This is a genomic window from Mycobacterium asiaticum (assembly GCF_001673315.1).
Taxonomy (GTDB): Bacteria; Actinomycetota; Actinomycetes; order Mycobacteriales; family Mycobacteriaceae; genus Mycobacterium; species Mycobacterium asiaticum_B.
The window spans coordinates 1-90,577 of the sequence record NZ_LZLQ01000078.1 but is presented as its reverse complement, the minus strand read 5'-3'; the positions used below and the strand labels follow the sequence as shown (position 1 = coordinate 90,577).

The window sequence follows — 90,577 nt, the reverse complement described above, 5'->3', positions numbered from 1 at the left end:
GCGGACCTGCACGGTGTCCCAGCCGGCCTCGATCAGGGCCAGGAACGCGTCGGCGGTGCCCGGCAGCGGCGGCCGGGACTCGGAAACACCCGCGCCGCCGCTGCCGCTGCCGGTGTTGTGGTCGCGTTTCCACGCCGCGATCAGCGCGTCGCGGTGCGAAGCCAGGGCGGCATCGAATTTCGCGGCATCGTGGTGGTCGAGCTTGATGCGGTAGCAGCTGCCGGCCTCATCGGAGGTCTTGCTGATCACCGGCCGCGCCGGCGGCGCCACCGGCTCAGGTTCGGGTCGCGGTTCAAGGTTGACCGCGGTACGCAACTGATTGACCGTGGCCACCGCGGCCAACTGCGCGTAATGCTCATCCGAACCCGCACCGGCCCGAGAAGCGATGACCCCGACCTGATCCAGTGAGAACCGGCCCTCGCGCATCCCCTGCACACAACGCGGGAACTCCTCCACCCGGCGCGCGATGGTGGTGATCGTTTTCGCATTAGCCGAAGACGAAGCGGTTTTCCAGGCCACCAACGACTCCACCGAACGCGCCCCGGTCATCCCACACAACTCATCGCGCTCCAGCTCAGCCACAATCTCCACGATCTGCCCATCAATCGCGTTGCGCTGACCGGCCAACTCCGCCAACTCCTCAAACAACACCGCCAAGCGCTCTTTAGGACTCACCACAGCCGACGCACCCGAAGACATAACCCCATCATCACAGGGGGGTACGACAAATCCGCTCCGCTGTGAAATCAGTACGCGGACAATCCCTTACCTCGCGCCGATGGCTCCATGCCTGAGGCCACCGATAAGGCATAGATCAGGCGTTGGCCAAAGACTCCGTCTTCTCGGCGCGCTGAGCAGGCTTCGGCCACGGCGCCGGAACGGGCCGCTGCCGGACCCGTTGCGGCCACCAGAACCACTTGCCCAGCAGTGCCGCGATCGACGGCGTCATCAGCGACCGGACGATCAGCGTGTCGAACAGCAAGCCGAGCCCGATCGTGGTACCGACCTGCCCGATCACCGTCAGTTCACTGACGGCCATCGTCATCATCGTGAAGGCGAACACGAGTCCCGCCGACGTGACCACGGAACCGGTGCCGCCCATCGCCCGGATGATGCCGGTGTTCAAGCCGGCATGGATCTCTTCCTTGAACCGGGACACCAGTAGCAGGTTGTAGTCGGCGCCCACGGCCAGCAGGATGATCACCGACATCGCCAGCACCATCCAGTGCAGCTCGATCCCGATGAGGTGCTGCCAGATCAGTACTGAGAGGCCGAAAGATGCACCCAGCGAGAGCAATACGGTGCCCACGATGACTGCTGAAGCCACCACACTGCGGGTCAGGATCAGCATGATGATGAAAATCAGGCACATGGAGGCGATTCCGGCGATCAACAGGTCGTAGTTGCTGCCTTCCTGCATGTCCTTGAAGGTGGCCGCCGTTCCGCCGAGGAGGATCTTCGAACCCTCCATCGGCGTGCCCTTGAGGGCTTCGTAGCTGGCCTTCTTGATCGCATCGATATGCGAAATACCTTCTGCCGACATCGGATCACCGTCATGGCTGATGATGAAACGCACGGCGTGGCCGTCGGGGGAGATGAAGTTCTTCATACCCTTCTTGAATTCAGGGTTGTCGAACGTCTCCGGCGGCAGATAGAACGAGTCGTCGTTCTTGGACGCGTCGAAGGCCTTGCCCATGGCGGCGGAGTCGCGCTGTGCCCGCTGTTGCTGTTCCAGCAGACCCTTCTGGGTCGAATACATGGTCAGCATCATCGTTTTCATGTTCTTCATGTTCGCGATCATCTCGGGCATCAACGCCACCATCCGCGGCATCAGGGTGTCCAGGTGATCCATGACGGGCAGCAGGCTCTGGATGTCGTCGGTCATCGTGTCGATGCCGTCCAGGGCGTCGAACACCGAGCGCAACGAGAAGCACACCGGAATGTCGTAGCAGTGCTTCTCCCAGTAGAAGTACGACCGGATGGGCCGGAAGAAGTCCTCGAAATCGGCCATGTGATCCCGTAACTCGGCGACATCGATGGTCATCGAGTGCATTTTGCCGACCATCACGTGCATGTCGTTGGCCATCTGCACGGTGATGTCCTGCATCTGCTCCATGCTGTTGATGGTCGTCTGCATCTCGTCGGACTGCTTGAGCATGTCGGCGATCTGGTCTTCTTGGTACTTCTGCGTCATCTGCTGGCTGACGCCTTGCATGCTGATCTGGAAAGGGATCGACGTGTGCTCGATCGGCGTGCCCTCGGGCCGGGTGATGGCCTGCACGCGACTGATTCCGGGTACCCGGAAGATCGCTTTCGCGATTTTGTCGATGACCAGGAAGTCCGCGGAATTCCGTAGATCGTGGTCACTTTCGATCATCAGCAGCTCGGGGTTCATCCGGGCCTTGGAGAAGTGTCGATCGGCGGCCGCATAGCCGGCGTTCGCCGGTAGATCGGCGGGCAGGTAGTTGCGGTCGTTGTAGTTCGTTCGGTATCCGGGCAGGGTGAGTAGACCGACGAGCGCAATCCCGATGGTCACGACCAGGATTGGGCCCGGCCACCGCACGACGAGGGCGCCGATCTTGCGCCAGCCGCGGATGCGTTGCGCGCGTTTGGGCTCGAGAATCTGGCGGAAGCGTGATGCCACCGAGATGACCGCGGGCCCAAGCGTCAATGCTGCGAGCACCACCACCACCATGCCGATGGCCAGCGGGACGCCCAGCGTCTGGAAATAGGGCAGGTTGGTGAAGTGCAGGCAGAATGTCGCGCCGGCGATGGTCATGCCGGAGCCGAGCACGACGTGGGCCGTGCCGCCGAACATGGTGTAGTAGGCGTCTTCTCGGGATTCACCGACGGCCCGGGCTTCCTGATATCGGCCGATCAGGAAGATCGCGTAGTCAGTCGCGGCCGCAATCGCCAGGGTCACTAGCAGATTGCAGGCGAACGTGGAGAGCCCAATGATCTTGTGGTAGCCCAGGAACGCGACCGCACCGCGGGCCGCGGCCAACTCGAACACGACCATCGCCAACGTAAGCAACACCGTGACGACGGATCGGTAGACCATCAGCAGCATCGCGATGATGACCAAGAAGGTCACGGCCGTGATCACCTGCAGGCTGCGGTCGCCGGCCAGATGCTGGTCGGCTTCCAGCGCAGAAGGGCCGGTGACGTAAGCCTTGACCCCCTTGGGTGGGGAGGTTCCTTCCACGATGTTCTGGACGGCTTCGACCGAGTCGTTGGCCTTCGTCTCGCCCATGTTTCCGACGAGGTAGACCTGGACGTAAGCGGCTTTGCCGTCGTTGCTCTGGGCGCCGGCCCCGGTGAGGGGATCGCTCCAGAAGTCTTGGACGTGCTCAACGTGTGCGCGGTCGGCTTCGAGCTTCTTGACGATCTGGTCGTAGTAGGCATGCGCCTCGGCGCCCAGCGCGTTCTGGCCCTCCAGCACGATCATCACCGAGCTGTTGGACTTGTACTCCTTGAACACCTCGCCAACGCGCTTGGTCGCGATCACCGATTGCGCGTCGTCGGGGCTCATCGACACCGACCGCATCTTGCCGACCTCGTCAAGCTGGGGGACGACCACGTTCAGCAGCGCGATCAGTGCGATCCAGCCCAGGATGATCAGCAGGGCGAACTTACGGACGAAACGTGGGATCGCCCCGCGCGCAGCGTGTTTGGTGACCGGGATCGAATCGGTCGGCGCGTCGTGGGTAGCTGTGCTCATGCGGATTTCACCAAGCAGGAAGTCAGGGCGTGCACGCCGGTGGCTGTTTTCTCGTCCTTGATTTCGTCGTCGACGGTGATGCGGCAGCCGAGGTAATTGCCGTCGCTCTGTGCGGAGATGTTCGGGAACACTGAGGGCGCCGTGGTGCTAAGCACCAACGTCCAGGGCAACGGCGCGTCGTCCAAGCGCTGCGGTGAAGCACTGAGATCCAGATAGTTGACATTGGCACTGGCGGCCGAACCGAAGATCTCGTACTTGACGACCTTGGGTTTGAACGGCTTCGAGTCGTCCACCTTCGCGCTGGTCAGCGTGTCCTCCTGATTGAGGGCGTAAAACGACTTGACGCGGGCCACGGCAAAGCCGCCGATAACCACGACGGCCACGATCAACAGCGGCAACCAGGCGTTGCGCACGATCTTCGTCATCGCTCATTCACTGACAACTGCCCGATCCCTTTCCCGCTTGGTGGTGCTGACAAGTCGCCTTGCGTCACAACGTGTTCGAACGTGCAGTGGAAAAATGCCCCGGGGGACCGAGGCATGGTCGGGCGCAGCGGCCGAACCATGGATACATGATCTGCATATTTTGCAGACTATGCAAGTTTGTGTGTCGCTGGTCACGCCCTCAGGTGGAAAAGATGCTGTTGACCAGCGCGGCAGCTCGTTCGACGTAGGGCATCGGCGTGTCCCCGGCGTCTTGCGAATCGCTGCTTGACCAGCGTTCTATACCCGAACGCACGGCCGTCAACGCCAAAGCGGCGATCAATGCCGGAATTTCGTCATCGGCGCGCATGCCTTGGCGTTGGGCGACGATGTCGGTGAGGTGCGTCTGAAACCGTTCCAGATCTGCCAGGAACGCCGCGAGCACCGCCGGTGTCGTTTTAGCCAGATCCAGCATGCATACCGCCTGCTCGCGCTCGGGCGGCATGTCCCGCAGATGGTGTGCGGCAAGGGTAATGAGTTCTTCCAGCACCACCGAATAGGGGGCCGGCCCGGCGGCGACGAACTCGGCGGCCAGCTCCGGCGGCAGGTCAGAGGGGCCGTAGGCGATCGCGGCTTCCTTGTTCGGGAAGTAGTTGAAGAACGTGCGGGTCGAGATTCCCGCCTGGACGCAGATCTCCTCGATCGTGACCTTGTCCCAGCCCCGCGCCTGTGCCAAACGCACGGCAGCGCCGCGGATGTCCGCACTGGTCTGGCGGCGGCGCCGCTCGCGCAGGCCTAACTGGGTCGACATAGCAATCAATATTTGCACGAAATGCACACTTTGCACTCATCGAGTGGCACAGATTACTGGCGCCGGGTTTGCCGGCGGCTCTACTGGGGCGATACTCAGAGAGACATTCCGCATCGAAGGGGAGATGGCAGTGCCTCGAATCGCGCGATCAGCGGTCTTTGCTGATGTCCCGACGCAAGACCTCGCTCAAGGAGACCGGATCAACCTTGGCGTGGCAGCGATCATGAGTCGCATTCCTGGCGTGGCCGAAGCCGTCGGCAACCTGACGGCCGCGCTGCGCGGCAACGGGACCTTGCCACCCCGGCTTCTCGAACTCGTGCGGTTGCGTATCGCCTTCTTCAACCAGTGCCGCAGCTGCATTGCGGTGCGTTATGAGAGCGCCGTCGCCGACGGTCTCGACGAGGCGGCGGTCTGCTCACTGGAGCGACCCGCCGAAGCCGCGAACCTGTCCGCCGCCGAACGGGCCGCCCTGCGTTTTGCGGAGCTGTTCGCCACCGACCACCTGGCCATCGACGACGCGGTCTACGACGAGTTGCGCGAGCACTTCACCGAGGATCAACTGGTGGAACTCGGCCTGCATTGTGCGATTGGACTGGGAATCGGACGTCTCTCGGCGACGTGGGACGTCAGTGACGATCTCCCGGAGGCAGCTAGGTCGGGAGGCGTTGTGGCGCCGTGGAATTCGGCGTCGGTGGTGGCTTCGGGCTGAGCGTTACCGTTTGCCCCAGTCCCACGGCGGCGTCGTCAGCAGACCCTGACCGGTGATCCGCGTTTCGCCGAAATCTTTGTACAGTTCGATCTCGACCGCGTCGTCGTCGTTGAGCAGTTCGCGCAGCGATGCGGAATGGGTGACCACCACCACCTGGGTGTGTTCGGCCGCGATACGGATCAGCGACGCCAGCGGACCGACCAGGCTGGGGTGCAGTGAGGTTTCGGGTTCGTTGAGCACCATGAGCGACGGTCGCTGCGGGCTGAGCAACGCGGCGGCCCAGAGCAGGAAACGCAGTGTCCCGTCCGACAATTCGGCTGACCGCAGTGGCCGCAACATGCCCCGCTGCTGCAGCTGAAGATCGAACAGGCCGTTGCTGACATCGACCGCGATGGTGGCGCCGTCGAATGCGTCGGCGACGATACGGCTCAGGTCGTCGAAGCCCGCCTCGACGATCGTCTGGATCGCAGCGGCTAGGTCCCTGCCGTCATCGGACAGCACCGGCGTGCGGGTCCCCACTTGCGGTTGGCGGGCGGGCGCGGCGGCGTCGACGCGAAAGCCGTCGTAGAACCGCCAGCCGCGCAGCCGCTCCCGCACGGCGGCAAGCTCCGGAAGTGCTTGCGGGTGAGCATATTCAGCGAGCACGCTGCGGTACGCCGGCAGCGTCCGGCACAGCTCCTCGAACCCCGAATCCCCGCTGACTTCCGCGAATTCGCGGGTGCGTCGCACCAGCGTGGTGGCGGGTCGCAGTACCGGTCCGACGAACAAGGCTTCGCGTTTGATTTCCGGGTCACGCGCGAACGCCGACCGATAGCCGGCCATCTGCGGTATGCCTAGGTCGACCAGGTAACCGAAATCATCTGCGGCAAAACCAAGTTCGAGGGATACCGGCCGGGTGCGTGCAGTGCCCTGGGCCTTGCCTTCCCGACGGGCCCCGCCGAGTTGCTCCGGCCCGGCCCACAGCACCGATTCCAGCCCGCCCTCCCGGGCCAGGGAACCGATGACCTCGCCGCGACCGCAATCGGCCAGTAGCCGCAGCGCGCGGTACACCGAGGATTTGCCGGTGCCGTTCGCACCGGTGACGACGGACAGCCGGCCCAGCGGCAGGATGAGTTCGCGCAGTGAGCGATAGCCGCGCACCGCGACCGTCTGCAGCATGCGGTTCTCCTATGTCAGGCCGCCGACACTTGGCAAGGCTCGCTACGCGCGGACTGGGGACTTGCACGTCGCTGTTCGTATTGCCATTGGATCATGCACTGTGAGGCGTTCCGCACCTGCATTCATCCAGGGCCAGCCACGGAAGCGATGACGACCCGAAATGGCTTGAGCCGGTTGGGTTAAAGACCCGCGAAGTCGCCGACGGCAGTCATCTTGTTGCCGTCCCGGGCTGTGGCGAAGCCGCCAGCGGTGAATGCGCAGTTCAGGATGATCGCTTGGTGTGGCGGACTTGCCATCCAACCGTCGAGCGCGGCGGTCGGAGTCGCGGCAGAACCGGTGCCCCAATAGACGATCTCTCCCGTGCGGCCAGCCCGGTAGCCGGCCTCCGCGATCCGTGCCTGCGGGAGCGAGCCATCCGAACCGAGATGGCCGTCCACCGCGTTCTTCAACATGTCGTTGGCGTGCCGCTGCGCTGCTTCTGTCAAACGCGGGTCATCGGCGATCGCCCCACATGTCTGGCGCAGCTGGTTGATGCCGTTGTAGAGCGCGGAATCATCGGCGTGGGCGGTAACGCCAGCAAGCGAGCCGAAAGCCGTTGTGAAAGCAGCGCAAAATGAGAAGACGGCCAAAACCTTGAACTTCATCGTCATGTTGCCTCGGGCCAAACACTCGCTTCGCTGCAATACAAATGTTATCCACGTTCGGCCTGAAGAGTCGAGAGCGTGATTTTCTTCGCTATGGCGAACGTGGACTTAGCGTTACCCGTTGGGAGTGCCAGTAAACGCGGCGTCGGTTCAGGGTGCGGAGAGAGTGCCGAACCCGCTGATGGCTACCAGCTGGCGGTCGGTGCTGACTGGTGTGCGGAAGTGTCAGTCCCGCAACGCATTAAGGGTTATTAACAATGGTGCTACCACCGGGCGTGGTGTAGTCAATATAGATTGGACGGTTGGCGAAGGGCAGATAGCCCGTGTTCATCAGCCCTGACGAAATAACCGTCGGTTGATAAGGGCCGTTCGTGTTGAAGGAGTACAACGGCTTCTGCATGTTGGAGTCCGCGTAGACCGTGATCTGCGTGCCTGCGGGCAACGCGCCAGCGCCGCCGATTACCGACGCGGGCATGGTGCCATACACGCCGCCGGAGTCGACAATGGAAGGCACGGCTACGACAGGGGTGTTACCGACTTGCACGTAGAGGGTGGTGATGGGTGAGCCGTTCAGTGAGGCATAGGGGATCGGGTTCTGATAGTCGTTGGGACCAAAGCGAAGTATCGCGTTGTCCATATCGACGAGGACGCCTTGGTTGAGGTTGCCGGGCAATGCCATGTTGGGAATGCTCGGCCCCGGGCCCACCGCATTGGGTCCAACGCCCAAGACACCGTCCACCCCCGCGGTCGCGAAGTAGGCGTCGAATGGAGTGGTGAACGGGTTCTTCAAGAACTCGGTGAAGTACGCCGAGATCGCGAATGGCGACGTCGGTAGCGAGAAGAGCACGACGTTCACGCCGGTTGGCGCGGTAACCAGGCCGTTTCCGAAGTCCACCGTCGTGGGGAAGGTGGCGTATAGGTACGTCAGGCCGCCGCTGTAGGCACTGACGTTCAATCCGGTCGGCAGGCCCATGCGCAGCAGCCCCAGCGGCCCGCCGACGTCTTTCATTTGAACGACGAGTCCTGCGGAACCAGTGTCGACCAGTATTGGCCCGGTGCTGTGGCCGTTCACCGCAAGATTCACGACTGGCTCGGTGACGTTGATCGTCGGCATCGGGACGGTACGACCGTCCAAACCTGCACCGCTGAAACCGGGGTTGCCCCACAGCAGGCCGGCAGCCCCGCCGGGACCGCCGAGCCCCCGGTTAATTCCGGCGATACCGCCACCAGTACCACCGGGGCCGCCGTTGCCGATCAAACCGGCCGCACCGCCGGCGCCACCTGTTGCGCCCGGGGTGGTTGGTGAGTAACCAGCGCCACCGTTACCCCACAAGATCCCGCCGGCGCCACCGTTCGGATTCGCGGCAGTACCAGGTGCTCCGTCGCCGATCAGCGGCCGGCCTAACAGAATTTGGGTGGGCGCGTTGATGACATCGAAAACGGGGTCCAGCACCGACGCGGCCGCCGCCTCGGCAGACGCGTACGAGCCCGTCGCAGCATTCAGCGACTGCACGAACTGCTGGTGAAACGCAGCCACCCGGGCGTTCACCAACTGGAACTCGTCGCCAAACTCCCCGAACAACGTCGCCACCGCGGCGGACACCTCGTCGGCCGCGGCAGCCGCCAGCCCGGTGGTCGGAGCGGCCGCGGCCGCACTCGCGGCATGCAGCGAAGATCCGATGCCTTCCAGGTCCGCTGCGGCCAACGACAGCCAGTCAGGAGCCACGGCTAGAAACGACACGTCGCCCCCCTAACGTCGACCAGCGCGCTGCGCTCTAAAGCCTATCCAGATTCCCACCCCGGGATCTCGGCTTTCGGCACTCGGAATGTTACCTGTGGGTGACACGTACGGCGCCTTACCCACGTAATCGTCTCGAGCCGAACCGCACTGCGAGAGTCCGGGCCGAAAATCGCCGCCAGGTTCCGCTCGCGAGCACATCCCGAACTAGAGCGCCGCCAAGATTGCGTCCACCCGGTCACGCGCGTCGCCGAACAGCATGGCGGTGTTGTCCCGGAAGAACAGCGGATTCTGCACACCGGCATAACCCGAGGCCATGGACCGCTTGAACACGATCACGTTGTCGGCCTCCCACACGGTCAGCACCGGCATGCCCGCAATGGGGCTGCTCGGGTCCTCTGCCGCGGCCGGGTTGACCGTGTCGTTGGCGCCGATCACCAGAACCACCGCGGTGTCACCAAAGTCGTCGTTGATCTCGTCCATTTCCAGCACGATGTCGTAGGGGACCTTGGCCTCGGCCAGCAGCACGTTCATGTGGCCGGGCAGACGACCGGCGACAGGGTGGATGCCGAAGCGGACGTTGACCCCGCGGGCCCGTAGCCGGCGGGTCAGCTCGGCGACGCCGTTCTGGGCCTGGGCGACAGCCATTCCGTAGCCGGGCGTGATGATGACCGTGTCGGCCGAGTCGAGTAGCTCGGCGACGCTTTCGGCGGTGATTTCGCGGTGTTCGCCGTAGTCCTTGTCGCTGGCCGGACCGGCCTCGATGCCGAAGCCGCCGGCGATCACCGAGATGAAGGACCGGTTCATCGCTTTGCACATGATGTAGGACAGATACGCACCGGAGGAACCCACGAGCGCGCCGGTGATGATCAGCAGGTCGTTGCTGAGCAGGAAGCCGGACGCGGCCGCGGCCCAACCGGAGTAGCTGTTCAGCATCGACACCACCACCGGCATGTCGCCGCCGCCGATCGAGGCGACCAGGTGCCAGCCGAGCAACAGCGCCAGCACGGTCACCGCGGCCAGGAGCCAGATCGTCGGGTCGATCACGAACCACACCGTCAGCGCGGCGAAGACCACCAGCGCACCCAGGTTCAGGAAGTTCTTGCCCGGCAGCATCATGGGGGCGGACTTGATCCGCGCCGAGAGCTTCAGGTTCGCCACGATCGACCCGGTGAACGTCACCGCACCGATGAACACGCCGACCACGACCTCGGCCGAGTGGATCCCGGCCAGGCCTTCGGCGCGCAGCGCAATGGCGTCCGCGCCGTGCGGATGGCCCTCGATGTGCAGGTAGCCGTTCCAGCCGACCAGTACCGCGGCCAGACCGACGAACGAGTGCAGCAGGGCGATCAGTTCGGGCATGCCGGTCATCTCGACCACCCGGGCCCGCCACAACCCGATCGAGGCGCCGACCAGCATCGCTCCCACCAGGAGCGCCAGCCCCAGGGGCTTGATGGTGTGGTCCAGCGCCAGCGCGATGGTCGCGACCAGCGCCACTGCCATGCCGACGGTGCCGAAGGTGTTGCCGGCCCTGGACGTCTCGTGCCGGGACAGCCCGGCCAGCGCCAGGATGAACAGCAGCGCCGCGACGACGTAGGCCGCGGTTGCGGTGGTTTCTACCGTGAACAAAGGAAATCCTCCGGTTGGTTGCGCGGGCTCAGCTGCGCGAGAACATGGCCAGCATTCGCCGCGTCACCGCGAAGCCGCCGAAGATGTTGATGCTGGCCAGCAGAATCGCCACGGCTGACACCACGGTGATCGCGAGGTCGTCGCGGCCGATCTGCAGCAGAGCGCCCAGCACGATGATTCCCGAGATCGCGTTCGTCACCGACATCAGCGGGGTGTGCAGCGCGTGGTGCACGTGCCCGATGACGTAATAACCAATCACGATTGCCAGCGCGAAAACCGTGAGATGCACCTGTAGGGCAGCGGGGGAGAGCGCGATGAGCGCGAACAGCACGGCGGCGGCCACGAACGCGGTGCCCAGCCGTCGTCCAGTGGACATCGGCTTCTTGGCCTGGGGCTGCTTGGCGGGCGCGGCGGGCGTCGCGGCGACCGCTGGCGCCGCGCTGACCTGCACGGGCGGCGGGGGCCAGGTCTTCTCGCCGTTGCGTACCACGGTCATGGAGCGCTGCACGACGTCGTCGAAGTCCAGGACGAGCTGGCCGTCCTTCTCCGGGGTCATCAGCTTGAGCAGGTTGACCAGGTTCGTTCCATACAGCTGCGAGGACTGCGCGGGCAGCCGTCCGGCCAGGTCGGTGTAACCGATGATGGTCACGTCGTTGTCGGTGACGACCTTCTGGTCCTTGACGGTGCCTTCGACGTTGCCGCCGTTGGCCGCGGCCATGTCGACGATCACGCTGCCCGGCTTCATCGAGGCGACCATGTCGCCGGTGATGATCCGCGGGGCGGGCTTTCCGGGGATCAGTGCCGTCGTGATGATGATGTCGACGTCTTTGCACTGCTCCTCATACAACCGCGCCTCGCGCGCCTTGTAGTCGTCGCTCATCTCCTTGGCGTACCCGGTGGCCGAAACTTCGGCTTCCTCGGATTCAATCGAAAGGTATTCGCCGCCAAGGGATTTGACCTGATCGGCGACTTCCGGTCGCGGGTCGGTGGCGCGCACGATGGCACCGAGGCTGCCCGCCGACCCGATCGCAGAGAGTCCCGCCACCCCCGCTCCGACCACCAGCACCTTGGCGGGCGGGACCTTGCCGGCGGCGGTGACCTGCCCGGTAAAGAACCAGCCGAACGCGTGGGCGGCCTCCACCACCGCGCGGTAGCCGGCGATATTGGCCATCGACGAGAGCACGTCGAGCGACTGTGCCCGGGAGATGCGGGGCACCGCATCCATGGCCAGCACGGTGATCGGGCGTTTCGTGAGCTTCTCCACCAGTTCCGGCTGCAGGGCGGGGGAGATGAGGCTGACCAGGGTGGCGCCTTCGCGCACGGCGTTGATCTCGTCGTCGTTCGGTTGGTTCACCTTCAAGACGACGTCGGCCGCCCACGTCTGCTCGAACGAACCGATCTCGGCGCCGGCCTCGACATATGCACCGTCGGGAAAGCTCGCGGCGGCACCGGCCTCAGATTCGACAACCACCGCGTAGCCGAGCTTGATGAGCTGGCCGACCGTTTGCGGCGTGGCGGCGACGCGCGTCTCACCAGGGAGGGACTCGCGTGGTATTCCGATGATCACTTGCTTGCGTCCGTTCGATGGATGAGCTTTCACAAATCGCCGCAAAGCCTACGGCAGGTCGCCATGCCCACGAAAACAGCTCCGCGAGCCGGTTAACCTCGGAAGGCCGGACGCCGACGCGGGGAGGGGTTTTGTCAGCGATACCTGTGATCGCACTCACCGGGCATCTGGGTGCGGGCAAGACGACGCTGCTCAACCACCTGTTGCGCACTCCTGGTACCCGCATCGGGGTCGTCGTCAACGACTTCGGTGAACTCAACATCGACGCCGGTCTGGTCGCCGGTCAGATCGACGAACCGGCGTCGATTGCCGGCGGATGCATCTGCTGCCTGCCCGACGACGGCGGCCTTCCGGACGCGCTCATTAAGCTCGCCGACCCAGCCCGGCGCCTGGACGCCATCGTCGTTGAGGCCAGCGGCCTGGCAGATCCCGTGGCGATCGCGCGGATCATCGGATTCAGCGAGGTGACCGGGGTGCGGCCCGGTGGGCTCGTCGACGTCATCGACGCCGCGAACCATTTCGACACCGTCGACCGCACCGAACTGCCTCCGGCGCGGTACGGCGCGGCCTCGTTGATCGTGGTCAACAAACTCGACCAAGTTCGGTCGGATCAGCGGCAGGCAGTGCTACAGCGCGTCAAAGAACGTGTATCGCAACGCAATCCGCGCGTGGAGGTGGTGGGCACCACGGATGGCCGGATCGATCCGGCGCTGCTTTTCGACTCGTCGGACACGGCCGAGGACGCTGGGCAGCTGTCGTTTCGAGAGTTGCTGCTGGAGGCCGACCACGCCCACGACCACGTCGAGGCCGACGCCGTCACGGTCACCAGCAGCGGGTGTGTCGACGTCGAAGCGTTGATCGACCTTGTCGAGCAACCGCCGCCCGGCGTGTTCCGGCTGAAAGGCGTTGTGGCGGTGCAGCAACGGGCACGCGTACGAAACTATGTCGTCAATGTCGTAGGTGGCGCGATCCACATCGGGGACGCACCGGCGTCGGCCGTGCCCAATTGTCTGGTTGCTATCGGGATGGAGCTGGACGTTCCCGCTGTGCGGGCGAGGCTGGGTGCGGCCCTGCAGCCCGCAGCTTCGGCGTCGCAGGACGGTTTGCGGCGGCTGCAGCGTTACCGGCGATGGAGCGCGTGATCGGGGATCAGCGGCCCTGTGCTGTCTTCTCAACACCGAAGTTGCTCGCCGCTGATCACCTCACGCGGAGAACAGAGGCAACCATGCCATCTCCGTCGCTACGCGAACCGTACTCTCTTTGCGGTCGTTATACTGCCCTGTCGGACGTCGGGCGCCGTCAGATTGATCAGCAAGGGCCTGGAGTAGGTATTGAGCGACGATATTTATGCCACTTTGGCGCAGCTGGCGCGCAGCTTGCACAGTCAGCAGGACGTTGATTTTGATTCAGATCAACTATTACGTGGGGTGACTGAAACTGCCACCCAGATCTTGCCGGGGGTGGCGCACGCCGGCGTGACGCTTGTAGTCAATCGGCGCCGCCGGACAATCGAATCGGTCGCCGCCACGGGCACGGTCCCCAGAACGCTCGACAGGTTGCAGGACGAGCACCAGCAAGGCCCCTGCTTGGAAGCGCTGTGGAACCAGTACACGGTCCGCGTCGAGGACTATCACCAAGAGACTCGTTGGCCCGACTTCGTCGCCGATCTGATCCAGCAGACAGCAGTGCGCTCCAGTTTGTCGATCCAGCTCTACACCAATGAAAACGAGCTCGGGACGGTCAACCTGTACTCCGAAGACGTCGGGGCTTTCACGCCGGAAGTCGAGGACCTTGCGCTGGCGCTGGCAGCGCAGGCAGCGGTCGGTCTGGCAGGCGCCAGAAGCAACGACGAACTCCGCAGTGCGTTGGCCTCCCGCGACATCATCGGTCAGGCCAAAGGCATCATCATGGAGAGCCAAAAGGTGACGTCCAGCGAGGCTTTCACCCTGCTGACCAAGCTGTCCCAGGAGTCCAACACACCTATATATGAGGTGGCCCGCAAACTCGTATTCGTCGACCGATCGCTGGGCTAGCGCGGCGATCGCCGGCACCGATCGCTGGGCCAGCGCGGCGATCGCCGGCACCGTCCGGCAAAATACGCGCGATGTCTTCCTCGCTGGCTGACGTGCTTGCCACCATGGAGCTTGCGCGGGTTGGCCCGTGGCTTTTCGTCGGCCAACAACTTTCAGCGCCGGGCAACCACATCCTGGGTGGTCACATTTCCGCTCAGGCTCTGTTGGCGGCGAGCCATACGGCACCCGGGCGAGCACCGCACAGCGTGCACACCTATTTCCTGCGGCCAGGCGACTCCGGACGGCCGGTCGACTTCGAAGTGACCGATCTGCAAGAAGGGCGCAGGTTCTCAGCGCGCCGGGTTACCGCCCGGCAAGACGGCAAGATCCTGATGGAAGCGATGTCGTCGTTCAAGGTGGCTGATCCCGCGTCGGCTCAGGGTGTCTACCAGCCAGCGATTCCGCAAGCGCCGCAACCGGAGTCGCTGCCGTGGGTGGCATCGCATTTAGCCGAGTCCGGCGAGAGCACCCAGGGGCGGTGGGCAAGCCTGCGTTGGTTCGAGCGCCGCGTCATCGACACCGACGACGCGCCGCCGGCCCGCTCCCTGATGTGGTGGCGGCCCGATGGAGAGGTACCCGACGACCCGGCGCTGGCAGCGAGTCTGGTCGCCTATTTGTCGGCGGTGACGTTGACCGAACCGGCGTTCGTGGCACGCGGCGGTGTCGGTGAGTCCGCGCAGCGTGACCATTCGGTGTGGTTCCATGCTCCGGCGATATTGTCGGATTGGCTACTGCTGGAACGGTCTTCACCGAGCAGCGCGGACTCGATCGCTCTTGCCAGTGGGACCATGTTCAACCGTAACGGCGATTTGGTGGCCACCGTGCGGCAGGAGATGTACTTTCCGCCGCGGTGATTTACCGGCAGCGACTGTCTGCTCTGCAGCGTCTGCTATCGGTTGATGTGCAGTGGTCCGATGCCGATGAGGTTGTCGCCGACCAGGCCGATGCCGAGGTTGTGGTTGCCGGTGTTGAAGAAGCCTTGGTTCCAGTTGCCTTGGTTGCCGACGCCGAGTGCGGTGAGCAGGGATATGGGCAGGCCGGAGTTGTAGGTGCCGGTGTTGGCGATGCCGATGTTGAAGACGCCGTTGTTGGCGATGCCGACGTTTTGGTTGCCGGTGTTGAATGCGCCGACGAGTTCGGTGCCGTTGTTGGCGATGCCGAAGCCGCCGAAGGTGGTGATGGGGTCGGTGGGGGTGAAGAAGGGGCTGACGTTGTTGAGGCCGAAGTTGAGGGTGCCGGTGTTGAAGAACCCGATGTTGCCTTCGCCGATGTTGCCGTAGCCGAAGCTGGGCAACACGCTGGCGGCGGGCAGTATCGACGGCAGGCTGGGCAGGCTCGGGAAGCTGGGCAGGCTGGGCAGGTTGGCGGCGTTGATGTGCAGTGGTCCGATGCCGATGAGGTTGTCGCCGACCAGGCCGATGCCGAGGTTGTGGTTGCCGGTGTTGAAGAAGCCTTGGTTCCAGTTGCCTTGGTTGCCGACGCCGAGTGCGGTGAGCAGGGATATGGGCAGGCCGGAGTTGTAGGTGCCGGTGTTGGCGATGCCGATGTTGAAGACGCCGTTGTTGGCGATGCCGACGTTTTGGTTGCCGGTGTTGAATGCGCCGACGAGTTCGGTGCCGTTGTTGGCGATGCCGAAGCCGCCGAAGGTGGTGATGGGGTCGGTGGGGGTGAAGAAGGGGCTGACGTTGTTGAGGCCGAAGTTGAGGGTGCCGGTGTTGAAGAACCCGATGTTGCCTTCGCCGATGTTGCCGTAGCCGAAGCTGGGCAACGCGCTGGCGGCGGGCGAAATTAGTTGCGCTACCGCAGCCGCCGCATTGGCGTGATAGCCGAGCATGGCCGTCACGTCCGCAGCCCACATTTCTTCGTAGAGGCTCTCGACCGCGGCGATCGCCGGGGCATTCTGTCCGAAGAGATTCGACAGCACTAGCGACACCAGGTTCGATCGGTTGGCTGAGATGAGCGCGGGGTGAACCGTGGCTGCCAGTGCCGATTCAAAGGCGCCGGCGACTGCCTGCGCTTGCGTCGACGTTCCGACCGCTTGTACCGCCGCCGTCGCCAAATAATTCGCATATGGTGCCGCGGCAGCTGCCATTGCCTGGGCCGCCGGACCCTGCCATGCCTGGGCGGTGAGCCCCGATGTCAACGTCGAGAAAGACTCCGCCGCCGAATCCAATTCGGTGGCTAGCGAGCGCCAGGCCGCCGCTGCCTCCAACATGGGTCCCGAACCGGCGCCGGAGAACATCCTGGCAGAAGTGATTTCCGGGGGAAGCATGAAAAAGCTCATCGCTGGGTCAACCTTTCTGTATCACGTTGCTCCGGCAATGTCTTTGCTCAATGCACGAAGCCATCCGATACGGGCCGATAATGCCATGCGATATCGGATTGAGTGGGTGAATACATTTGATTTGCGAACGTATGGGAATTGACGTTTTGGTCAATGCGGCTACAAATGGGCGTTGACCTGCGGAGAGAGCCCTGGATTCAGGTTCCTGTGAATTTTTCTCAGGTTTCAGTTGCGACGGTGCGCTGCGGCTGGCCCGCACCAGCGCTCGCCTGGATGGGCACTGATCTTGGTCTAAAGCACCTGTATTGCGCGCGGTAGGCCATCTGTATTGGAGCATCTGTTGTTTGCTGAGAAAATCTCAGGTGGCGGCCCGCTGCAGTCTCGCAGGGGAATCCCGACTGTGCATTTCCCGACGGCTTCTCGGCGTGTCGCGTCGCAGGATTCACACTCGGCGGATCACGACGAGGCGTCGGCGGCGGGATTCACGCTCGGCGGGTCCACGAGGTGGCGGCAGGATTCACGCTCGGCGAGCCGCGAGGAGGCGGTCGGCGGCAGGAATTCACGCTCGGCGGATCACGAGGATGCCGTCGGCGGCTTCCTGTGGGGTCGCTTTAGCTGGGCGAACTTCGGTGAGTGGGCGAGGGTGACGAGCGCCTCGAACAGGTCGTCCGCCTCGTCGCCGGTAGGGATTCCGCACAGCACCGGACCGAAAAAGCAGTTGTCGTCGATGCACAGGATTGGGCAACCGCCGGTTTCGCCGAGTGCATCTTGGCTTTCCTGGTGCGCAAGGCTGAGCACGTCATCACGCTCGTCATCGAACATCGCCTCGGCAAGACTGCTGTCGACTCCGCACTCGGACAAAATCTCGCCGACTAGCTCTGGTGTCATGTCCTCGCCCGCATCGTGAAGATGCCGGCCGAGCGCGGTGTACAGCGGCTCGGTCAACTTGGGACCGCTGACTTCGACGGCGGCGAGCACGACGCGCCCTAGTTGACGTGACAACGCAAGGTGTTCGCGCTCTTTCTCCGAGTCGGGCTCCTGGCCTTCGTTGAGTACAGCCAGGCTCATCAGGTGCCAGGTGATGTCCAGGTCGCGGTGATCGGCCTGTTCGAGCAGCCAGCGCGATGCGGCCCAGGCGAAGGGGCACACCGGATCGAAGTAGAAGTCGATGGCCGTCATCGTGCACCTCCGGACAGAGCTTTGATCGCGGCACTGAGTTTCTCCGTGGCGTCCCGGGCGACTGGTTCGAGTTCGGATTCGCCAGAGACCTGGACCATGAGGTCCGGGTTCATCGCCTCGACGAGCGTGGAGCCGGGCGCGTCGGGGTCGGTCCGTACGACGACATTGCACGGCAGTAGAAGGCCGATCTGGCGGTTCACTCCAAGGGCGCGGTGGGCCAGGTTGGGGTTGCAGGCGCCCAGGATCAGGTAGGGCTCGATCTGCTCGTCGAGCTTGGCCTTGAGCGTGGCTTGGACATCGATTTCGGTCAACACTCCGAAACCCTGTTCGGCTAGCGCGGACCGGGTGCGCTCGACCGCCTCATCGAACGGAACATCGAGGGCCGCTGCCAGTGCGAGTGTCATCATTGCTTCCTTCCGCCGAACCCGTCGTCCGTACGTGACTTGGGTACCCTCCGAAGATTGTGGTAATCCGCGCGATTGCCGTCTGCGTGTGCAACTCGAATAGCCCAGTGGCGCAACGCAATTCGTCACAGTGACAAATCACCGCCCCGTGGCAGGGCGGTCTTCCGGTCGGGTAGCGGACGACGATTCCGTCACAGTGACATTTTGTTGCCCGCGAGCCTTCCGCGGCTCGTGAGGCTTGGGTCGAGCAAGAGCGGCCGAACTGCTGCCGCACCCCGCAATCGACAGATGGCCGGCGGTCCCGGCCAGCCCGGGCATCGACCGGACGACAACCGCGTCGTGGCCCGCGTCGAGGCGTGATTTGGGGGAAACGCATGGTCAACTTGGGCGTGCGTACGCACGGCGCACATAACCGCAGGTCTGCTATTTACCGATAAGCGACATTATGTCAAGTTAAGTATGCCGTATTACCCCGTGGTACATCGGTTTTCGATACCGGCCGAACTGAGAGGGCCCGTTGTTGGATGACACGGTGATTGGGATTTGGCGAGGTCTATGGTCTCTTCAGGTCGTTGACTGCGAGTCCGACGCTCATAGATCGAGGACGATGCGCAGTGCCGCATCAACGCGGCGCATCTCATCGAAGCTTAGGAACCCGACGCTCGTGCCGAGTCGGCTCGGGTCGACTGCGGCGGCCTGTTCGGCAAGCACGCGGGTGTTCACGCCGCCGATTTCAACTTCGGGACGAAAGCTCGCGGCACGAGCCGACGCAGATGTTGGTGCAACCAGCCACGTCGACAGGGGCAGTTGATCTGACTGGACTACTACGGCGTAGCGGGAACCGGACTGTTCGTGACCGCGACTCCCCCGCGGGGCACGCAACTGAAAGACCTCACCACGCACGCAACGTCTCCATGTCGCGTAGTACCTGCATGGCCTCAGCGCGGTCGGACTCGTCTTCGGCAAGCCTTTCCGCCTCGGCACGGATCGCCGCGCCGGCCTTCCGTCGTGCGGCATCGATAAGAGCAGATCGAACGGCTACGGACACGGCGGTTCCGTCTTTTGTCAGGACCTCCAGCGCCTTCGATGTGTCTTCGTCGGGCCTGAAGGTGATCGTGTCAGCCACCGCAACAGTGTACGACGTTTTGTAAGACGACCGCTGGATCCGCATGAGCGTTCTTCATCCGGCAGCACCTATCCAGCGAATACCGGTGTGGCCGGTAGCAAACAGAATGTGCGCGTCTCGATCGTCTCGGCCATTGCTCTCAGTGGCGCCCGGTCCTGGTCATGCACGGCGACGACGATCAAATCGTTCCGTTTGCCAGTTCGGTTCCCCGAGCCGTCGACCTACTCCGGAATGGCGCGTTGAAGACTTATGCCGGCTACCCGCACGGCATGCTCACCACGCACGCGGATGTCCTCAACGAGGATCTGCTCGAGTTCATCGCGTCCTGATCTGCGGTCTCTGCCGATAAGAAAGGGACGCACCGGAAAAGCGTTTCGGCCCGCAGGCGAAACCAGGCTCAGGCGCTGCTAACCCATCGTCAAGATCGCGCACGCCGCAAGGCCGATCAGGGCCACGAGGGATATCAAAATTGCGGTAATCGCCGCGCGCACGATCTCTTCTTCGGTGGGTCGCCACCATGGCTTGAATTCAACGACAACGTCGTCCCTCCGGCCGCCGATTGCGTTGATGCTGGCAACCGCCGAGGTGAAATCGTCATACTCGTCAGCCGCGTATTTCTCGATTGGGTGGTACGCGCCGATAGCGGTAGTCATGTCACAGTCCCCCAAGGCTTGCGGACGCCTACAGGCGTAATGCGGGTCGAGCGCTCAGGTTGGGCATTCTCGTACGTCCGAAGATACGAGCGCGAAATCGCGATTGCGGTAACGATCCCTAACGGTCACAGCACAAAGTAGTGGTCTGGCCAACCGCGCCTCGGCTTGCCAGGAGGTCCATGAGCGGCGAGCGGCGTGGAACGTCAGCCACGGCGATAGGCCCATCGCCTCAAGCCGGCGAACGACTTTTTGGGGCCGCGGTCGTCAGTGGCGTTTGGCGCCCCTCGTCTAAATGCCCGCCTGCGCGTAGACGTTTTTGTGGATCGTTTCGCAGATGTCCTCGAGAGGCAGGTCGTTCGCGTCATGTCCGAAGGGGCTCTCGATCTCGACGCCGATTTCCTCGATGCCGAAGAAGGTGTAGGCGATGATGAGGACGTCGAGAATGGTCGTCCAGCCGAAGGTCTCGACCATGGCGAATGGCAGCGTGAAGCAATAGAGGACCAGCGACCGGCGCAGGTGAACGGCGTAGGCAAAGGGCATGGGCGTCTTGCTAATTCGTTCGCAGCTGCCGAGGTAGTCGACCAGGAGTTGAATGTTCTGGTCCATCGACGTGAGCATGATGTCTGAGATCAGGTCGCGCTCCCGCGCCTCCCGGAGGCAATCGGACATGTTGGCGGCGACAGCGAGAGCTGGATGCTGGGCGTCCATCGCCTCCTGTGCCTCGGCGGGCGGAAGCTCGGTGATGTGCGGCCAGCGGCCTTCGGTGCCGCGCAAGCTGTGCATGGTTGTCCAAGGAAAGGCGGCCGTCCACCGGGTGAGTCGGGCGACCAGCGCAGGATCCGCCTTCATGTAGACGCTGGCGCTCCGGACGAGGTTTCGTGTTTCGTTCACGATCCCTCCCCACAGTTTGCGTCCCTCCCAGAAACGGTCATAGCTGGAGCTGGTGCGGAACACCAGAAGGAGACCGAGGGCGAGGCCCATCAGTGTGTGCAGCTGGATCGGCATGCCGACCGGAGCGACATAGTTGTGAAAGGCGACAACCGCCGCCGACCACGCGACGCATAGGGAGACTCGACCGATGATCTCCCGGACCAGCGACCCGCGGATGTCAAAAAAGTGGTCGAGCCATTTGTGCGAATCGTATTGAATCATCATTCATTTCGCGTAGATGGGATGGACGGGCACCGCCGCCGGATACTCCCAAATTTCGATGTCTGACGCAACACCTCTGTTTCCAGGTGTTTCCAGGTGTTTCCAGGCGAAACTGCCGCACATGTGGCGGGAGGCGAGGTTAGCAGCGGTAGGCGTGACGAGAGAATTCGACCGACCTGGATATGCCCTATCGAATGGGGTGTGGCACAACGGGTTAACGCGCAAGGCCGAGGAATGCCATCATCGCTCGCTCGACCTCCACGACTTGCTCCGCTGTCAGCCGACCGACTCTGGACTGGACGTTCGACCTCTTGACTGTCGTGAGCTTGTCGATCATGACGTCACTGTCGTGATCAAGTCCGGATAACCGGCCGTCTCCGCCGCCTATGCGGATGCGCATCAATGGCGCATCCAGCAGCGTTCTGGACATGGGAGCAACCGTTACGGAATTCGTCGCAGCAAAGAGGTCGTCCTGAATAATCACCGCGGGACGGGGTTTGGTCGCGTAAACACCGCCGGCTACGGTCCAGATCTCCCCTCTGTTCACTCCTCGTCCCACGGCGTCGAGAGGGCCTCAATGAAGTCCTGGTCATCGGTGCTTTCGTCCGCTAATGCGATCAACGCGGCTTGACGATGAGCCTCGGCGGCGAAACCCTCAGTGCGAACGTCAGGCACCCAGACCTGCAGCGGCCGCAGGCCCCGCTCCCGCATCCGCCGTCGGTACTCTCCGACCCTCTGTCGCACTGTCATGCGAACATGTTACATGTAACGCCGATCGACAGACCGAATAATCCCCCATCGCTGCACTTTCACGCATCGATCAGCGCGGCCGAAGCCTTGGCGCGCGTCTAACGCAGGTAAACCAGGGCATTGTTGCCGCCCTGGCACACCGAGCCAGCGGCCGTACAGGTCATGGAGTAGGTCTGGCCGGTAACCGGACTCTGCACGTCGAACGGCTGTGAGCCTTTTCCGTAGGCGTGGTACGCCTCCGCAGTGCTGAGGGCAAATTCGCAGGAGGTCTCCGAGTTGCCGGCGTAGACCGACGCTCCCCGACTTGACTTGCCGCAGTAGGTGTCCGCGACTGCGGCCGGAGGGGCAGTCACCGTATTCGTCAGTGTGACGGCGAGCAATGCAGCCGATACGACGAGAATTCGCTTGACCATCAGATGAACCTCCTGCTCTACCGATAGACAAGTTGATCCGACGTGGCGCTGAAAGCGCAATACTCAACCGGTCGAGCCAGAAAAGACGACACGGCCACTGGCATGGCGCAAACTTGTGCAATGGACTCTGCGGCCCGCCGCCCACTGAACGGACTGTCGGACGTTCGCGCGTTCTTTCACAACAACACCGTTCCCCTGTACTTCATCTCCCCGACCCCGTTCAACCTGCTGGGTATTGACCGGTGGATACGGAACTTCTTCTACCTGACCTACTTCGACTCGTTCGAGGGCACGCATTCGCGCGTGTTCGTCCCCCGGCGACGCGACCGCCTCGACTTCGACTCCATGGGCGACGTGTGCAACCACCTCCTGTCCGATTCCGAGACCCTCGAATTCATCGCGGGCCGCGGGCCAGGCGGCAAAGTTTGCTTCGTGATGTTGGACAGCGAAACCCAGTCGCTGGCGCGGCAGGCTGGTCTGGAGGTGATGCACCCACCGGCGGAACTGCGTGAACGCCTGGGCTCGAAAATCGTCATGACGCGACTGGCCAACGAGGCCGGCGTACCGAGCGTGCCGCACGCGATCGGACGGGCCGGTTCCTACGACGAACTCCTCGCACTCGCCGAGAATGCCGGTCTCGGCGATGACCTCGTCATCTCCGTCGCCTACGGCAACGCCGGCAGCGGCACCTTCTTTGTGCACGGTGAGCGCGACTGGGACGAGCACGCTGCAGACCTCAGCGGACAGCAGGAAGTCAAAGTGATGAAGCGGATCCGCAACGTCGAGGTGTGCATCGAAGGCGTCGTCACCCGGCACGGCACCGTGATCGGACCTGCGATGACGAGTCTCGTTGGTTATTCGGAACTGACTCCGCACCGGGGTAGCTGGTGCGGCAATGACATCTGGCGTGAGGTGCTGCCGCCGGACCAGACGCGCGCCGCTCGGGGAATGGTGCGCAAGCTGGGTGACGTGCTGAGCCGCGAGGGTTACCGCGGCTACTTCGAGGTGGACCTCCTGCACGACCTGGACTCCGGCGAGCTCTACCTCGGCGAGGTCAACCCGCGGCTCAGCGGCGCCAGTCCGATGACGAACCTGACCACCGAGGCCTATGCCGACATGCCGCTGTTTCTCTTCCACCTCCTCGAGTACATGGACGTGGAGTACGAACTCGACATCGAAGAGATCAACACACGCTGGGAGCGCGGTTACGGCGAAGACGAAGTGTGGGGGCAGGCGATCATCACCGAGACGTCGCCGGAGGTGGAGCTGTTCACCGCGACGCCACGCACCGGTGTGTGGCGGATCGATGACGAAGGCCGCGTCTCGTTTGCCCGTTCCGCGAACGACTGGGCAACGCTGCTCGACGGGTCTGAGGCCTTCTACATGCGGGTCGCCGCGCCCGGTGACTTGCGCTCGGAAGGCGCCCAACTCGGGGTGCTGGTCACCCGCGGCCACCTGCAGACCGACGATTATCAGCTCACCGATCGGTGCCGGCGATGGGTGAAGGGCATGAAGGCGAAGTTCGCCTCTACTCCCCTGGTGCCCGCCTCGCCGATCGTCTCGCGCCTTGTCGCGCGAGCGTGAGATGACTCGCGTCCCGGCTGGCGTCTCGCTGGTCAACTGGTTTTCGGCACCGTACGCGGAGTGGTCTTTTCAGCACGTCGAAGACATGGTGCCGACCGCGACCATTTCTCGTGGGCCCGGGCCGGCCGCGGATTTGCCCGCAGCCACGGCTCCCCTGGCCGAGATCGCGGTGACCAACACCGGCGGGGTGACAACCACTGTTGGCACGGTGATGGCTACCACCGCGACGGACGGCTGGGCCGTCTGCCACCGCGGATCGCTGGTGGCCGAGGAGTACTGCACTGAGCTGGGACCCCAGACCCGCCACTTGCTGTTCTCGGTGAGCAAATCGCTGGTGGCCGCTGTCGTCGGCGCCTTGCACGCGGCGAAGCTGATCGATCCCGACGCGCCCGTCACGAATTACGTTCCCGCCCTGCGAAACTGCGGATACGACGGTGCGACGGTGCGCCACCTCCTCGATATGAGGTCAGGTATCGCGTTCTCCGAGAATTACCGGGACCCGGCCGCCGAGGTTCACCTCCTCGACCAGGCGATCGGGTGGGCGCCGAAGAGCAGTCCGGACTCCCCTTCCTCACTGAAGGAGTTCCTGCTGACCCTGCGGCAGGAGTCGGCGCATGGCGGACCGTTTCAATACCGGTCATGTGAAACCGACGTACTCGGCTGGATATGCGAGGTGGCCGGCGCTCAACGCATGCCCGAGCTGATGTCGGAGCTGCTGTGGAGTCGCATCGGCGCCCAGGCTGACGCCACCATCGGCGTCGATACGGAGGGCACCGGACTGTTCGACGGCGGGGTCAACGCGTGCCTTGCCGACATGATCCGGTTCGGGTCGCTGTTCCTGCGCGATGGCGTATCGCTGACAGACTTTCAGGTGGTGCCGCCGGCTTGGATCGCCGACACGTTGGAAGGTGGCCCGGATTCGCGTGAGGCATTCGCGGCCAGTCCGGACGACAACGAGATGCCGGGCGGGATGTACCGCAACCAGATGTGGTTCCCCTACCAGGGCAACAACGTCATGTTGTGCATGGGGATGTGCGGTCAGATGATCTACGTGAACCGAGCCGCGGACATGGTTGCCGCCAAACTGTCGGCCCAACCGGACTCGCACGAACCGCACACACTCGATACGCTGCGCGCCTTCGACGCCATCGCTCGCGAACTGGCGGGTTAGGCTGCGCCGAACACCACGGCGACGTTATTTCCGCCCAGCCCGAATGACTCGGTGACCGCATATCGGTAGTCGCCGCGCCGGGCCTCACCGGCGACGACGTCCAGATCGATCTCGGGGTCGAGCTCCTTCAGATTCAAGGTGGGCGGCACGATTCCGTCGCGCAGCGCCTGCACGGTCAGTACCGCCTCGACCGCGCCGGCCGCGCCCAATGAGTGGCCCAGCGCCGCCTTCGGGGCGTACACCGCGGGCGTATGCGAACCGAGCGCTCTCCGAATGGCCCGGGCTTCGGCCAGGTCTCCGCTCTTCGTTCCCGTCGCGTGGGCATTGATGTGGTCGATATCCACCGGCGTCAGCCCGGCCAGATCGACGGCGCGGGAGATGGCGTCACCGGCGCGCTGACCGGTCGGGTCGGGTTCGACGACGTCGTATCCATCCGAGGTTGCGGACGCGCCCATCAGGCGGGCCAGAATGGTCGCGCCACGTGCTTTGGCGTGCTCCTCGGTCTCGACCAGGAGCAACGCGCCGGCTTCCCCGAACACCATGCCGTCGCGGTGCGCATCGAACGGCCGGCAGGCGCCGGCGGGGTCGTCGTTGTTGGTGGAGAGCATGCCCAGCTGCCAGAACGTGGCGGTCGGGACGGCCTCGATGACGGTCTCCACGCCGCCGCAAATCGCAATGTCGGCCTCGCCGAGGACGAGCTGCCGCCACGCCTGCGCAATGGCCACGGCGCCCGACGCATCGGCCACCACTGGCGACACGACACCCGCCTTCGCCTCCCGGTCCAGTCCGACGGCAGCGGCAGGAGCGTTGGGCATGTATTTCTGCACCGACAGCGGCGTGACCGCGCGCATGCCCTTTACCTTCCACACCTCATACCAGGCCGGAATGTCCTCGGTGCTGCCCAGACCCAGGCCGATCGCCACCATCAACCGATTGGTGTCGACCTCGGGCGAGCCCGCCTGCTCCCACAGTCGCCGGCCCAGCACCGTCGCCATCTTCTGCATGAACGCGAATCGACGCGACTCGACGCGGTTGAGGTGTTCGTCGAAGTCCTCATGCAGCGGTCCGCCGATGCGCACCGGTGAGTCGAATTCGGTAACGAACGTCTTGTCGAGTTGGCGAATTCCGCTGCGCCCTTGCAACAGTTGCTGCCAGGTATCCTCAGCGTCCGGCGCAATCGCGGTTGTGGATGCGACCGCGGTGACTACGACGTCGGGGAAACCTTCGCCGGTTCTTAACGCTGCCATGCCCGTCGATTCCCTTTCTGATCTGACCTTGCGGGTCACCAGCCATCACATCCGACGCTACCGTGCTGCACAATTTCTCTACCACGTATGAAACGGACGGAGTTGTTTGTGCCGAGCGTGCCACAACCTTTCGTTGTCTATGAGTCAGGTGTGCTGCTGCACGGAACCAAGGCCGACTTGGCGGTAGGTGACCGGCTGGTGCCGGGGCGCCGTTCGAACTACGGCGGCGGCCGCACCGCCAACCACGTCTACGTGACGGCCACGTTGGATGCCGCGGTCTGGGGCGCCGAGTTAGCTCAGGGCGACGGGCGCTGCCGCATCTACATCGTGGAGCCGGAAGGTCCGTTGGAGGACGACCCGAACGTCACCGACAAGAAGCTCCCCGGAAACCCCACCTGCTCCTACCGCACCCGCGATCCGGTGCGGATCGTCGGTGAGCTGACCGACTGGTCGGGGCATTCGCCCGAACAGCTGCAAGCGATGCGTGACGGGTTGGCTGACCTCGAGCGTCGGGGTCTGGCTGTCATCTACGACTGATCCGGACGGACCGGATCTCGTCGGGCGAGCGGCGCACCGGATCTCGTCGGGCGAACGGCGCACTGAGCTCCCGTCGGGCGAGCGGCGCACCGAGGCGGGTGGCGCCAGGCCAATCCCGCTTCTGTAGCGTCACGCCCGTGAAGCCCTCCTGGATGCAATCCTTCGCCGCGATCACGGCCTGCGTCGCGGCCACCGTTCTGATACCGGCCGGCACGGCGAACGCGGCCGGCACCTGCCCCACCGCGGCCCCGCAGAACAGCGCCACCCCCGACTGGACGCTGAACGGCACCACCGGCAGCGTCGCGGTCACCGGACCCACCGACGCGACGGCACCGCGAGTGGCCGTGACGGGTCCGTTCAGCGTGAACCAGACCCAGGTGCAGACGCTGCACGCCGGAGACGGACCGGTGGTACCGGCCATGGCGAGGGTGTCGGTCTGCTACATGGGCGTCAACGGACGTGACGGGACGGTATTCGACAACAGCTTCGAACGGGGCGCGCCGGTCTCCTTCTCCCTGACCGGTGTCATAACGGGCTTCCAGAAGGCGATCGCGGGACAGAAGGTCGGGTCGACTGTCGCCGTCGCGATGACGCCGGCCGACGGTTACCCGGAGGGTCAGCCCAGCGCCGGAATCCGGCCGGGCGACTCGCTCGTCTTCGCGATCAAGATCCTCAGCGCCTCGAGCTGAGGCCCCTCGCCCACGTCATTCGCGGTTATTCGCGGTCATCGGCGGTCATCGGCGGTCATTGGCGGTTATTCGCGGTCATTCGCGCACGAAATCGACGATTACCGCGGCCATGTCGTCGATCGCGTGGCGGGCGATGACTTCGAAACCGTGCGTGCTCAGCGTCGGTAGGCACAGGAGTCCCGCTCGCGGCGTGAGACCGGCGGTCTTGGAGTGCGAGGCGTCGGATTCGAACGCGCCCAGTACGGCCGCCTGCGGGTCGAGCCCTCGCTCGCGCGCGACCTTCATCAGCCGATCGGCAACGGCTTTGTCGTAGACACACTGCGCGTCGCTGTAGCCGACGATCGGACCGCCGCTGACCGTCGTGGCGTACTCCTCCTCCGTGGGGCCGACTTCCAAAGCGAGCGTGAGGGTGCCGGGGAGGGTGGCGCTGGCGTAGGAACCGCCGATCCCACCCACCTCTTCGTTGGTGGTGAAAACCAGATACAGATCCTCGGCCGGTCGTTGGTCGCTCTCGCGGAGCAGTCGCGCGACGTTGAGCAGAGCAGTGACCGCCGCGCGGTCGTCAAGGAAGTAAGAGCCGACGTAGTCGCCGAACTCGACCAGCGTCCTCTTGCTGCGGTGCACGCAGACCCGGGTGCCGGGATGGACTCCGGCGGCAACGAGTTCGTCGTGGGTGTGGCCGGTGAAGACATAGACGTGCTGCCAATCCAGCGCCCGATCGCCCTGATCGGGTTTGGTCTCCCAGATGCGCTGGCTCTCTTTGGTGGTGTGCTCCGATCCGAGGGTCAGCACCGCGGTGAGGACGTCATGGTCGCCGAGCACCACCACCGGGCCCAACCCGAAATTGCCGGGATACATCACGCCCAGTTGGGTCAAATGCAGCGTGCCGTCGGATTCCACCCGCTTGACGAGCATGGACAACTCGTCCATATGCGCCATGACCCGTGTCCCCGAGCCCTCGCGGGCAGAGTTGCTACCACGGATATGGCCGACCAGGTTCCCGGCGTCATCTGTCCACATGTCGTCGACGAAGGGGCGCAGTTCGCGCGCGCAGACGGCGCGCACCTCGTCTTCCTGACCGCACGGCCCGTAGGTCCACAGCAGTTCCTGCAGCAGCTTGTCGGTCGCGTCGTCGTCGCGTTGTCCCATTTGGTCACCTCAGAACGCGTAGCGGACCCGGCAGGTGGGCAGCTTCACCGCGAGCAGGTCCGTGAGATCCTGCACCCACCGGCCCTTCCACGGACTCTTGTACCGTACGTTCCACTGGCCACTCTGGCTGCGCTTGAGTTGCTGCAGATCGGGTCGCCACAGCAATTCTTCCGCCTTGGGGTGCCATCCGAGATTGACCTCGTGCAAACCCTCGTTGTGGGTCAGGAAGATGATCTCGGCCGCGAGTTGTTGCTTGGTGCGTTCGTTGGTGCCGTCGGCGATCTGATCGAGCAACTCAGCCCAGTCTTCTTGCCAGCCTTCGTAAACGACGACCGGGCTGAGATTCAGATGCACCTCGAAGCCGGCCTCGACGAAATCATCCAATGCCGCGATCCGGTCGGCCACCTTGGAGGTGCGGATGTCGACCAGGCGGGACGTCTCTTTGGGCATCAGGCTGAACCGCACCCGGGTGCCGCCGCGCGGGTCGTAGCCGAGCAGATCCCGGTTGACGAATTTGGTGGCAAAACTGGCTTTGGCGTTGGGGATTCGCGCGAAGAGGTCGACGAGATCGCGAACGTTGTCCGACACCATGGCGTCGACCGAGCAGTCGCTGTTCTCGCCGATGTCGTAGACCCAGTCGACTGGATCGCACTGGTTGGGCTCCGGCTTGACACCCTGGCGGGCCGCGTGTCGCTCGAGGTAGCCGGTGATCGTGTCGATGTTGGCGAACACCGTGATCGGGTTGGCGTATCCCTTGCGGCGCGGGACGTAGCAGTATGAGCACGCCATCGCGCAGCCATTGGCCGTCGACGGTGCGATCCAGTCGCTGGACCGCTCGTTACGGCGCGCGGACAGACTCTTCTTCTCCCCCAGCACCAGCGTTTCCCGCTTGATCCGCACCCAGTCCTCGACGTTGCCCTCGTTGCCGTACAGGCACGATATGGCTTGATGCGAGGCGACTTGAACGCGCTCGGCGTCGGGGAATCGGCCCAGGACTTCACGCGCCCGCTCGAAACGTTCGATGCCGGGTTCGTGGTAGATGCGTTTGACCTCGAGCAGGCGGTCGGCCAGATCAACCGGTCGCGCGCCGCGCATTTCGTGATCCGGAAGCGTCGCAGTCATTGCCACGTCCAACGGATGCGCGCCCGTTGGGGTTCCCGGCGATCGGCTACCTTCGAGGGCATGACTGGAGTTTCCGGAAACGATCGTATTGATGACGTCGCTCCCGGCGACGTCATCGCCATGGACCGCGGAAACGGTGCCGGGGCCTACAAAGTGGTGTTCAAGGACTCCACCGACAACGGGTTCGTCATCACGTTCGAGGGCGACGAGGGCGAGACGTTCCAAGTCGAACTCGCTGCCGGCACGACGGTAACGAGGTCGTTGGCTGCCAAGTGGGAATCCGCGCAAAGCCCGACAGCGAACTCCCGGCGACACTAGAAGCGCCATTTTCGGCCGTCTTGAAATGAGTTCGAGGAAATAGCGCCGTTTCGCGTTAGGCTCTGCGACGTCGGTCACATTGTCCGATCGCGAGCCCAACGGGAGCCCAAATGAAACACGACGACGTGGACTCTGAACAAGAAAAAGCCCGTCGAGACGCCCGTCGGCTACGCGAGTTCTCCGCTTTCGAGAAGTTCTCCGACAGCGACCTCGAACGCCTGGTGCGCTCGGCGCATCACACTTCGCAGTCGGTGCCCTGGCCGTTGATCCGGGAGCAAACCCCGTCGGACGCGTGTTTCATCCTGCTCAGCGGGGAGGCCGGGGTGTACGTCGGTGACGACCGCGTCGCCGTGGTGGGCGCGGGCGAAGTCATCGGCGAATCCGCGCTGCGCCGCGGGAAACTGCGGTCTGCCACCGTGACCACGATCGGACCGGCCGAAATGCTGCGCATCGAGCGCGACGACTTGGCCCGGCTGCTGGACGAGATTCCGGCGCTACGGGAAACCATGGACGCGACGGCGGCTCGGCACGTGTCGGAAGCCCCTGCGCCCAAACCCAAGCCGACGCGCTCCAGGGTGAATGCCTCGATCCCGACGGAGATCGTCGAGCAGTTCGAGCGGGCTGCCGAGAGTGCCGGCATGGATGCTGCCGCCGCGCTCGAGGATGCCCTGTCCAAGTGGATCGAGCAGCACAGCACCGCCCAATCGACCAGTTAACCGCCGCTAGGAGCCCATCTCGGCGATGGCGTCGGCGAGTGCCAGGATTCGCTGGGCGTCCCGCACGTGCAGACTTTCGACCATCCGGCCGTCGACCGTGATAACGCTGTTGCCGGCAGCCTGCGCTTCCTCGTATGCCGACACCACCTTGCGGGCGTGCGTCAACTCGTCCTCCGACGGACCGAACACGTCGTTGGCCGGACCGACTTGGGACGGATGGATGAGGGTCTTGCCGTCGAACCCCATCTCCCGGCCTTGGCGTGCCTCGGCCCGGAAGCCATCTTCATCGGTGATGTCGTTGAAGACGCCGTCCAGGATGACCTTGCCGGCCGCTCGGGCGCCCAGTACCGCCAGGGCCAACGCGGGCACCACGGGGGCGCGGCCAGGCAGGTGCACGGCATGCAGTTCGTTGATCAGGTCGTTGGTGCCGATGACCAGCACCGCCAATCGTTCGCTCGCGGAAACGATTTCCTCAATCCGGAGAAAAGCCCGCGGCGTTTCGATCATCGCCCACAGTTGCATCGACTCCGGCGCGTCGAGTTTGTCCAGGGCTGCGGTGAGCGTTTCGACCTGTTCACCGGTCTCGACCTTCGGCACCAGCACCCCGTGGGCGGCCGAACCCGCCGCGGCGGCGAGATCGCCGTCGTGCCAGTCGGTGCCCAAGCCGTTGATCCGCACCACGACCTCCCGCGGTCCGTAACTCCCTGACGAAACCGCCTCGCACACCTGCGCTCGGGACGTTGCTTTCGCGTCCGGTCCCACGGCGTCCTCGAGGTCGAAGAGCAGCACGTCCGCCGGCAGCGTCTTGGCCTTCTCCAGTGCCCTGGGCTTGTTGCCGGGCAGATAGAGCGCGGATCGGCGAGGACGCAATGTGGGTGCCATGCAGTCGGTCACTTTCTGTCGTGGGGTGCCGGTGGTTGGGTTACCGCCGGAAGTGGGCACCCCACAACTATGAGCAATGTTCCGGCTATCACCCTCAACGACGGGAACACCATCCCGCAGCTGGGGTTCGGTGTCTTCCAGATTGAACCCGATGAAACCCCCGCCGCGGTACGTTCCGCGCTCGAAGTGGGTTATCGCCACATCGACACCGCGCAAATGTATGGCAACGAAAAGCAAGTGGGCCAAGGCATCCGGGACGCCGGCGTCGACCGCGCCGACGTCTTCATCACCAGCAAACTCAACAACGGCTTCCACCGGCCCGACGATGCGCGCCGGGCGTTCGACGACACGCTGTCTGCGCTGGGCTCGGACTACGTCGACCTGTTTCTCATCCACTGGCCGCTGCCGATGCTCTATGACGGCGACTTCGTCTCGACGTGGAACACGCTCGAGGAATTCGCTCGGGACGGGCGGGCCCGCAGCATCGGGGTGTCCAACTTCCAACCCGACCATCTGGATCGGCTCGCCGAAGGTTCGCAGACGGTGCCCGCGGTGAACCAGATCGAAGTGCACCCTTACCTGACCAACGAGCGGGTGCGGGCCTACGGCATCGAGCACGGCATCGCGACCGAGGCGTGGTCGCCGATCGCTCAGGGCAAGGTCCTCGATGACGAAGTGATCGCCGGCATCGCCGAGCCGCTGGGCAGAACTCCCGCACAAGTGGTGCTGCGCTGGCACATTCAGCGCGGCGACATCGTCTTTCCGAAGTCGGTGTCCCCCGACAGGATGAAATCGAACTACGACATCTTCGACTTCAGCTTGACCGGCGACGACATGGCGGCCATCACCGGCCTGGACCGCGGCGAGGACGGACGCACCGGCGCCCACCCCGACACCTTCGATTACGTGCCGGACTGAACCGGCACCCGGTCAGTGATGCGGGCCCTCCGACGGCGGCCACGTCGTACCGGGTGACGCATCGCCGGGCTCTGCATGTTCGCCGCGGGCCAACGGGACCCACTGTTCGGTGGGCGCCGGTTGTTTCGACGACGGGAAGTCGCGCAGTTTGCCCGACGGCTTGGCGTCCCATTTGGCGAAGGTGAGCGGCGTCTGCAGCCAGCAGTGCAGCAGGTTGTACGTCGCCTCCAGCGACGACATATGAGTGCGCTCCCAGCCGTGGCTGCCGTCGAGCCCGAAGCCGACGAGCGCCGCGCGGGTGCCTGCGCCCGCCTCGATGGCCGCCGCCGCATCGGACCGGTAGTAGCGGAATACGTCCCGCGCATACGGGATTTTGTGCTCCTCGGCGAGACGGCAGAGCTTCCTGGTGAGGTGGTAGTCGAACGGGCCGTGCATATCGGCCATCGGGATCGTCACGCCGTCCTCGAGGGAGTGCTGGCCGGGCGCGCACACGGCGTTGTCCACCGAGATCAGCTCGGCGACACCGGCGGGCAGACCGTCACTGGCGCCGTGACCGACCTCTTCGGTGATGGTCACCATGATCGTGGTGCGGTGTGGCAACACCACCTTGTTCTCCGAGAAGTTCTTGGCCAACGTCAGGGCAACCGCCACGCCGGCCTTGCCGTCCAGGTGGCGGGAGACGATGAAACCGTCGGCGGCGAGTTCGGGGCTTGCGATCAGCGCAACGAAATCGCCGACGTTCAGGCCCAGCTCGGCGAGGTCCTCGCGCGAAGACACCCTGCGGTCGACGCGGACTTCGACGTGCTCCCAGTCGGTGGGTTGCGTGTCGATCTCGTCACCGAAAGCGTGGCCGCTGGCCTTGAGCGGCATCACGGTTCCGGTGATGAATTCCTCGGGGTCGTCGAGGAAGATCCGGACTCGCGCGCCCGCCGCGAACCGTGCCGAGAAAGTGCCTACCGGAACCAGTTCGAGACGGCCGTTGTCCTTGAGCCGGCGGACCATGCAGCCGATCGTGTCGGCATGGACGACCAGCGCCCGGTCGGTCGTCTTCGACTCCCCCGCCAGCTCAGCCATCAGCGCCCCGCGCCGGGTCAGTGAGAACGGGACGCCGAAATCATCGAACGTGTCGCCGATCAACTGCATCACCGCGTCGGTACGCCCAGAAGGACTGGGCGTCTGCAACAGCGACAGCAGCGTGTCGATCATCCACGCACGATCAGCCTCGGCCATGGCCGCGGTTTCGGGCACCGCATCTCCCTCCGGATAGTTCGGAACGCTGTTCAACCTAGCGGGTGATGAGCACCGACTCGACCGGGTGGCGCTCGTCGCTAACCTTTTCGTTCGCGCCATTCCCGCTCGAACGGCAGCCGCCAAGCGTTGGGCGCGATGAGTTGGTGGATGGCGTTCGGGCCCCAAGTCCCGGTCTGGTACATCTTGGCCGGCGGCGGATCGTTGAGGAGTTGTTCCGAACGCTCCCAAAGGGATTCGATGCCTTCGGCGGTGTTGAACAGGGTGTGATCCCCGCGCATCGCGTCAAGAATGAGCCGTTCGTACGCCTCGAGCACGTCCTCGGCCGAGTCGATCTCCTGGGTGGAGAACTGCATGGACAACTTGTCCAGCTTCATACCGGGACCCGGCCGCTTGCCGTAGAAGGACAGCGACACTTTCGAGTTGTCGGCGAGGTCGAACGTCAAATGGTCGGGTCCTTGCGTCCCCACTCCGGAGCCGGGCGGGAACATGGTGCGGGGAGCTTCTTTGAACGCGATCGAAATGATGCGGATGCCTTCCGCCATCTTTTTTCCGGTCCGCAGATAGATCGGTACACCGGCCCAACGCCAGTTGTCGATCCCGACCTTGAGTGCGATGAAGGTTTCGGTGTCGGAATCCCTGGCCACGCCGTCTTCCTCGCGGTACCCGGCATATTGACCGCGCACCACATGGGAGGTCTCGACCGGCAGCATAGACCGGAACACCTTGTTCTTCTCCTCGCTGATGGCGCGGGGTTCCAGCGCTGTCGGCGGTTCCATCACCACGAACGCCATCACCTGGAAGAGGTGGGTGACCACCATGTCCTTATAGGCACCGGTTTCCTCGTAGAAGTTCGCGCGCTCGTCCAGTCCGAGGGCCTCGGGAATGTCGATCTGGATGTGGTCGATGAAATTGCGGTTCCAGATCGGCTCGAAGAGCCCGTTGGCGAAACGGAACGCCAAAATGTTCTGCGCTGCCTCCTTCCCCAAGAAATGGTCGATGCGGAAGATCTGGGATTCCGCGAAGGTCTCGTGCAGGAAATTGTTGAGCGACACCGCGCTGTCCAGATCGGTGCCGAACGGCTTCTCCATCACCACCCGGGAGCGGTCGACGAGTTCGGCGTCGCGCAACATGGTGATCACCGCGCGCGCGGCTTTGGGCGGGACGGACAGGTAGTGCAGTCGCCGCACCCCCTCGCCCAGATTCTGCTCCGCCTTGGCGACGGCTTGGGCCAACGCTTCAGGACCGGCACCCTGAGAGACGTAGGTGATGGTCTTGGCGAAATTGGCCCACTCTTCGTCGTTGAGTTTGTGGGTACCGAAAGCGTCGATCGCCTTCTTCGCCAGCTCGCGGAATTCGTCGTCGCTGAGATCCTCCAGCGATGTCGCGACAATTTCGATGTTCGGTGCCAGCTCGGATTGGTCCAGATACGCCAGGCCGGGAAGGAGCTTGCGTTTGGCAAGATCGCCCGTCGCGCCGAACAGCACGATGACGTGCGGGTCGAGATGTTCGGCGTCGTGGCGGCGCGGACGTGGGTCGGGCGCCGGATAGGAGATTGTCTGCGGTTTTTTGGAGGGCACTCTGTGATACTTCCATCGCCCCGCTCGATGCGCACGAGGCGACTGGTGTGAATGCGGTGCTGGGCGGGAAACGGACTGGTATGGCCCACAGCAAATCTGACGATGACCTCACCGAGGACAAGAAGCGGGCACCGGATCCGGACGATCCGAGCAAGCCGGAGTCTCCGCACGACCTGACCAAGGCGTCCTGGCTGTTCGTGCTGCGCAAGACCGGGCGCGAATTCCTCAGTGACCAATGCACCGACCTGGCGGCCGCGTTGACGTACTACGCAGTGCTGTCGTTGTTTCCGGCGCTGCTGGTGATGGTTTCGTTGCTCGGGGTCTTCGGCCAGGGCGGGCGTACCACCGCGGCGTTACTCGATGCTGCCGGCGACCTGGTGCCGGCTTCAGCCGTCGACATGCTCAGGCAGCCTGTGTCGCAGGTCGTCGAGAATCCGTCGGCAGGGTTCGCGCTCGTGTTCAGCATCCTCGCGGCGTTGTGGTCGGCCTCGGGCTATGTGGGCGCATTCGGTCGGGCGATGAACCGCATCTATGAGGTCGTCGAAGGGCGGCCGGTCTGGAAGCTGCGCCCGCTGCAGTTGGCGTTGACGCTGGCCGGGCTGGTGCTGGTGGCCGCGGTGGCCCTGATGCTGGTCGTGAGCGGGCCGGTCACCGACGCCGTCGGCGGCGCGATCGGGCTGGGCGAAGCCGCGCAGACCATGTGGACCATCGCCAAGTGGCCGGTGATCCTGGTTTTCGTTTCGCTGGCGGTGGCGATTCTCTACTACATCACTCCCAACGTGCAGCAGCCGAAGTTCCGCTGGCTGAGCATCGGCGCGGGTGTGGCGATCCTGGCGTGGGCGCTGGCGTCGGTCGGCTTCGGTTTCTACGTCAGTAATTTCAGCAGTTACAACAAGACGTACGGCGCGCTGGGTGGCGTCATCGTGTTCCTGCTGTGGCTGTATCTGACCAATGTGGCGCTTCTGTTCGGTGCCGAACTCGACGCCGAATTGGAGCGCGGACGCCAGTTGCAGGCCGGGATCGCCGCCGAGCGAGAACTTCAGTTGCCGCCCAAGGACACCCGCGTGGTGGAAAAGAAGGAAGCGGCCGATGCCAAGGACATCAAGCACGGCCGGTGGCTACGTCGCACCCGGGGCCGGCGGGACTAAGCCCGCTCCCGCACGGCATCGATGGCGCGGTAGATCCGTTGTTCGCTGACCGGGCGCGGGGTGCCAAGCTGCTGGGCCCACAAACTCACCCGCAGTTCTTCGATCTGGCGGCCGATGTCGAGGACGTCTTCGGCGGCTGTTCGACTCGACGGCAGTGTGTGCACGAGGTCGGCATAGGCGTCTTGGACGGCGTGTACCCGGTGCATGCGTTCCCGGTCGGCCTGAATTGCCTGCGGCAGCCTCTCGAGGCGACGTTGGATGGCAGTCAGGTAGCGGGTCAGGTCGTCGAGGTGCGCGCGTCCGGTGCCGGTGACGAACCCCCGCGGCAGCAACCGGTCGAGCTGCGCCCGGATGTCGGCGACCGCCTCCGCCTGTGCCGACGGCGGATGTGCGGGCAGCAGTAGTTGCACCTCGCGCGCGGCGACCAACACCTTTTCGCTGCGGCTTATCAGGTCCGTGGTCGTCGACACCAGGGCCTTGCCGACACGATCCCGCAGCGCGGTGAACTCGGCCAGGGTCCAGACCGGTTCGGCGGCCAGTGCGTCCGTGGCGGCGTCGGCGCAATCCTCCACCAGCGCGGTCAGCGAGCCGTCCGGGTTTGCCCCCAGTGTCAGACGGGTGCGCGGATCTAGTTGCCGCTCAACCACTTTGACCGGGGATGCCAGACTCAGCCGAAGCAACCTCCGTAGGCCCGGGCGCATCGCACTGCGCTGCTCGGCCGGGGTCGCGAACACTCGCAGGTCCACAGCGCTACCAGTGTCCACCAGGGCCGGGTAGCCGCGCACCGCGCGTCCGGCCACCATGCGTTCGATAACTCGCGGCAACTCCGCGAGATCGGCTGGCCAATCATGCAATCCGGTGCGTTCCAGCTCGCCGGCCACGGTGCTGGCGACGGCACTACGGGTTGCCCCCGCGAGCCGGTGCTGCAGCGTGCGCAGGTCCTTGCCGCGGGCCACCTCGGTGCCGTCCGCGGACTCCACGGCGAACGTCACGCGCAGATGGGGCGGCAACTTGTCCAGGTCGAAAGCGTCGACCGGCACCACAACCCCGGTGCGGCGGCGCAATTCGCGCTGCAGAGCCTCCAGCAGCGGTGCACCGCCAGGGTCGAGCCGGGCCAACACTGCCCGGGCAGTGTCGGGTGCCGGAACGAAGTTGCGCCGCAGGTCTTTCGGCAGTGAGCGAATCAGAGCGGTGATGAGTTCCTCGCGCAGCGCCGGTACCTGCCAAGCGAATTCGTCACCACCCAGCCGGGCCAGCACGTCGATGGGAATGTGCACCGTGACACCGTCGTCGTCAGCGCCGGGGTCGAACCGGTACGACAACGGCAGCGCGGCGTCGCCGGTGCGCCAGGCATCCGGGCGATCGCTGTCATTGCGGTCCTCGGTGCGCAGCAGATCGTCGCGGGTGAACGTCAGCAGATCGGGGGTCCGGTGCCGCTGCTTCTTCCACCAGCCGTCGAAGTGTCGCGCCGAAACGACCTCGGCCGGGACGCGAGCGTCGTACCACTCAAGGATCTCGTCGTCCCCGACGAGCAGATCGCGGCGACGGGCTCGCTCTTCGAGCTCCTCGAGTTCGGTGCGCAGTCGCGTGTTGTCCCGGAAGAAGTGGTGGCGGGTGTGCCAGTCGCCCTCTACCAGCGCGTGACGGATGAACAACTCTCGCGCGACCGTCGGTTCCACCCGCCCATATCCGACGCGGCGATTCGTCACCAGCACCAGGCCATACAGCGTCACCCGCTCGAAAGCCATCACCTCACCGCGTTTGGCGTCCCAGTGCGGCTCGCTGTAGGTGCGCTGCACCAGGTCACCGGCTACCCGCTCGACGATCTCGGGCTGAATCCGGGCGGCGATCCGTCCGTACAAGCGACTGGTTTCCACCAGGTCAGCGACGACCACCCAGCGCGGCGGACGTTTGGTCAGTGCCGAACCGGGTGCCAGGACGAAGCGTGCATTGCGCGCGCCCACGTACTCTCGGCCGTCCTCGCGGCGCATGCCCACATGGGATAGCAACCCGGCCAGCAAAGCCGCGTGGATCTGGGCCGGGTCAGCCGGCTGGTCGGATTCCACCATCCCCAAATCGCGACAGATACTCCGCAGTTGCCCGACCAGATCCTGCCATTCCCGGATGCGCAGGTAATGCAGGAAGTCGTTGCGGCACATCCTCCGAAAAGCGTTACCGGACAATTCTTTACGCTGTTCGCGCAGGTATTGCCAAAGGTTGAGGTAGGCGATGAAGTCGGAGTGCTCGTCGGCGAATCGAGCGTGCTTCTGACGGGCGGCGTCCTCCCGGTCCGCGGGCCGCTCGCGCGGGTCGGGAATGGTCAATGCCGCTGCCAGCACCAGCATCTCGCGCACACAACCCTCGGTATCGGCCTGCAGGAGCATTCGGCCCAACCGCGGGTCGACGGGCAGTCGCGCCAGCCGGCGGCCGAGGTCGGTGATCGAACCGTGCTGATCGAACGCGCCGAGTTCCTGCAACAGCCCGACGCCGTCGCGCACGCTGCGGCGATCGGGCGGATCGAGGAATGGGAAGTTCTCGATGTCACCCAGTTGCAGCGCGGCCATCTGCAGGATCACCGCGGCCAGGTTCGTCCGGAGTATCTCTGGATCGGTATAGGGCGGCCGGTCGGTGAAATCCTGTTCGGAGTACAGGCGGATGCACACGCCGGGCGCTACCCGGCCGCAGCGGCCGGCGCGTTGGGCGGCGGAGGCCTGCGAGATCGGTTCGATCGGCAGCCGCTGCACCTTCAAACGCCGGCTGTAACGCGAGATTCGGGCATTTCCGGGGTCGACCACGTAGCGGATGCCGGGCACGGTCAGCGATGTCTCGGCGACGTTGGTGGCCAGCACGACGCGTCGCCCGGTATGCGGCGCGAACACCTTCTGCTGCTCAGCGGTCGGCAACCGGGCGTAGAGCGGCAGCACTTCGGTAGGCATGGGCCCGCTTTGCAGGGTGGCCAATGCCTCTGCGGTGTCGCGGATTTCACGCTCGCCGGACAAGAACACCAGGACATCGCCCGGTGGCTCCGACCGCAGTTCCTCGACGGCGTCGACGATCGCCTCGACCTCGTCGCGCGTTTCGGTCCGGACGATCTCCTGGTCGGGGTCGTCGGGATCATCTTCTGGACCAGGCCGAACAATCACTTCCAGCGGCCGGTACCGGATTTCCACCGGATAGGTGCGTCCGGACACTTCCACGATGGGTGCCCCGCCGAAATGCGCCGCGAAACGCTGCGGTTCGATTGTTGCCGAGGTGACGATCACCTTCAGATCGGGGCGGCGTGGCAGCAGCTCGCGAAGATATCCGAGCAGGAAGTCGATGTTGAGGCTGCGCTCGTGTGCTTCGTCCAGAATGAGCGTGTCGTAGCGCAGTAACCGGCGGTCGCGCTGGATCTCGGCGAGCAGAATGCCGTCGGTCATCAGCTTGACCAGCGTCCGGTCGCTCACCTGGTCGGTGAAGCGCACGGTGTAACCGACTGCCTCACCCAGCGGGGAGTGCAGTTCGTCGGCGATACGCTGCGCGACGGTGCGCGCTGCCAGTCGCCGAGGCTGGGTGTGACCGATCGTGCCACGCACGCCGCGGCCGAGTTCGAGACAGATCTTGGGCAGCTGAGTGGTCTTGCCCGAACCGGTTTCGCCGGCCACGACGACCACCTGGTGGTGCAGTATGGCCTCCGCGATTTCCTGACGGCGCTCGCTGACCGGCAGGTCCGGGTAGCTGATGGCGGGTATGGCGGCTCGGCGGGCTGCGACCAAGGCCTGCGCTGCGGAAATCTGATCGGCGAGCTGCTGCAGCTTTCCCGGGTTTCCGCCGCGTACCTGCTGGAGGCGCCTGCGCAGCCGAGCGGCGTCGCGGACGGTCAGGTCGCCGAGGCGGCTGCGCAACTCCGCGAGGGTCAGTTCGGCCACTCGGGACAGTTTAGGTTGGACTGATGGCACCAAAATTTGCGACAGCCGACGTGGTGGGCAGACCAGAATTGCTGAATTTCGTGCGGCCGCGACATCGCATGGTGCTGACCACTTTTCGCGCCGACGGGTCGCTGCAGAGTTCGCCGGTCACCGGCGGTGTCGACGATCAGGGCCGGCTGGTCATCGCGAGCTACCCGCAGCGGGCCAAGAGCGTCAATATCCGGCGCACGCCCAGGGCGAGCATTGTGGTGCTGTCCGACGACTTCAACGGCGCCTACGTGCAGGTTGACGGCGACGCCGAGGTGATCGACGTCCCTGACGCAGTCGAACCGCTGGTCGACTATTACCGCGCGATCGCCGGTGAACACCCGGACTGGCAGGACTATCGCAAGGCGATGCTTGACCAGGGCAAATGCCTCATCCGCGTGACGCCGCGCCGATGGGGCCCGGTGGCAACGGGCGGATTCCCGCCACCCGCGACCTGAGCCGTCACCCCGCCGGCGGGATCAGCGGCGGCCGGCACGTGTTGGTCCCCGGATCCCACCAGTCGCCGTTTTCACAGGCGAGCGGCTGCGGTCCCACCCCCAGCGGCCGGCACACGTTCGCGGTGGGGTCCCACCATTCTCCGGCGGCGCAATCGAGTGGTTGCGGTCCGACGCCCAGCGGCCGGCACACTTTGCCGGTCGGATCCCACCACTCGCCGTCGGCACAGTCCGCTTTGCTCACTCCCGGCGACACCGCCGTAACGACGGCCATCGGCGCCAACGTCATGGCGGCGACGGCCATCAGACGGCATACGAGTGACCACATGGCACACCTCGATTCGTGCTCATTGGGTGTCTCATTGGGTGTTAATTGACAGCTATATCCTGCCCTTTCGGGGACGATCCCAAACTCGACAGTCGCAGAAACCCGACCGGCTCGGTAAAGCCCTTGAGCGCAACCGTTTCTCGGCGGGCAGGGATCCCGGCCAACAGCTGTTGCACAGCGGGGTCGGCGGCGACTGCTTCGGACAAGACGATGTCCTCCCCGGCGCTCTGGCCCTGAAGGCGCGCAGCCATATTCACCGTGGAGCCGAAGTAGTCCAACCGGTCGTTCAGCGTCACCACCACGGCGGGGCCGGCATGAACCCCCACTTTCAGCACCAGGTCCTCGCCGCCATGTCCGGACGACGCGATCCCGGCCTGCATCGCCAGCGCCGCGCGCACCGCTTGCGCGGGATCATTGAACGAGGCCATGACAGCGTCCCCGATCGTCTTGACCACTGCGCCATCGTGTGCGCGCACGATCGCCGCCAGCAATGTGAAGTGCTCGCGTACCAGGTTGTAGGCAGCGGCGTCGCCGACCCGTTCGTACAGCGCCGTCGAACCGCGGAGATCGGTGAACAACAACGCGACTTGAGCGACCCCGGCGTCGTCGCCCGGCCGCAGCGTCGCCTCAGCGAACAGGTCGCGAAATGCCTGCAGGGAAATGACTTCTGGGGCGGTCAGGGTGTCACGCGTCCAGGTGCGGTCTTCCACCAGCGCGGCCAGTTCGAAGCCGGCTTCGTTGACGAAGGTCACCGTTCCCGACTCTGCGGCCCCTGGCGCGAGTTCTACACCCGAGCCCGTGATGCACAGGCCCGGAAACGAGCCGGATTCGTACTCGACGTCGACGACCGCACCGGGATGCAGGGTGCGCAGCCGATACGAACCGGCGGTGAGGTTGGCGCTCACGGTGCGCCGCTCCCCCGGACCGAGAAGGACCTGTAACACCACATGTGGAGTCGAGAACGGGCCGGACAAACAGAAATTCCCGACGGGCAGGGGGCGCACTGTCGGTGCTGGCGCAAACGTCAGTTCGACATTGCGCGCGAAATCGCGTTCGTAATCGATGTTGCACGATGAACAGTGCGCGCCGCGGGGCAGGTCGGCGAGCGTGGCGACACTGGTTTGGGCGCCGCGGCAGTTGGGGCACAGGACATCCCACCTCATGTCGAACAGTCCCACCTTGACCCCGGTGAACCAGGCTTCGGCGGCGGCGCGCGGAGGCACGCCGAACTCCCTTGCGAGCCTCTTGGGTCGTAAGCGGGCAAGGTCAGCGGCCATGCCATGCAGGACGAGGTCCGAAAGCCGGCCACCCAACCCGTTTCCATAAGGGCTGCGGTCGATCTCACGCCTCATCGCCATCAACCGTTCGCGTGATCCGAACGGCAGTTTCGGCTCCGGCACGACGAAGGGCGTAATTCGCTCCGAGGCGTCGTCGCCGCGGGCAAAAGCTACCGCTTCCTGGATGCGCCTGGCGACGTTCTCGCCCGCCTGGCTCGCCAGGCGCGCGCCAAACATGCGGCCCGCCAAGCTCAATGGCTCCCATTCGAGCGTGTAGGTGACGCGTGAGCCACCCTTACCGTCGGATGCGAGGTCGAAGACCGGGCCAAAACGGCGGAATGGACCCCTACTGAACACTCGCGAATGGCGGAAATGCCGGCCCGAGATCCATTCGTAGGGCTTCTCCTCCCACTCCAGCGCGAAGCCGCCCGCTTTGCCACGGCCACGGCGCAGCACGGTGCCGTTGGGTTGTGGCGTCTCCTGCAAGGTGTACGGAGCTAGGCCGAGGGCCTCGTTGAGCCGGTTTGTGTCAGCCAGCAACGGCCAGAGTTCCTCGGGCGGAAGGTCGAATGTCCAGGTCCAGGTACGACGCATCGCCTGCGACTCTAGCGCTGAATAGCTGGGCAGCAACACACCAAACACCCAAAGGATACATAAAAGTATATAATACTTGACTGCATAAGATGCATTAATGTAGCTTTTATTGCGAAGCGACTCCCGGCCCCGCCGGCGATATCACCCCTGCCCCAGGTGAGAGACCTCATGAAACTGCAAAGTGCGCCTACGACCGAATGGTTTTCCGTGGTAGATAGCAGACTTTCACCGCAAACGCGTGAGCTGATCCGCCAGGGAGCCTGGATCGCTCTCAATCCGAGCCCGGACTGGTTGGCCGGCCTGGATTACGCCACGGTGGCCGCAAATCCCGCTATCGCGGCAGATCCGACCCTGGCCGGCGCGGTTAGCGCGTCGAACCGAGCGAGCCTGGTGCACTTCGCCACCAGCCACCTGCGTGACCCGGGCGCACCGGTCACGGCGTATCTGGGGCCAGAGCCGCTGCGCATGGCTCGGCTTCTGGTGCGCCGCGGCCTCGGGACCGCGGTACAAGACGTCTACCGCATCGGCCAGAACGTTGCCCTGCAACGGTGGATGGACATCGTCTTCGAACTCTCGTCGCACCCGCACGAATTGCACACGCTCTTGGCGGAGGCCGCAAAGTCGGCAAGCGATTTCGTCGATGCCACACTCGCCCACATCAACACACAGATGAAGTTGGAGCACAACGAACTTGCGCAGGGAGTTCTCGTGGAGCGTCGCAAGATCGTGGACTCCATCCTCGCCGGCGAGTCGATCAACCACCAGCGTGCCGAAGTAAGACTCGGCTACTCCCTCGCCGGATCCCATACCGCAGCGGTCATTTGGTGTGATGAGTCCGACGACGAGTATCACGTGCTGGACCGCACCACCGCCGCGCTGGGCCATGCCGTTGGTTGTGTGCAGCCTCTTACCGTGCTGACCGGCGAAGCGACCAGGTGGGTATGGTTCAAAGACGCCGTCGAGATCAACACTGACCAGGTCCGCCGAGCGCTGCAGGAAACGCCTAGGCTGCGCATCGCGATTGGCGCCAAAGCCCAAGGCCTGGAAGGTTTTCGGCGCAGTCATCAACAAGCCCGTACCGCCCAGCAGATGATGGTGCGGTTGCGTTCGCGCCAGCAGGTCGCGTACTTCGACGATATTCAAATGGTCGCAATGCTCACCCAAAACCCGGAGTACGCAGACGATTTCATCACCAGCACGCTCGGATCCTTTGCGTCCGCCGGCTCGGTATTGCGTGAGACCCTGCTGACCTATATCAACGAGCAGTGCAACGCCGCCCGGGCTGCACAACAGCTTTACGTTCACCGCAACACCCTGCTGAACCGCCTTGACACGGCGCAACGGCTTCTTCCCCGGCCGTTGGATCGCACCACCGTTCGCGTCGCCGTTGCACTGGAAACTTTGAAATGGTCTGGCAATCAAGAGCAGGGCCTCAGCAACGACACCCTGCCCTGATTCGGGCGGTTGGCCGCTTGTGGTGATGTCGCCCACGTGTGTCAGGATTCTGGACATGACCGCACGCAGCCTCGCACGTTTCGTTGGTGTCTTATTCGCTGGTGTCCTAGGTGTCTTAGGTGTCTTAGGTGTCTTAGTCGTGACGACGTGGACGCTGACGAGCGTGCCGATGGCAGCTCCGACCGCCTCAGCGGATCCGTGCACCGACGTCTCGATCGTTTTCGCCCGCGGAACCCACCAAGAGCCGGGTCTGGGCAACGTCGGTCAGGCCTTCGTCGACGACCTCACCTCGCAGCTCGCCGGCCGTTCCGTCGAGGTCTACGCGGTCAACTATCCGGCCAACGACGACTACCGCCACAGTGCGCCGAGCGGCGCCGACGACGCCAGCGCGCACATTCAGGGCACGGTGGCCAGTTGTCCCAGTACCAAGATCGTGTTGGGTGGCTATTCCCAGGGCGCGACCGTCATCAATCTGGCCAGCACGCAGATGGCGGCCCCGGTTGCCGACCACGTCGCCGCGGTGGCCTACTTCGGCGAACCGTCCAGCGGATTCTCCAGCGCATTGTGGGGCGGTCCACTGCCGACCATCAACCCGCTCTACAGCGGCAAGCTCATCAGTCAGTGCGCTCCCGACGACCCGATCTGCACCGGCGGCGGCAACATCATGGCGCACGTGGCCTACATCGAGAACGGGATGACCAACCAGGCCGCCACGTTCGCGGCCAACCGGATCAAGTAGTCGCCCCGCGCCAACGATCGCCAACGATCGCCAACGATCGCCGACGATTCAGGGAGCGAGCAGGCGTCGTTTCTGCTCGGTGAATTCGTCCTGGGTGAGGATGCCCGCGTCGCGCAGCGAGGCTAGTTCACGCAGTTCGGCGGCGATGCTGGTGATCGGGCCTCCGGCCGGGACCGGCGGCGTCGTCGTGGGCTCCTCGGTGCCAATTGAGTCAATGGCCTCGTGAGTCTCTGCTACGGCCTTGGTCGCCGCGACGCGCGCCCGGGCTCGCCCGCCGCCGGCGCTGCCGCCCCCGGTGCCCGCCATCGCGCGTCCGGCCATACCCGCCAGGGCCATCTGACTGAACAGTGCTCCCGCACCACTCGCGGACGCCTCCGCCGCGGCGGCCACGCTGGTGGTGGGCAGTGCCAGTGCGGCCAGCCGGGTCGCCGGCGCCGCCGTGGTCCACCCGGCTGGTACCGACAGCGCGCCCACCGACGTGGCCTCGCCGAGGCCCGCCGCAGCCGTCGAACCGACATTGGCGATTGCCGGGAAAGGTGTCGGGGGCACCGGCGCCGAGCCCGGCCAGCTTTCGGTTCCCGCCCAGCCGCTCACGATGTCGTCGGTGTGCAGACCGACGAAGTAGCCGTTGATGTCATAGGGCAGCGCCGCGCCGGCGAGCACCGCATCAGTCGACAGGCCCGCGGTTCCAATGCCTGGATCGAGGAAGACTCCACTCAGGTCGCCCAGGATGTTCAGTGCCTCGATGGGGCTAAGCGCGTCTGTGGCGGCGGCCGGCGCCGCGAGGCTGGTCAATGAGTTCGGCACCGCCGAGAAAGCTTGCGCGGCGTTGGACACGGTGCTTTGCGCATTGCCCGCGGCGGCGTTGGCGGCCTGGCTGACGACGCTGGCCTGCTCGGCCAAGCCCGTCGCGTCAGTGCTGGCCGCCGGTTCGGTGAACGGTGAGAGCGTGGTCGCCTGCGCCGACGCACCGGCATAGCCCTGCATGGCGGCCGTATCCCGCGCCCACATGTCGGCATATTCGGTTTCCGTCAGCGCTATCAACGGGGTGTTCTGTCCGAAGAAATTGGTGGCGACCAGCGTCATCAGCAGCAGGCGGTTGGCCGCGACCACCGGCGGCGGCACCGTCTCGGCGAACGCCGATTCGTAGGCTACCGCGGCAGCGGTGGCGTGACCGGCGGTCTCTTCTGCCTGCCGAGCCGTCGCCTGCAGCCATGCCACGTAGGGCGCGGCCGCGGCGACCATCAAAGTCGACGATGGACCGATCCACGGACCGGCCGTCAGCGTGGCGATCACCGACTGATACGCACTCGCCGCCGAGAACAACTCCGTCGCCAGGGCGTCCCAGGCCGCGGCGGCGGCCAGCATCGGACCGGAGCCAGGGCCCGCATAGATCAGCGCAGAGTTGATCTCGGGTGGCAAAGACGAAAAGTCCATCACAGTTCTCCGATCGGGAGGGGCGGCTGCCAGCTCGGCCGCACGCAGACGGTCGGTGCGCCGCCCCCACTGCCGGCGCGATGTTAGGCGAGAACAACCTCCCGCTTATGGCAGGTCGTTCCCACAGCCTTTACTAATAAAGCACACATTTGCTTTGCCGGCTTGCGTCCGGCCGTGCCGCAGATTATCTCTCGAACTCGAGATGATGCCGAATTTCCTCGGCGATGGCCTCGAGATTGCGGTTCACCAGCCCGCGCCCGATCCATTCGCTGAGCCGGGCGATGCCCAAGCCTCTGGTCGAGAAGGTCAGGCTCAGCGTGAGCCGGCTGTCGTCACCGTCCGGCTCGACGAGCGCTGCGAAAGAATGCCGGATGCCCTGGACGGACCGCCATTTCAGCAGGCTCCCTTTCGGTGGCGCGATCAGTACTCGGCCGCCGAGATGGATCGTGCCCCCGTCCAGGTAGATGTCCCACAGCTCGCCATCTTCACGCGCCTTGACGAATCGGCACCGGCTGAGGGTCGAGATCTCGGGAATCAGCCGGTGCGGGTCCGTGATGAAGTTGCTGCCCTCCTTAAAAGGGCAGCGGACATGGCGGGCAACCGTGACGGTCTGGGTCATCTCACCGCACCAGCGGGACGACGGTCTTGCTGGCCAGTTTCGACAGTCCCACCTGCATCACGCTGGTGACGTAGTCATAGGCGTGATCCCAATCCGGTTCGTCGCCGTACCGCTCCCGCAGATCCACTGGCTCGAGCGCTTGCATGCGAATCTTGGCCGGAAACGGAAAGTGTGGCAGCGGGACCGGTGACAGGCCCCACGGAATGCTCAGTGTCAATGGCATGCTCTTCACCCGGGCCAGTTTGTCCAACCGCAGCAACCGTGCGGTGCGCCGGCCGTCGTTGAGGACGAACAAGGTGTCGTGGCCGCCGGTGGCCACCACCGGAACGATCTTGACATTGCATTTGTGGGCCAACCGCAGGAAACCTTTGCGGCCCGAAAAGACGATCTTGTTGCGGTCGCGCCAGGGTCGCAACGCTTCGACGTCGCCGCCGGGATATACCAGTGCCGAGCCGCCGCTGGTGAAGACGCGCTCGGCGAAAGAGTTGGCGGCCGGAACCACGCCGAGCTTGCGGGTCAATCCACTGATGCCTGGTGCGGCAGTGACTGTGTCGTGGGCGAGCGCGTACAGCGGGCGCCCCTCGACGGTGAAGTAGGTGTTGTATGCGAGCAGGAAGACGAATGTGTCGGGCGTGGCGCCGCCACCGCTGTGGTTCCCGACGAACAGCACTGGTTCGTCTGGGACGTTCTCGAATCCGTGCACCTCGGCCCGGAACCACACCGTGGCCGCCAACCACAGCGGGGGCAGGACGGCGCGAATGAACTCGGGATCGCGGTGGCGAAGTTCCTTCGGAAGGCGTTGCCGGTTCACCTGATTGACACTAACCCGCAGAACGAACTTTTAATCACGATCGTCTCGGTGTCGCCCGAATGGTTGGGAGCGGCCCGCAGCACCGATCGTGGTGGCTGTTACCGGAGGCAACTCGAGCGGCGGCTATTGTTGCGACGGTGCTTCACAGGGCTGCGTTTGCATCGATTAGATGACCGAACTATCATCTGGACACATGTCCAGTTTGCTGTCGCGGCCTTCGTGGAGCCGTTGACTGCAATGCACTAGGCGCGTTCCGCGGTGGCTCGCTGGCAGCGAAGGGTTGGGTATGCGTATTGCTCTGCTGTCTTACCGGAGTAAAGACCACTGCGGCGGGCAAGGTGTTTACGTGCGGCATCTCAGCCGCGGCCTGGTGGACCTCGGTCATGACGTCGAGGTGTTCTCCGGCCAGCCTTATCCCGAACTCCTCGATCCGCGGGTGCGGTTGACCAAGGTCCCCAGTCTGGATCTCTACCGCGAACCGGACCCGTTCCGGGTGCCCCGACCCAGCGAGATCCGCGATTCGATTGATCTGCTGGAACTTGCGACGATGTGGACCGCGGGCTTTCCCGAGCCGCGCACTTTCACGCTGCGTGTGGCGCGGTTACTGGCGGAACGGGCGGATGAATTCGACGTCGTCCACGACAACCAGAGCCTCGGCACCGGCCTGCTCACCCTCGCCGAGACGGGAATGCCGGTGGTCGCGACCGTCCACCACCCCATCACGCGTGACCGGCTGCTTGATCTCGCAGCGGCGCGCTGGTGGCGAAAGCCGTTGGTGCACCGCTGGTACGGGTTCTCCACCATGCAGAAGCAAGTGGCTCGCCGGATCCCGGACCTGCTGACGGTCTCGTCGTCGTCGGCCGCCGACATCGTCAGCGACTTCGGCGTCGCCCCCGGCCAACTGCACGTGGTCCCGCTGGGGGTGAACACCGAGCTGTTCAAGCCGGGATCGGCTGCGCGCCAACCGGGCCGGGTGATGGCTATCGCCAGTGCGGACACACCACTCAAGGGTGTCAGCACGTTGCTGCACGCTGTTGCCAAGCTGCGTACCAGCCGGGATCTCGAGTTGCGGCTCGTTGCCAAGGTGGAAACCAACGGGCCTACGCACAAGCTGATCGCCGAGTTGGGCATCTCCGACATCGTTCACATCGCCAGTGGGCTGACCGACGCAGAACTTGCCGCATTGTTCGCCTCTGCGGAGGTTGCGTGCATCCCTTCTCTGTACGAAGGGTTTTCGTTGCCGGCGGTGGAAGCCATGGCCAGCGGCACCCCGATTGTTGCCAGCCGGGTGGGCGCGCTACCGGAAGTCCTGGGCACCGACGGTTCCTGCGCGGAGTTGGTAGCCCCTGCCGACGTCGACGCGTTGACCGAGGCGCTCGGCAAGCTGCTCGATTCGCCCGAAAAGCGTCGGAGCCTCGGTGCCGCCGGGCGGGCCCGAGCGGTCAACGTGTTCAGCTGGGAAGCTGTGGCCGCGCAAACCTTGCGGGTCTACCAGCTGGCCATCGACCGCGGTGCCGGTAGGAAGGTGACGCGCGATGTTGACAGTTGATTTCGATCGCCTCGGCATCGGCCCGGGCACCACCGTGATCGACGTGGGATGTGGCGCCGGCCGGCATGCCTTCGAGGCGTATCGGCGGGGTGCTGATGTGGTCGCCTTCGACCAGAATGCCGCTGAATTGCGGGCTGTCGACACCCTGTTGCAGGCCATGGCCGAGACCGGTGAGGCGCCGGCGAGCGCATCAGCGAAGGTCGTTCGCGGCGATGCGCTCAACCTGCCCTACTCCGACGAAACGTTCGACTGTGTTATCGCCTCGGAAATCTTGGAGCACATCCCCGAAGACGATGGCGCCATCGCCGAACTCATCCGCGTGCTGAGACCTGGGGGCACCCTGGCCGTCAGCGTGCCCCGCTGGCTGCCCGAGCGGGTCTGCTGGTTGTTGTCCGAGGAGTACCACAGCAATGTGGGCGGGCACGTCCGCATTTACCGGGCTTCCGAATTGCGCGACAAAATCGCCGGCCGTGGAATGGAATTGACTCGCACCCATCACGCCCATGCCCTGCACTCGCCGTTCTGGTGGCTCAAATGCGCAGTGGGGCCATCGAAGAACGACCATCCCGCGGTAACGGCCTATCACAAGCTGTTGGTCTGGGACCTGATGCAGCGACCCAGGGTCACCCAACTCGCTGAGCGCGTACTGAACCCGTTGGTAGGCAAGAGCATCGCGATGTATTTCACCAAGCCGCAGGCAGCGAAAGACGAAGTGCCGCAGAGGTATTCAGTTGCTTCGGGATAGTGCGCCGGCCGTTGCGGGAGTCCTGACCCCCGAGCAGTGCCGACAGACCGCGTTGTCGATTGCCGCCGCGCAGGAGCCATCGGGTGCCCTTCCCTGGTTCGCCGGAGGTCACACCGACCCCTGGGATCACGTGGAAAGCGCGATGGCCCTGACCGCGGCCGGACTGCAAGAGCCGGCGCGGGCCGCGTACGAATGGTCTCGTCGTACGCAGCGGCCCGACGGCTCCTGGCCCATTCAGCTGCGTGCGGGTGTCATCGAAGATGCCAACAGCGACAGCAACTTCTGCGCCTACATCGCCACAGGTGTGTGGCACCACGTACTGGTCACCGGTGACGAGGCCTTCGCGGCCACGATGTGGCCGGTGGTGCAGCGGGCAATCGACTTCGTCATCGATTTGCAGACCGGATACGGTGAGATCGGCTGGGCGCGAAGCGAAACCGGTCCGCTGACCGAAGCGCTCCTGACGGGGTGCGCCAGCATATTCCACAGCATCCGCTGCGCGCTGGCGCTCGCCGCGCTGATCGGTGAACCGCAGCCGGAGTGGGAGTTGGCACTGGGTCGGCTGGGCCACGCGATCGTCGCGCACCCCGAAGCTTTCAGCGAGAAGGACCGCTACTCAATGGACTGGTACTACCCCATTTTGGGTAGTGCACTGCGGGGTCCGGTGGCCGAGGCCCGGATTGCCCAGCGCTGGGACAGTTTCGTGGTCGACGGACTCGGTATCCGCTGTGTGGTTGACCGGCCGTGGGTCACCGGCGCCGAGACATGCGAATTGGTCATGGCCCTCGATGCCATGGGCCAGCGGTCAGCGGCGCACCGGCAATTCAGCGCGATGCAACACCTGCGCGAAAAGGACGGTTCCTACTGGACGGGTTTGGTGTTCGCCGACGGCAAGCGGTGGCCCGAGGAGCGCACCACGTGGACGGGCGCGGCCGTGATTTTGGCGGCTGATGCGCTGTCCGACACGACGCCGGGCAGCGGCATCTTCCGCGGTGCCGGGCTCCCGGTCGGTCTGCAGACCGACTTCGACTGCGAATGCGTGTCTACCCGACCGGGGCGGTGACCTAGACCGGTTGGACCGGCTCTCCGGCCTCGCCCGCTACCCGTTCCAGGACCCGCAGCGAACCCGTCGCCGCGATCTCCCGGAACTGGCCTGAATCCAGTGCACGGCAATAGATTTGAAACGGCGCGCGACCGCCGTCAGCGGGATTGGGGAACACGTCGTGAATGACCAGTCCCCCACCCCGGCTCACCCACTTCGCCCAGCCGTCGAAGTCGCGGGCAGCGGCCGCCTCGGTGTGGCCGCCGTCGATGAACAGGAACTGCAACGGTGAGCGCCAACCCCGGGCGACGACCGGCGACCTGCCGACGATCGCGACCACGTGGTCGTCGATTCCGGCGGCGTCCAACGCCCGGCGAAAAGTCGGCAACGTATCGAACAAACCGGTGACCTCGTCCACCAATGAAGCGTCGTGGTACTCCCAGCCCGCCTGGTGCTCCTCGGACCCATGGTGGTGGTCGACCGTGTACAGCACGCTCGCGGTCTCCTGTGCCGCCGCGCCCAGCACCAAGGTGGACTTCCCGCAATAGGTGCCGATTTCGACCCCGACGCCGCCGTTCAGGAAGCGTTGGGCGGCCTCGTAGAGCGCCTGGCCCTCGTCACCGGGCATGAAGCCCTGAACCTGTTCGGCAAGCGCGAACAGGCGCTCAGTCGAGGTGTGGTTATCGCCCATCAGCCGAACTTATCGGTCCCGCCGACAGCGCCGACACTGCGGTCGCCGTCCTTGCTGGATCCCGCCGCGGTCCGCCCTTCCTGGACAGCCGTCCGGCGCCGCGCTCAGCCGTGCGGTGCCTCGGAGATCTTGCTGTCCGGCTTACCCACCGTCTGGCAGTACGTCTGGGCCGACAGCCGAGTCGCGCTGATCTCCATCGAACTCGGTTCAGCACCGTTCTTGTCTTTGAGCATCTTGCTGATTTCTTCGCTCTGCTTCTTCTCGTCCTGAGAGGTGAAGTCTTTGCACTTGGTGTCACCACCGGTATTAACGACTTCTGAAGCCGAACACCCGCTGAACATCAGCGCGGCGACGGCAATCATGGCAGGTGCAAAGCGCTTCATCATGGCCCTTTCCCAAGTCGGATTCGTAGCTATCTATACACCGCCGCGCGGTTTCTGAAACGCGGCCCTTCCCGATCGAAGGTGCCCAGCGTTACTTCTGCAGCGTGAACTGGTTGACGTCGATATAGCCGACCCGGAACGCCTCGGCGCAGCCGGCCAGGTATCTCGTGTACCGCTCGTAGACTGCCTGGCTTTGAATGGCAATCGCTTCGTCTCGGTGCATCGCCAAGGCCTGCGCCCAGATATCGAGGGTCTTGGCGTAATGCGGTTGCAGTGATTGCCGGCGCGTCAACGCGAAACCGGCATTCGCCGAGTGCTCCGCCACCATGTCCACCGATGGCAGGCGTCCGCCGGGGAAGATCTCGGTGACGATGAACTTGACGAAGCGGATGTGTTCCATCGAGATGGGCAGTCCGGATTCGGTGAGCTGCTTCATGGTGAGCCCGGTGATGGTGTGCAGCAGCATCACCCCGTCCGCCGGCAGCAGTTTGTCGGCCAGGCCGAAGAAGTCGTCGTAGCGGTCGTGGCCGAAATGTTCGAATGCGCCGATGGACACGATGCGATCGACAGGCTCGTCGAATTCCTCCCAGCCCTGCAACAGCACCCGCCGGTTCCGCGGGGTGGCCAGGCGGTCGAAGGTCCGCTGCACGTGAGCGGCCTGGTTCTTGGACAGGGTGAGACCCACGACGTTAACGTCGTACTTCTCGATCGCGCGACACATGGTTGCACCCCAACCGCAGCCGATGTCCAACAGCGTCATTCCCGGTTCCAGACCCAGCTTGCTCAGCGACAGATCGATCTTGGCCAGCTGAGCCTCTTCCAGTGACATATCGTCGCGCTCGAAGTAGGCGCAGCTGTATGTCTGGCTGGGGTCGAGGAACAGGCGGAAAAAGTCGTCTGACAAGTCGTAATGTGCCTGCACGTCGGCAAAATGCGGCGTCAATCGCTGTGACATGTGCGCGGGTACGCCTTCCTGGCCCGAGGCTGCTCGACATCGCCGCGTGCCCGGACGCCGGCTCGCAGCAGGATTCCCACCGCAAGCCAGACCAAACGCCCTCCGTTCGAGACAAAGTCTTGACTGACTCCAAACTGGGGCGAAATATAGGTCCTTGTGTCCTCAGCCCAGGATGACGCCACGCAGTTGCGTATGGCGGATTTGCGGGTGACGCGACCCCGGGTCGCAGTGATGGAGGCTGTGCGTGCTCATCCGCACGCCGACACCGAGACCATCTTCTCGAAGGTGCGGCAAGCTCTGCCGGACGTGTCCCGCCAAGCTGTGTACGACGTACTGAATGTGCTGACGTCGGTTGGTCTGGTCCGGCGCATACAGCCCTCGGGCTTGGTAGCCCGGTACGAATCCCGGGTCGGCGACAACCACCACCACGTCGTCTGCCGCTCGTGCGGGGTGATCGCCGACATCGATTGCGCGGTGGGCGATACCCCATGCCTGACACCGTCAGACGACAACAACGTCTTGGATGGTTTCGTTCTCGATGAGGCCGAAGTCATCTATTGGGGCCTGTGCCCCGACTGTTCTGATCCTGATCACAGCCGTGATCGCAGCCCGATTCACTAACACCCGGAAGGAATGCAGTGTCATCCGATACGTCCGATAGCCGCCCACCCCACCCCGACAATTCGGCCAGCACCAGCGAGAGCGAAAACCCGGCGATTCCCTCGCCCAAGCCGGCGTCGGACACGCCCCGCACCATCCAGGACTGGTGGCCCAACCAGGTCGACGTCGCCAAGTTGCACCCGCACTACCCCCAAGCCAACCCGCTGGGCGAAAACTTCGACTACGCCGCCGAATTCGCCAAGCTGGACACCGACGCACTCAAGGCCGACCTGGTGTCGTTGATGACCACATCGCAGGACTGGTGGCCGGCCGACTACGGCCACTACGGCGGTCTGTTCATCAGGATGAGCTGGCACGCGGCCGGTACCTACCGCATCTTTGACGGTCGCGGCGGCGCCGGCCAGGGCCTGCAGCGCTTCGCGCCGCTCAACAGCTGGCCGGACAACGCCAGCCTGGACAAAGCACGCAGGCTGCTGTGGCCGGTGAAGAAGAAGTACGGAAACAAGATCTCCTGGGCCGACCTGCTGGTCTTGGCTGGGAACGTGGCGCTGGAGTCGATGGGATTCAAGACATTTGGGTTCGCATTCGGCCGCCAGGACGTCTGGGAGCCGGAAGAAATTCTCTTCGGCGAAGAGGACACCTGGCTGGGCACCGACAGGCGCTACTCGGGCGAGCGCAAGCTCGCGCAACCCTACGGTGCGACCACCATGGGCCTGATCTATGTGAATCCGGAAGGCCCAGAGGGCAAGCCGGACCCGATTGCCGCGGCGCACGACATCCGCGAGACGTTCGGCCGGATGGCCATGAACGACGAGGAGACCGCCGCGTTGATCGTGGGCGGACACAGCTTCGGAAAGACGCACGGCGCCGGCGACGCGGAACTGGTGGGACCCGAGCCTGAGGGTGCCCCGATCGAGCAGCAGGGCCTGGGCTGGAAGAGCGCCTACGGCAGCGGTGCGGGCAAAGACGCCATCACCAGCGGCTTGGAGGTGGTGTGGACCCCGACGCCGACGAAGTGGGACAACAGCTTCCTGGAGACGCTGTACGGCTACGAGTGGGAGCTGACCAAGAGCCCGGCGGGGGCTTGGCAGTTCACCGCCAAGGACGGTGCCGGCGCCGGCACGATCCCCGATCCGTTCGGCGGCCCGGGACGGAATCCGACCATGCTGGTCACCGACGTCTCGCTGCGCGAAGACCCGATCTACCGCGAGATCACGAGCCGTTGGTTGAAGAACCCCGAAGAGCTGGCCGAAGCCTTCGCCAAGGCGTGGTACAAGCTGCTGCACCGTGACATGGGCCCCATCTCCCGCTACCTAGGCCCGTGGCTTCCGGCCGAACCACAGTTGTGGCAGGACCCGGTGCCCGCCGTCGACCACGAACTGGTCGACGAGCAGGACATCGCGGCGCTCAAAGCCAAGGTGCTCGACTCCGGTCTGTCGGTGCCGCAGCTGGTCAAAACCGCGTGGGCGTCGGCGGCCAGCTACCGCAACACCGACAAGCGGGGCGGTGCGAACGGGGCACGCGTCCGGCTTGAGCCGCAACGCAGTTGGGAGGTCAACGAGCCCTCCGAGCTGGACAAGGTGCTGCCGGTGCTGGAGCAGATTCAGCAGGACTTCAACGGCGCGGCGTCCGGCGGAAAGAAGATCTCGTTGGCCGACGTGATCGTGCTGGCCGGGTCCGCGGCAGTCGAGAAGGCGGCCAAAGACGCAGGCTATGAGATCTCGGTGCACTTCGCGCCGGGCCGCACCGACGCCACCCAGGAAACCACCGACGTGGAATCGTTTGCGGTGCTCGAGCCGCAGGCTGACGGCTTCCGCAGCTACATGCGTCCCGGCGAGAAGGCTCCGCTCGAGCAACTGCTGCTGGAGCGGGCTTACTTACTGGGTGTGACCGCGCCGGAATTGACGGTGCTGATCGGCGGTCTGCGTGTGCTGGGTGCCAACCATGGCGGATCCAAGCACGGCGTGTTCACCGAACAGCCAGGCGCGTTGACCACCGACTTCTTCGTCAACCTGCTCGACATGGGTACCGAATGGAAGGCGTCGGAGACAGCGGAGAACGTCTACGAGGGCGTGGATCGTGCCACGGGTGCGCCGAAGTGGACCGCGACCGCCAATGACCTTGTGTTCGGCTCGAATTCGGTGTTGCGCGGGCTCGTCGAGGTGTACGCGCAGGACGACAACAAGGGCAAGTTCGTCGAGGACTTCGTCGCGGCGTGGGTCAAGGTGATGAACAACGACCGGTTCGATCTCAAGTAGTCGGCTCAGCTGACGAACACCCCGCGAGCCGCGTGCTCGCGGGGTGTTGTCGTTCGACCGGGGTGTTGTCGTTCGACCGGCCTGTTCGTCGTTCGACCGTGCCTACCGTTGCAGGTCCCACTGCCCGAAGTCAGCGGCCAGGACGTCGTCGACGTCGATGTGTATCCCGCCCAGGACCGGGCCGTCGAGCACCCCCTGATACAGCACCGCCGCCGGTTCGCGCTGCCCGTTCGACCATGCTCTCGTCTGCCATGCCCACCGATGGCCCGGGGTGGTGGAGTTGCCGATGACGCCGTCGCCGATCGCCCATCCGCATGCCCTGGCATGTCCGTAGATACCGGTGCGGCCGACACCGAGCACCGAGTTGATACCCCGGAACCATTGCACCGCAACGTCATTCCAGACGTTGCGGTCGATGTCGTCGTCGACGCTGAAGAAGATCGGCGCCGATGGCGTGCCGCCGGCGGCGTTGTGCAGGTTCAGCGCCGTCTTCGCGTCTGCCACTCCCCCGTCGTACCCGCGGGTGTAGTCGGACGGGTCGGGCCAACCCGGCTTGCCGTACTGAAAGTTGCTGACGATGTGCAAACCCGCTGCGCGCAGCGAGTCCGCGTACTGGCGGGTGATGGGTTTCGCCTCGAAGTTGGACCCGGGCCGCGCTTCGGACACATAGTTCACCACTCCGTCGTAGCCCGCCGCTTTGATCTCCTCGGGCGCGATCCGGCGCTCGGCGAAATCGATCAGCCGGGTGGCCGCTGCCGATGCGGGCGGCGGGCTGACCGCTGCGGCCAGTGGTAGTGCGCCGAGCAATACCGGCGCCAGTGCGTAGCGGAAAACCTCGCGGCGGGAAACAGAACCGGGGGCGTGATGCGCTGCCGAGTCATGCATCGCGCGATGGTAACGCGTCATCCCTGCTTGAGCCGAGCCCTGGCCTGTTCTGTTGCCTCGGCGGCAGCCTGGCTGCGTTCCTGCGCTGCCTGATACCGACCCTCTTCGGCGCTCAGCTCACGCTCTGCCGCGCGCAGATTCTGTAGCGCTTCATCGCGACGCTGTCGGGCGGCGTCCCGCCGGTCCTGCTGCTCGGACAGCACCCGATCGGCCTTGGCCTCGGCGCGCTCGGCGGCGGCGAGCGCGGCGGTCAGCTTTTCCCGCTGCCGACGTGCCGCCCCGGCATCTTTATCCCGTTTATCCGGCTTATCCGGCTTCGCTTTCGGCGGGGACTTCGGCTCACTGCTTCGTGTCGCTGTCGACACCGCGGCCGCATCGCCGAAATCGCCGAACCCCGACCACTGTTCAGCCTTGGCCAGCCGGCCCAGCCGCGCTCTGACCTCGGGGTCGGCGATAGCGGCTTGCAGAGTGCCGGCCACGTCGTCACGCACCCCGGCCGACGGGTTTTTCAGCTCGGCCGCGTCGAAGGCGACCCGGGTGAGTCCGTTGATCAGACGGTGTTGCCGGGTGGACAACTCCCGGATCTGAACGCCGTCCATGGCCGAGTGCGCATCCCGCAGACTGTCGCCGAGTTCGGCCATGCGCGAAACGGCATCCGGGTGCCCTATCGCCAGCCGATTGACCACCCACGCGGCCGTGGTTGGTCGGCGAGCGGCCGAGATTTGTTTCGCGGCCGCCGCGTCTGCGCGTCCCTTGGCCGCTTTCGCCAGTCTCGTGCGCTCGGCGGTGAACTCCTGCGGCGGCGCCCAGTACAGCGAGTCGAGTTCGTCGTCGGCCATACGTCATGATCGCCCCCGATCGGGTGAGTAATGCAACTGTTTCGAAGCGCGGGTGGAGGGCTACCTAACGCCGTGATGAAAACCAATTCGTTCCTTCAGGGCCGCCGCCGCCAACTTCTGTTGTGTCTGCTCGTCCTGATCGGCGTGATCGGCGCGGTTCAACTCGCGTCCCACCTGCGGTGCGCGCAGGGCCGTTGTACCGACGCGTCACACACCGCCGCTGGTCCCGCCCAGGTCAGCATCACACCCGGTGCCGATGCGCACGACGTACAACCCGTTACGCAGGTAGAGGTCAAAGCGGACACCGGAACTCTGGCCGAGGTGCGCATGGTCAACGACGCCGGCAAACCTGTCGACGGTGTGATGACCCCGGACAACACCGTCTGGAAGCCCACCACTGCGTTGGGCTATGCCCGCACCTACACCCTCACCGTCATCAGCCGCGGACCCAATGGTGTTGAGAACACCCAAGTTTCGTCGTTCTCCACGGTGCGTCCGTCGAACCAGACCAAGGTAGCCTTCACCACGACGTCGGAGGCTGCGCTGCGCGAGGGCGGCACCTACGGCGTCGGTACCGTCATAGTCGCGCACTTCGACGAGCCGATCGCCGACCGTGCGGCCGCCGAGCGGCGCCTGACGGTGACTACCGATCCCGCCGTGCAGGGCTCCTGGTACTGGATGGACGACCAGCATGCCCACTGGCGGCCGGAGCGGTACTACGCACCGGGCACCACCGTCACCGCCGAGGCCAAAATCTACGGAATTCCGGTGGGCGAAGGCCTTTTTGGGCAAGAAGACAGCCGCGTATCGTTCCGGATCGGCGACGCCCACGTGTCCATCGCCGACGATGCCACCAAGTTGATCAGCGTCTTTGACAACGGGAAGCTGGTCCGCACCATGCCCACGTCCATGGGTATGGGCGGAACCGAGACGGTCGGCGGGCGGACCCTGTCGTTCTGGACACCACCGGGTGTCTACACGGTGCTGGACAAGGCCAACCCGGTGGTGATGGACTCCTCGACATTCGGTCTACCCAAGAACTCCCGGCTGGGATATCGGGAAACGATCAATTACGCCACGCGGATCAGTATCGACGGCATCTATCTGCACCAGCTGGACTCGACGGTATGGGCGCAAGGGCACACCGACACCTCACACGGCTGCCTGAACCTCAACGGCGAGAACGCGAAGTGGTTCTACGACTTTTCGGTACCCGGCGATGTTGTGGAGGTCCGCAACAGCGGTGGACAACCCCTGCAGCCCGAGCAGAACGGCGACTGGACGTTGAGTTGGGAGCAGTGGCGCAAAGGCAGTGCGCTGCAGGTTCCGTGACGTCGCTGAAGTGATGAAAATTTGTTGCCAACCCCGCGTGAGCGGCGCTCGGTAATGGCTACCATCTTGCTGTGCATCCTCTCGCCGCCCGCAAACTTGTTGTTCGTGGCATCGCCGCCTTCGTGCCGGCGGCCGTGCTCTTCCTGTCCGGTGTGACGCTCCCACCGGGCACGCCCGGTGCGCCGGGGCGGGTGGCGGCCGCGAGTTGCTCGGACGTCGACGTCGTCTTCGCCCGCGGTCGTTTCGAGTCTGCGGGGCCGGGAACGCTGGGCAACGCCTTCATCAGTTCGCTGCGGTCCAAGATCGGGGGGCGGAGCATGAGCACTTATGCCGTGAAGTACCCCGCCGACACCGAGGTTGATATCGGCGCCAACGACATGAGCCGGCACGTTCAATACATGGTGAACAGCTGCCCGAACACTCGTCTCGTGTTGGGCGGGTACTCGCTGGGTGCAGCGGTCACCGACGTGGTGCTCGCCGTGCCGATGTCTGCGTTCGGCTTCGACAGCCCGCTACCTGACGGCAGCGACCAGCACATCGCCGCGGTTGCGTTGTTCGGCAACGGAATGCAGTGGGTGGGACCGATCACCAACTTCAGCCCGGTCTACAACGACCGGACCATCGAGCTCTGTCACGGTGCCGATCCGGTGTGCAACCCGGCTGACCCCAACACCTGGAAAGAGAATTGGCCGCAGCACCTGGCCAGTGCCTACGTCGATGCGGGCATGGCCAACCAAGCTGCCGACTTCGTCGCCGGCAAGCTCTGACTATCTGAGCCGCGACCGCAGCGCCGCCCAACCGCCGAGGGCGGCGGGGAGCGGGGCCCGCACCAAGAGCATGCGGTGGATGCGACGGGAAATCACCAGGGCGGCCAGCTGCACAGCGAGCCTGCCGATAGCCACTCGGCTTGTCCTGATCTTCCAGACCTTCCGGCCGTTCTGGGTCACGGGTTGCGGGTCGGTGCGCCGGCCCCACTGATACCCGATGCACAGCGCCATTCCCAGCGCGCAGCCCACGATCAGCACCGTCATGAGATCAGCGTCCTTTGCCGCCGTCGCAATGAGGTCACATACCTGACACGCCTCGGTCAACCGGGTGAAGCGGGCTGCACACCGGCCGTCGGCAGTGCTGGGGCGCCGGATTATCCGCCGGGGATCTGCCCGGACTCTGCGTAATTCCTATGAAGTGCCTATGACAAAAAATCAAGGTGAATGTTGACGAATTACCAGCTCAGAGCCTATTCGGAGGAATCAAGCGCGTGAACGCACCGATGCACGGTCAATACCGTTCAAGACAACGGCAACACATCGAAGTGTTTGAGCCGAGCGCACGTCCCAGCCGCTCGTTGGAGGAACCATATGTCTTTCGTCCGCACATATCCAGAGCACCTTGCCGCGGCCGCGAGCAACCTGCGGTCACTTGGTGCCGCCCTGACGGTCGGCAACGCGGCCGCGGCCGGGCCTACGACGGGTGTCGTTCCTGCGGCCGCTGACGAGGTTTCGATCCTGACCGCAGCGCAGTTCGCCACCCATGCCGCGCGCTTCCAGGAACTTCACGCGCGGGCGGCCCAGATCCAAGCGGCGCTGACGGCCACGCTGGCGACCAGCGCGGGTTCCTATGCGGAGACCGAAGCCGCCAACGCCGCGGCTGCCCACTGAGCGCACCACCGGATTAGGGGATAAAGAGCAATGGTCGACTACGCCCTGCTGCCACCCGAGATCAATTCCGGGCGCATTTACGCCGGTCCGGGTGCGGGATCGCTATTGTCGGCTGCCACCGCCTGGAGTGGATTGGCCGCTGACCTACAAGCCGCGGCGTCAGGTCACCGCGCGGTGGTCACCGCCTTGACCAGCGGGCCGTGGCTGGGGCCGGCGTCGGCGAAGCTGCTGGCGAGCGTGAGTCCGTTCATCACCTGGCTGGAGACCAGTGCCGAGCAAGCCGGCGAGGCAGCCAGCCAGGCCAGCGCGGCCGTGGCCGCCTACGAGGCGGCGTTCGCGGCCAGCGTCCCGCCGCCGTTGATTGCTGCTAACCGTGCCCAGTTGCAGGAGCTCGTGACCACGAACCTGCTGGGTCAGAACAGTGCGGCGATCGCGCAACTCGAGGCGCAGTACGCCGAATTCTGGGCTCAGGACTCCGGCGCGATGTATACCTACGCCAGCCGGTCGGCGTCAGCTGCCCAGTTGGCGGAATTGCCCGCCCCGGCCGAAGTGGCGGACCCGCTGGGAGTGGCCGACCAGGGCATTGCGGTCGTCAAGGCCCAGTACAACAGCGTCTACACCAACATCAATAACGTTATGTCGCAGATCAATCCGAGGGTCAGTGACGTGCTGAAGACGCTGTCGACGCCGATCAACGGCTCCGCGATCGACCAGTTCCTGATGGCCAACACCCCCTTGGATGACGTGGTCTCGCTGTACAGCAAGTACCTCTCGCCGTACGTGAACTCGCTTGCGGCGATGATCCAGTCGACGCAGTCATTCGGGCAGGTCAGTAACGGCCTTACCGCCATGGCCAACTTCGCCAAACCCGCCGCGTCGGCGGCCAAGGCGGCCGAGGGTGCGGCTTCGGCGGCCGGGGCCGCGGCACAGGCTGCCGGGTCGGCCGCGGGCGGTGTGGCATCCAAGGTCGGCAGCGTGGCAGCGGGTCTGGGCAAGGCGGTGCCGATCGGCGGCCTCTCCGTTCCCTCCCACTGGGTCCCGTGGCAGGCCACCACGAATCCCGGTATCGCTTCGGCGATACCGGCTGCGGCGGAAGGGAACAGCTTCCCGATGGCTCCGCCCTTCGGGCAGTTCGTCAACGGCGGCTACGGCCGCAATCAACCGACCTACGGTTTCAAGCCTTCCGTCATGGCGAAGCCACCGGCCGCCGGCTGAGGGCCGGACCACCGCAGGGGCTGTTGGCTGACGTCAACACGAGGGGAAAGCAATGGTTGACTACGGCTTGTTGCCGCCCGAGATCAATTCCGGGCGGATGTACGCCGGTCCCGGATCGAGTCCGTTGCTGGCTGCCGCGGCAGCGTGGAGCGGACTGGCCGCTGACCTGCAAGCTGCGGCGTCCGGCCACCGTGCGGTGGTCACCGAGCTGACCAGTGGCCCGTGGCTGGGGCCCTCGTCGGCATCACTGCTCGCCGCCGTAACGCCGTTCATCACCTGGCTGGACGACGCCGCTGTGGAGGCTGAGCAGACCGCGAGCCAGGCGTTCGCGGCCGTTGCCGCCTACGAGGCCGCGTTTGGGGCAACGGTTCCGCCGCCAGCGATCGAGGCTAACCGCGCACTGCTGGCGATGCTGGTCGCGACAAACTTCCTGGGCCAGAACACCCCGGCAATAGCGGCGACCGAGGCCCAGTACGCCGAATTCTGGGCCCAGGACGCTGCGGCGATGTACGCCTATGCCGGCAACTCAGCAGCCGCGACCGAGTTGGTCGAGCTCCCGGAGCCGTCCGACGTGGCGGATCCGTACGCCGCGATCGACCAGGCGACGGCGGTGTTGAAGTCGCAGTACAACGACGGCCTCGGCAACGTCATGAATGTCACCGGACAGGTGAACACCCGGGTGGCCGACGTGCTCGACACCCTGTCGTCGCCGATCAACGGTCCGGCGATCGACCAGTGGCTGACGGCCAACACGCCGCTGAACGACATCACGCGGCTGTACAGCAAGTACATCTCGCCATATATCTCGTCGATCGTGGCGGTGTTCCAGTCCGGCCAGGGCTTCGGTCGAGTCAGCAGTGGTGCCGTCGCCATCACCACTTTCATGAACAACATGGCGCCGACCGCAAAGGCGGCTGCGGGTGCGGCGCAGGCCGCGGGATCGGCGGCCGGCCACCTCGGTACGAAGGTCGGCAGCGTGGCAGCCGGTGTGGGACGCGGGGTGCCGATCGGCGGGTTGTCGGTCCCCGCAAGCTGGACCTCGGCGAATGCCGCGGCCGGACCCGGAGCCACCGCCGTCAGTAACGTCAGTTCGATCCCGGCCGCCGCGGAAGGTGCCGCCGCCGGCAATATGCCGGTCGCCCCGCCATTCGGGCAATTCGTCAACGCCGGCAACGGTCGTAGAAATCCCGCCTACGGGCACCGGTTGACCTTCATGACGCGACCGCCGGCGGCCGGTTAGCGCCGGTCGAGTCGAGCTCGCGAATTTCCATCGCTTCCGGCGTGACTGCTATGGTCGCTTGCTAATGCCTGAAATGGATCGTCGTCGCATGCTCATGTTGACGGGGCTGATGACCGGGGCTGCCGCCCTGGCCGCGGCCCCCGCACCGAAGGTTTCAGCGGCGCCCAGCGGCGCATCGGGACCGTACATCTTCCACGACGAATTCGACGGGCCGGCCGGCTCGGCACCGGACCCGTCCAAATGGACGGTGTCGAAAGCCCGCGAGACCATCAAGGACCCGACGTACTGGGAGCTACCCGAGCACGTCGGCCAGTACCGCGACGACCGCCAGAACGTTTTCGTGGACGGCAACTCGAATCTGGTCATCCGCGCGGCAAAGGACGGCAATACCTTCTACGGCGGCAAGATCTTCAGCCCGTGGCAAGGGGGCATCGGCCACACCTGGGAAGCGCGCATCAAGCTGGACTGTCTTACCGCCGGGTGCTGGCCCGCATGGTGGTTGTCCAGTGACGCGCAGGGTGAGATCGACATCGTCGAGTGGTACGGCAACGGCAAGTGGCCCGCGGCGACCACCGTGCACGCGAAGGCCAACGGCTCGGAATGGAAGACGCACAACCTCGCGCTGGACAGTGCGTGGCACACCTGGCGAGTCCAATGGGACGACGCCGGGATGCGGTTCTGGCAGGACTACACAGACGGGGCGCAGCCCTACTTCAACGTTCCGGCGAATTCGCTGGCGGATTGGCCGTTCAACAACCCCGGCTACCAGCTTTTCCCGATCTTGAATCTCGCCGTTGCCGGTTCCGGCGGTGGTGATCCCGGACCCGGCACCTACCCCGCGCAGATGCTGGTCGACTACGTGCGGGTCTGGTAGCGAGTGGGAAAAGCGCTAGGCCGGCGTATCTCCGGTCGAGTACAGACCGAAGCCGCGGTCGCGACCGGGCACAGTGTCGCCCGCCGCAGCGGCGCGCTGCCTGCCGATATGTGCGGGATGCCTGCGCATCGCCTCGTGAAGTTGGCGTTCGCGGCGCTGGGCGGCAGCCCACCGAGGATGGGATTGCAGGTAAATTACCTTCGCCTCTGAAGAATTCGCCACGATTGTCAACTCCTCTCAGATTTGAATAACGAAGGCCACAACCGTGTGGTTCTAAGCTGTGTAACTGAGGATGCCCAGCAAAGCTGAGACCTAACCGTGTCTCAAGATGAGAATTTGCCGTGAATTCGTTACCCAACGATGATCCCGGCCCGATATGCGGGGCACGATCACCGAGTCAGCAGAGTCACCGCGCTCCACGGCCTGCGGCCGGGGCGTCGCGGATCGGGCTGAGGCAGCAGGGCCGCCGCCCGCATCGGCAGTGGCAGACGGCGGAATCGGCGGGCCGCGACCAGCAGCGACTCGGCCTGCGCAACGCGCCATCCGAGATGTTCGAAAAACGCCAAGCCGTTGTCGGGCGCAAAACGAAACGGCGCATTCTGCAACATGCCGGCCATCTTCCTGTTCATCATTTTCTTCAACCCCGGACCGGCGAAGTCGAGCATCCACCAAGCCACTTCGGGTCGTTTGATTGCCGCTGAAAGCGCGACCACGTCGCGTTCGTCGAGATACATCAACAGACCTTCAGTGAGCACCAGCGCCTTCGTGGCCCCGTCGAGCGCTTCTTCGAAGAAGGCGTCGCGCGCGTCCGCATCGGCGAGGTCGACGGCGTTGCGCGTCAGCCGGCACCGCGGGGCCTGGTCAGCGAGAAGTTGCGTCTTTTCCGCCAGCAGTGGCGGCAAGTCAGCTTCCACCCAGGTGAGTTCGGCGGGCAAGGGCAGGCGGTAAGGGCGGGTATCCAGACCTGCGGCGAGGTTCAGTACCCGGTCGCAACCGTCAGCGATAGCTCGAAGAATGGCGTCGTCGATGAGCTTGGTGCGCGCGACTAGCCACCACCCGTTGCGGGTCGAGCGCGGAACGCGGGCGACGATCGCGTGGCCCTGCTCACCTGCGAGACGCTCGGCGAGTGGGTCATCGAACAAGGCATCAGGGCGGGCAGATTCGGTGGCCCGGTGCACCGCCGTCCACCGAGCGGTATCGGAGACGTGAGTGATGACGTGATCAGTGCCCGACATGCGTGCGTTATAGCACCCGTCGGCGACAACACTGCGGGTCGCGATCGGAGCCTCTCGCGCTGATATCAGGTGCGGTACCGTTCGCTCATGGCCGACCGGAACCGTCGTTTCCTGCTGCGCGAACGCCCGACTGGGCGCATCGGGCCCGAGACCTTCGAACTCAGTGAGCAACCCATACCCGACATCGCCGACGGTGAGGCACTGGTCCGCGTCGACTGGATCTCCCTCGACCCGACCAACCGGGCCTGGATCAACGACGTCCCTTCCTATCTGCCGCCGGTGCAGATCGGGGAAGTCATGCGAGGCGGCGGTATCGGCGAGGTCATCGCATCGAAGAATTCGAAGTACCCGGTCGGCCAGACAGTGCAGGGTCTACTGGGCTGGCAGGAATACGTCGTCGCGTCGGACGCGACGATGTTGATGCCGGTCGAGGTCGCCGACGGTGTCTCGCCAAGTGCCTACATGGGGGCATTGGGAACGACAGGGCTCACCGCCTGGATCGGTATCCGGGACATCGGCAAGCCGAAACCCGGTGAGACGGTGGTGATCTCGGCAGCTGCGGGAGCGGTCGGCTCGGTCGCCGGCCAGCTCGCCAAGGCCGACGGCGCCCGCGTCGTCGGGATCGCCGGCGGCCCCGAGAAGTGTGCGCTGCTGACCGAGCAACTCGGCTTCGACGCGGCCGTCGACCACAAAGCCCCGGACTGGGCCGCTCAACTCGCCGCGGCGACACCTGAGGGCATCGACGTCGACTTCGAAAACGTCGGCGGCGACATCATGGACGCGATCTTCGCGCGCCTGAATGTCAATGCACGTGTTGCGTTGTGCGGCTTGATCTCTGGCTACAACGACGCCGAGCCTCCGCCCGGGCCGCGCGCCTTCGCCAACCTGCTCGTCCAACGCGCGACGCTGCAGGGGTTCATCGTGCTGGACCACCTCGGCCGTATTCCGGAGGCGATCAGCGAGATCGGCGGTTTGATCGCCGAGGGTCGGTTGACGCCGCTGGAGACGGTCGTCGAGGGCTTCGAGCAATTGCCGACCGCGATCAACATGCTGTTTGACGGAAAAAACGTCGGCAAGCTGATGGTCAAACTCAACGCTTAGCGGCAGGCTTCGGCATAGGCGTCAGGAATTCTGCTGCCCAGGCCAGATATCCGCTACGTTCGGCGCAGGCCGACTCGTCAATGGAGGCAGCTATGAATCCCGCCATCCCGGAGGTCTTCCGCACCCCCGATGCACGTTTCGAGAACCTCCCGGGGTACGCGTTCGAGCCTCACTACGTCGAGGTGGACGGCTTGCGAATGCATTATCTGGACGAAGGACCGCGCGACGGATTGCCGGTGGTGTGCTTCCACGGCGAGCCGTCCTGGGCCTACCTTTATCGCAAGATGCTTCCGCCGCTCGTGGCCGCCGGGCGCAGGGTTGTTGTTCCCGACTATGCCGGGTTCGGCCGGTCTGACAAGCCCACCGACCGGCGCTGGTACAGCTTCGACAGACACAGCGAGGTGGTCGCCAAGGTGCTCGCCGGCCTCGACCTGCGCCAGGCAACCGTCGTCGTCCAGGACTGGGGCGGCCCCATCGGGCTGCGCTGGGCCGTCGAGCATGCCGACCAGGTAGGCGCTCTGATGGTGATGAATACCGGTCTCTTCACAGGCCGGGTGTCCAAGGGTTTCATGGCCTGGCGCGACTTCGCGGAGAAGAATCCGGATTTGCCGGTTGGCTTCGTGATCCAGAGCGCTACTACTACCGAATTACCCGACGACGTCGTGGCCGCCTACGACGCGCCGTTCCCCACTCCGGAGTCCAAGGCCGGCGCCGCCCAGTTCCCACTGCTGGTGCCGATCACTGAAGACGCACCCGGCGCTGCTCAGATGAAGACGATCACCGATGAGCTATCCCGCTGGAACAAGCCTGCGCTGGTTGCGTTTTCGGACAGCGATGCGGTGTTCCCCTACCCCAAGTCCGGTGCCCTGTTCTGTGAACTCATCCCCACCGCGGGCGAGCAAGTTCGGATCGAAGGTGCGGCGCATTTCCTGCAGGAAGACCGCGGCGAGCAGCTCGCTGGGGAACTGCTCACCAGACTCGGCGATGACGCAAGCGTTTCGTGAGGTAGGCGCGCCGCTACGGTGAACTCTATGCCCCCGGCGAGCCGCTCCTCAGCGGATCATGTGAAGCGGCGCCCGAAGGACCGTAAGGCCCAGATCGCCCGGGCCGCCGCCGACGCCTTCAGCGAGCTCGGCTACCACGCGGTCAGCATGGAGAACATCGCGTCGCGGGTAGGGATCTCGGCGGCGGCACTCTACCGGCACTCGCAGGGAAAGTACGAACTGTTCCGGGATGCCGTCCTTACGCTCGGCCAGCAGCTCGTCGACGCCACGGCATTCGCGGACGGGCTGCCTGCTGAGGTGCTCCCCGAACAGAGGCTGGAAGCTCTGATCAGCGCCCTGATCGACATCACGATCATCAACCGTACGGCCGGAGGTCTTTACCGGTGGGAGGGCCGCTACCTGCACGGCGATGATCAGACCGCGCTGGCGAACCAACTCAAGGTGGTCAACCGCCGACTGCAGCGTCCGCTGATGGAGATTCGACCGCAACTCCCATCGCGCGATCGATGGATCTTGTCGGCGGCGACGTTGAGCGTGATCGGCAGCATCACCGATCATCGATCGCGCCTGGCAACGGGCGAAATTCGCGCCACATTGACCGACATCACCCGGGCGCTGCTGTATGCCGACCTTCCCGACCGCTCGACTCGTCGAGTGAAAGGCCCACGGGCACATGCGATTACCAGATCCGCCGGTGGTTATGAGTTACTGCTTCACGAGTCCATGCGTTTGTTCCACGAGCGGGGTTACCGCGCGACCAGCATGGAGGACATCGCCGCCGCGGTCGGCATACCGGTAGCTGGGATCTACCAGTTCTTTCCAAGCAAGGCGGACATCCTCGCGGTCGCCTACCGGCGGGCCGCGGACCAACAGTCCGGCGACCTGTCCACCGTCCTCGCCCTCAACAGCGGTCCCGATTCGGCCTTGACCGGCCTCATCGACGCCTACGTGGCGCGGTCCTTGGCCAATCCCGAACTGGCCCACGTGTATTTCACCGAGCGGCACAATCTCCCGGATGCCGACGCGGTGATGCTGTACAACATTCAGCGCTCCACCGTCGAGTCCTGGGCCCGCCTCGCGGTGGCAGCCAGACCGGAGCTCACGCTGGGTCGGGCTAGGTATGCGGTGCACGCCGCCTTCGCGCTCGCTGTGGACATCGGCCGGCTGCTCTGCCCGGTTCCGGACCAGCGGGCTCACGCTGTGCTCCGTCGGCTGATGGGAATCACCGTGCTGGGCAGCGCCCTCACCGGAGAGTCTGGCCGGCACTGACGATTACGGGCTGGTGACCACCAGGACAGTGGAGGGATCCTGCGGGTCGACGCGCACAGGTACTTCGGCTCCGGCCGTGATGTGCGGGGCTGTCGACAGCTCAAGTGCGACGCGGCGCGTGGCCCGGTATGCGTCGCGGTCCGGTAGTTGCACGTCGAGCACGAGCTCATGCCAGGTGCCCAGTGCGGTAATTGCCACATTTTCGCGTATCGCCACTACGGTGGCGACTCCTTTTTGCCCGTCCCGCATCAGCCGATCCCGAGCGGCGTTGAGCGCATTGAGTTCGGTAAGGGTTTTCAGCGCCCGCCGCTCGTCGTTCCGGGTAACCCGCTGGCCCGCACTAGCTCTCCGTACCCTGCCGAACCAGCCCACACGGGTGAGCGTACGGAGGGCGGCTTTCTTCGACCCGCGCCGGGTAACGTGAGCGCATGTTTCGCATGACCGTGCAGGACGTCTTCGTCATCCGCGGCCGCGGTGCGGTGGCCACCGGCCGAGTGGAATACGGAGAACTGAGCGTCGGCGATCAGGTGCGGATCAACGACGGGCCGGCGGTGCGGGTCGACGCTATCGAGCAATTTCGCAAGAAGGTGGACACCGCTACCACCGGTGACAACATCGGCATCTTGTTGTCCAAGCTCGCCAAGGACGAGTTGGCCGCCGGAGACGTCATCACCTCGACGGTCGCCTTCCTGACTTAGTCGAAGTTAGTTGAAAACGCTGCCCCGCTAGGGTTTTCAGGACTGCACGCTCGCGGCCCACGGCAAAGTCGTTTGCCGGTCGTTTGCCGCCTCGTTAAGGACCGATGTGCCAGGGTGACGAACTGCCGCCTGCCCGCGGCCGCGGCCTCTATTGTCGTCGCATGGCGACTGGCAGCGTCCCCCACCTGCATCGCGAGCTGTCCAATCGGCAAATACAGTTGATCGCGATCGGGGGCGCGATCGGCACCGGGTTGTTCATGGGATCCGGGCGGACGGTCACCCAGGCGGGCCCAGCGGTCGTCGTGATCTATGCCGTCATCGGCTTCTTCGTCTTTTTCGTGCTGCGAGCCATGGGCGAATTGCTGTTGTCCAATCTGAATTACAAGTCCTTCGTCGACTTCGTGGCCGACCTGCTCGGACCAGCCGCGGGTTTCTTCGTCGGCTGGTCCTACTGGTTCGCCTGGGTTGTCACCGGCACCGGAGAAATCGTCGCCATCGTCGGCTATTCCCGCTTCTGGTGGCCGGAGCTACCGTTCTGGATACCGGCATTGGCGACAGTCGTAGCGGTCGTAACCGTCAACCTTTTCAGCGTCCGCAACTTCGGGGAGATCGAGTTCTGGTTCGCGCTGATCAAAATCGTCGCAATCCTGGGACTGATTGTCGTTGGGGTGGTCTTGGTGGCCACCGGTTTCGTCTCACCCGACGGAGACCGCGCGACAGTGGAAAACCTCTGGAACGACGGCGGATTTTTCGCGACCGGATTCATGGGACTGGTCGGCGGGTTTCAGATCGCCTTCTTCGCCTTTGTCGGTGTGGAACTCGTCGGTACCGCCGCAGCCGAAACGGCTGATCCGCGCCGTACCCTCCCCCGCGCGATCAATGCCGTTCCGATGCGCGTTGCGATCTTCTATATCGGTGCGCTGCTGGCGATTTTGGCCGTGGTGCCGTGGCGGCATCTCGCCGGTGGCGAGTCGCCGTTCGTGACCATGTTCGCGTTGGCGGGGCTCGCCGCCGCGGCTTCAATCGTGAACTTCGTGGTGATCACCTCGGCTGCGTCGTCGGCTAACTCTGGCGTATTCTCAACCGGGCGTATGCTTTTCGGTCTCGCCGGCGAAGGAAGTGCCGCTGCCCTGTTTACCCGGCTCAACCGCGGCGGTGTGCCCGGATACGCTGTGCTGGTCACCGCTCCCCTGCTGTTGGTCTCGATACCCCTGCTCTATGCGAGCGGCTCGGTAATGGGCGTCTTCACCATCGTCACCACCGTCGCCTCGCTGCTTTTCATGTTCGTCTGGGCGATGATCGTGATCAGTTATCTCGCATACCGTCGACGGCATACCGCGCGGCACGCCGAGTCGATCTACCAGATGCCCGGGGGCAGGGCGATGTGCTGGGCGATCCTCGCGTTCTTCGCGTTCGTAATCTGGACGCTGTCAACAGAACCGGAAACCGCGGTCGGGTTGATGTGGTTCCCCGCGTGGTTTGTCGTGCTGGCGGCGGGCCTGTTGGTCGTTCGCCGCAAACCCGGCAGTGCCGACCGTTACCGGGCGTTCCAGGCGCAGATGAACCGAACAACCCAGATACCGGCGGACGAAGATGATTGGGATCGGTAGCCGTGCTGCGGATGTGTGGTGGGCGCAACGGCGACGGCAACAGGCCGTCGCCCCGCGAAAGGAACACAGCAGTGAACATCGTCCCCGCCAGCATTGGACAGCAGATCCGTCGTGTCGACCGGCAGCGAAGCCTGTGGATCGGGATCAGCTTGGCCGTCGTGGCCGCCGGGTCCTTCTTCCGGCTGCTCTGGATGCTCTACATCTCGATGACGTTCGGTTGGTTCGCCGCGTCAATAGCCTTCAACCTGGTGTTCACGGCGGTTGTCGGTGTCGTCGCCGCCGTCGGTGCCACCGGGTTCCTGACCCGCTACTACAAGGGGGAACAGTCCGACCCGGTTTGAGCGCTCCTGGAAGGATTCAGCGGTTGGCAGGAATGCTGGCAAGAGTGTTGGCAAGAGTGTTGGCAGAGGAGGTACCAGGTTGTCGGTCAAACAGGATCCCATCGCGGTGGTAACCGGTGGTGCGTCGGGAATCGGCGAAGCCATCTGTCATGAGCTCGGTCGTCGAGGGCACCAAATCGCAGTCCTCGACATCGACGGGCACGCCGCACGACGTGTCGCGGCGGACCTGGGCGAGCAGGATGTCACCGCGATCGGTGGCGAGGTGGATGTACGTGACCGACCCGCCGTCGAAGCCGCTTTCGCCGAGGTACGAACCCAGTTGGGTCCGGTAGCAGTCTTGGTGACCAGCGCGGGCAAGGCGGCCTTTTCGCCGTTCGCCGACATCACCGTCGAGTCGTGGGCGGAAATCATCGACATCAACCTGACCGGCACCTTCCACTGTTGTCAGGTCGCGTTGCCGGACATGGTCGCCACCCGGTGGGGCCGGGTGGTGATGGTCTCCTCCTCCAGCGCGCAACGGGGTTCGCCCAACATGGCTCACTACGCCGCCGCCAAAGGCGCCGTCATCACACTGACCAAATCGCTTGCGAACGAGTACGCGGCCCATGGCATCACCGTCAACAATGTCCCACCGTCCAGCATCGACACCCCGATGTCCCGGCAGTGGCAGGCCGAAGGCAGACTCGGCCCGCCAGAGCAATTGGCACAACGAATACCGCTGGGCCGCATGGGCTCTGCTGATGACATCGCAGCCGCGGTGGGCTTCTTATGCTCGCCCGAAGCCGGGTTCATCACCGGCCAGGTGCTCGGCGTCAACGGTGGCGCGGTGATGTGATGCCATGACCCACCTCTGGGCTATGCACTCACCAGTTCAGGGTGGAATTTGGCTGCCATCCGCCTAAGCCCGTCCTGCCAACCGACCGTGCTGCCACCGCCGATGAGTTCGCGCAGCAGGGTCACGTCGACGGGATTGCCGCGCAACGCTTGTGGACTCTCGCTGAACGTCGGCTCACGGCCGATCAGCGTGCCGAGATATCCGCACCATTCCTGGATGCTCACTATCTGGTCCCCGGCCCAGTTCACCGTTGTCGCCGGAACCGAGGCCGCGGCAAGGAGTTTGGGGATGGTCGCGATGATGTCATCCTGGTGGATCGGGTTGTAGCGGGCCGGTTCGCCGGGCGGGACCGGGATGGGAATGCCGCCGAGGATCATCTCCATGTGGTAGAACGGCCACCCGCCGTTGTCGCCGTACGGCACGTTCAAGCGGGCGATGGTGGTGGGCAATCCCAGGATGCGCGCGGTGGTACGAGCCACTGTCTCGCCGGCGATCTTGGAGATCGAGTAGGTGGGGAACAAGGGCTTGTGGTTGTCGCCGAGCGCGGCGCCTTCGGTGCGTAGCGCGTCATCGGGCGGGTCGTACACGGCCGCAGACGAGCAGTGCAGGAAGGCTTTCGCCTCCCGGCAATGTGCCATCAGTAGCCCGACCGATTCTGCGTTGGCGGCCAGGTCTTTGTCCCATTTCCCGCTCTTGGCAACCGCGAGATTGAGCACGTAGTCGAAGTCGGTGGGCAGGGTGGTGAAGTCGCCGGCGGCTAGATTGACTGTCTCGCAACGAACGCCGGCTTGCTCGAGGGCGCTGCGGGCCGCGCCGTCGGTGAACCGGGCGATGCCCCACACCTCGTTGTCGGCCGCCAGGGACTGGGCGACGGGGGTGGCTACCTGTCCGGTCACCCCCGTGATCAGGATCTTCGAGTCGCGCATGTGCTGATCGTAGGCGGCTAACGAAGGGGCCACGGACCTGGCCGCCCGCCGACTCGCACCGGCTGTGCCTGATCGCTTGCGCTAGCCGTCGGGAATGCTCGCCATTGAGAAAAGGTGCTCTCGGTGCGCTGTCCAGACCTTAGAATTGATGTGCTGTGCAGGATCGCCGGAACGAACGTTGCGGCGGTAGCGCGGTCACATACACAGGAGCGACACTCAGATGGCAATGGACTCCATGTCCCACAACCCGGCCGCCGGTGACATCGGGTCACAACTGGTCGACATCGGCAGCCAGGGCATCAGCGCCGGTTCGACGGCGGCGATGTCGGTGTTGAGCGGGCTGATCCCGGCGGGCGGTGAAGAGGTCTCCGCGCAGGCGGTGATGGCGTTTGCCCAAGAGGCCGCGACGATGTTGGCGTCGAACGCCGCCGCCCAAGAGGAACTGATGCGGACCGGGAGTACGTTGACCGACATCTCCAGGATGTACAGCGAGTCTGACGACAGCGCCGCCAACGCCCTGCTCTTCAGCGCCAACCCGATGTCACGGCTCGGGTCGGCATCCGCATCCAATGGCGCCGCCGGACTCGGTGCCGCCGCGTTGCAAAGCGAACTGGCCGCGTCGGCAAGTAATCCGTTAGTGGCCGGAGCGGCACAAGCGCCGTCGTCGTCGGTTGTATCGGCGGGCGCGAACGCCGGGTCCTCCGCGATGAGTGGCGCGGCACCTCTGGGCAGCGGCATGGGTGCGGGAACGTCAGCCGGTGGCGCGTCCAAGCCGAGTCTGGCGTCGGCCACTGGACCGGCCGACGATCAGGACGATGGCCAGCGCGAGGATCAAGACCGGCCGTTCGGTCTGCTCTGAGTGACCCGGGTGTTCGGCCCAGGCCGCCCGGCGTCCCGGTGCGGTCTCCTACGCTAACGCTGACACTCAATCCCGAAGGAGCGGTTCTGTGACTGATGAGCCCGACATGGCGGCCATCCTGCGGCAAATGAAGGTGCCCGAGCGGATGACCGGCAGTAAGGCACTGCGCGACTTTCTACGCATCTATGTCGACGATCAAGACGCAATCGAAAACAACCCGGAACGGCTCAAGCAGCTCAACGGGTTGCTCATCCTGTCGCAGCTCGAGGTCATCAATGCGCTCGGGGCGTTGGAAGAGGCCGCCGTCAATCAGCGGCGATCCCGCAGGCGTCGATGGTTCTGACGCGACGTGCGCTGGATCGTCGATGGCATGAACGTGATCGGCAGCCGGCCGGATGGCTGGTGGAAGGACCGGCGGCGCGCGATGGTCACCCTGGTGGAACGACTCGACGCATGGGCCTGTGGCGGCTCCGGTGAACAGGTGACTGTGGTTTTCGAACGCCCGCCTTCGACTCCGCTGCGATCATCGGCGATCGAGGTGGCGTACGCGCCGCGGGCGGCAGCCAATTCGGCCGACGACGAGATCGTCCGGCTGGTGCGGGCAGACCCCGAGCCCGGCGAAATCCGTGTGGTGACATCAGATCGGACGTTGAGCGAACGGGTGCGCAGCCTCGGCGCGTCGGTACACCGGGCCGAGGGCTTTCGCGACCTAATCGATCCGCGCGATCCCGGATCGCTGGGACGACATGTCGATTGACCAAGAGTCCGGGGTAAATCGGCTGTGCGCGCTGGCCCGGGTAGACATTCCGATCCTTCAGGCACCGATGACATATATCGCCGGTGCCCAACTGGCCGCGGCGGTGTCCAACGCGGGCGCGCTGGGCATCATCGAAACCACCTCCGAGCAGGGCCGCGCCGACGTGCAGCGGGTGCACACACTCACCAGCCGGCCTGTCGGGGCAAATATCGCCCTGTTGTTCAACCGGGATCCCGCCGTGGTGGACCTGTTGGTAGCCAACGATATTCGCTTCGTGACGACGTCGGCGGGTGACCCGTCGCTGTTCACCGCGCGCCTCCACGACGCAGGAATCACGGTGTTCCACGTCGTCGGCACTCTGGCCGCGGCCCGCAAGGCCGTCGATGCCGGGGTGGACGGACTGGTGGTCGAAGGTGTCGAGGGAGGCGGATTCAAGAACCGGTTCGGCGCCTCGACCATGGTGCTGTTGCCGTTGGTGGCGGCGCATGTGGACGTCCCGATCGTCGCCGCAGGCGGCATCTGCGATGCCCGGTCGATGGCCGCGGCGCTCGTGCTCGGCGCCGACGGGGTGCAGATGGGTACCCGACTGCTCGCCTCGGCCGACTCGCCCGTGCACGGCAACCTCAAGCAAGCGGTCGTGGGTGCGGACGAAACATCCACCGTGCTACTCCCCCTCGACGGCCGGCGCATGATGCGGGTGATTCGCACGCCGGCCGCGGAAAGGCTGGACGCCGCTGCGTCATTCGAACAGGGCGGGGCCGCTTTGCAACGGGTTCAGCGGCTCTACTTCGACGGCGACATGGACGCCAGCGTCGCCAACACGGGTCAGGTGGCCGGCCGCATCGAGGACCTGCCACCGGCCGCCGACATCATTGCGGGCATGTGGGCCGGCTGCCAGCAGGTGCTGGCCGCCACCGCAGGCCGGTTCGTGGGCGAACGTTGACGGTGTCCGCCGCTTGGGTTCGGCTATTCATCGCTCGTCGTCAACACATTTGACACGAAACACCCTAGTAGCCAATAGCTTTCGCATTGTCCAGCGCAAAATAAGAACTTCGCGATAATTTCGCGTCTGCTGTTCCGGAGAGGGCGTCGCGACGCTAACATTCCGCAAACATTCCGCATCAAGCTACCCAGGAGCAGCCCATGACGGACAAGCAGCGCACGTTGGCGGTTCGGGTGGCCTTGGGCCTGTTGATGACGGTCATCGGTGCGTTCATGCTCGCCGGTTGCCCGGTCACCGCCCAACCGCCGCTCGAGCTCCGTGCGGTGGCCTGCGCTACGTTACCGGGCTAGGACTTGAGGGCGCCGAGCGCCGCGTCATAGTCGGGTTCCTGAGCGATCTCCGGCACCAGTTCGGTGTGCACGACGTTGCCGTCGGGTCCGATCACCACGACCGCGCGGGCCAGCAGGCCCGCCATCGGGCCGTCGGCCAGGGTGACGCCGTAGTCCTCACCGAAGCTGTCCCGGAACGCCGACGCCACACTGACGTTCTCGATGCCCTCGGCCCCGCAGAATCGCTGCAGCGCGAACGGCAGGTCCTTGGAGACGCACACCACTGCCGCGCCCGTTTCGGCGATCCGCTCGTTGAAGGTGCGCACGCTGGTCGCGCACACCGGGGTGTCCACCGACGGAAAAATGTTCAGCAGCACAGCTTTCCCGTCGAACTGGTCCTTACTGACCGGGCCCAGGTCGCCGCCGGTCAGCGTGAAGGCAGGTGCGGGAGACCCGACAGTGGGCAGCTCGCCGACGGTGTTGATCGCATTTCCGCGCAAGGTTATCTGTGCCATGCAACACAGTCTGCCAACCCCGCCTCTGATGTTCTTGCCCGGGTCCGGCCGAAGTCCCGATGCCCTTGGTACGGCCATGTACGGCCATGTTCGGCCATGTCCTAATCCGTGGGCTAGGTGGCGTGGACGCCATGGCAACGGTGGCTGACACTATTCTCATGACACGCAAGGTGGTCATCGTCGGCTTTCCCGGTGTGCAGGCGCTCGACCTGGTGGGACCTTATGAGGTCTTCACCGGCGCTTCGATGCTGACCGAAGGCGGCTACGACGTGCTTGTCAGCTCCGTCGGCGGCCAACCCGTCAGCACCCCGACCGGCCTGCGCTTTTACGCCGCCGCCCTCCCAAACCCTCGAGAACCAGTGGACACCGTCATCCTGCCCGGCGGCGCCGGCGTCGACAACGCCCGAGCCGACCGGCACGTCATCGACTGGATCAAAGCCGTCTCGCGGTCGGCGCGACGCGTGGTCACCGTGTGTACCGGAGCGTTCCTGGCCGCCGAAGCGGGACTGCTGAACGGCCGGCGCGTCACCACTCACTGGGCCTTCGCCGACCGGTTGGCCGAGGAATTTCCCGACATCGAGGTCGATCCGGATCCGATCTTCATCCGCAGCGACGAAAACATCTGGACCGCAGCGGGTGTGGCGTCGGGGATCGACCTCGCGCTCTCGCTGGTCGAAGACGATCACGGCACCGACGTCGCGCAGACGGTCGCCCGTTGGCTGGTGCTCTACCTGCGCCGCCCCGGTGGTCAGACGCAGTTCGCCGCGCCGGTGTGGATGCCCAGAGCCAAACGGCCGTCCATCCGTGACGTTCAGGAAGCCATCGAAGCCCAACCGGGTGGGGCGCACAGCGTGGACGACCTGGCCCGCCGCGCCGCGATGAGCCCGCGTCATTTCACCCGGGTGTTCACCGAAGAGGTCGGTGAAGCACCCGGCCAGTACGTGGAACGAATTCGGACCGAAGCCGCGCGTCGGCAATTGGAAGAGACGGACGACACCGTGGTGACAATCGCTTCGCGCTGCGGTTTCGGCACCGCGGAAACGATGCGTCGCAACTTTATCCGGCGGGTCGGCATTGCCCCCGACCAATACCGCAAGGCTTTCGCCTAGTTCCAGGAGGAGCACAACGATGACCCAGATCGCATTCGTGGCCTATCCGGGCTTCACTGCTTTGGACATGATCGGCCCCTACGAGGTATTGCGCCAATTGCCGGACGCCGAGGTGCGGTTCGTCTGGCACGAAGCCGGACCCATCACCGCCGACTCCGGCGTGCTGGTTCTCGGTGCCACGCACTCCCTGGCCGAAACGACTTCGCCGGACGTGATTCTCGTGCCCGGCGGCCCGGCGACTCCGGTACACGCACGTGACGAGAAGCTGCTCGACTGGCTGCGTCAGGCCCACCAGACCGCCCGCTGGACTACCTCGGTGTGCTCGGGTTCAGTGATCCTGGCTGCCGCCGGACTGCTCCAGGACAAGCGCGCAACATCGCACTGGATCGCGCTTCCTGCGCTGAAGGCATTCGGCGCGGTGCCGGTGGGCGATCAGCGGATTGTGCACCAGGACAAGGTGATTACCAGCGCCGGGGTATCGGCTGGCCTTGACCTTGCGCTGTGGCTCGCCGGACAGATGTGCGGTCCAGGCCGCGCGAAAGCGATTCAGTTGGCCATCGAATACGACCCGCAGCCACCCTTCGACTGCGGGCACATGTCCAAGGCGTCGGCCACCACCAAGGCGGCCGCCACCGCCCTGCTGTCGAAGGACAGCCTGAAGCCGGCCAATTTAACCGCCGCCACCCTGCTCGCCTGGAAGCAGGCGATCTCGGCGGCCCGCGCGCGAAAGCGCAGGCGGTGGCCGGTCAGTTCGTCCGCTTAGCTCTTCGAGCCGGGAATCGCGTCCGTGGCGAGCTTGCCGCCTGCCCGCATCCACGCCCCAATCACCTTGGGCGCATCGCGATTCGGGTTGTAAATGTCCTCTTCGCTGGAGAACAATCCAGCGCCGGCGTAAACCAATCTGGTCCAGTTGGGGAACCAGAACGGCTCCCCGTTCGGGTCCGTCGGATGGTCCAGCAGGTTCTTGATCATGATGACCACGGCGTCGTTGGGCTCGTCATAGGCGATCCACTCCGAGGGAAACCGCATGTGTGGAAACGGCGCCATGACGTCGACGATCCACTCGCGGACCGCTTCACGACCGTGGAAGACGCCGTAGTGGTGTTCGGTGTAGACGACATCTTCGGTGAAGAGGTCGGCGAAGGGGCTCCAGTTACCTGACGCGGAACACCCTTCGGCAACTTTGGTGTAGTGATTGACGGCTTCTTCGATCTCTGCTTTGGCGAACTTGCCCATACCGGACACACTAGAGCGTGTGAGCGTATTAGACCTGTTTGACCTGCACGGCAAGACCGCTCTGGTGACCGGCGCATCCAGTGGCATCGGCAAGAGAGTTGCCCTGGCCTACGCTGAGGCGGGCGCCGAAGTAGCAGTCGCAGCAAGGCATTTGGATGCTTTGACGGCCTTGGCCGACGAGATCGGGACGGCGGGTGGACGGGCGGTGCCCATCTCGTGTGACGTCACCCGTCCAGACCAGGTGACCACGATGGTCGACGTGGTGACCGCGGAGTTGGGCGGGATCGACATCGCCGTCTGCAACGCCGGCATCGTCTCGGACACGCCCATGCTGGAGATGTCGCTGGAAGAATTCGAGCGCATCCAGAACACCAATGTGACCGGCGTCTTCCTGACCGCCCAGGCTTGCGCCCGGGCCATGATCAGCCAGGGCCGTGGCGGGTCCATCATCACCACCGCATCGATGTCGGGCCACATCATCAACATCCCGCAGCAGGTGGGCCACTACTGCACCTCCAAGGCGGCGGTTGTTCATCTGACCAAGGCCATGGCAGTGGAGTTCGCGCCGCACAACATCCGGGTCAACAGCGTGAGCCCGGGCTACATCCTTACCGAACTCGTCGAGCCTCTGGCCGAGTACCACCGGCAATGGGAGCCGAAGATACCGATGGGGCGCATCGGCCGGCCCGAGGAACTCACCGGCCTGTATCTCTACCTCGCCAGCGCGGCCTCGAGCTATATGACCGGCTCCGATGTGGTGATCGACGGTGGATACACCTGTCCCTGAGCCGCGCGGCCCGGTCCGAGGTGTTCCCGTGGGCACATGCGCCCGGCCGAATGCCGGGCGGTTGGGTCCGGACGGGCGGGTCCGGGAGCGTTGGGGTTGCCGTCATCGCAGGGTCCCGTCGAGGTAGGCGGCACGGCAGGCGACCCGCGCCAATTTGCCACTGGTGGTGCGGGGAATCGCCCCGGCCGGCAGGAAGCGCACGTCGGCGACGGACAAACCATGCCGTGCCCGCACCGCCGCGCGGATGGCGTCCATAGCGGGCACCGGATCGGCGCGGCTGGTACCGGTCGCCCGCTCGGCGATGATCACCAGCCCTTCACCGTCACCGCTGGGCGCGGCGAAAGCCGTCACATATCCGCGTCGCACCATCGGTGACGCCGCCGCGACGGTGGCCTCGATGTCCTGCGGATAGTGGTTCTGGCCGTCGATGGTCACCAAGTCCGCGATACGGCCGACGACATAGATTTCACCGGCCACGTACACGGCTAAATCGCCTGTGCGCAGCCACTTTCCGGCAACCCTGGCGCCGTCCGCGTGACTGCCGTGCGGAAGTATCGACCGCAGTCTGGCGTCGAAGACAAGGCGTGTCTCTTCGGGCCGCCCCCAGTAGCCACGCGCGACGTTGTCACCCTGCAACCACACTTCCCCCACCCGTCCGTCGGGGATTTCCCGACCGGAATCGGGGTCGACGATCACCGCCCACAGGCTTCGGGCCGCGTGTCCGCACGACACCTGAGCGAACGCGTTGGGGTCGTCGGACGCGACCTGGACGGCCTGTCCCGCGCCCAGGCGCTCCCGGTCCAGATACACGACGGACGTCTCGGCGTCGTGGTCGATGGTGGCGATCATCAGCGTCGCTTCGGCGATGCCATAGGACGGTTTGAATGCCGTGCGCGGTAATCCGAAAGGCCCGAACGCATCGTTGAATGCGGTAACCGCGTCGATGCTGACCGGCTCCGAACCGATGATCAACACCACGTTGGCGAGGTCGATGTCGTCACCATCGGCGGGTCGTCCACGCTGGGCTGCCCATTCGTAGGCGAAATTCGGTGCCGCGGTTACTACGCGACCGGTCCGCGATCCGTCGGACAAGGCCTGGATCCAACGCTGCGGCCGGCGCACGAACGCTGTCGGCGACATCAGCGTGGTGTGGCCGCCGTACACCGTGGGGAAGCCGATCATCGACAGACCCATGTCATGGTAGAGCGGTAACCAGCTGACGCCGTGGGTGTTTCGGTCCAGCAGGTCGATCGACAGGATCATCTGGGCCAGGTTCGTGGCGACCGCCCGATGCGTGATCTCCACGCCGATCGGCGGCCGGGTCGCTCCCGACGTGTACTGCAGATACGACACGGCGTCCATGTCCAGGTGCACCGGGTCGAACAATTCCTGCGCGGAGTCGGGTATTTCGTCGATGACGAGGACATCCGGCTTGCGCAGGTCGGTCAGGGTAGCCAGGAAGTCCTCGATGGCGGGCCGGGCCGCGGTGGTGGTGAGAACCACGGACGGCCGCGAATCCCGCAGCGCGGTGTCGAGTCGTTCCGCGTGTCCGGGCAGTTCCGGGGCGAAGAGCGGCACCGCGACCGTGCCCGCTTTGATCGCCGCGTAGTAGCCGGCGACCCAGTCGATGCTCTGCGGCGCCAGGACGGCGACTCGGTCACCGGGACCGGCCAACTGCTGGATCCGCGCAGCGATGGCGCGCAGCCGGACCCCAAACCGTTCCCACGTCACTTCGAGGGCACGCCCCTCACCCGATCCGGTGTAGTCCAGAAAGCGATACGCGATTTCGTCGCCGACGTGCTCGATGTTGCGGTCGATCAAGGAGATGAGCGTGGTTTCCGGTGGCAGCACGATGTTGCCGTCGTCGTCCAGGCAGTCCTCGATCTGCAGCAGACCTTCTGTCACCGCCCGCCCTGACCGGGTGCCGCCATTCATGACCGCAGTCTATAAACCGCCCGCCGGTCGTCCGGAAAAGCCACGAGCGGGCCCTTTCGAGGAGCGGTCCTGTCCCAGGAGCGGTAGGACGGCGCGGTCACTCCCCGGCGGCTGGCTCGTGCTCGTCGGGGTCGAAGAATGGCGCGCCGAAGTGCGGCACCTCCAGCGGTCCCTCCTTCCGCGCGGTGGTGACGGCACTGGTCAGCAGTGGAGCCAGCCCGGCGAACGAACCGACGTCGAAGAGCAGCAGCGTCAACAGACGGTTGTGCACGTAGCCGAATGAGCTACCCGACTCCGGATCTGCCCAGCCGACTGTTCCGCCCAGACCGATGTGACCGTAGCCCTCCAGAAACCCTGGCACCGGCGAGGATTGGTAACCCTGGTGGTAGGTGAACGGAAGGCCGAGGTTCAGATCCGGCCACAACTCGGCCTTGCCCTTCATGCCTGCCACGGCCTGCGACGACAACAGTCGCGTGTCGTCGATCACGCCGTCGTTGGCCAGCACCGCGTAAGTCTTGGCGAGCGCACGCGCGGTGACAACTCCGTTGACCGCCGGCAGCTCACCGTCCAAGAACGGCATGTCGTCCTGCAACATCGACATGATGCCCGGGAAGTAGATCGATCCCAACAGTCCGGAGAACGACAGCCCCGCCACCTTGGGTGCGATGAAGTCGAGCAACGGCGTCGGGATCTTCGCCTGCGGCAGCAGTGTCTGCGCAGCGTGGGTCGGTGACTCGGCCGGCGGACGACCGAGGTGTAGACCGTCGGTGTTCAGCGGGCGGGCCAGTTCTTCGCGGAACAATTCCCGCATTCCTTTGCCGGTCACCGCCCGGGCCAGACCGGACAACAGCCACCCATACGTAATGGCGTGGTAGGCCATCTTGCCGTGCCCGCGATCGACCGGGGCCGCGGCCAGGCGCTCTTCCATCTGGAGGTGGTCCATGATGGTGTCTTTGTCCACGCCCTTGAGGTGGGACAAACCGGCGCGATGCCGCAGCACGTCGCTGACGGTGATCTCCGACTTGCCGTTGGCCCCGAACTCTGGCCAATAGCTGGCGACCGGCTCGTCATAAGCGAGCAGGCCGCGGTCGACGAGCAAGTGAATGATGGTGGCCGCCAGACCTTTTGTCGCGGAAAACACCATGGCACCGGTATCGGCGGTCCACGGCACCTCACCCTTGCGGTCCGAATAGCCCGTCCAGACATCGACCACCTGCCGGCCGTCGATGAAGACCGACAACGCCCCACCTCCGAACAGGCGTCCGGGGTACAGCCCGGCGAACGCGCGGATCACGTTCAGGAAACGTGAGTCGCAGGCGCCCTGTACGCCGGAAGGTAGCCCATCATCAGCGGTGAGTACAGACGGTTGCGCCATACCGTGAATGATTACAGCTCCCCCACCCGCATGGGAATGGCGATCTGTTTGCCGGCGCGCTGCTACACCCACACGCGGCCCGATGCCTCGGCCAGAGCTTGCGGGTCGTGTTTGTGCGGTGTGTACCGGCGCGTGGAACCCGAGGCGGGAAATTCAATTGCGACATGAAGCCCGGAGTTGATAGGAGAGCGACCATGGACAGGAGCAACGACATCTTCGCGTGAGCTCGGCTCGCACCGTTGTCGACTCCTTTCGTATCCGTTCGCATCCTTTGCATCCTTTGCATCCTTTGCATCCTTTCGCAATTCAAGGACCTGCCATGTCCAGCGCATCAATTGTCTGCTCGAACCTGTCTTTCTCCTGGCCGGATGGCGCTCGAGTTTTCGAGGGCTTGTCGTGCGTTTTCGACGTCGAACGCACCGGCCTGGTCGCACCCAACGGTGCAGGAAAGACCACACTGCTCGAACTGATTGCCGGCCGCCATCAACCCGACGGCGGAAGCGTTTCGGTGCGCGGATCGCTTGGTTATCTTCCCCAGCAACTGGCGTATTCCGCCGATCTGACCGTCGCCGACGTTCTCGGAGTCGCTCCGGCGCTGGCTGCATTGGAGGCGCTGACCGCCGGAAACGTACGCGAGGAGATTTTCGCCGCCATTGGTGACGACTGGGACGTCGCCGACCGGGTAACGGTCGAGTTGGATCGGTTAGGCCTCGGGCATCTTGAGCTGCACCGCCGCCTGGACAGCGTCTCGGGTGGGGAGATCGTGACCCTGGGTTTAGCAGCACAGTTGCTACGGCGGCCCGAGGTGCTGCTGCTGGACGAACCCACCAATAACCTCGACGCCGACGGTCGGGACCGGCTATACCGCGTGCTCGACGATTACGCGGGGTGTGTGGTGGTGGCAAGCCACGACCGGCTGCTGTTGCAGCGCATGGACCGCATCGCTGAACTGAGCGTGAACGGAATCCGCAGCTACGGTGGCGATTACGCGTTCTACGAGCAGGCGCTGCAACACGAGCGCGGTATCGCCGAGCAGCAGCTGCGCAGCGCCGAACTGGACCTCAAGCGTCAGCAGCGGGACCGGCAGAAAGCGCGCGAGCGTGCTGCTCGCCGTACTGGTAACGCGGTGCGCAACCGGCAGCAACTCGGTCTGCCAAAAGCGTTGTTGGACAAGCGTGAAGGCAGCGCGCAGGAGTCCGCGGGTAGGGCCGATCAGGTGCACGCAGCGCGCATCGAGGCGGCTGGCGTACGCGTCGCGGAGGCCGGCCGCGCCCTGAGCGAGCAGGCGGCGATCGTCGTAGACCTGCCCGAAACCAGGGTGCCGCCCGGGCGGACGGTCTTTTCCGGTGCGGGCATTCAGGTACGGCTCGACGGTGAACCGGTATTCGACGCGGCGGGCATCGATTTGACGATCCAGGGCCCGGAACGCGTCGCGCTGACCGGCGCCAACGGCGTCGGCAAATCCACTCTGCTGCGGGCTATCTGCGGCCAGATCCCGGCCGAGGGAACTTGTGTTGTCCGGGGGACAGTCGCCTACCTACCGCAGCGATTGGATCTCCTCGATACGCAGTTGTCGGTCGCCGAAAACCTGGCCGCCTTCGCCCCTACGATGCCCGAAACCCACCGAAGGACGCGTCTGGCGCGCTTCCTCTTCCCAGGTGGGCGCGCCCGGCAACAGGTGGCCACGCTGTCCGGCGGTGAACTGCTGCGCGCCACTTTGGCGTGTCTGCTCAGCACCGAGCCGCCGCCGCAGCTGCTACTGCTGGACGAGCCGACCAACAACCTCGACCTGCCCAGCCTGGCTCAACTGCAGAGCGCTCTGGCCGCCTACCAGGGTGCGTTCATCGTGGTCAGCCATGATCAGCGGTTCCTGGAGGAACTCAATCCCGACCGCTGGCTGCAACTGTCCGAAGGTCGCCTACTTGGCGTATCGCAGCGGCCGAACGGGCGTCCACCCACCGCGCGGTAGGGTACGCGGCAACATCACTCGGGCAGTAATCACGTCTTGGGAGCAGCAATGTCGGGTCGGAAATTTTCGTTCGGAGTCAACAAGACCACCAGTGCGCCTCCGGCGACCGTGTTCAGATTGGTGACCGACGGGGGAAATTGGTCGGCGTGGGCCAAGCCGATCGTCGCCACGTCGAGTTGGGTCCGCCAGGGTGACCCGGCCCCGGGTGGTGTCGGGGCGATCCGCAAATTGGGAATGTGGCCGGTGTTCGTACAGGAGGAAACCGTCGAGTACGAGCAGGACCGCCGCCATGTGTACAAGTTGGTCGGGCCCCGTACTCCCGTCAAGGACTACATCGCCGAAGTAGTGCTTACACCGACGCCCTCGGGCGGCACCGAGATCAGCTGGAGCGGGTCCTTCGTCGAGAAGGCCCCCGGCACCGGACTTGCGGCACGCGCGGCGATGGGCGGAGCGGTCAAATTCTTTGCGGGAAAGCTGGTGAAGGCGGCCGAGCGCGAGTCCGGTACCGCCCGATAGCCTGCCCGAACCCTATTTCGACTCGACCTCGTCCTGGTACTTCTTGGTCATGTGGTCGATGGCCTGCAATTGCGTCGCGGCCAGGTCGTCACGCACGTGGCCGGCTCGCGCGGCTGCATCGAGGGTCGGTTGCGCCTGACCCTGAAAGTGCGGAATCACTTCTGCGGCAAACAGTTCGGCTGACCGTTTGGTAGCCGCCGGGTTAGCCCACTCGTGACCCATCTGCAGCATGCACCCGAAACCTCCGGATTGATCCCACAATCGCTGCACCTGTTCCCGGGCCCGCTCGGGCGTGCCGATCACTCCGGCGCCGTTGCCGTTGATCATGTCGATCATCTCGTCGACCTGGTCCCCCGGCATGGTCATCTGGGGGAACGCGGCGACCTTCTGGAAGTAACGGAACCACGACTCGATGCCGAATTTCACGTCGGCACGGGCCTGTTCGTCTGTCTCGGCAATGTGCATCGGCCCGACCAGGCTCCAGTTGCTGCGGTCGACCTTGGTGCCGAACGCTGCTGCGCGCTCCTCGACGATTCCCCAGTGGTAGGCGAGCGCGTCGAACCCTTCGATGACGAGCGTGGCGCCGATGGAGAGCAGACCGATACCGTGCTTACCGGCCAGCCTGGCTCCTGTCGGCGAGGCGACGGCCGCGACCGACAACGGCACGCCGCCGTCGGTGTAGGGCGCGAGTTGCAGCTTCGCGTCGTAGAGCTGGTGAGTGGCGGTCTTCGCCGAAACCGTCTCGCCGGCCAGCAGCCGGACGACGATGTCGAGATTGGTCTCGAGCAGTTCTCGCGTGTCGGTCGGAGTCAGCCCGATCATGGCCGAATCGGTGGGCAGCGAACCGGGGCCGACCCCCCCGATGATGCGGCCTTGGGTCAGGTGGTCCAGCAGCATCAGCCGGTCAGCGACCCAGAGCGGGTTGTGATACGACAGCGAGATTACTCCGGTCCCGAAGCGAATTCGCTTGGCGCGCTGCGCCGCTGCGGCGATGAAGACCTCCGGTGAGCTGATGATCTCACTGCCCGCGGAGTGATGTTCGCCGATCCAAGCCTCGTCGAATCCGAGGGCGTCGAGGTGTTCGATGAATTCCAGGTCACGCTGCAATGCGAGCGTGGGATTGGTGCCGGCCCGGTGGAACGGGGCAATGAAATATCCGAACCTGAGCTTCGCCATGTGGGGCCCCCTTGCGATCGGCGATGACCGAACCATAACCCCACCGAAAAGCAGACAAGGACCGGGTGAGCCCCGGCCCTTGTCTGTAATCAGTTGCGTTGTGCGATCACGGGATGCTGCCGCAGATGTTGCCGACGCATCCGCCACCGCCACCGGGTCCGCCACCGCCGCCGCCGACGCCAGGAATACTGCCGCCCCCGCCGCCGGGTCCGCCACCGCCGGTGGGACCGCCGGGAACGCCGCCACCGCCGCCGCCGGGTCCGCCACCGCCGGTGGGACCGCCGGGAACGCCGCCACCGCCGCCGCCGGGTCCGCCGCCGCCGCCGGGTCCGCTGCCGCCCGGTGCAGTCTCCGAAGGCACCGCACCGCTGGGCAGAGTCGTACTCACCGATGTCGGCGTCGTCGACGACGGTGTGGTGCTGCTGCTCGGTGACTTGTTGTCGCCACCGCCACAAGCAACAGCCATGCACAGCATGGCGCCGCCGCCGAACACCGCGAACGCGGTCCTAGCTTGAGTTCTCATCTCACCAATCTCCACTTTCGTCAGGCGCGTCTCAAAGATGCGGGGGTCGCATACCCCTATATCTATGGGTGGAAACTCGTGCGGCAGTGCGTTGCCTGGTGTCGGTTGATGCTCAGTGGGACCTTCAGGGCACCGCCCTACCGGCGTCGACGCGACGCCCTCTGACGGGCACTCTGGTCGAGTTTTCGATGGGCCGGTCGATGAGTTCGGTGACCAGTCGATACCGCGTCATGAGCAACGCTTTGCCCGGTCGTCGCCCGAAATCGGAATCCAGGATCGGGTCGTTGAAAGCGCACAATTGCTTCTGGCCTGGTAATGCAATCGTGAATCGTGTACGTCCATTCGTTTTGCGGGTGAGGATGTTTTGTAAAGCCGGAGCCGTCACGATTCGGGCGCTATTGCTCCGCCGGTAGCGGGCAAGAATGAGTCTCGAATCCCGTTGAGAGCAACGGGGTATCGTTGCGTGCCGATGACCTGACCTTGACAAATCTGGTGGAACTATTGCTCCAACATGTCTTTGTAAAGTAATTAGTCATGACAGGTGCAAAAATATAACGATCCAATAACGGTCAGGTCACGGTTTAATAAATCTCGATAAATGAACCCAATCCCGTCGTAGCTTTCCCGGTACAACATCAGCTTGACGACAACCGTGGGGTCGGGGGAGCTCCGGTTGTCGCGAGATGTCATCGGCATCACGCCGTCTGAGAGAGGTTCGAACGATGAATTTTTCGGTGCTGCCCCCGGAGATCAACTCGGCGCTGATTCTCGCCGGTGCGGGTTCGGAGCCCATGCTGGCGGCGGCTGCCGCCTGGGAAGACTTAGCGGATGAGTTAGCTTCAGCTGCATTATCTTTCGGGACTGTGACATCGGGATTGGTCAACGGAGCCTGGCAGGGGCCGGCAGCGGCAGCGATGGCGGCGGCAGCGACGCCCTACGCCGGGTGGCTCAGCGCGGCGGCGGCGCAGGCCGCGCACTCGGCGGTACAAGCCAATGTCCTGGCGGCCGAATTCGAGGCCGTCCGGCTCTCGATAGTGCCCACCGCGTTGATCGAGGCAAACCGCAATCAGTTTGTCTCCCTGGTCCTTTCGAACATCTTCGGGCAGAACGCACCTGCGATTTCCGCGGCGGAGGCGCTCTACGAGGAGATGTGGGCACTGGATGTGTCCGCGATGTCCGCCTACCATGCCGGGGCATCCGCGGTGGCCTCGGCGCTAGCGCCCTTCGCCGCGCCGCTTGAGGCGGTGGCCGGGGTCCTTGGAGTCCCTGGCGCTGGTGGGGTTCCCGGCGCGGCCGCTACTCCGGTTGTCATACCGGACCGTGCCTTCGCAATCAGCCTGGGTATCGGCAACATCGGGGGCGGCAACACGGGTTGGGGCAACCTCGGCGACCTGAACATCGGGTTCGGTAATTCCGGCACCTCGAACGTCGGGGCAGCAAACCTGGGCCTGAGCAACTTCGGGCTGGGCAACTGGGGCGACAACAACTTCGGCTTCGGCAACATCGGCGTCGGCAACTTTGGCTTCGGGAACTCCGGTACCGGCAACATCGGCATAGGCCTGACAGGCAACGGGCAGATCGGTATCGGCGGGCTCAACTCGGGCACCGGAAATTTCGGGCTGTTCAACTCCGGTAACGGGAATATCGGCTTCTTCAATTCGGGCAGCGGCAACTTCGGTATCGGAAACGCCGGCAACTTCAATACCGGATTGTGGAGTTCAGGTTCGGGCAACACCGGCTTCCTCAACGTAGGGTCGTTCAACACCGGCCTGTTCAACGTAGGTGATGCAAACACCGGCAACTTCAACGTCGGCAGCTTCAACATGGGTGACTTCAACCCGGGCTGGTCGAACACCGGTAGTTTCAACGGCGGCAACGCCAACACCGGCTTCCTGAATGTCGGAAATATCAATACCGGCCTATTGAACTTCGGCGACATGAACAACGGGGTGTTCAACACCGGCCAAGCCAGTAACGGGGTCTTCTATCGAGGCGTGAACCAGGGCAGCGTGCACTTCCTGATCACCACGCCCGATATCACCATTCCGCCCCTGGAGATACCCGGCACCACCATTCCCGCATTCAACCTACCGGCGCTCAGCATCCCGGGGATTGACATACCGCCCATCAGCATCCCAGCCGGGACGGCGTTGGGTGCGTTCAATCTGCCGGTGTTGACGATTCCTGATCTGACGATTCCGCCGATTACCATCCCAGCGGGTACCAGTATCGGTGGATTCAATCTGCCTGCGATCACAACTCCGAGTATTTACGTGCCCGGAATATCCACGGGAGGGTTCACCCTGCCTGCAATAGGTTGGTCAAATTCAATAGTCTCGCCAACCGTCAGAGTAAGCGGCTTTTCAGTTCCGTTCGGTCTAAGTTACTGGACCAACGTCCTTACCCTCCAGGCGCCGTTTAACGCCGTACCCGCTGATATTTCCGGCAGTTTAGGGGTTGGCTCGTTCGTCCTGCCTACCGTCGCCGTCGACCCATATACGTTGACTACCCCCATCTCCGTCGGCGGGTTCACTTTGCCCCCGTTTACGATTCCGGGCCTTAACGTGGCGTCAATTGGCGTAAGCGGGTTTGCACTGCCAGCAGTTACTACGCAGCCTATTACCATTCCGGGGTTCACGATCGATCCGATTGGGTTGGGCGACTTGGTGTTGCCCGATATCACGACGGCGCCGGTTACGATTCCGGGGTTCACGATCGATCCTATTGGGTTTGGCGACTTGGTGTTGCCAGATATCACTACGGCGCCTGTTACGATTCCGGGGTTCACGATCGATCCGATTGGGTTGGGCGACTTGGTGTTGCCCGATATCACGACGGCGCCGGTGACGAT

91 protein-coding genes and 1 pseudogene are annotated in these 90,577 nt (G+C 64.6%); 45 read left to right on the top strand and 47 right to left on the bottom strand.

What is annotated here, in order from left to right:
- The 4 genes from A5636_RS11840 to A5636_RS11825 all read right to left on the bottom strand — a co-directional run.
- A partial coding sequence (locus A5636_RS11840; RefSeq protein WP_155763771.1) for a DUF222 domain-containing protein occupies positions 1–699 on the bottom strand: 699 nt, incomplete at its 3' end.
- Between the two features lie 115 nt (positions 700–814).
- Entirely contained in the window at positions 815–3,721 is a 2,907-nt protein-coding gene (locus A5636_RS11835; protein WP_065158817.1) for an RND family transporter, read from the bottom strand.
- Positions 3,718–4,146, bottom strand: a complete 429-nt coding sequence (locus tag A5636_RS11830; protein WP_172827214.1) for an MmpS family transport accessory protein — start codon at positions 4,144–4,146, stop codon at positions 3,718–3,720. The genes A5636_RS11835 and A5636_RS11830 overlap by 4 nt, the downstream gene beginning before the upstream one ends.
- A gap of 199 nt (positions 4,147–4,345) precedes the next feature.
- Positions 4,346–4,954 (bottom strand): TetR/AcrR family transcriptional regulator, encoded by a 609-nt coding sequence (locus tag A5636_RS11825; protein WP_065158816.1) that lies wholly within the window; start codon positions 4,952–4,954, stop codon positions 4,346–4,348.
- A 43-nt stretch (positions 4,955–4,997) separates the two neighbouring features.
- On the opposite strand from A5636_RS11825, the gene A5636_RS11820 reads away from it, so the two are divergent.
- Positions 4,998–5,663: a carboxymuconolactone decarboxylase family protein gene (locus tag A5636_RS11820; protein WP_253900567.1), complete on the top strand. Its 666-nt coding sequence runs from the start codon at positions 4,998–5,000 to the stop codon at positions 5,661–5,663.
- A 3-nt stretch (positions 5,664–5,666) separates the two neighbouring features.
- Here A5636_RS11820 and A5636_RS11815 read toward each other — a convergent pair whose 3' ends face one another.
- The 5 genes from A5636_RS11815 to A5636_RS11795 form a co-directional block, all read right to left on the bottom strand.
- Positions 5,667–6,821 (bottom strand): AAA family ATPase, encoded by a 1,155-nt coding sequence (locus A5636_RS11815; RefSeq protein ID WP_065158814.1) that lies wholly within the window; start codon positions 6,819–6,821, stop codon positions 5,667–5,669.
- Between the two features lie 179 nt (positions 6,822–7,000).
- The gene (locus tag A5636_RS11810; RefSeq protein ID WP_065158813.1) at positions 7,001–7,465 is read right to left on the bottom strand and encodes a CAP domain-containing protein; all 465 of its coding nucleotides are present in this window, start codon (positions 7,463–7,465) and stop codon (positions 7,001–7,003) included.
- Between the two features lie 241 nt (positions 7,466–7,706).
- Complete coding sequence (locus A5636_RS11805; RefSeq protein WP_065158812.1) at positions 7,707–9,206, bottom strand: PecA family PE domain-processing aspartic protease; 1,500 nt, start codon at positions 9,204–9,206, stop codon at positions 7,707–7,709.
- 204 nt (positions 9,207–9,410) lie between these two features.
- Positions 9,411–10,832, bottom strand: coding sequence for a Re/Si-specific NAD(P)(+) transhydrogenase subunit beta (gene pntB / locus A5636_RS11800; RefSeq protein WP_065158811.1), 1,422 nt, complete (start codon positions 10,830–10,832; stop codon positions 9,411–9,413).
- A gap of 28 nt (positions 10,833–10,860) precedes the next feature.
- A complete protein-coding gene (locus A5636_RS11795) occupies positions 10,861–12,399 on the bottom strand; it encodes a Re/Si-specific NAD(P)(+) transhydrogenase subunit alpha (protein WP_065158810.1) in 1,539 nt (512 codons plus the stop codon).
- A gap of 131 nt (positions 12,400–12,530) precedes the next feature.
- On the opposite strand from A5636_RS11795, the gene A5636_RS11790 reads away from it, so the two are divergent.
- From A5636_RS11790 to A5636_RS11780, 3 genes are all read left to right on the top strand, one after another.
- Positions 12,531–13,541, top strand: coding sequence for a CobW family GTP-binding protein (locus A5636_RS11790; protein ID WP_065158809.1), 1,011 nt, complete (start codon positions 12,531–12,533; stop codon positions 13,539–13,541).
- Between the two features lie 189 nt (positions 13,542–13,730).
- A complete protein-coding gene (locus tag A5636_RS11785; protein WP_065158808.1) occupies positions 13,731–14,432 on the top strand; it encodes a GAF and ANTAR domain-containing protein in 702 nt (233 codons plus the stop codon).
- Positions 14,433–14,503: 71 nt separating this feature from the next.
- Positions 14,504–15,325 (top strand): acyl-CoA thioesterase, encoded by an 822-nt coding sequence (locus A5636_RS11780; RefSeq protein ID WP_065158807.1) that lies wholly within the window; start codon positions 14,504–14,506, stop codon positions 15,323–15,325.
- 35 nt (positions 15,326–15,360) lie between these two features.
- Here A5636_RS11780 and A5636_RS11775 read toward each other — a convergent pair whose 3' ends face one another.
- From A5636_RS11775 to A5636_RS11755, 5 genes are all read right to left on the bottom strand, one after another.
- Positions 15,361–16,755: a PPE family protein gene (locus A5636_RS11775; RefSeq protein WP_065158806.1), complete on the bottom strand. Its 1,395-nt coding sequence runs from the start codon at positions 16,753–16,755 to the stop codon at positions 15,361–15,363.
- Between the two features lie 573 nt (positions 16,756–17,328).
- On the bottom strand, positions 17,329–17,934 hold the full coding sequence (locus A5636_RS11770; protein WP_065158805.1) for a mycothiol-dependent nitroreductase Rv2466c family protein: 606 nt from the start codon (positions 17,932–17,934) through the stop codon (positions 17,329–17,331).
- Entirely contained in the window at positions 17,931–18,338 is a 408-nt protein-coding gene (locus tag A5636_RS11765; protein ID WP_065158829.1) for a DUF302 domain-containing protein, read from the bottom strand. The genes A5636_RS11770 and A5636_RS11765 overlap by 4 nt, the downstream gene beginning before the upstream one ends.
- Positions 18,339–18,929: 591 nt before the next feature.
- On the bottom strand, positions 18,930–19,241 hold the full coding sequence (locus A5636_RS11760) for a type II toxin-antitoxin system PemK/MazF family toxin (protein ID WP_065158804.1): 312 nt from the start codon (positions 19,239–19,241) through the stop codon (positions 18,930–18,932).
- Entirely contained in the window at positions 19,231–19,464 is a 234-nt protein-coding gene (locus A5636_RS11755) for a hypothetical protein (RefSeq protein WP_019971094.1), read from the bottom strand. The genes A5636_RS11760 and A5636_RS11755 overlap by 11 nt, the downstream gene beginning before the upstream one ends.
- Before the next feature lie 149 nt (positions 19,465–19,613).
- On the opposite strand from A5636_RS11755, the pseudogene A5636_RS25465 reads away from it, so the two are divergent.
- Positions 19,614–19,793: pseudogene (locus A5636_RS25465) on the top strand (alpha/beta fold hydrolase); the annotation flags it as partial.
- A gap of 78 nt (positions 19,794–19,871) precedes the next feature.
- Here the strand turns inward: A5636_RS25465 and A5636_RS11750 are convergent.
- The 5 genes from A5636_RS11750 to A5636_RS11730 all read right to left on the bottom strand — a co-directional run bounded on the left by A5636_RS11750 (position 19,872) and on the right by A5636_RS11730 (position 22,432).
- Entirely contained in the window at positions 19,872–20,117 is a 246-nt protein-coding gene (locus A5636_RS11750; protein WP_065158803.1) for a hypothetical protein, read from the bottom strand.
- A gap of 288 nt (positions 20,118–20,405) precedes the next feature.
- On the bottom strand, positions 20,406–21,272 hold the full coding sequence (locus A5636_RS11745) for a bestrophin family protein (RefSeq protein ID WP_253900565.1): 867 nt from the start codon (positions 21,270–21,272) through the stop codon (positions 20,406–20,408).
- 211 nt (positions 21,273–21,483) lie between these two features.
- Positions 21,484–21,816: a type II toxin-antitoxin system PemK/MazF family toxin gene (locus tag A5636_RS11740; protein WP_065158802.1), complete on the bottom strand. Its 333-nt coding sequence runs from the start codon at positions 21,814–21,816 to the stop codon at positions 21,484–21,486.
- On the bottom strand, positions 21,813–22,019 hold the full coding sequence (locus tag A5636_RS11735; RefSeq protein ID WP_065158801.1) for an antitoxin MazE family protein: 207 nt from the start codon (positions 22,017–22,019) through the stop codon (positions 21,813–21,815). Before A5636_RS11735 ends, A5636_RS11740 begins: the two co-directional genes overlap by 4 nt.
- Positions 22,020–22,117: 98 nt before the next feature.
- Positions 22,118–22,432, bottom strand: a complete 315-nt coding sequence (locus tag A5636_RS11730; RefSeq protein ID WP_065158800.1) for a hypothetical protein — start codon at positions 22,430–22,432, stop codon at positions 22,118–22,120.
- Between the two features lie 102 nt (positions 22,433–22,534).
- Between A5636_RS11730 and A5636_RS11725 the strand changes: the two genes are divergently transcribed.
- Complete coding sequence (locus tag A5636_RS11725) at positions 22,535–24,016, top strand: biotin carboxylase (protein WP_155763770.1); 1,482 nt, start codon at positions 22,535–22,537, stop codon at positions 24,014–24,016.
- A gap of 1 nt (position 24,017) precedes the next feature.
- Positions 24,018–25,187, top strand: coding sequence for a serine hydrolase domain-containing protein (locus A5636_RS11720; protein WP_065158798.1), 1,170 nt, complete (start codon positions 24,018–24,020; stop codon positions 25,185–25,187).
- Here A5636_RS11720 and A5636_RS11715 read toward each other — a convergent pair.
- Positions 25,184–26,434 (bottom strand): KasA/KasB family beta-ketoacyl-ACP synthase, encoded by a 1,251-nt coding sequence (locus A5636_RS11715; RefSeq protein ID WP_065158797.1) that lies wholly within the window; start codon positions 26,432–26,434, stop codon positions 25,184–25,186. The two genes, A5636_RS11720 and A5636_RS11715, sit on opposite strands and share 4 nt — an antisense overlap.
- Positions 26,435–26,521: 87 nt before the next feature.
- Between A5636_RS11715 and arr the strand changes: the two genes are divergently transcribed.
- Both arr and A5636_RS11705 read left to right on the top strand, forming a co-directional pair.
- Positions 26,522–26,971, top strand: a complete 450-nt coding sequence (gene arr, locus A5636_RS11710) for an NAD(+)--rifampin ADP-ribosyltransferase (RefSeq protein ID WP_437339823.1) — start codon at positions 26,522–26,524, stop codon at positions 26,969–26,971.
- A 152-nt stretch (positions 26,972–27,123) separates the two neighbouring features.
- Complete coding sequence (locus tag A5636_RS11705) at positions 27,124–27,660, top strand: FKBP-type peptidyl-prolyl cis-trans isomerase (protein WP_065158796.1); 537 nt, start codon at positions 27,124–27,126, stop codon at positions 27,658–27,660.
- Positions 27,661–27,735: 75 nt separating this feature from the next.
- On the opposite strand, the gene A5636_RS11700 is transcribed toward A5636_RS11705, so the two are convergent.
- Entirely contained in the window at positions 27,736–28,809 is a 1,074-nt protein-coding gene (locus A5636_RS11700) for a M42 family metallopeptidase (RefSeq protein WP_065158795.1), read from the bottom strand.
- A gap of 9 nt (positions 28,810–28,818) precedes the next feature.
- Entirely contained in the window at positions 28,819–29,931 is a 1,113-nt protein-coding gene (locus tag A5636_RS11695) for a spore photoproduct lyase family protein (RefSeq protein ID WP_081287736.1), read from the bottom strand.
- 60 nt (positions 29,932–29,991) lie between these two features.
- Here A5636_RS11695 and A5636_RS11690 point away from each other — a divergent pair, with 60 nt between their 5' ends.
- Both A5636_RS11690 and A5636_RS11685 read left to right on the top strand, forming a co-directional pair.
- Entirely contained in the window at positions 29,992–30,249 is a 258-nt protein-coding gene (locus A5636_RS11690) for a hypothetical protein (protein WP_065158794.1), read from the top strand.
- Positions 30,250–30,359: 110 nt separating this feature from the next.
- Positions 30,360–30,965: a cyclic nucleotide-binding domain-containing protein gene (locus A5636_RS11685; RefSeq protein ID WP_155763769.1), complete on the top strand. Its 606-nt coding sequence runs from the start codon at positions 30,360–30,362 to the stop codon at positions 30,963–30,965.
- 6 nt (positions 30,966–30,971) lie between these two features.
- Here the strand turns inward: A5636_RS11685 and A5636_RS11680 are convergent, their stop codons facing one another.
- Complete coding sequence (locus A5636_RS11680; RefSeq protein WP_065158793.1) at positions 30,972–31,847, bottom strand: HpcH/HpaI aldolase/citrate lyase family protein; 876 nt, start codon at positions 31,845–31,847, stop codon at positions 30,972–30,974.
- A 69-nt stretch (positions 31,848–31,916) separates the two neighbouring features.
- Between A5636_RS11680 and A5636_RS11675 the strand changes: the two genes are divergently transcribed.
- Positions 31,917–32,765: an aldo/keto reductase gene (locus A5636_RS11675; RefSeq protein WP_065158792.1), complete on the top strand. Its 849-nt coding sequence runs from the start codon at positions 31,917–31,919 to the stop codon at positions 32,763–32,765.
- 12 nt (positions 32,766–32,777) lie between these two features.
- On the opposite strand, the gene A5636_RS11670 is transcribed toward A5636_RS11675, so the two are convergent.
- Both A5636_RS11670 and zwf read right to left on the bottom strand, forming a co-directional pair.
- Entirely contained in the window at positions 32,778–34,013 is a 1,236-nt protein-coding gene (locus A5636_RS11670) for an osmoprotectant NAGGN system M42 family peptidase (protein ID WP_065158791.1), read from the bottom strand.
- A gap of 80 nt (positions 34,014–34,093) precedes the next feature.
- Positions 34,094–35,593, bottom strand: coding sequence for a glucose-6-phosphate dehydrogenase (zwf, locus tag A5636_RS11665; protein ID WP_065158790.1), 1,500 nt, complete (start codon positions 35,591–35,593; stop codon positions 34,094–34,096).
- An 80-nt stretch (positions 35,594–35,673) separates the two neighbouring features.
- Between zwf and A5636_RS11660 the strand changes: the two genes are divergently transcribed.
- Positions 35,674–36,741, top strand: a complete 1,068-nt coding sequence (locus A5636_RS11660) for a YihY/virulence factor BrkB family protein (protein ID WP_065158789.1) — start codon at positions 35,674–35,676, stop codon at positions 36,739–36,741.
- Here the strand turns inward: A5636_RS11660 and hrpA are convergent.
- A complete protein-coding gene (gene hrpA, locus A5636_RS11655) occupies positions 36,738–40,649 on the bottom strand; it encodes an ATP-dependent RNA helicase HrpA (protein WP_065158788.1) in 3,912 nt (1,303 codons plus the stop codon). The two genes, A5636_RS11660 and hrpA, sit on opposite strands and share 4 nt — an antisense overlap.
- Before the next feature lie 23 nt (positions 40,650–40,672).
- On the opposite strand from hrpA, the gene A5636_RS11650 reads away from it, so the two are divergent.
- Positions 40,673–41,134 carry a PPOX class F420-dependent oxidoreductase gene (locus A5636_RS11650; RefSeq protein ID WP_065158787.1) on the top strand — a complete coding sequence of 154 codons (462 nt, stop codon included), beginning with the start codon at positions 40,673–40,675 and terminating at the stop codon, positions 41,132–41,134.
- Positions 41,135–41,138: 4 nt separating this feature from the next.
- On the opposite strand, the gene A5636_RS11645 is transcribed toward A5636_RS11650, so the two are convergent.
- On the bottom strand, positions 41,139–41,459 hold the full coding sequence (locus A5636_RS11645; RefSeq protein ID WP_065158786.1) for a hypothetical protein: 321 nt from the start codon (positions 41,457–41,459) through the stop codon (positions 41,139–41,141).
- A 41-nt stretch (positions 41,460–41,500) separates the two neighbouring features.
- Positions 41,501–43,330, bottom strand: a complete 1,830-nt coding sequence (locus A5636_RS11640; protein ID WP_155763768.1) for an adenylate/guanylate cyclase domain-containing protein — start codon at positions 43,328–43,330, stop codon at positions 41,501–41,503.
- Between the two features lie 168 nt (positions 43,331–43,498).
- Between A5636_RS11640 and A5636_RS11635 the strand changes: the two genes are divergently transcribed.
- Together A5636_RS11635 and A5636_RS11630 are read left to right on the top strand one after the other, a co-directional pair.
- A complete protein-coding gene (locus tag A5636_RS11635) occupies positions 43,499–44,785 on the top strand; it encodes an Rv1453 family transcriptional regulator (protein ID WP_065158784.1) in 1,287 nt (428 codons plus the stop codon).
- Between the two features lie 55 nt (positions 44,786–44,840).
- Entirely contained in the window at positions 44,841–45,524 is a 684-nt protein-coding gene (locus A5636_RS11630) for a cutinase family protein (RefSeq protein WP_081287733.1), read from the top strand.
- 48 nt (positions 45,525–45,572) lie between these two features.
- Here the strand turns inward: A5636_RS11630 and A5636_RS11625 are convergent, their stop codons facing one another.
- From A5636_RS11625 to A5636_RS11615, 3 genes are all read right to left on the bottom strand, one after another.
- The gene (locus A5636_RS11625) at positions 45,573–46,961 is read right to left on the bottom strand and encodes a PPE family protein, SVP subgroup (RefSeq protein ID WP_065158782.1); all 1,389 of its coding nucleotides are present in this window, start codon (positions 46,959–46,961) and stop codon (positions 45,573–45,575) included.
- A 184-nt stretch (positions 46,962–47,145) separates the two neighbouring features.
- Positions 47,146–47,580, bottom strand: a complete 435-nt coding sequence (locus A5636_RS11620) for a hypothetical protein (RefSeq protein ID WP_065158781.1) — start codon at positions 47,578–47,580, stop codon at positions 47,146–47,148.
- A 1-nt stretch (position 47,581) separates the two neighbouring features.
- Positions 47,582–48,391: a lysophospholipid acyltransferase family protein gene (locus A5636_RS11615; protein ID WP_172827212.1), complete on the bottom strand. Its 810-nt coding sequence runs from the start codon at positions 48,389–48,391 to the stop codon at positions 47,582–47,584.
- A 286-nt stretch (positions 48,392–48,677) separates the two neighbouring features.
- Here A5636_RS11615 and A5636_RS11610 point away from each other — a divergent pair, with 286 nt between their 5' ends.
- From A5636_RS11610 to A5636_RS11600, 3 genes are read left to right on the top strand one after another with little or no spacing between them, the layout of a single operon-like run.
- Positions 48,678–49,940: a glycosyltransferase family 4 protein gene (locus tag A5636_RS11610; protein ID WP_065158779.1), complete on the top strand. Its 1,263-nt coding sequence runs from the start codon at positions 48,678–48,680 to the stop codon at positions 49,938–49,940.
- Positions 49,927–50,685: a class I SAM-dependent methyltransferase gene (locus A5636_RS11605; RefSeq protein WP_065158778.1), complete on the top strand. Its 759-nt coding sequence runs from the start codon at positions 49,927–49,929 to the stop codon at positions 50,683–50,685. Before A5636_RS11610 ends, A5636_RS11605 begins: the two co-directional genes overlap by 14 nt.
- Entirely contained in the window at positions 50,672–51,748 is a 1,077-nt protein-coding gene (locus A5636_RS11600) for a prenyltransferase (protein ID WP_065158777.1), read from the top strand. The genes A5636_RS11605 and A5636_RS11600 overlap by 14 nt, the downstream gene beginning before the upstream one ends.
- A 1-nt stretch (position 51,749) precedes the next feature.
- On the opposite strand, the gene A5636_RS11595 is transcribed toward A5636_RS11600, so the two are convergent.
- From A5636_RS11595 to A5636_RS11585, 3 genes are all read right to left on the bottom strand, one after another.
- Positions 51,750–52,418, bottom strand: a complete 669-nt coding sequence (locus tag A5636_RS11595) for a class I SAM-dependent methyltransferase (protein ID WP_065158776.1) — start codon at positions 52,416–52,418, stop codon at positions 51,750–51,752.
- A 104-nt stretch (positions 52,419–52,522) separates the two neighbouring features.
- Entirely contained in the window at positions 52,523–52,804 is a 282-nt protein-coding gene (locus A5636_RS11590; protein ID WP_065158775.1) for a hypothetical protein, read from the bottom strand.
- An 88-nt stretch (positions 52,805–52,892) separates the two neighbouring features.
- Positions 52,893–53,756: a cyclopropane mycolic acid synthase family methyltransferase gene (locus A5636_RS11585; RefSeq protein ID WP_065158774.1), complete on the bottom strand. Its 864-nt coding sequence runs from the start codon at positions 53,754–53,756 to the stop codon at positions 52,893–52,895.
- A 156-nt stretch (positions 53,757–53,912) separates the two neighbouring features.
- On the opposite strand from A5636_RS11585, the gene A5636_RS11580 reads away from it, so the two are divergent.
- Both A5636_RS11580 and katG read left to right on the top strand, forming a co-directional pair.
- Complete coding sequence (locus tag A5636_RS11580) at positions 53,913–54,377, top strand: Fur family transcriptional regulator (RefSeq protein WP_155763767.1); 465 nt, start codon at positions 53,913–53,915, stop codon at positions 54,375–54,377.
- Positions 54,378–54,394: 17 nt separating this feature from the next.
- Positions 54,395–56,635, top strand: coding sequence for a catalase/peroxidase HPI (gene katG / locus A5636_RS11575; RefSeq protein WP_065158773.1), 2,241 nt, complete (start codon positions 54,395–54,397; stop codon positions 56,633–56,635).
- A gap of 102 nt (positions 56,636–56,737) precedes the next feature.
- Here katG and A5636_RS11570 read toward each other — a convergent pair whose 3' ends face one another.
- Positions 56,738–57,520, bottom strand: coding sequence for a DUF1906 domain-containing protein (locus A5636_RS11570; protein WP_065158823.1), 783 nt, complete (start codon positions 57,518–57,520; stop codon positions 56,738–56,740).
- Between the two features lie 17 nt (positions 57,521–57,537).
- Complete coding sequence (locus A5636_RS11565) at positions 57,538–58,359, bottom strand: hypothetical protein (protein WP_065158772.1); 822 nt, start codon at positions 58,357–58,359, stop codon at positions 57,538–57,540.
- 75 nt (positions 58,360–58,434) lie between these two features.
- On the opposite strand from A5636_RS11565, the gene A5636_RS11560 reads away from it, so the two are divergent.
- Positions 58,435–59,691: a L,D-transpeptidase gene (locus A5636_RS11560; RefSeq protein ID WP_065158771.1), complete on the top strand. Its 1,257-nt coding sequence runs from the start codon at positions 58,435–58,437 to the stop codon at positions 59,689–59,691.
- 71 nt (positions 59,692–59,762) lie between these two features.
- Entirely contained in the window at positions 59,763–60,458 is a 696-nt protein-coding gene (locus tag A5636_RS11555; protein WP_065158770.1) for a cutinase family protein, read from the top strand.
- Here A5636_RS11555 and A5636_RS11550 read toward each other — a convergent pair whose 3' ends face one another.
- Positions 60,459–60,722: a hypothetical protein gene (locus tag A5636_RS11550; protein ID WP_065158822.1), complete on the bottom strand. Its 264-nt coding sequence runs from the start codon at positions 60,720–60,722 to the stop codon at positions 60,459–60,461.
- Between the two features lie 327 nt (positions 60,723–61,049).
- Here A5636_RS11550 and A5636_RS11545 point away from each other — a divergent pair, with 327 nt between their 5' ends.
- From A5636_RS11545 to A5636_RS11530, 4 genes are all read left to right on the top strand, one after another.
- Complete coding sequence (locus A5636_RS11545) at positions 61,050–61,349, top strand: PE family protein (RefSeq protein WP_065158769.1); 300 nt, start codon at positions 61,050–61,052, stop codon at positions 61,347–61,349.
- Positions 61,350–61,379: 30 nt separating this feature from the next.
- Entirely contained in the window at positions 61,380–62,564 is a 1,185-nt protein-coding gene (locus A5636_RS11540; protein ID WP_065158768.1) for a PPE family protein, read from the top strand.
- A 52-nt stretch (positions 62,565–62,616) separates the two neighbouring features.
- Positions 62,617–63,804 (top strand): PPE family protein, encoded by a 1,188-nt coding sequence (locus A5636_RS27600; RefSeq protein ID WP_065158767.1) that lies wholly within the window; start codon positions 62,617–62,619, stop codon positions 63,802–63,804.
- Positions 63,805–63,868: 64 nt separating this feature from the next.
- The gene (locus tag A5636_RS11530) at positions 63,869–64,678 is read left to right on the top strand and encodes a glycoside hydrolase family 16 protein (protein ID WP_065158766.1); all 810 of its coding nucleotides are present in this window, start codon (positions 63,869–63,871) and stop codon (positions 64,676–64,678) included.
- Between the two features lie 15 nt (positions 64,679–64,693).
- Here A5636_RS11530 and A5636_RS25460 read toward each other — a convergent pair whose 3' ends face one another.
- Both A5636_RS25460 and A5636_RS11525 read right to left on the bottom strand, forming a co-directional pair.
- Entirely contained in the window at positions 64,694–64,900 is a 207-nt protein-coding gene (locus A5636_RS25460; RefSeq protein ID WP_081287732.1) for a hypothetical protein, read from the bottom strand.
- Positions 64,901–65,067: 167 nt separating this feature from the next.
- Positions 65,068–65,913, bottom strand: a complete 846-nt coding sequence (locus A5636_RS11525) for a class I SAM-dependent methyltransferase (protein ID WP_065158765.1) — start codon at positions 65,911–65,913, stop codon at positions 65,068–65,070.
- Positions 65,914–66,000: 87 nt separating this feature from the next.
- On the opposite strand from A5636_RS11525, the gene A5636_RS11520 reads away from it, so the two are divergent.
- From A5636_RS11520 to A5636_RS11510, 3 genes are all read left to right on the top strand, one after another.
- On the top strand, positions 66,001–67,014 hold the full coding sequence (locus A5636_RS11520) for an NADP-dependent oxidoreductase (RefSeq protein WP_065158821.1): 1,014 nt from the start codon (positions 66,001–66,003) through the stop codon (positions 67,012–67,014).
- 92 nt (positions 67,015–67,106) lie between these two features.
- Complete coding sequence (locus tag A5636_RS11515) at positions 67,107–68,018, top strand: haloalkane dehalogenase (protein ID WP_065158764.1); 912 nt, start codon at positions 67,107–67,109, stop codon at positions 68,016–68,018.
- Between the two features lie 60 nt (positions 68,019–68,078).
- The gene (locus tag A5636_RS11510) at positions 68,079–69,287 is read left to right on the top strand and encodes a TetR/AcrR family transcriptional regulator (protein WP_172827215.1); all 1,209 of its coding nucleotides are present in this window, start codon (positions 68,079–68,081) and stop codon (positions 69,285–69,287) included.
- Positions 69,288–69,290: 3 nt separating this feature from the next.
- Here A5636_RS11510 and A5636_RS11505 read toward each other — a convergent pair whose 3' ends face one another.
- Positions 69,291–69,659, bottom strand: coding sequence for a hypothetical protein (locus A5636_RS11505; protein WP_065158762.1), 369 nt, complete (start codon positions 69,657–69,659; stop codon positions 69,291–69,293).
- A 56-nt stretch (positions 69,660–69,715) separates the two neighbouring features.
- Between A5636_RS11505 and A5636_RS11500 the strand changes: the two genes are divergently transcribed.
- The 4 genes from A5636_RS11500 to A5636_RS11485 all read left to right on the top strand — a co-directional run bounded on the left by A5636_RS11500 (position 69,716) and on the right by A5636_RS11485 (position 72,771).
- Positions 69,716–69,985 carry an EF-Tu/IF-2/RF-3 family GTPase gene (locus tag A5636_RS11500; protein WP_065158761.1) on the top strand — a complete coding sequence of 90 codons (270 nt, stop codon included), beginning with the start codon at positions 69,716–69,718 and terminating at the stop codon, positions 69,983–69,985.
- A gap of 161 nt (positions 69,986–70,146) precedes the next feature.
- A complete protein-coding gene (locus A5636_RS11495; RefSeq protein WP_065158760.1) occupies positions 70,147–71,595 on the top strand; it encodes an amino acid permease in 1,449 nt (482 codons plus the stop codon).
- 71 nt (positions 71,596–71,666) lie between these two features.
- The gene (locus A5636_RS11490; RefSeq protein ID WP_065158820.1) at positions 71,667–71,936 is read left to right on the top strand and encodes a hypothetical protein; all 270 of its coding nucleotides are present in this window, start codon (positions 71,667–71,669) and stop codon (positions 71,934–71,936) included.
- A 79-nt stretch (positions 71,937–72,015) separates the two neighbouring features.
- A complete protein-coding gene (locus A5636_RS11485; protein ID WP_081287731.1) occupies positions 72,016–72,771 on the top strand; it encodes an SDR family NAD(P)-dependent oxidoreductase in 756 nt (251 codons plus the stop codon).
- 20 nt (positions 72,772–72,791) lie between these two features.
- On the opposite strand, the gene A5636_RS11480 is transcribed toward A5636_RS11485, so the two are convergent.
- Entirely contained in the window at positions 72,792–73,697 is a 906-nt protein-coding gene (locus A5636_RS11480; RefSeq protein ID WP_065158759.1) for an NAD-dependent epimerase/dehydratase family protein, read from the bottom strand.
- Between the two features lie 226 nt (positions 73,698–73,923).
- On the opposite strand from A5636_RS11480, the gene A5636_RS11475 reads away from it, so the two are divergent.
- The 5 genes from A5636_RS11475 (at position 73,924) to A5636_RS26130 (ending at position 76,606) form a co-directional block, all read left to right on the top strand.
- Positions 73,924–74,556 (top strand): PE family protein, encoded by a 633-nt coding sequence (locus A5636_RS11475; protein ID WP_065158758.1) that lies wholly within the window; start codon positions 73,924–73,926, stop codon positions 74,554–74,556.
- A gap of 88 nt (positions 74,557–74,644) precedes the next feature.
- The gene (locus A5636_RS11470; protein WP_065158757.1) at positions 74,645–74,899 is read left to right on the top strand and encodes a hypothetical protein; all 255 of its coding nucleotides are present in this window, start codon (positions 74,645–74,647) and stop codon (positions 74,897–74,899) included.
- A gap of 6 nt (positions 74,900–74,905) precedes the next feature.
- Positions 74,906–75,313: an NYN domain-containing protein gene (locus A5636_RS11465; protein WP_065158756.1), complete on the top strand. Its 408-nt coding sequence runs from the start codon at positions 74,906–74,908 to the stop codon at positions 75,311–75,313.
- The gene (locus A5636_RS11460) at positions 75,303–76,256 is read left to right on the top strand and encodes an NAD(P)H-dependent flavin oxidoreductase (protein WP_065158755.1); all 954 of its coding nucleotides are present in this window, start codon (positions 75,303–75,305) and stop codon (positions 76,254–76,256) included. The genes A5636_RS11465 and A5636_RS11460 overlap by 11 nt, the downstream gene beginning before the upstream one ends.
- Before the next feature lie 200 nt (positions 76,257–76,456).
- Positions 76,457–76,606, top strand: coding sequence for a hypothetical protein (locus A5636_RS26130; protein WP_155763766.1), 150 nt, complete (start codon positions 76,457–76,459; stop codon positions 76,604–76,606).
- Here A5636_RS26130 and tpx read toward each other — a convergent pair.
- The gene (gene tpx / locus A5636_RS11455) at positions 76,603–77,100 is read right to left on the bottom strand and encodes a thiol peroxidase (RefSeq protein WP_065158754.1); all 498 of its coding nucleotides are present in this window, start codon (positions 77,098–77,100) and stop codon (positions 76,603–76,605) included. The two genes, A5636_RS26130 and tpx, sit on opposite strands and share 4 nt — an antisense overlap.
- 158 nt (positions 77,101–77,258) lie before the next feature.
- Between tpx and A5636_RS11450 the strand changes: the two genes are divergently transcribed.
- Together A5636_RS11450 and A5636_RS11445 are read left to right on the top strand one after the other, a co-directional pair.
- The gene (locus A5636_RS11450; RefSeq protein ID WP_065158818.1) at positions 77,259–78,209 is read left to right on the top strand and encodes a GlxA family transcriptional regulator; all 951 of its coding nucleotides are present in this window, start codon (positions 77,259–77,261) and stop codon (positions 78,207–78,209) included.
- Positions 78,210–78,228: 19 nt separating this feature from the next.
- The gene (locus A5636_RS11445) at positions 78,229–78,972 is read left to right on the top strand and encodes a DJ-1/PfpI family protein (RefSeq protein WP_065158753.1); all 744 of its coding nucleotides are present in this window, start codon (positions 78,229–78,231) and stop codon (positions 78,970–78,972) included.
- On the opposite strand, the gene A5636_RS11440 is transcribed toward A5636_RS11445, so the two are convergent.
- On the bottom strand, positions 78,969–79,445 hold the full coding sequence (locus A5636_RS11440; RefSeq protein WP_065158752.1) for a nuclear transport factor 2 family protein: 477 nt from the start codon (positions 79,443–79,445) through the stop codon (positions 78,969–78,971). The two genes, A5636_RS11445 and A5636_RS11440, sit on opposite strands and share 4 nt — an antisense overlap.
- Before the next feature lie 19 nt (positions 79,446–79,464).
- Between A5636_RS11440 and A5636_RS11435 the strand changes: the two genes are divergently transcribed.
- Positions 79,465–80,232, top strand: coding sequence for an SDR family oxidoreductase (locus A5636_RS11435; RefSeq protein WP_065158751.1), 768 nt, complete (start codon positions 79,465–79,467; stop codon positions 80,230–80,232).
- Positions 80,233–80,334: 102 nt separating this feature from the next.
- Here the strand turns inward: A5636_RS11435 and A5636_RS11430 are convergent, their stop codons facing one another.
- Positions 80,335–82,167 carry a fatty acyl-AMP ligase gene (locus A5636_RS11430; RefSeq protein WP_065158750.1) on the bottom strand — a complete coding sequence of 611 codons (1,833 nt, stop codon included), beginning with the start codon at positions 82,165–82,167 and terminating at the stop codon, positions 80,335–80,337.
- Between the two features lie 97 nt (positions 82,168–82,264).
- Positions 82,265–83,542 (bottom strand): lipase LipD, encoded by a 1,278-nt coding sequence (gene lipD / locus A5636_RS11425; RefSeq protein ID WP_065158749.1) that lies wholly within the window; start codon positions 83,540–83,542, stop codon positions 82,265–82,267.
- Between the two features lie 319 nt (positions 83,543–83,861).
- Between lipD and A5636_RS11420 the strand changes: the two genes are divergently transcribed.
- Positions 83,862–85,511 (top strand): ABC-F family ATP-binding cassette domain-containing protein, encoded by a 1,650-nt coding sequence (locus A5636_RS11420; RefSeq protein ID WP_065158748.1) that lies wholly within the window; start codon positions 83,862–83,864, stop codon positions 85,509–85,511.
- 48 nt (positions 85,512–85,559) lie between these two features.
- On the top strand, positions 85,560–86,027 hold the full coding sequence (locus tag A5636_RS11415; RefSeq protein WP_065158747.1) for an SRPBCC family protein: 468 nt from the start codon (positions 85,560–85,562) through the stop codon (positions 86,025–86,027).
- Between the two features lie 12 nt (positions 86,028–86,039).
- Here A5636_RS11415 and A5636_RS11410 read toward each other — a convergent pair whose 3' ends face one another.
- Positions 86,040–87,203, bottom strand: coding sequence for an LLM class flavin-dependent oxidoreductase (locus A5636_RS11410; RefSeq protein ID WP_065158746.1), 1,164 nt, complete (start codon positions 87,201–87,203; stop codon positions 86,040–86,042).
- A 106-nt stretch (positions 87,204–87,309) separates the two neighbouring features.
- Positions 87,310–87,726 (bottom strand): hypothetical protein, encoded by a 417-nt coding sequence (locus A5636_RS26530; RefSeq protein WP_065158745.1) that lies wholly within the window; start codon positions 87,724–87,726, stop codon positions 87,310–87,312.
- Positions 87,727–88,448: 722 nt separating this feature from the next.
- On the opposite strand from A5636_RS26530, the gene A5636_RS11400 reads away from it, so the two are divergent.
- Positions 88,449–90,577: PPE family protein (locus tag A5636_RS11400; RefSeq protein ID WP_065158744.1), on the top strand; the 2,129-nt coding region annotated here is incomplete at its 3' end.

Excerpts from the sequence above, each read along its gene's own strand:
- A5636_RS11835 (WP_065158817.1), bottom strand. The coding sequence starts at position 3,721 with ATGAGCACAGCTACCCACGACGCGCCGACCGATTCGATCCCGGTCACC.
- A5636_RS11830 (WP_172827214.1), bottom strand. The coding sequence starts at position 4,146 with ATGACGAAGATCGTGCGCAACGCCTGGTTGCCGCTGTTGATCGTGGCC.
- A5636_RS11825 (WP_065158816.1), bottom strand. The coding sequence starts at position 4,954 with ATGTCGACCCAGTTAGGCCTGCGCGAGCGGCGCCGCCGCCAGACCAGT.
- A5636_RS11815 (WP_065158814.1), bottom strand. The coding sequence starts at position 6,821 with ATGCTGCAGACGGTCGCGGTGCGCGGCTATCGCTCACTGCGCGAACTC.
- A5636_RS11810 (WP_065158813.1), bottom strand. The coding sequence starts at position 7,465 with ATGAAGTTCAAGGTTTTGGCCGTCTTCTCATTTTGCGCTGCTTTCACA.
- A5636_RS11780 (WP_065158807.1), top strand. The coding sequence starts at position 14,504 with ATGTCTTCCTCGCTGGCTGACGTGCTTGCCACCATGGAGCTTGCGCGG.
- A5636_RS11775 (WP_065158806.1), bottom strand. The coding sequence starts at position 16,755 with ATGAGCTTTTTCATGCTTCCCCCGGAAATCACTTCTGCCAGGATGTTC.
- A5636_RS11770 (WP_065158805.1), bottom strand. The coding sequence starts at position 17,934 with ATGACGGCCATCGACTTCTACTTCGATCCGGTGTGCCCCTTCGCCTGG.
- A5636_RS11765 (WP_065158829.1), bottom strand. The coding sequence starts at position 18,338 with ATGACACTCGCACTGGCAGCGGCCCTCGATGTTCCGTTCGATGAGGCG.
- A5636_RS11750 (WP_065158803.1), bottom strand. The coding sequence starts at position 20,117 with ATGACTACCGCTATCGGCGCGTACCACCCAATCGAGAAATACGCGGCT.
- A5636_RS11745 (WP_253900565.1), bottom strand. The coding sequence starts at position 21,272 with ATGATGATTCAATACGATTCGCACAAATGGCTCGACCACTTTTTTGAC.
- A5636_RS11735 (WP_065158801.1), bottom strand. The coding sequence starts at position 22,019 with ATGACAGTGCGACAGAGGGTCGGAGAGTACCGACGGCGGATGCGGGAG.
- A5636_RS11730 (WP_065158800.1), bottom strand. The coding sequence starts at position 22,432 with ATGGTCAAGCGAATTCTCGTCGTATCGGCTGCATTGCTCGCCGTCACA.
- A5636_RS11725 (WP_155763770.1), top strand. The coding sequence starts at position 22,535 with ATGGCGCAAACTTGTGCAATGGACTCTGCGGCCCGCCGCCCACTGAAC.
- A5636_RS11720 (WP_065158798.1), top strand. The coding sequence starts at position 24,018 with ATGACTCGCGTCCCGGCTGGCGTCTCGCTGGTCAACTGGTTTTCGGCA.
- A5636_RS11715 (WP_065158797.1), bottom strand. The coding sequence starts at position 26,434 with ATGGCAGCGTTAAGAACCGGCGAAGGTTTCCCCGACGTCGTAGTCACC.
- arr (WP_437339823.1), top strand. The coding sequence starts at position 26,522 with ATGAAACGGACGGAGTTGTTTGTGCCGAGCGTGCCACAACCTTTCGTT.
- A5636_RS11705 (WP_065158796.1), top strand. The coding sequence starts at position 27,124 with ATGCAATCCTTCGCCGCGATCACGGCCTGCGTCGCGGCCACCGTTCTG.
- A5636_RS11700 (WP_065158795.1), bottom strand. The coding sequence starts at position 28,809 with ATGGGACAACGCGACGACGACGCGACCGACAAGCTGCTGCAGGAACTG.
- A5636_RS11695 (WP_081287736.1), bottom strand. The coding sequence starts at position 29,931 with ATGACTGCGACGCTTCCGGATCACGAAATGCGCGGCGCGCGACCGGTT.
- A5636_RS11690 (WP_065158794.1), top strand. The coding sequence starts at position 29,992 with ATGACTGGAGTTTCCGGAAACGATCGTATTGATGACGTCGCTCCCGGC.
- A5636_RS11685 (WP_155763769.1), top strand. The coding sequence starts at position 30,360 with ATGAAACACGACGACGTGGACTCTGAACAAGAAAAAGCCCGTCGAGAC.
- A5636_RS11680 (WP_065158793.1), bottom strand. The coding sequence starts at position 31,847 with ATGGCACCCACATTGCGTCCTCGCCGATCCGCGCTCTATCTGCCCGGC.
- A5636_RS11675 (WP_065158792.1), top strand. The coding sequence starts at position 31,917 with ATGAGCAATGTTCCGGCTATCACCCTCAACGACGGGAACACCATCCCG.
- A5636_RS11660 (WP_065158789.1), top strand. The coding sequence starts at position 35,674 with ATGGCCCACAGCAAATCTGACGATGACCTCACCGAGGACAAGAAGCGG.
- A5636_RS11650 (WP_065158787.1), top strand. The coding sequence starts at position 40,673 with ATGGCACCAAAATTTGCGACAGCCGACGTGGTGGGCAGACCAGAATTG.
- A5636_RS11645 (WP_065158786.1), bottom strand. The coding sequence starts at position 41,459 with ATGTGGTCACTCGTATGCCGTCTGATGGCCGTCGCCGCCATGACGTTG.
- A5636_RS11640 (WP_155763768.1), bottom strand. The coding sequence starts at position 43,330 with ATGCGTCGTACCTGGACCTGGACATTCGACCTTCCGCCCGAGGAACTC.
- A5636_RS11635 (WP_065158784.1), top strand. The coding sequence starts at position 43,499 with ATGAAACTGCAAAGTGCGCCTACGACCGAATGGTTTTCCGTGGTAGAT.
- A5636_RS11630 (WP_081287733.1), top strand. The coding sequence starts at position 44,841 with ATGACCGCACGCAGCCTCGCACGTTTCGTTGGTGTCTTATTCGCTGGT.
- A5636_RS11625 (WP_065158782.1), bottom strand. The coding sequence starts at position 46,961 with ATGGACTTTTCGTCTTTGCCACCCGAGATCAACTCTGCGCTGATCTAT.
- A5636_RS11620 (WP_065158781.1), bottom strand. The coding sequence starts at position 47,580 with ATGACCCAGACCGTCACGGTTGCCCGCCATGTCCGCTGCCCTTTTAAG.
- A5636_RS11610 (WP_065158779.1), top strand. The coding sequence starts at position 48,678 with ATGCGTATTGCTCTGCTGTCTTACCGGAGTAAAGACCACTGCGGCGGG.
- A5636_RS11605 (WP_065158778.1), top strand. The coding sequence starts at position 49,927 with ATGTTGACAGTTGATTTCGATCGCCTCGGCATCGGCCCGGGCACCACC.
- A5636_RS11595 (WP_065158776.1), bottom strand. The coding sequence starts at position 52,418 with ATGGGCGATAACCACACCTCGACTGAGCGCCTGTTCGCGCTTGCCGAA.
- A5636_RS11590 (WP_065158775.1), bottom strand. The coding sequence starts at position 52,804 with ATGATGAAGCGCTTTGCACCTGCCATGATTGCCGTCGCCGCGCTGATG.
- A5636_RS11585 (WP_065158774.1), bottom strand. The coding sequence starts at position 53,756 with ATGTCACAGCGATTGACGCCGCATTTTGCCGACGTGCAGGCACATTAC.
- A5636_RS11570 (WP_065158823.1), bottom strand. The coding sequence starts at position 57,520 with ATGCATGACTCGGCAGCGCATCACGCCCCCGGTTCTGTTTCCCGCCGC.
- A5636_RS11565 (WP_065158772.1), bottom strand. The coding sequence starts at position 58,359 with ATGGCCGACGACGAACTCGACTCGCTGTACTGGGCGCCGCCGCAGGAG.
- A5636_RS11560 (WP_065158771.1), top strand. The coding sequence starts at position 58,435 with ATGAAAACCAATTCGTTCCTTCAGGGCCGCCGCCGCCAACTTCTGTTG.
- A5636_RS11550 (WP_065158822.1), bottom strand. The coding sequence starts at position 60,722 with ATGACGGTGCTGATCGTGGGCTGCGCGCTGGGAATGGCGCTGTGCATC.
- A5636_RS11545 (WP_065158769.1), top strand. The coding sequence starts at position 61,050 with ATGTCTTTCGTCCGCACATATCCAGAGCACCTTGCCGCGGCCGCGAGC.
- A5636_RS11540 (WP_065158768.1), top strand. The coding sequence starts at position 61,380 with ATGGTCGACTACGCCCTGCTGCCACCCGAGATCAATTCCGGGCGCATT.
- A5636_RS27600 (WP_065158767.1), top strand. The coding sequence starts at position 62,617 with ATGGTTGACTACGGCTTGTTGCCGCCCGAGATCAATTCCGGGCGGATG.
- A5636_RS11530 (WP_065158766.1), top strand. The coding sequence starts at position 63,869 with ATGCCTGAAATGGATCGTCGTCGCATGCTCATGTTGACGGGGCTGATG.
- A5636_RS11525 (WP_065158765.1), bottom strand. The coding sequence starts at position 65,913 with ATGTCGGGCACTGATCACGTCATCACTCACGTCTCCGATACCGCTCGG.
- A5636_RS11520 (WP_065158821.1), top strand. The coding sequence starts at position 66,001 with ATGGCCGACCGGAACCGTCGTTTCCTGCTGCGCGAACGCCCGACTGGG.
- A5636_RS11515 (WP_065158764.1), top strand. The coding sequence starts at position 67,107 with ATGAATCCCGCCATCCCGGAGGTCTTCCGCACCCCCGATGCACGTTTC.
- A5636_RS11500 (WP_065158761.1), top strand. The coding sequence starts at position 69,716 with ATGTTTCGCATGACCGTGCAGGACGTCTTCGTCATCCGCGGCCGCGGT.
- A5636_RS11495 (WP_065158760.1), top strand. The coding sequence starts at position 70,147 with ATGGCGACTGGCAGCGTCCCCCACCTGCATCGCGAGCTGTCCAATCGG.
- A5636_RS11480 (WP_065158759.1), bottom strand. The coding sequence starts at position 73,697 with ATGCGCGACTCGAAGATCCTGATCACGGGGGTGACCGGACAGGTAGCC.
- A5636_RS11475 (WP_065158758.1), top strand. The coding sequence starts at position 73,924 with ATGGACTCCATGTCCCACAACCCGGCCGCCGGTGACATCGGGTCACAA.
- A5636_RS11460 (WP_065158755.1), top strand. The coding sequence starts at position 75,303 with ATGTCGATTGACCAAGAGTCCGGGGTAAATCGGCTGTGCGCGCTGGCC.
- A5636_RS26130 (WP_155763766.1), top strand. The coding sequence starts at position 76,457 with ATGACGGACAAGCAGCGCACGTTGGCGGTTCGGGTGGCCTTGGGCCTG.
- tpx (WP_065158754.1), bottom strand. The coding sequence starts at position 77,100 with ATGGCACAGATAACCTTGCGCGGAAATGCGATCAACACCGTCGGCGAG.
- A5636_RS11450 (WP_065158818.1), top strand. The coding sequence starts at position 77,259 with ATGACACGCAAGGTGGTCATCGTCGGCTTTCCCGGTGTGCAGGCGCTC.
- A5636_RS11445 (WP_065158753.1), top strand. The coding sequence starts at position 78,229 with ATGACCCAGATCGCATTCGTGGCCTATCCGGGCTTCACTGCTTTGGAC.
- A5636_RS11440 (WP_065158752.1), bottom strand. The coding sequence starts at position 79,445 with ATGGGCAAGTTCGCCAAAGCAGAGATCGAAGAAGCCGTCAATCACTAC.
- A5636_RS11430 (WP_065158750.1), bottom strand. The coding sequence starts at position 82,167 with ATGAATGGCGGCACCCGGTCAGGGCGGGCGGTGACAGAAGGTCTGCTG.
- lipD (WP_065158749.1), bottom strand. The coding sequence starts at position 83,542 with ATGGCGCAACCGTCTGTACTCACCGCTGATGATGGGCTACCTTCCGGC.
- A5636_RS11420 (WP_065158748.1), top strand. The coding sequence starts at position 83,862 with ATGTCCAGCGCATCAATTGTCTGCTCGAACCTGTCTTTCTCCTGGCCG.
- A5636_RS11415 (WP_065158747.1), top strand. The coding sequence starts at position 85,560 with ATGTCGGGTCGGAAATTTTCGTTCGGAGTCAACAAGACCACCAGTGCG.
- A5636_RS11410 (WP_065158746.1), bottom strand. The coding sequence starts at position 87,203 with ATGGCGAAGCTCAGGTTCGGATATTTCATTGCCCCGTTCCACCGGGCC.
- A5636_RS26530 (WP_065158745.1), bottom strand. The coding sequence starts at position 87,726 with ATGAGAACTCAAGCTAGGACCGCGTTCGCGGTGTTCGGCGGCGGCGCC.